Origin of the sequence: Streptomyces coerulescens (assembly GCF_042657965.1) — a bacterium.
In the GTDB taxonomy this organism is placed as follows: Bacteria; Actinomycetota; Actinomycetes; order Streptomycetales; family Streptomycetaceae; genus Streptomyces; species Streptomyces coerulescens.
Genome location: NZ_JBHSKM010000028.1, coordinates 57672 through 168606, shown reverse-complemented (window position 1 = coordinate 168606; position 110935 = coordinate 57672). Strand labels below are relative to the sequence as shown.

The following is a 110935-nucleotide window of genomic DNA, read 5'->3' as shown; positions in this document are numbered from 1 at the left end:
TAGACTCCCAAAAGGCCCCGTGACCAGGACAAATGGAGAAGTGCAACTGGAGTACTAGGCCTACCGCAGCGAGTTGGACGGTCGGTCACGTCCGCGGGAGTGGTGTATCGACGGCCACTCGGTGATCTCTTCTTTGAGGCTATGCGGTGAGTTCGGTGGGCAGGCCGGTGTCGTCGGTTTCTGACTCGATCGGGTGGAGGCGGGCCTTGGCGAGCAGGTCGAGTCCCATGTAGCGGCGGGCCTCTGTCCACTCGTCGTTCTGCTCGGCCAGCACCGCGCCGACGAGGCGGATCAGGGCGGTACGGTCGGGGAAGATACCGACCACGTCGGTGCGGCGGCGGATTTCCTTGTTCAGCCGCTCCTGCGGGTTGTTCGACCAGATTTGCCGCCAGCTCTCGCGTGGGAACGCGGTGAACGCCAGCAGTTCGTGCTGGGCGGAGTCCAAGTGGGCTGCCGCCTTGGGGAACTTGGCCTCCAGGGCGTCGAGCACGTGTCGCATCTGGGCCTGGACGGCGTCGGTGTCGGGCTGTTCGAAGACGGTCCGCAGCAGTGTGGCCACCCACGGCTGGGCGGACTTCGGGACCTGGCTCAGCAAATTTCGGGCGTAATGCGTGCGGCATCGCTGCCAGGAGGCGCCGGGCAGGACCGCGCCGATCGCGTTCACCAGGCCGGTGTGCGCATCGGAGGTGACCAGCTGGACGCCGGACAGGCCGCGGGCGATGAGCGAGCGCAGGAAGGCGAGCCAGCCGGCCCCGTCCTCGGCGGTGGCGACATCGAGGCCGAGGATCTCGCGGTGACCGTCGGCGTTGACGCCGACCGCGATCAGGGCGTGGACGTTGATGATGCGGCCGCCTTCCCGGACCTTCTGGGTGAGCGCGTCGACCCAGACGAACGCATACGGGCCGGCGTCCAGGGGCCGGTTACGGAAGGCGGCCACTTGCTCGTCGAGGTGCTTGGCCATCGCGCTGACCTGGGACTTCGATAGCTGGGTGACGCCGAGGGACTCGGCGAGCTTCTCGACACGACGCGTGCTGACGCCGAGCAGGTAGGCGGTGGCGACCACCGAAATGAGGGCCTGCGCGGCCCGCCGGCGTCGCTCCAGCAGCCAGTGCGGGAAGTAACTGCCCTGACGCAGTTTGGGGATGGCGAGTTCGACGGTGCCTGCGCGGGTGTCCCATTCGCGCGGGCGGTAGCCGTTGCGGTGGTTGACGCGCTCGTCGCTGACCTGCCCGTATTCGGCGTTGCAGAGGGCGTCGGCTTCCGCGGACATGAGTGCCTCGGCGAACGTCTTGACCATCGCGCGCAGCAGATCGGGACTCGCCGCGGCGAGGTTGTCTTCGGCGAGGGCGTGCAGGGGCACACTGTCAGGTGCGGTCATCGTGCTGATCTCCTTCGAGGCTTCGACACTTCGAAGATCAGCCGGTGGCCGTCTATCCGTGCGGGCACCATCCCGATGCCGGAGCAAACCCCCGGATCAGGTCGAACCCGTACACCATTCCCCTGGACGCAACCGGACGGTCACCCCCTTGCCGGGCGTCAGTAGGCCAACTTTTTCCATCCGAAAGCGGTTGTCCCAATTGCCCCGGAGAGTGCGTCAAAACATTCGGAGCCTCGCACGGGGCCTGCACCAAGAGGCCACAGCGATGCGATGTCGAGGCACTTGCGGGGCTGTGAACCGCTCCAGGTCCGATGGAGGCTGGGGCCTGTACCGAGTTGCGTGGAGTCGGGCCAGCTGATTTCTACAGGGTGTTGCTCGCAGTTTCGTACTCGACGTGCGCCAGTATCTCCAGCACGGAGTGCCTGCGTTGTCGGCCAGTTCGGCCTCCAGTTCAGCGATCCGTTTGCGGGCCGCCGCGAGTTCGGCCTGTTCGTGGGGGGACACCGGGCTTTCGCCCGGTGTCGATCAAGTGCTGACGGCGCGCCAGACGTAGATGTCTGGATTGCGGATGCCGAGCAACTTGGTCACTGTGCGGTACGTCCTTGCGTTCGGGTCGTTTCGAGCCCTCAAGCGATGAAGAGGACGGTGCACCTGAATCATTCCACGGCCTACCAATGATTTAGTTCGGCGAGCCGCGGCGGGGGTCGTGCGACATCCCGATGCGCGGCCGGTCCCGACCCTCCATGCGGCGGGCCAGGACCGGTTGTGGGACGTTAGGTATGACCGGTGTGCAGATTCAGCGTCCGTGTCGCGCGGTGGCGGTCCGCCTGCGGCGTGACCTCAGCAGGAATCCGCCACCGATCACGAGTAGTGCGGCGCCGCCGGCCGCGGCGGGCAGCATGGTGGAGGAATCGCCCCCAGTCACGGCGAGATTGTCACTGCTGGAGTCATCCCCCTTTGAGCCGTTGTTCGCGGCATTGGCCACGTCGGGCTTGGAATCCCCGGACTGGGCTTCGTGGTCCGCAGCGGCCGTGGACTGCGCGGGTGCCGGTTCGCCGTTGAGACTGACCGCCACGGTCGCCTGCCCGCCTGAGGACTCCACGACCTCCACCTCGACCTTGTGGGCCTTGTCGGTGAGAGTCGCGCCCTTGGCGAGGGCGTCGCCGTTCGGTTTCTCGCTGGACTTGGGCGTCACGTCGACCAAGCGCGCGTTGCGGTAGTCGCTCTTCGGAACGCGGTAGGCGTGGACGCCCTGAATGTTCTTGTCGAGTGTGCCGGACGCGTTGCGCAACTCCACCACGAGCCGGTCGTCGCCGACGGGAATGTCGAGCGCGCGCACGCCGGTACCGGGGCCGTACAACGACTGCAGCTTGTACGTGCCGGACTTGCCGACCTTGACCACCTCCCTGCCCGACAGCCACTTGCTGCTCAGCAGCTCGGGGGCGGTCAGGCCCGCCGCCGCAGTGCCACCCCCCATGGGCGTCTTATGGCTGATGTCCTCGCTGTCCTTGCAGCTCGCGAGATCGGAGTCGGAGCAGTTGGTCTTCATGTGGTGGGGGTAGCCGAAGTTGTGGCCGAACTCGTGGACCAGGACAGTCTGATCGGCGCCGCCATCGGCGGGTACCCAGGAAATGCCACCATTGACGGAACCAAACCCGGCGAAGCCACAGCCCGCCTTCTCGTGGGGGAAGACGATGGACAGGTGCGCAAGTCGTCCCATCCGATTCCCTGCTGCTCCAGGGCCTTCAGCGTCTCCTGGTAGATCTTCTGGGTGTCGCACCCCGCGGGCATGGGTAGCTCGATGGGGCCGAGGACGCCGCCGTCCCCGTCACGGCCGGGCGTGATGGCATTCGTGCTCCGAGTGACCTCGTTGTAGAACAAGATCAAGGAGCCCGACTTGCCGAAGTAGGACTGCTTGAGCTCGGTCTGGGTCTTCTCCGCGTCCGTGAATGCGCTGTCCGTGAAGGTCACCATCACGACCTGGACATGTCGTTGGGTCACGTCGGCGGCGGCGGTCGACGGGGTGACCGCCGCTATGGCCGCAGCCGTACAGGCGGCGGACATGAGCCGGGCGCGCTGAGATAGGCGCATGAGTGTAGGGGGTCCTTCCGGTGCGGGGGACACACGACTGTGAGGAGTTCGCGTGTGCAGGGCGCAGCCTTTTGAGGCGCTGCCCTTGTATCGGCAGCTCAGCGACGTCGTGTCGTAGCAGTCCTTCGTCGTGTCGAGGGCGCCAGGCCGAGGCACCACCGTGACCTTCGGCATCTACCGCGCCACGGGGGAGTATCAACAGGACTACGGCCACGTCTCCGCGCTGATGTTCCTCGCCACGCTTCCCATCCTCGTCTTCTACGGTAAGCCGTGGCCTCTTGCAGAGGTGGCTCGTTGAGCTGTTCTTGATGGGGGTTGGGGCGCGAGAGCTCATCACGGTTGGCTCAGCGCGGCTGCACCATCGCGCCCGGCATCGGCCTGCGCGCAAGAGCAAACGGAACGCGGTGAAGTGCATGGGTGCTCACCGATGGGGCGGGCCGCACCCTGTTCTGCAGCCCAGTATGTCCCGGCAGTTGTGCGGACATCACCCAGGCCCGACAGCTCAGCCTGCCCAGGCTCCTGACCAGCGGACCGTTCATGGAGATCCTCGCGGACGCCGGCTACCAGGGCATGGGCGCGCAGACCAGCGGACGGGTGGTGACACCGCTGCATCGCAAGTTCAAGAAGAACTCTCCCGACGTATCCGTGTCGAGCACGGCATCGCGCACCTGAAGAACTGGCGGGCCCTGGCCCTGCACCACGGCCGCCGCGAGCGCGTGAGCGACAGCGTCCAAGCTGTGGCCGGGCTCCGCTCGCACCAGCACGTCCTGACTCGGAGCAACCGCCCCCGAGGATGAACAGCCCAATGCGGCTGCGGCCCTTGACGCACTCCGGCATACCGTGCGCGAGGTCGTTGGCCCAACTGTCCGGCCCTCTCCGTGGGCTGAGTGCCCGGCGCTGTCGCGGATAACAAGTGGGTCACGAGGCAGGCCAGTTCGTGACTTACCGCCTCATTGAAAGTGCCCCCGCGCGGGGTGGCGGTTCGGCGTCGGCGCCCCGTCTGCTTGCGCAGTGATCCCCCTAGGAAATGCCCAGGCCGATGGGGGAGTTCGGCATGCCCACAAAGACTTTGTCCTCTCTGAAGATAAAGGCAAACGTTTTTCTGCGCAGGGTCTTTTGTTTCAAGAAAAAGATGGCTACGTTCCGGACGAACTCACTCGCACGTGCCGTGCACCCCCCACGTGGTGCCGCACCCCATCCGCATATCGGAGGCATTCGCAGTGCACCGAGAACGTTCGCAACTCACACCACGTCGACGAGGGATAGCCCTGTTCGCGGGACTGCTGCTCGCAGTGGGCTCGCCCGCGGCGGTCAGCGCCCACGAGGGCCACGCAGGTCACGAAGAGGGCAAGGCCGCTGCTGCCGCAGCCCCTTCCTTCGTCCAGATACCTATGGCCAAGGGCTCCGACGCAATCGGTGAGCCTCTCTCACTGGCGGTGTTGCCTGACCGCAGCGTCCTGACCACTTCGCGCGACGGCACCCTGTACCTCACCGATCAGGCGGGCACCACGTCCACCGCCGCAAAGATCCCCGTCTACTCTCACGACGAAGAGGGGCTCCAAGGAGTCGCCATCGACCCGGACTTCAAGAACAACCGGGCGGTCTACCTCTACTACGCACCCAAGCTCGACACTCCGGGCGGCGACGCCCCCAGCGAAGGGAGCGCTGCCGACTTCGCGAAGTTCGACGGTGTCAACCGCCTGTCGCGCTTCGTCCTGAAGCAGGACGGCACCCTCGATCTGGGCAGCGAGAAGAAGGTCCTCGACGTACCGGCCACACGGGGGCAGTGCTGTCACGTCGGCGGCGACATCGACTTCGACAAGGACGGCAACCTCTACCTGTCCACGGGGGACGACACCAACCCCTTCGCCTCCGACGGCTACACGCCCATCGATGACCGGGACAAGCGCAATCCCGTGTTCGACGCCCGTCGCTCCTCCGGCAACACCAACGACCTGCGGGGCAAGATCCTGCGGATCAAGGTCGCCGATGACGGCTCCTACACCGTTCCCGACGGCAACCTCTTCCCCAAGGGCACCGAGAAGACCCGTCCCGAGGTCTACGCGATGGGCTTCCGCAATCCCTACCGGATGAGCGTCGACAAGAAGAACGGCACCGTCTACGTCGGTGACTACGGCCCCGACGCGGGTGCAGCCAACCCCAACCGCGGTCCAGCGGGGCAGGTCGAGTTCAACCGGATCACCAAGCCGGGCAACTTCGGCTGGCCGTACTGCACCGGCAAGAACGACGCGTACGTCGACTACGACTTCGCCACCAGCCAGTCGGGCTCGAAGTTCGACTGCAATGCCCCCAAGAACGACTCCGCGCACAACACGGGCCTCAGCACTCTGCCGCCCGCGCAGCCCGCCTGGATTCCCTACGACGGCGGCAGCGTGCCCGAGTTCGGCAGCGGCTCGGAATCCCCGATGGCCGGTCCTGTCTACCGCTACGACGAGAGCTCCACCTCGTCGGTGAAGTTCCCTCAGGAGTACGAGGGGAACTTCTTCGCCGGCGAGTACGGACGCCGCTGGATCAAGCGGATCGAGCAGGGCGACGACGGGACCGTTCAGAAGATCAACGACTTCCCGTGGACCGGGACCCAGGTCATGGACATGGCCTTCGGCCCCGACGGCGCGCTGTACGTCCTGGACTACGGCACCGGCGCTTTCGGCGGTGACGCCAATTCCGCGCTCTATCGCATCGAGTACGCGAAGGACGGCCTCACCCCTATCGCCGAGGTGAGCGCCGATCGCACCGATGGCCAGGGACCGCTGAAGGTCTCCTTCACCGGCAAGGCAACCGACGGTGACAGCCAGGACCTGACCTACGCTTGGGACTTCGGCGACGGCACTAAGGGTGAGGGCCTCAACCCCAGCCACACGTATGAGAAGAACGGCACCTACCAGGTGACCTTCACCGCCAAGGATGCCGATGGCCATGTCGGCAGCGCGAACATGCGTATCGTCGTGGGCAACACCAAGCCCAAGGTGGAGATCACCACGCCCACCGACGGTTCCCTCTACAACTTCGGTGACCCGGTCCCCTTCAAGGTCAAGGTGACCGATCCCGAGGACCAGGACATCGACTGCTCGAAGGTCACCGTCCGCTTCAGCCTCGGACACGACAGCCACGCCCACGAGCTGAGCAAGACCCAGGGCTGCGAGGGCACCTTGACTCCGCCCAAGGACGGTGAACACGACCAGGACGCCAACATCTTTGGAGTGCTGGGAGCCGAGTACACCGACAAGGGCGCGGGCGGCCAACAGCCCCTGACCGGCCAGAGCCAGCTCACCCTCCAGCCGCACAACCGCCAGGCCGAGCACTTCGCCACCCAGAGCGGTGTGAAGACGTACGAGAAGTCCGGGGCCCACGGCAGCAGGACCGTCGGCGACATCCACAACGGCGATTGGATCTCCTTCACCCCCTACCGGCTCACCGGAGCCACCAAGTTCAAGGCCCGTGTGGCCTCCGCCGGAGCGGGCGGCACGCTGGAGCTGCGCACCGGCTCCCCGACCGGCCCCCTGCACGCCTCGGCCGAGGTGAAGCCGACCGGCGGCTGGGAGAAGTTCGCCGATGTGGAGACGGCGGTGAAGGATGTGCCGGACGAGACCACCAAGCTCTACCTCGTCTTCAAGGGCGGCAGCGGGGCCCTGTTCGACATCGACGACTTCGACCTCACGGTGAGCGGCACCGGCACCGGCACTCGCACGGGCGAGATCAAGGGAGTCAACGGCAAGTGCGTGGACGTGGCCGACGGCACCTCCGCCAACGACACGCAGATCCAGCTGCTCGGGTGCGACGGCAGGGCCGGGCAGAAGTGGACCCTGCCCGGTGACAAGACCGTGCGTGCTCTGGACAAGTGCCTGGACGTGAAGGGCCGGGGAACCGCGGACGGCACCAAGATCCAGCTCTACGAATGCAACGGCACGTCCGCCCAGGAGTGGGTGCCGGCGGACGACAAGACCCTCCGCAACCCCCACTCGGGCAAGTGCCTGGATGCCTCGGGCGGCACGTGGAACGACAAGACGCCCCTGCACCTGTGGACCTGCCATGCCAAGACCAATCAGCAGTGGAATCTGCCCTAGCGGAAGGGAAACAGACACCATGCGTAGGAGTTTCACCAAGGCCGCGTGCCTGCTGTCGGGAGCACTGCTGTGCGTAGCGGCGTCCCCAGGGATCACGTCGGCTCAACCAGTGGCCAAGCCGGGCAAGGCTCCGGCACGGGCCGCCGCCGACCCCGCGTACAAGGTCCTTGTCTTCCACAAGCACACGGTCTTCGAGCACTCGTCCATCGACGACGGGATCGCCGCCCTGACTGAGCTCGGCGAAGAGAACAACTTCACCGTGGACGCGACGAAGGAGGCGGGCGCCTTCACCGCCGAGAACCTCGCCAAGTACAAGGCGGTGGTGTTCCTGCAGACCACCGGAGACGTGCTCAACACGTCCCAGGAGAACGCCTTCGAGAAGTACGTCCGAGGCGGGGGCGGCTACATGGGCGTCCATGCCGCCGCCGACACCGAGTACAACTGGCCGTTCTACGGCAAGCTCGTCGGAGCCTATTTCGGCGTGCATCCGGACCCGCAGAAGGCCAAGATCAAGGTGGAGGACCGGGCGCACCCCGGCACCGCGCATCTGGGCTCCACCTGGGAGCGCTTCGACGAGTGGTACAACTACAAGAGCAACCCCCGCGACAAGGCACGTGTGCTCGCCTCGCTGGACGAGTCCAGCTACTCGGGCGGGAACATGGGCGGCGACCACCCGATCACCTGGTGCCAGAGCTCCGTCGAGGGGGGTGCCGGCCGCTCCTTCTACACCGGCCTCGGACACACCGACGAGTCGTACGCGGAGCCCGCCTTCCGGAAGCAACTGCTCGGCGGCCTCCGCTATGTGGCGGGCATGACCAACGCCGACTGCCGCCCGGAGAACGGCTACACGTCACTCTTCGACGGCAGCAACACCAACGGGTGGAAGCAGGCGGGGCCGGGTTTCTTCGAACTCGCCGACGGCACCCTCAGCTCCAAGGGCGGCAGTGGCCTGCTGTGGAACAACGCCCGAGAGCTGAAGGACGACTATTCCGTCAAGGTCGACTGGCGCGCGGAGGGAGATGACAACTCCGGTGTCTTCGTGGGCTTCCCCGCCTCAGACGATCCCGACTCGGCGGTGAAGAACGGCTACGAGATCCAGATCGACGCCACCGACAGCCCCGACCGCTCGACGGGTGCCGTGTACGGCGTCAAGGCCCCCGACACGGCGGCCCGCGACAAGGCGGTCAACCCGCCCGGCGAGTGGAACACGTTCGAGCTCAAGGTCACCGGTGAGCGCCTGGAGGTGTTCCTCAACGGCGTGAAGATCAACGACTTCACGAACACCGACCCCGCACGCAGCCTGCGTGACGGCCACGTCGGCCTCCAGAACCACGGCGACGACGATCAAGTCTCGTTCCGCAACGTCCGCGTCAAGACAGCGGGGCAGCAGTCGCGTGCGGGCGAGATCAAGGGTGTGGGCGGAAAGTGCGTGGATGTCGCGAAGGCCAACTCGGCCGACGGCACCCGGGTTCAGCTCTTCGGCTGCAACGGCAACGACGCGCAGAAGTGGTCGCTGCCCGGTGACGGGACGATCCGGGCCCTCGGCAAGTGCCTGGACGTGAACGGCCGGGGAACCGCGGACGGCACCAAGATCCAACTCTACTCCTGCAACGGCACCTCCGCGCAGGAGTGGAAGCCGCAGGGCGACGGCACCGTCCGCAATCCGCACTCGGGCAAGTGCCTGGACGCCTCGGGCAGCACCTGGGGCGACGAGACACCACTCCACCTGTGGAGCTGCCACGCCAAGCCCAACCAGCAGTGGACCCTGCCGTCATAAGCACCGCCCCTGACCAGTAGTCCCATCGGTCTCGTGCCCCGTGGCCCGGACCGATGGTGTACGGACCGGGCCCGGAACCCGTGCCGGCGCGAGTCGGCACGGGTTCCGGGCCCGGTGTTCACCCGCGCCGCCGTTCAGCTGCCCTGATGGCGGGCACAAGCCCCCGGAAGAGCTCCTTGAGATGACCACCGTCACCACGCCGGCCGACGCCCGGCAGCGCCACAACGCGTCCGTCACCGCCTGGGCACTCGCCGCCAGAGGTGGTGACCCGATCGCTATGGACCGCTTCATCCGCGGCGTACGGCAAGACGTACGCCGATACGTCACGTTCCTCAGCGCCGATCCGCAGGCCGCCGACGACCTCACCCAGGACACCTTCCTGCGCGCGCTCGGCAGCCTGCAGCACTTCGAAGGTCGCTCCTCCGCACATACTTGGCTGCTCTCGATCGCCCGGCGTGCCGTCATCGACGATCTGCGCCGACGCGACGGCCGCCCCAGGATCGCGGACACCAACGACTGGCAGGCGCTGGTCGAACGGGCCCAGCCGCAAGGCCTGCCCGGCTTCGACGACGGGATAGCCCTGGCAGACCTCCTTGCCGGGCTGCCCGACGAGCGCAGAGATGCCTTCATGCTCACCCAGGTGCTCGGTCTTCCCTACGGCGAGGCCGCCCGCCTCAGTGGCTGTCCCGTCGGCACCATCCGCTCCCGTGTGGCACGCGCCCGTATGGCACTGCTGCGGCTGCTGCAGGACGGGCCGCCCGTGCCGCCGAGGTGAACCGAGTCCGGTCAACCACCGAAGGCGTTGCCGGTGTAACGGAAGCGAAGAGACGAAGTGTCGTCGTAGTTGGTCGTCGTACCGATCGCCGGATCGTGTGACTCACCCTTGCCCGCCCCTGCCTCAGTCGTCCAGGCGGAGGCGCCGGAGATCGTTGTTCACCTGGGCGAAGGCGACGTCGCCGGACGCATACGGGACGTAGGCCCGATGCCGCGACCTAGCAGGGCGGCGCCCGCGCCGACGGCCTTGAGGGCGGTGGCGCTCAGCCCGGTCACGGAGGCTGTAACGGCAGCGCCCCCGGTCGCCGTGCTGCCCCATGGGACCGGCGCGTTGCCACCGGACATCGCGATGCCCGTGGTGCACGAGGCCGCTGCAGCCTCCATGCCGTAGGAGCTACCCCCCACAGCAGAATGCCTGCGGGCAGCGCGATGCTCAGGGCACCATTCCGCTCGTAGTTCGCCCGGTGACAGTCGGAACGGCGGTCCCGGGTGCCGCCGCAGCCCCTGATTGGTGCATGCGGCCCGCTCGGCCGGGCGACGGATCGAGGCGACCAGCAGGCCGATGAAGTGGCGGCAGTCCTCGGAGGCCCGGCGAACGGTGCGCGCCCAAGCCGCTGCCGTGTGGCGGAATGTGGCCAGGAGACAGGGGCGCCAGGCACTCTCAGGGCCACAGTCGCCTCGCACGCACGCAGCGCACGGGCGAATGCTTCCAAGGCCAGGTCCTCCGCGGCGTCGTGATCCTGATGGGTTTCCTCGACCTGTCGGTGGCTACGCGCGGACGCCCGGGCGCCGGGGCCATGATCGTCGCCGCTGTCACGCCACCTTCCCCTGAGCGGAGCGGTGTCGATGAGCACGCCGCTGGCCAGCAGCTCGTCGGCGAATGCTGTGAACTGCTCGCCGACAGCCTGCGGGTTCTGGCGGCTGGGGGCCGATCTCGTCGGCGAGTCCGGCTGGGTCACAGAGCAGTGACGGTGCGCATTACGGTGGTGCGCGGGTCCGTGGACGTGAAGGTCCTGCTTGGGGCACGGATGAGGAGTTCAACTCGGCATCGCCTGCGGCCATCGAGGGCAGGGCAGGGATGCCGCCACTTGATCGGTAGGCTACCTGTTAGAGTTTTGAGCGTTTACCGGCGTCCTTGCGCAAGGCGAGGCATGTTGCGCTCCGCTCTGCGGTACGCAATACGATCAGGAGGATTCATGGCGGCTGATTCCCGGCTGGCCAGACGCATCAACGACCGCATGGCACTGGACCTGATCGCCGCTGCGGGACGCTTGTCCAGGACCCAGCTGCGCGAGCAGATCGGGCTCGCGCAGCCGTCTGTGATCGACCTCGTCAACCGGCTCCTCGATGCCGAGCTGATCAGGGTTGCGGGAGAATCAGACGAACGCACCCGTGGTCCCCGGCCACAGATGTACGCCATCGCCGGCGAACGAGCCTACGTCGCGGGCGTCCACGGCAGCACCGGAGCCATCCACGCTGTGGTCGGTGATGTGTCCGGATGGACATCACCGACTGTCTCGATTCCGGATCCGCGACTGCAGGACGACCCCGCCCCGCAGGTCGAAGCCGCCATCGACGCTGCGTTCGCAGCAGCGGGCCTGGCCAAGCACCCACTCACAGCCGTCGTCATCGGTACGGGCGGTGCCATCGATCTCAGCACAGGTGACATTGGGCATGCTCCCGGCCTGAGGCACTGGCAGGCCCACTTCATAGCCCCGGTACGCGAGCGACTCGGTTGCCCCGTGCACCTCGAACGGGAGATCACCTTGGCCGCCGTAGCGGAGGACAGGTTTGGCGGCGAGGAGAGTCCCGAGCGTTTCGCCTTGCTGTGGGTGGGCGACGGACTCGGGATTTCCTGCATTGATCAGGGAGTTCCCTTCCGAGGCTTCTGGGGAGCGGCCGGCGAGATCGGGTACCTGCCCTTGCCATCCGTGGGCCCGGATCCGGCGCCTCCGCACACCTTCCAGGACCTGGCCGGCTCAAGCGCGGTGCTGGCGCTCGCTCATGCTCACGGCCTCAGCGATCCGACGGCCGAGGGCGCCGTTCGCACCGCCGTCGAGCAGGGTTGTCAGCCGTTCCTCGAGGAGTTGGCGGACCGTCTTGCTCTCGGCCTGCACGCGATCGCAACAGTGATCGACCCGGGCAATGTCGTGCTGTCCGGTTCCACCGCGGCAGCGGGTGGGGCCGATCTGGCAGAACGCGTCGAAGCGGCCCTGGCAAGCCGAACCTGGCAGCAGGTACAGGTCCTCCACGCCAAATACGCGCACGGGGAGGAAGCCATCCTCCGCGCCGCTCTCCTGCTTGCCACCGAGCATGGCCGCGACGCCGTCTGGGGGCGTGCAGCCTGAGCGCCGATCAGGTCCCTGGATTTCGCGCGACAAGGAGCGCTCGAAACCCGAAGCACTCCGCGCTCTCGAGCGTCAGCTGTCCGACGTCGTCCACCGGGCACGCAAACGTGATGCCCGGGCGTCACACCAACCCGTGATCACCCTTGGAACGGCTGCTTGAGACAGGAGCAATGGGACACGATCACCGGACGGCCGGCCACGCCTCCCGGCGGCGTGAAGCCTTGGCCGCCGGGAGGTCCTGACGCCGGCCGAACTGACTCAGGCCGTCCGTCGGCAGCTCCGGAACCGCAGCGAAAGCGCGGCCTTGCCTGGCCGTACCTGGTACCGCTCCGGCAGCATCGGTCCCGTCCAGTTCACGCCTGCCTGGGCGATGTCGACGGTCACGTACGTGGTGTCTCCGGCCACGAGATCAGTATGGTGCTGGGCCTGATCAATCGCTTGAGTGGACCAGCGGCGCACCGTCAGACCGAACAGGCTGGGCGCGGACTCGATCCGCAGCCCAGTACCGTCGGCACTGACCATCTCGGCCCAGCGGGTGTCCATGCGGTGACCGTTCTCCTGGGGCCGCACGTACGGTGTCTGCAGTTTTTCCACCGTCCTGGTCCAGCGCCCGACGACGGCCGCCGCTTGGCTGTCGGGGTAGGCCTCCCCGGGGCCGCGGCCGTACCAGGTGACCGTCTCGATTCTGGGCAGCTCGAACGAGATACCCAGCCGCGGCAGCGTCTTGGGCTGTCCTGTGCCATCCGGCCGTATCAGGAGTTCCAGACCGACCGAGCCGTCGTCGTAGGGCGTCCAGCTCCAGGTCGACAGAAGGCCCCATTGCTTGTCCGGTGCTGCCGTACGCACCGTTGTGAGGCCGCCGCTGACATCCATGATCCGGTGCTGTACGCGGTGCAACCCGCGCTTGCGCCACCCGTCCGCGACCCGGTCGCTTCCCAGCTGGTCGTTGTCGGTCACCGCTCGCCACACGTCGAGACGGATGTTCTCCACCTGCATACCCACCAGCTCAGGCGGCTGTCCGTTCGCGCCGCGTATGTCGATGGCCTGCGGCTCGGCGGGTTCAGGCAGGCGATCCGCCTCTGTCGAGAGCCTGCCCTGCTCCCAGGCAACGAGGTGTCCCTCGTGCGCCCATGCGGTCGGTTCGGCCAGCTCCGCCCCGGCCCGAACCGCCCTTCTGTTCCCTGAACTTGATCACGAACCACTCACCAACCACGGGCTCCGCCCGGCTCGTCTCAGGTGCATGGTCGGTGACACCCGTCCTGCTGATAACCCCGAGCGCCCGTCAAGGGCTGAGGCGCATAGCTGAAGGCCATGATCAGACAGCGTGAGCTCGGCGGTTGTGCTCCTGGCTCCGGATGTTGCATCGGTCTGCGGTTGTCCGCACTCCCGCGCCGACGGCCTGTATCTGATCATGCAACTCACCCGTTCAAAGGCCGAACTGACGTTCAGTCATGCTCGTTCATCCGGAAATGCTGATCAGAGCTGCATCTCCCGTTCCGCCGTCACCGCTCGGTTCTCAACACCTCTGCCACGAACGGGAGATGCCGAGCTCGCCGGCCCTTCTGTGCATCGGCATTAGGTCACAAGGGCGACTGGATCGGCAGATCGACCGATTACTTCATGCCGCGCGCCACCTGATGCTTCTTGGCACCGGGAGCAGCAGTTCGCGGTGTGGGACCCTATGGGGAAGGACCGGGTGACATGGGCGACGAGCTTGGGCGCAAAGGTGCCGGCGAACTGGCGCGGCTGATCCGCGCCAGGGAGGTGTCCGCGACGGACGTTGTCGCCGCGCACCTTGAGCGGATCGACGAGGTGAACCCAGAACTGAACGCCGTGACCGTGGTCCTCGCCGATCAGGCGCGGGAGGCGGCGAGATGGGCCGATCGTGAGATCACGACGGGTGCGGACCTGGGTCCCTTGCACGGCGTACCGGTCACCATCAAGGAGAATCTCGACGTTGCTGGCACCGCGACCACCCAAGGCGTGTCCGCGCTGGCCGAGGCTGGTGCCGATAGGGACTCGCCGGTGGTCGAGCGCCTGCGCGCTGCGGGCGCGATCGTGATCGGGAGGACGAATGTCCCGGACATGGGGCTTCGCGTGTCCACCGACAGCACGCTGCGCGGCCTGACCCGTAACCCCTGGCACCGTGAGCGAACGGCGGGCGGTTCGTCCGGTGGTGAAGCGTCGGCGATTGCGTCCGGAATGTCGCCGCTGGGGGTCGGAAACGACATCGGCGGCTCGCTCCGCAATCCAGCGCACTGTTGCGGCATCTCGTCACTGAAACCGACTACGGGCCGCATTCCGCATGCCACCGTGATCGAGCCGGTGGACGGTCCGCTCTGCCAGCAGCTGATGCTGGTACCGGGACCAATGGGCCGGCAGGTCGCAGACGTCCGGTTGGGCTACGAAGTGATGTCGGGCGCCGACCACCGGGACCCCATGAGCGTTCCGGTGCCATTGACCCAGCCAGGCCTCCATCAGCGATCGAAGGTGGCACTGCTGGCCGAGCCGCCCGGCGGTGTCACTGACCCTGCGGTCGCCGGCGTGGTAAGGCAGGCCGGGACGTACCTCGCTGCCGCGGGATATGAGGTTGAGGAAGTGTCCCCGCCGGAGTACGAGGCCGTCGTTGAGCTCTGGCACAAGTTCCTGTTCACGGAACTGCAGGTCATGCGGAAAACGCTCAGCGACCTCATCGGCCCGGAGGGTGAACGCTTCCTGTTCACTGTGGTCGACCATTCACCAGTGCTGGACCTCGCTCAGTACGTCGAGTTGTTCGCAGAGAGGCGTCGCCTGCAGCGTGAGTGGGGCCAGTTCTTCGTCGACAACCCGTTGCTCCTGTCGCCGGTCTGGGCGAAACCTGCATTCACACATGGATGGGACGCCGACAGCTCCGCCAACTCTCTTGCCACGATGGAGTTGCTGCGCCCCGTCATGCCGGCCAATGCGCTGGGACTGCCCGCAGCCGTCACCCCCGGCGGATTCGCAGGTGGGATGCCGGTTGGAGTCCAGGTGGTGGCATCGGCATTCCAGGAGGACCGGGCGCTGCAGGCCGTGGAGGTGATCCAAGCAGTGGTCGGTGCCATCACCCCTGTGGACCCGTATGTCAACCCCTGAACATGGAACGTCACCAGCCCGCTCCGCAGATCTTGAGCTCGTCGCCGGCGACTTTCCGTCGTCGACCTGTGACCTCCCGGAGGTAGGACTTGCTGAACCTCGCCAGCCTTCTTGAGGACAGCGCCCGCAGGCATCCCGACCGCGACGCCGTCGTCCTTGGCGACACCCGGCTCGACTACAAGTCCGTGAACGCGGCGGCCAACCAGGTCGCGAACCTCCTGGCCAGCCGTGGCATACGACCAGGTGACAAGGTTGCGCTGAGCTGTCCGAACGTGCCGCAATTCCCCATCATCTACTACGGCATCCTCAAGGCGGGTGCCGTTGTCGTCCCTCTCAACATACTGTTCAAGGGGCGGGAGGTCGCCTACCACCTCGCTGACTCCGAGGCCAGGGCGTACTTGTGCTTCGAGGGCTCCGAGGCTCTCCCGACAGGCAGTGCGGGGTGGGACGGGTTCCGTCAGGTATCGGCCTGTGAGCACTTCTTCCTCATCACGGCCTCGATCGGCGCCAACACACCGATCGAGGGTGCCGAGATCTTTGCCGCCTCGCTCGCTGGACAGCCGCCCGTGTTCGAGTCCGCTGCCACCGAGAGCACCGACACCGCGGTGATCCTCTATACGTCCGGTACGACGGGCAAGCCCAAAGGCGCCGAACTGAGCCACGCCAACCTCGTCCTCAATGCAATGACCTGCAACCGTATGTTCGGTGCCACGGTCAGCGAGCACGAACGGCACCTGCTCGCGCTGCCGCTGTTCCACACCTTCGGTTCGACCGTCCAGATGAATGCCGGCTTCTCGGCGGCTGCGACACTCGTGCTGCTACCGAGGTTCGACGCGCGGCAGGCAGTCGGGCTGCTGCAAGAGGAGGACATCACCTTCTTCGCCCGCGTCCCGACCATGTACTGGGCCCTGCTCGGCGCACTCAGCGACGACATCGACGTCGACCGCATCGCCCGTCACATGCGTATCGCCGTGTCTGGCGGCGCGAGCCTCCCTGTGGAGATCACCAAGCGGTTCCGGGACCGCTTCCACGTAAGAATTCTCGAGGGCTACGGTCTGTCGGAAACGTCGCCGGTCGCGATGTTCGCCCGCCCTGAACGAGACACACGTCCGGGCTCGATCGGGATACCCGTCTGGGGCGTCGAGGCGAAGCTGATCGACGAGGACTGGAACACGGTCGACGGGTACGGCGAGGAGAAGGTCGGTGAGATCGCCATCCGTGGCCATAACGTCATGAAGGGCTACTACAACCGCCCGGAAGCCACCGCCGAGGTCATGAAGGACGGCTGGTTCCGCACGGGAGACCTGGCCCGTCGTGACGAGGATGGTCATTACTACATCGTCGACAGGGCGCGGCGGCTTCAACGTGTACCCGCGTGAGATCGAGGAGGTCTTGATGACGCACAATGACGTCTCCCTCGCGGCGGTGATCGGTGTACCCCACGAAAGCCACGATGAGGAGATCAAGGCCTTCATCATCCGCAGGGAGGGCGCCGAAATCACCGAGGACGAGCTCGTCGAGTGGTGCAAGGACCAGCTGGCGGCCTACAAGTACCCGCGCATCGTGGAGTTCATCGATCAACTGCCGATGACCGCGACCGGAAAGATCCTCAAGCGTGAGCTCCACTGATCAATCAAGAGCGGATTCCCGGGGGGTGCCTCAGCGCTCGGCACCTGCCCAGGGACTTCGCGCTGGACGCGGACTGCTGTGGTGCATCGGCTTGATTGGTGGCAGTCGACCGGGTCGGCCAATGGGCGGCGGGAGTTCTCTGCCTTGTGGCGCTCTGGTCGGCAAGGCAGCATCATGATTGTGCAGGGAGAAGGACGTGACACTGGCGGCGCGCGCTGTGCTCCAAGAGGCTTGCCCGCTCTGCCGGGCCAAAGCCGTGGTATCGGTCGCATGGCCCGGGCGTGCAGGGATGCCCGAGGAGGACGTCCCGGTGATGTGGGTCGCTCTGCTGACGGCGCGCCTGGCGAGACTGATCGCGGCAACGGCACACTCCACACGCGCGGGCGAGCGGGGAGGCGGCTCTGTCCACAAACAGCCGGGCGGGTCGTCAGGCATCTCGGTGGAGGCGTACGGATAGCGCGTGGCCTCGTCGAATGGACGCAACTTGCCGTCAGCTCGCTGCAGTGGACACTTTCGCCGAGGAGTACCACGTCATCCTCCCTGGACTGGCTGTCCTTCGTGAGCAGGACCCCAGAGTCCAGGGTCCTGCCCAAAGCCGTCCGCGCCTGCGCGGTCAAGGGCCCGGCGCCCCGCCTCGGTCAGGCCGTCATCCACGCCCTTGGCACGTGCAGGGAGCGAGCCGACGATGAGTACCAGCGACCGTGGCAGGCAGGGAGAGCAGGGGCGGGCTCCCCTCTGCGAGGCTGAGCGCACCGCCTTCGCGATGATGACCGGCCGAAGCAGCCGGAGGACAACTGGGCGTCCGGCAGCCGACCGTAAGTAACCTCGGTGGCGCGCAGCGAATACGGCCAGGCCGCACTCTCTGGCCGCCTCCCGCTATGACATCGCGGTGCACCGGACGCGCTGCGCCTGCGGGCGGCGGCCGGGGCCTCGCCCCCGAGCGTCTCGTTGGCCGCGGCCTGAGCGGCGCTTCCTCCGAGCGCTCGGAGCAGCTGCTCCGGTCTATCCTCCGGTCCGGCGGATGCGCCTGGACGCCTGATGACCGCCAGGGTCGGAGCGGTCCTGGCCGCACAAGCGGTTGGCTCCAATAGTGATTTCTCGTACGCGCACGCCACGGTCCCCAGGTCGTTGACACCGTGCCGCCGGAGCGCGGCGGGGAGGTTCGCCAGCAAGAGGACGCGACCGGCTGGGCAGGCCTCGAAATACGTACCGGCCGAGGCGCCCAGGAGGTGGTCGGCGGCCAGGCAGTGCAGGTCCGCAGGCGAGGTGGCCGCGACTCCACCATCCGCAACTGCGGCGGGGCCGACCAGGAGGAGTGAGTTGGGCCTCAGACGACCAACTTGCGGGAGGGGTCGTCGCTGTCTTCGAGCAGGCGTTCCACATAGCAGCGAAGCTGAGTCGAGCAGCATTGCTGATGGCCTCCGATCCCCGCGAGATGGGCGGGGACCTCGCCGGTGGTCGGAGCCTTCGCGGTAGGCGAGATGACCATTTCGGCCGCGCCGGTCAGGCGCTTCTGCCTTTCCTTGACGATCCCCAGCTCGACGAAGCTGCCCCGGTGTGGGCAAGGCTGTCCCCACCGGCTGAACGTCGGTGAGGACCGTCTTGGAGTGTTTGCCATTGCGGAGGTTGCCGCCGTTCTCGATCGCCGGAACCTGTGTCGTGGCCGTGGCGCGCTATTCCTTGACAGCCCCGGCATTTGCACCTTGGACGAAGTAGCGCTGAAAGCAGAAGAAAAGTGCTGCGACTGGCAGGGTGGCCAGCAGGGCTGCGGCGAGCTTGAGGGGGTACTGGGTGCCGCCGCCCAGGCCGCCGGAGACGAGCCGGGCCAGGCCCGTGGTGAGGGTTTCGTACTGGCTGGACTGGGTGGCCACGAGGAAGTGGGTGAATTCGTTCCACGAGCCCTGGAACGAAAGGATGGTCAGGGTGATCAGGGCCGGCCTGGCCATGGGCAGGATTACGGACCAGAAGGTGCGGAAGACGCCGGCGCCGTCGACCCGGGCGGCTTCTTCCACTTCCCGGGGGATCGACTCGAAGAACTGCTTCATGATGAAGATGCCGGCTGCGTCCACCAGGAGCGGCAGGATCATGCCGGTGTAGGTGTCGAAGAGGCCGAAGGTGTTGAGGACCAGGAACCTGGGAATCAGCAGGGCCACTCCGGGCACCGCCATCACGGCGAGGACGAACCCGAACAACAGGGTGCGGCCAGGGAAACGCAGCCGGGCCAGGGCGTACCCGGCCATCGCGTCGAACAGCACGCGTCCTGCGGTGACCACGACGGCAATGAAGGCCGAGTTCCCCAGCCAGTGCAGGAACGGCACTCCGTCGCCGGCCTGGCTGAGGCCGAACAAGCGTTGGTAGGCAGCCGTTGTCGGCGTGGTGGGGATCACTCCGAGGGGGTGTGTGGCCGCATCCGGGTCCGTCTTGAACCCGGTCACCAGCTGGATCACGAACGGCATGAGGTAGAGCAGGCCGAGCGCGGCCACAGCCGTGTAGCCGAGGATGCGCAACGTCAGGGGGAAGCGGCCCAGAACGGGTTGTCCCTGTACTCGGGCGGCCGGGGACTTGGCGCTCATCGGTTCCTCCGGATGCGGGGGGCGCGCTCCCGGAAGAGGAAGCGTTGGATGGCGGTCATGGTCAGGATCAGCGTGAGCAGGATGAACGCGACAGCCGCACCCTGGCCGAAGTCGGCGTCGCCGAAGGCGGACGAGTACGACAAGAAGGCCGGTGTAAGAGTGGTGTTGCCAGGGGCACCCTGGCTCATGACGTAGACCTGATCGAAGACCTGCCACGTGCCGATCAGGCCGAGGGTGAGGACGAGGAAGAGCACGGGCCGCAGCGCCGGCAGGATCACGTACCGCAGCATCTCGAAACGACCGACGCCCTCGATGGCGGCGGCCTCCTCCAGCTCACGCGGGATGTCCTGGAGTGCGGCGAGGAAGATCAGCATGAAGGTGCCGGAGGTCGTCCACACAGCGAGCAGGATGATCGTGCACATCGCGACGGACGGTCCGGACAGCCACTCGAACCAGGACAGTCCCATGAAGGAGTGGTCGGCAAGTACGCCCGTGGGGTGGTTGGTGTCGACGATGCCGAGGCCGCCGAGCAGGAGGGAGAGCACGCCGCGGGAGTCGTTGAACCAGTTCGGGCCCTTCATCCCGATCCAGGACAGCACGGTGTTGACGGCGCCGCTGCCCTGGAAGAGGAAGAGGAAGATCGTGGAGACCGCGATCGAGCTGGTGACCGAGGGGAAGAAGAACGCGGTGCGCAGGGTGCTGCGGCCGCGCAGCATCCGCTGATTGACGATGATCGCCAGCGTCAGTGCGAGGACGGTCTGCAGCGGCACGGTCAGCAGCACGTAGTAGACGTTGTTGCGCAGCGAGGTCGCGAAAAGGGTGCGGTCCAGGCCGTCCTGGGTGAGCAGGGCCCGATAGTTGTCCAGGCCGACGAACTCCGCCTGGCCGCTGAAGGGGTTGGACTGGCCGTCCCAGTTCAGCAGGCTCACCCACAGTGCCATCAGGGTCGGCAGTACCAGGAACAGACCGAGGACGAGCACCATGGGGCTGACGAACAGCCAGCCCCAGGCGCCTTCAGTGCGGCGCCCCACGCGCGGGGCAGGGGAAGCGTGGGGCGCCGCGACCTGGCCGGTCCCGCCGGATGTGTCAGGCTCACCCGGCGAGACGGCCGTACGGGGACCCCCGCCCGCGCGGGAACGCGGGCCCGGGCGAGGGTGCTGTGACGTACGCGGGGACATGACGGCTCAATCGCCCTTCGTGAGGGCCTGTTCGCCGTTGCGCTGCAGGTCGGCGAGGATCTTCTGCGGATCGCCGGTGCCCAACGCAGCGAGGTCGGTGTTGAACTGGGTGAGCACCCTGTCGAAGCCCGCAATCGTCACTGGGCCTTGTGCATAGGCGGTGGCGTCGGCCCACGCCTTGGCGGACGGGTTCTTCTTCGCGTACTCGGCAAGGGCGCTGGTGCGGGAGGGCATCACGCCGAAGGCGTCCGCGTTCTTCAGCATCTGGGTGCTGGTGGTGAGGTACTTCACCAGGTCCACAGCCGCCGCCCGGTGGGCGCTCTCTTGGGCCACACCCCAGCACTGGCTGAAGGCGAGCGTGCCCTTGTCGGCCGGGCCGGCGGGCAGCGGGACCACCGTGTACTTCACGTTCGGATAGTCGGCCTTCATCCCGCCTGTGAGCCAGTTGCCCTCGATGGTCATGGCGGCCTTGCCCTTGCCCAGGGCCTCACCGCCCCAGTTGGTGTCGACCTGGTTGGCGTACTTGAGGGACCCGGACTTCAGCAGCGACTGCACGTAGTGAAGGGCCTCGGTGTTCTGCGCGCTGTCGGCGGTCATCTTCGTCTGATCGCCGTTGGTGATCCAGCCGCCGGCCTCTCTCATGAAGACGCCGACTCGGGCGTACTCGCCGTTGGTGACCAGCCCGGTGACATCGCCCGAGGTCAGCTTGGCCGCGACAGTCTTGAGCTGCGCCCAAGTGGTCGGGTAGTCATTCTCGGTCAGCCCGGCCTTCTTCCACAGGTCCGTGTTGATCGCCAGGGCGAGAGTGGAGGTGTCCTTGGGAAGGCAGACCAGTTTCCCGTCATAGGTGAAGGAGGCACGCAGCTGGGCGGAGAAATCGTCCGCGTCCTTGACCTGGTCCCCGTAGGGGTAAAGGGAGCCGCCCTTGGCGTAGTTGGCGAACTGGCTGGAGTCGACGTAGAAGGCGTCCGGCGGCTTGTGCCCGGCGAACGACTGGGCGAGCTGCTGGTTGATGTCCTTGGCGACATCGACGGTCACCGTGTTGCCTGACTGCTTGGCCCAGGCGGCCGCCGCCTCCTTGACGGCCTTGGTCTCCGCGTCCCCCGACGAGGCGATCAGCACCCTGAGGTGCTGCTTGGAACTGGTGTCCTGTGACGTCTTCTTGTCGCTGCCGAAACTCGACGAGCAGCCTGTGGCGGCCAGCATGACCGCACAGGTGACGAGGGCCGTGACGGCCGTTCGGTTGGGCATTGCTTCCTCCGAGGGTTACGGGTGGTACGTGCGGCTCCTCCCAGGCACGCGCAGGCGTGGGCCAGGGGTGTGGGGGTGGAGGAGGAGAAATGTTTCGAACTGGAGTGTGATCGGCCGAGTGCGTGGGGGAGAGGGGGAGGCCAGGCCGGTCGGGGGGCTTAGGAGTCGGTGGACGGCGACGCCGTCGCGCTGTCACGCACGATCAGCGACGGCTCCAGCAGGAGCCGCTCGGGCGGCGCATCCGGGGAGGCCATGCGGGTCAGCAGCAGCCGTACGCACTCCCGGCCGACGTCCTCCAGGGGCTGGGCGATGGAGGACAGGCCAGGCGAGAGGAGTTCAGCGGTCGGCGAGTCGTCAAAGCCGATCACCGCCACGTCGCGGCCCGGGGCAGCACCGCGCTCGCGCAGCGTCTGGTAGCAGCCGAGAGCCAGCATGTCGCTGGCCGCGATCACCGCGGTTGCGCCTCCGTCCAGAAGCGGTTTCGCGGCGGCCTGGGCCGCATCGATGTCGTTCACGCTCCGCCCGCGCCGCCCGCGGGTCGGCAGCCCGTGCCGGCGCATCGCTCGCAGCCAGCCCTCGGCACGATCGTCACCGGCGCCCGAGGAGCCTCGCTCCCAGCCCAGAAAGGCGATCTTGCGATGGCCGAGGCCGATCAGGTGCTCGACGGCGGCGTCCGTACCCGAGGCGCCGTCGACATCGACCCAGTCGCCGACCTGCCGCCCCGACCACATCCGGCCGAAGCCGACGAACGGCACGCCCCGCTTGGTCAGCCAGGCCTGGCGCGGGTCGCCGCGGTCGGTACCGCTGAGGACGAAGCCGTCGACCTCGTGCTGGTTCAGCAGCTCCTCGTATCCCTCCAAGGCGGGGGCGCCGGGCGGGCAGGCGAAGAGCAGGATCCGGTAGCCGGCCTCGTCGGCGGCCTGGGACAGCGCGTGCAGGAACCGGTCGAGGACCGGGGAGCTGGAGAGGGCGGGCTGGATGCCGTACCCGATCAGCTTGCTGGAGCGGGTGCGCAGCGTCTGGGCGGCGCGGCTGGGGCGGTAGCCCATCTCGTCGATCACCCGGCGGACCCGCTCCAGGGTCTCGGGCCGCAGCATGTCCGGCGAGTTGATCGCGTTCGACACGGTCTGCGGCGAGACACCGGCCTGGCGCGCGACCATGGCGAGGGTCACCGGGCCGCCTTTGGCCGAGGAGTTCTTGCTGGAGCGGGGCATGCGACTCTCCGACTTGCAGTGGAGTGCTGGAATCAATTTTAGCGTTCCAAAACCATTGTCAGCTCTCTGAAGAGTCACTTAGTGTCTTTGGAACGATCGAATGATGAGAGGTTCTACTTCCTTGGATGTCACTGTCAAGACCCAGGACACCACCGGCTCGGACTCGGCTCTCCCTTCCGCGGCTGAGGGCCTGCAGCCGTTTCTGCACGACGCCATCGTGACGCTGCATGCGCCGACCCTTGTGATCTCGCACGCCGACGGGCAGCTCAGTGGGGGTGCGGACGGCTTCTATCACGGCGATCGCAGGGCGCTGTCCCAGCTGACCGTCGCGGCCGAAGGCAGCGCCCTGGCACCGGTCCAGGGCGCGTTGCAGGGAGCGGACCGGGCGGTCTTCCGGGCGATCCTGCGCGGCTTCGGAGAGGTGACCCCCGATCCGGCCGTCGCCCTGCACCGCCGCCGCAGCGTGGCGTCCGGCCAGTGCGAAGAGGCCGTGGAGGTCACCAACTCAGGCAGCGAGCGCGTCCGCTTCCGGCTGACAGTGACCGTTGGCACGGACCTCGCCACCATGGAGCAAGTCAAGTCCGGCCATACCCTCGAGGCGGCATCGCCCCAGGTCACGGATGCCGACGGTGTCGGCCTGTCCTGGACTGGCGGCGACTTCACGGTCCAGCTGACCTGTGATCCAATGCCGGACACGCTCAACGTGCCGACGGGCCAGTTGTCCTACGACATCGACCTGAAGCCCGGTACCTCATGGAATGCGACGCTGACCTGCACCGCCGGTTACGCGGACGGCGACCAGTTCCCGGCCCCGCCCGCAGACCGGTTGCCTTGGCGCATCCCGGCGCTGCACAGCGCGGACCGCCGCTTCGACACATGGCTGGCCCAGTCTCTAACCGACCTGGACCGCCTGCGCCTGACGGACCCGCAATCCCCGAATGCAGACCGTCCGGACCAGTTCCTGGCCGCTGGCGCCCCATGGTTCCTTACCCTCTTCGGCCGCGATTCGCTCTGGGCCGCACGCATGGTCCTCCCGCTCGGCACAGACCTGGCCGCCGGCACCCTGCGCACGCTCGCCCGCCGCCAGGGCGCGGTCAGCGACCCGGCCACCGAGGAACAGCCGGGCAAGATCCTGCACGAAGTACGCCGCGGCACCCTCCAGATCGCAGACCTGCTCTCCCTGCCGCCGGTGTACTACGGCAGTGTGGACGCCACCGCGTTGTGGGTCACCCTGCTCCACGACGCCTGGCGTTGGGGCCTGGCCCCAACGCAGGTCGAGGAGTTGCTGCCGTACGCGGAGGCGGGGCTCGCGTGGATGCGTGCCCAGGCGGAGGCCGGAGGCGACGGCTTCCTCAAGTACGTCGATCAGACCGGCCAGGGCCTGACCAACCAGGGCTGGAAGGACTCCGACGACTCCATCCGCTACCGCGACGGCCGCCGCGCCCACCCGCCGATCGCCCTGTGCGAGGTCCAGGCGTACGCCTACGAAGCCGCCCGTGGTGGAGCGGCACTACTGCGCGCCTTCGGCCGCCCGGGCGCGGACGCCTGGGAGGAGTGGGCGGAGCAGCTGGCCACCCGCTTCCGCAAGCACTTCTGGGTCGAGGACGACCGGGGCCCGTACCCGGCAGTAGCCCTCGACGGCGACGGCAAGCCCGTCGACTCGGTCACCTCCGGCTTCGGCCACCTCCTGGGCACAGGTCTGCTCAATGCACAGGAGAGCGAGCTACTGGCGGCCCGACTGGCGGGACCCGACCTCGACGCGGGCCACGGCCTGCGCACGCTCAGCAGCAACGCAGTGGGCTTCAACCCCTACGGATACCACGTGGGTTCGATCTGGCCACACGACACGGCGATCGCTGTACACGGCCTGATCAGGGCCGGCTTCGCCGACGCCGCCGCATCACTGGCGGCCGGACTGCTGACCACGTCGGTGGCCTTCGACGCTCGCCTCCCCGAACTCTTCGCCGGCCACGGCACCGAGGTCGGCTCCACGCCCGCTCCCTATCCTGCTTCCTGCCGTCCCCAGGCGTGGGCCGCCGCATCCTCGGTCCTCGTCCTCCAAGCCGCCCTTGGCCTGAACGCGGACGTTCCCGCCGGGACAGTCACCGTGACGCCCGCCTTCGCCGCGGCGTACACCCCACTTGCCGTGACGGGACTCCAAGTCAACGGAGGACAGTTGGACATCACGGTCGCGGCCGACGGCGCGGTGAACGTGACCGCTCCGGAAGGGCTATCTGTGGTCACACGCTGATGTCGCCGAGCCACCTGCGCGCGCTGCTGTTTCCACGCTCCTGATCAGTTACCTCTTGGGAAACCAGGGTGTGATGAGCAGTCTCTGGTGGTTCCACTTGCCCACGACGGGTCCGGGCCGTTACGAGAACGCTCGTGGACGCCGAGGCGCTTCTGCGAACCGACATCACGGGCTTACCGAACCTTCAGCGGTTGATGCGTCGTGCGGTGCAGGCGTGGAAGGGACACCTGTGCATGGCGGTCGAAAGGGAGGCGCGGCGGCGGGTGATTGGGGGACGCCGGATGATCGACTACGGCCATCTCGGCCTGTGCGGACCCGGTTTCGCGGCATCCCTGGCCTCCAGCCGGAAGGATCTTGACGCTCCTGCGGAGTACGAGGCGCCGCTACTGGCCGAGGGCGGGGAATGGGCTGGCAGGTTTGTGATCCCCTGACCTCGATCTGGTGCTGATGCCCGACCGAAGCATCGGCTCGACGGCCCGGGAGGGGACGTCCCCACAGCCCGCAACTGAAGGCCATCGGCGCCGCATTGGGGCAGGAGGACGGCGTAGTCGAGGCCCAAGCTCTCACCGCCTCGCGCAGGGCAAGGCCGTCTCGGAGCGACTCATCCGCGGCTTGGCGTGCATCACCAGGATGGAGCAGGCGCTTAGAAGGCGCCTGCTCCATCCACTGAGCTACGGGGGCTGACTTGCGCAAACGTAGTCTTCCAGGCGTTAGTCCCGCGAACCTGTGGGACGTATGTGGGATCTGTCGGTCCCTGGGAACCGTGGGGCACGGGGGCCTTGCGACGGCCGGGCGTAGCTTCTCACACCACCCCACTCCCGAAGTCCCTCGTGGAAACAACCCTGCCTTGGCTCGCGTTGATGATCTCTGAGTAGAGGAGAGGAAGGTGTCGGGCCTGAAGCTGTTCCGCACGGATACGACGAACGACTGCGTGACCGAGGTCATGCTGCCCTACCTTCTTGAGTGCGTCCCACGGGTTCGCGACTCTGGACTGCGCGGGTGGGGCAGGGATGGTTTTCATGCTGGCTGCCCTCGATGGCTCAGGACGCTGATCCCCCTGCCTCGCCACTTCTTCCGGACTGCTGATTAGGCACTGCGAACGATCGCTGGGTAGGGCGAGGACAGGCGGAAGGAGTCGCGCCGCACGTCGCCCAGCGAGGGGAGCGCCATGACCGCCCAGGCCGGATTCGACATCGCCAAGGACTTCCACTGGCTCGCGGTCACCGATGACCGTGGCCGCCTGCTGTGCAGCCACCGCGTCGACAACGATCCCGAGGCCGTGATCGGGGCCATCGCCGAACTCCGTGCCATCGAGGCCGAACACGGCTCGGTCACGGTCGGCGTGGACATCCTCGGCGGCATCGCCGCCCTGCTCGTCGCCATGCTGCTGGCCGAGGGCCTGTCCTGCGTGCACGTGCCCGGCCTGGCGGTCAACCGTGCCCGCCGGGCCACTCGCGGCGGGGAGAACAAGTCCGACCCGCGCGACGCCAAGGTCATCGCCGAACAGGTCATGCTCCGCGACGACCTGCGCGTCGTCGAGCTGCCCGAGGAGACCGCCGTGGAACTGCGGCTCCTGGTCAGCCACCGCACCACACTGGTCAGGGAAGCCACCGCCCGCACCGCTCGGCTGCGCGACCTTCTCACCGGCATCCACCCCGGCCTGGAGAAGGCGACCGACCCGACGAACAAGTCGGGCCTGATCCTGCTGGGTCACTACGTCACCCCGGCCGAGATCCGCCGGGCCGGACCCACCCGCATCGTGAACTACCTGCGCAAACGCGGTGTCACGACACCATCGCGCAGGCCCTGGCCGAAGCAGCACACGCCTCGGCGTGCGCCCAGCACGTCGTCATCCCAGGTGAACGCCGCACGGCCCAGCTCATCCGGGAACTCGCCGGCGAACTGCTGGCCGGCAAAGCCCGGTTGAGTGCCCTGGAGACCGAGATCACCCAGCTGGTGGCTGACCACCCTGACGGGGCCCTCATCCGCAGCCTGCCGGGGATGGGGGCCGCCCTCACCGCCGAGTTCCTCGCCGCGGTCGGTGACATCCGCCGGTTCGCCAGCGGCGATGCCCTGGCCGCCGCCTCCGGCCTGTCCCCGGTGCTCTCCCAGTCCGGCAAGGTGCGCTACTCGCGCACCGCGACCGGCGGCGACAAAAGCGCTCAAACGGGTCTTCTACCAGGCCGCGTTCTGCTCCATCCAGCGCGATCCGACCTCGCGGGCCTTCTACGACCGCAAACGGGCCGAAGGCAAACGGCATCACCAGGCACTGATCGCCCTGGCCCGACGCAAGGTCAACGTCCTGTACGCCATCCTGCGTGACCGTCACCCCTTCGAGGCTCCGCCAACTCTTCGTCTCGTGGCTTGACTTCAACATTAGGCAGCGTCTTGCTGAGGTCGAGGCAGATGTGCAGCGTCTCGTCGAGGCGCATATGGAGGCGTTGCTGGGCGTCCGGTTCCTGGCGAGCGAGTACGGCACCGGGCCGGTGCACGGTGGCCGGATCGATTCGCTGGGGCTGGACGAGAACGGATCGCCGGTCATTGTCGAGTTTACCGACCGCAGGTAGTCCTGCCCGTGATGTCCGTCTGGGACTGTGACCAGCACGTCCCTGGCTTGTTTACCGACTGTGTCCGGGACGTCTGTCATGTTCTGGAGTCGGTACGGAGGACGAGTGGCACGGCGCGTGGTGGTCGGGGACTTGAGGGTCCAGCAGATCGAGCGGAAGGACGGGCGGCGGTCGTGGACGATCGTGTGGCCCGAGGGGACGGTGCACACGGAGGCGGACCGGTTCCTGCGTCTGCATGATGGTTCGGGAACGCAGAGGACGTACGCGTATCTGCTGGTGGACCATCTGCGGTGGCTGGAGCGGGAGTGCCTGACCTTCGCCGAGATCCAACTGCGGGATCTGGAACGGTATATGGGCATCATCGGTGCCGAGGTCCGCATGCCTCTTGGCGAGCCGTGGCGGGTCGGCAAGCGCCCCTATGGCCGCTCCGCGTTGTCGATCGCGGCGGCTTGTCTGAAGGGCTTCTACCTGCGTCAGTCCGCCCTCGGCATCAACGGCGAACTCGGCAGGAGGCTCGATAAGTCGCGGCTGCCGTCGCGGGTGGACCGGCGCCGTTCGTTCCTGGGGCATGTGAAGTCGTCGCTGCCCACGAACCCGCTGGCGCCGAAGGGGCCGCACCGCCGGCATCCGAAGATGCTTCCGGACGGCGCTCGGGAGGGGCTGCTGGAGACGCTGAACGCCGCCCGGGACCGGCTGGTGGTCACCTGGCTCGCCGACGGCGGGCTTCGCATCGGCGAGCTCTGCGGCCTGCACCTGGTCGACCTGCACCTGCGCGAGAACGCCGCCTGCGGCGAGTGCCGCGCCCCTCACCTGCACGTCTGCCACCGGCCCGGTAATCCGAACCGGGCCGAGGCCAAGAGCAAGCACCCCTGGCGGGTCGAGCACGGCATCGTGACCGGCGGGCTGATCAAACGGGTCAGCCCCGCGATGGTGCACACCTACTTCGAGTACGTCACCACCGAGTACCCGCGCGGCGCCGGACACGGCATGCTCCTGGTCCAGGTGCACGGCGCTGATACCGGACAGCCGTGGGCACCGGTCGGGGCCCGGCGGATGCTCGGCCGGGCCGGGAAGCGCGCCGGACTCGGGGGCGTGAAACCCCATGCCTTCCGGCACTCGTTCACGTCCGCGGTTCTCGACGCCGCCAACGGCAACCTGCTCATCGCCCGGGACGCCGGCGGCTGGGCCTCGGCCGCGATGGTGGATGAGGTCTACGGTCACGTCGACGTCCACGACCCGGTCTTCGACGCCGCCCTGCGCACGGTCTGGGGTGAGACGAAGTGACGACGCCATGGCTGCTGCCGCAGCAGGACGCCCGCACGCGACGGGACCGGCTGGAGGTGCTCACCGCGCTGATCAACGGGCCCGAGTTCGACCCGGCGCTGCGCGGCGGGGTGCTGAAGATACCGCCGACGCACCCGGTCTACCCGTGGGCCTGTACGGTCGTCGACTGCGCGCGGCCCCGCTGGCGGCGCTACGCGATGTGCTCGGTGCACGCCGAGCAGTGGCAGGAGGCGGAGGCGCGCGGCATGAGCCGGGCTCAGTTCCTGCGGACCGCAGAGCCGCTGCCGGCCACGGAGATGCCGGAGGTGGCCAGATCCGCGACTTGGAGGCTGAGTGGACCGAGGCGGCCATCCAGCGGATCACTACCGAGAACACCACCCTCAAGCAACGGGTCCGGCAGCTCACCGCCGACAGCCGCCACCTCGACGAACGCCTCCAGGCCGCCCGTTCCAACCTCCGCTTCCAGGACCGCCGCATCGCGGACCTCGAAGCCCGGCTCGCCGAACCAGGGGCGGGGGCAGGAACATGATCCGGCCCCGGTGAACACGGCTTCGGGGAACAATGGAGCAGCCGTCCGGCCGGACGGCTGCTCCATTGTTCCCCGAAGCCGACGAAGGACTACACATTGGCCATGCAGTTCCCGGATCCCGGGCGCGTCATCGAGACCGAGATCCGGATCAAGGCCCGAAGGATCCTCAAAGCCATGTCCACCGATGCCCTCACGGTGTGGGAAGAGGCCATGGAAGAAATCAAGGAAGATGCACTGGGCGAAGGCATTGTGTTGTCCACCCAAGCATTCAAAGGAAAGTTCGACACCGACGACGGAGTCTGGCTCGGCCCCCGGGAGCTGAACCTTGACCGATACATGTGCGAAGAGGGCCTGGGCGTGCTGACGATGGTCGAGTACGCCATCGCAGGGACCGTCACCCGGTGCGAGGTCGTCACGTGCCGTCAGTTCGGTGATGTGGTCCACCGCATGGTCGTCGGGGAAATCGTGGTGGGCGGCACGCCCACGAATCCCAGCCGTCCGACGATCCTCCAAGAGCGGCTGGAACTACCCTAAAAGCACATGCAGTGCAGCGGAGCTGATCACCTTCGTGACGGATGGGGGTGCCTATCAGAGAACAAGGGAAGGTACCTCCCTCGCCCTTGTCACGCGGATTCCGCCTCCGTTGCGGCCCGGCGGGCCAGTCGGTGCGCTTCAGGAAGGGCATCGGGCGTCGTCAGGGGAAGACGCACCGCATGGGCATTGTCCGCTTGGACGTTGCGCGCGGCAGCAAAGCGACAGCCGTCCGCGGCGTGGCCGGGAAGACGGAAGTCCAGGTACGTACGGTCCGGACGTACGTAGCAGTAGGCGCCCACTCTGCGCGGCCCCGGAACGTACAGCTTCACATAGCTGGTCTTCTCAGTACCGAGCTCGGCGACGGCACCGTGATCGCGAACTTCCGTTTCTACGAACGAAATGAAGAGGTCGGCGTGCTGGGAGGGGGCACGCGTGCGCAGCAGGGTGAGCACGTCGCGATCCAGTGCAGGTTCGGTCCGCACCTCTGTCGCCTGCGAAGTGCTGTGCAGACTGAAATCGGCCCCGTGAGCGGCCAACGCATCAATCAGCGCGGGCAGTTCCTCGGGGCTCGCGTGAATGCTCACCTTGATCATCCGAATGGGCTCCTTCGTCTCGTACGGGTACCTTGCGGCAGCCAACCGAGAGCAGCATAGGGGAAGTAGATGACCTACTGTCAACAGTTAGCGGACTGCTGTTCGCTTACTCTTCGGGGTCCGCTGCAGCTGCGATCACTAGGGCTCTCTGTCGTGTCCGATATCGAGTCATGCGCGCGCCGTTTCGGCCAGGCGGGCGGAGCCGCCATTCAACAGGCCGCCGTGACTCCGGTCGCTCACGCTTCGACGGCACATGCTTACGGTTCAGTGCCACGGAGTAGCCACCCTGATGGACGGGCCTCCCCGGAGAGGCCCCGGACGGGGTTCGGTAACGACTCAGACTCGGCGTCGCGGACATGTAGTCTATGAATCGTCGCAGTTTCAGAGCGAGTTCACGAGCTCCTGCGGTCGGTAAAGTCGAGTACAAGCGCGCTGTCGACGCCGGCGTCATCAACCAGGGCCTGTTCTACCTGGCCTGGCTGATGGACCATCGCGCCGAGTTCGAGCACCTGGTCCGCGACCGCCTCGGGGTGACGGCCGCGTCCCAGGTCCTGTGGAGCGGACCTCGACTGATCTGTATCGCCGGCGACTTCACGCGATACGACGTGCACGCCGTGCGTGAGCACCGGCGGTCGATCGACCTGGTCCGCTACCGACTCTTCGGCAGCGATCTGCTCGGGCTTGAGACCGTGGCGTCCGTGAGCGGCGGCATGCAGGTGGGCCGGCGGGCGCGCCGTCAGGCGGTTGCCCGGGCGGCTGGCGACTTCCAGGGCGCGTCGATGGTGGAGCTGGCGAGCGCGGTCGACGAGGCGCTGCTCGGGCTCGGGGACGGTGTGAACCGTGTCGAGCGCAAGCAATACCGGGCGTATCAGCGGTTGCGGAACTTCGCCTGCCTCTGCCCGCCGCAGCGCAGCAAAGTGCTGGTCTACCTGAAGGTCGACCCGCAGGACGTCGACCTCGTCCCGGGATTCACCCGTGACGTGTCCGGTCTCGGCCACCACGGGACAGGTGATCTGGAGGTGCAGCTTCGTACGCCGAAGGACGTGGAGCGGGCGCAGGATCTGTTCCGGGCCAGCTACGCGGCCGCGTGATCGCCTGCCGGCCTCTGGCTGCTCTGGGGTCGTGGGGGGATGCCTTTCGACGTGCGAGTAGGGCGTGGCGGTGGAGTACCAATGATGCGCGGGATCGCCGGTTTGGCTAACCGGCGATCCCGCGCTATGTTGCCCCGCTCTTGTGTGCCGAGGATCAGCGTGAACGGCTGGCCGCGACCGCGGGAGCGGCTGACGGGCTGGTGATGAGGCTCGTCCTGCGTTCCGGGCTGTGGGCGGCGAAGGCCGGTTTCGTGGACGAGGGTCTCGGAGCGATCAGCCAGCAGCGCACTCGGGGTGTGCGGGGACGCGGTGACGGCCCAGGTAGGCCCGTCACGGTCGGGACCGACCCAGACGGTCCAGGTGGCCAGGTTCTGGCTCGGGTGCTGGGCGGTGAAGGCGTCGAACTGGACGCCCGCGTCTCCTTCGGGGGACGTCCAGCGGATCCATCGCCCGTCCACGGTGTGCTTCCAACCGGCGTCGGAGAGGGGCTGCGTGGCCGCGGTGACCATTTTCTCTTCCACCGGGGCGCCGATGGCCGATTCCCAGCCGTCGCCGTCGGCGAGGTGATTCAGCAGCTCCTCTATCACCGGGGCGGGGGTGGCGCCGGTCGCGGTGAGGACCCACATTCGGTCGGATACGGGTGTTTCGTAGGCGGCCACGGTCCATGCTGTTTCGTGAGCGGGCGTTTCGTGCACGCGCTCGATGCGCAGGGTCTGGGACTCGTGGATCGCGTGGGTGGTCTCGTCCGACCAGGTTCGCCACTTCTCCCGATCGCCGTGTGCATCGAGGAAGGCGTTGAGGAGGGCGTCGTGGTCGCCGGCGTCGGCCAGGTAGGCCGGGACGGTCTCCGGCTCCTGGCGCGCCGGTTCGGGTTTGGCTGCGGGGAGGGCGACGGAGCCGCGGGCTTCGGCGGCGGCGCGTTCGGTGTCGGTCAGGGGCGCCGGGCTCGGGCGCATCTCGGCGCCGTGGACCTTCTCGAAGGCGAGCATGGCCTGGGCGGGGGAGTCGAAGGTGTCGGCGACCTGGCGCAGGTGGTCCTCACCGTGGAGGTGGACGGACTTGCTGTTGCGGCCGAGGTAGGTGCCGACCCGCGATGGTGGTGTGGCCGTCGTGGGCGTGGGCGTGGATGAGGAGCTGGCGGTGGCGGATGTCGTCGTGGATCTTCTGCGCCTGATTGGAGACCTCGCGGATTTCACTGCGGGGGCACCAGGGCACGGGGTAGTTCTCCCAGGTCTATTCCTCGTCCATGGCCTTCTGGAGCCGAGGGGTGATCTCGACGGTGATGCCTTCGGCGGCCAGGTGCTTGGCCGCGTCCTTGGCCCAGTAGGGCTCCTCGTGGTCCAGTCAGCTGCTTCCAGGCCCAGGTGGGCAACGAGGCTCTGACTGGCGGTCAGGACGGCGGTCACGGCGCTGGGATGGGTGGGGTGGGTGTCGAGGCATACGTGGGCGTCGATGGTGGGAGTCATGTGGGTGTCGTCTCTGGCGGTGGCCGGGCCCTCGGGTCCGGCCACCGGCGTATGCGGGGTGCTATCGGTTTGCTCGCGCGGTGCGGGCGGTGTGCGCGGCCGTGGTGGTCGGCGGGCCGGCGCGGGTGGTGGGCGCCGGTCTCGGTCGTGGCGTCGGGACTGCTCCAGTGGCGTGCTGCCAGCGGGTGCGGACGGCGCCGATGTCGGCGAGGGAGCGGCGTGCCCCGACGACGAGTTGGAACGGGGTGTTCGCCGGGTCGCTGGCGTACGCCTCGATGCGCCGGCCGGTGTAATCGACGGTGGCCAGGAGGGAACGCTGCAGGGCGCGCTCGCCCCAGTGCTCCACGGACCCAGCCGGGTCTGCCAGCATGCGCAGCACTTCGCCCGGTTCACTGCCGTCGTTCAGCAGGCCGTGCTGTTGGGCCTCCCACAGGACGGTGACGGGGTCGACGGGCTCGTGGCGGCGGGCCAGGGCGGTCAGGCATTGCCACAGGCCGGCGTGCAGGGGCCGGTTGAAGTCGTCGGGGAGCAGCCACGGGACGGACTCGATGTCGGTGGGGTGGGCGGTGGCGGTCGCGAGTAACAGTTGCTCCTCCTCGACCGCCCCCGCGTAGTCGGGCGCGGTGGCCGACGGCGGTGGCGCAGTGCGGGGCAGGACGCCGGCGCGCGGGGGGAAGCGGCTCGCGATGTCGTCCACCACGGTGGCGATGGCGTCTGCTGCGGCGAGCACCGTCTGGACGGGGTGGGGGAGGGACGTGTCGTGGACGGTCTGGACGAGGTGTTCGGCGGCACTCTGCAGTCGGCGGCGGGCGTGTTCGGCCTCGACCATCCGCGCGTAGGCCGGTGCGTGGCGGGGCCAGGGGCAGGCCTGGATGAGTGTGTGCAGGTAGGAGGCGGTCAGCCCGCGGGTCTGCTCGCGTCCCGTGGCGAGCACCTGGTTGAGCCAGTTGGTGTTCTTCGCGTGCTCGGCAGGGTCGGGCGGGGGCAGGGTGCTGATCGCGGCGAACAGGGCGGCATGTGCGGCGGTGGAGAACGAGTCGGCGGCGATGCCGGTCACGTCGCCGAGGCGGTGTGGGTCGAGGAGGAGGGCACCGAGGAGGGCTTGCTCGGCGTAGCGCACGGGTTGCGGCAGTTGGGTGTCGGGCAGGTCGTCGGCGTCGTCATCCTCGTATGGGTCGGTGGGGTCGGGCATTTAGGCGGCCAGGGTGAAGTCGTCGGGGGTGAGGGTCTTGCCCAGGTGTGGGGCCAGTAGGTGGGCTGCGAGCCGTGGTGGAACGGCGTTGCCGATCTGGCTGAAGGTCTGGCCTTTGTTGCCTTGCCACGGGTAGTCGGCGGGAAAGGACTGCAGGAGGCCAGCTTCCTGGGGGGCGTGATCCGGATCGGGTCCGGTGCCGGTGAGTTGCCGTCCGGGGCGTGTGTGGGTTCGGCGATCCAGGTGCACTCGTTCGCGCGGTGTCCGAAGAACAAGGTTCCAGCGGGCTCGTCCACGCTGCGGGATGGTGGCGTTGGACTGGTTATGGCTGCGCAGCGGCCAGGACCAGCGGTGCTCCCCGGCGGCAGGCGCCGGCCGGTTCGCCAGGGGACCCTGCCGGTGTGCCCGGCCGGTACCGTCGCGATGGCGTTGCAGGACGTTCTCCGAGCCGGGTTGTGGTGTCCAGGTTCCGCGGTTGCGGGCGTTGATGAGGGTCTTGCGTGAGCCGGATGGGAATGGCTCGGGCCCTCCTCCGGGGCCCCCGCCGGCGCACACGGTCGGCACCGGCCGGTCGGTGGGGCCGCAGCCGAGGGCCTCGGCCATGGACACCCACCGTGCGCGGCCCGGGCCGAACAGGCTCTCCGGCTCGGCGGTCTTGGCGTGCGTGGGCGGGGGAGGTTCGGCGGTGCGGGTGCGTGACGCGAGCAGGATCGCCCGCCTTCTCGTCTGGGGGACGCCGTAGTCGGCGGCGTTGAGGATCCCGGTCCATACCGAGTAACCCCAGGTGCGCGCAGGATCGCTGCGTACTGCTTCCACAGGGGCAGGACGTCCGGCACTTCCTCCATCGCGACCCAGTCGGGCTCGCCGACCGTGTTGAGGGCGTGCAGGTAGCGCATCGGCTCGGCTGCGAGCAGGGAGCGCTCGTCACGGCACGCGGCGAGGAGGCGTTCGCGGGTGTCGCGTCCGGCGGCCAGGTCCTGGACCGCTGCGTGCACCAGCGGCTGGTCCACGAGGCCGAGACGTTTGCCGGCCATGCTCCACGCCTGGCACGGCGGGGAAGCGATCAGCCCGCGCGTGCGGCTGATGAAGGGCCATGTCGGATACATCGCCACGTCGGTCCGGACGGTCAACTGACCGGCAGCGGCACGGGTTTTGCAGGCCCAGGTGTCCCATTCAAGACCGACGTCGCGCACGCCGAGGACGCCCGGTGCTCTGCTCCAGCCGCCCGGTCCCGCGAAGAGGTCAAGTATCACGTGGCTAGCCCGAAGTCGTGCTGCGTCAGCGCATCCGCATCTCCGTGGCATGCCCAGGGCGAGCAGCCGTCCGCGACGCCGTTCTCCAGCGCTTGGGCCTCTTCCGCGTCGATGAGCAGGGCGGCTCGTTCCGCGGTGGTGACGTGGTCGATCAGCGCCTGGCTCAGCGGGACTCGAGCCTCGCCAAGCAGTCGGCCGTCCGGCGCGTTGGCGCGGGCATCGCCCTGCCGGATGGCCGCGTCGAATACAACGGCATCCGTCCACTCGGATCGCGACGTGCCCCTGATATGTCGCCATTGTGCATTTCCGTGGGGCGGGCAAGATATTGAGAATCGAGACAGGGATGTGACCTTTCTGCGGGCTGCATGGCTGGGAAGGTGTGGAGACGGCCTGTTGCCGACCGCTCCCGCCGCCTGAGCGAGCGAGGCAGGATGAGTCCGTGATTACTCAGATTTCGCAAGGAGACTCTTGAGCGGGCGCTCCACCACTTCCGTGGAGTCGAGGAGGCCCATGTAGTTCGGGCGTTCGCTGACACACCCAGCGCACTCGCCTTCGTGGCGGCCGATGAGATGGAGATCCTCGGGTGGTGCTGGGGGCACCACTTGGCGCGTCCGGACTCGTTATCGATGCTTTATGTCCACCAACTCAAGGTGGCGGAAGCCCATCGCCGTCGGGGCGTCGGACGGGATCTGCTTCGTACCTTCGTGGAGGCCGGGGCGAGGGCCGGGGCCACGAAGATGCTCTTGACCATCGGGGAGGCGAACGCGGCGGCCCGGTCCCTCTACGAATCGTGAGCTGGGTCAGGGTCACGAAGTGGTCGGTGGTGCCCAGCTCCCTGGGTGTTGGGCCTGCCACGGCCGACCACGGCCACGGCGCGCAGGATGCCGGCCTTGTAGGCGGTTCCGACGGAGAAGACCTATCCAGCGGGCGGCGGGTGGTGGCGGTGCCAGAGGTGGACGAACTCCTTGTCGTCGTGGGAGCGGACGGGCACAAGGTGCAGGCGGGTCTTGCTCATGCCGCCGGATTGAAGTCGGCTTGGGAGGGCGCGTTCTTCGCGACGGCGCGGGTGGTGATGGCCCTGGATGCGCGGGCGGACGCCGCCGCCAGGTCTGCTGCGCCGGGCTCCCGGTACCACGGGCGCAGGTCGAGCATGGCGGCCCGCATGCCGGTGGCGAAGCACAGGGCGGTGCCCTTGGGCAGGGCGCGGATCGCGTCGGGGGGCAGGATCCGTTCCTGCCGCATTGACACGGAGGTCGACTTTCCGGACTCCGAGTGTGAGGTCGAGGTGGTCTCGACATCGTGGTCGCCGATCAAGCGGCTGAGCTTGTCGGCGAAGTCGGGGTCGTCGATGCCGCTGCCGATGACCTTCACGGTCGAGGCGGACCACATGGCGTCCATGCCGGCGTCACCCCAGACTTTCTGGCCCTGGCGATAGGACTGCAGGATCGTGATGGGGATGATCCCGCGCGAGCCGAGGTGGGAGTACAGGTCCGGCAGGTCGCTGATCTTGCACACGTTGGCGGCCTCGTCGAGGATCGCCAGCATGGGCGGGTCGAGGCGTCCGCCGGCGCGCTCGGCCTGGGCGGTCGCGGCTCGCATCACCGCGTCGGCGCACGCCGCGATCAGCGCGGAGGCGCCGCCGCCTCCGTCTTTGCTGAGCAGGAAGAGCGTGTCGGTGGAGGTGACGAAGTGCGCCGGCTGGAATTCGGGGACGTCCTTCTGCGGCGTCACCCAGGCCGCGATCTCGGAGTTGAGCAGCGCGGCGGCGTACTGCCGGGCGGTCTCGTAGATGCCGTCGCGGGTCTCGGGCGGTCCCTCGACGGTGCCCTTGAGCTGGGCGGCGACTGCGGCGAAACCGTGATCACGGAGGATGTCGAGCGGGGTCCGGTCGGCGGGGAAGGCGAGCCACTGCATGATGTCGGTGATTGGCCGCTCGTCGAGAGCCGCGGCCAGGAGCAGCTGGGACAGGATGTTGCTGCCGGCCTTGGACCAGAAGTCGCCCTGCTGGGACGCATCGACGCTCGCGGCGAGGAAGTGGCCGGCCAGTCGGTTCGCCCCGTCCAGGGTGGTCGCGCTGGCCAGGGGGTTCCACCACATCTCGCGGGCAGCGTGGGCGATTTGCTGAGGGTCCATGGTCCACACCTGTCCCGCCTTCGCCCGCGCTTCGTAGGCCGTGGTGAAGGCATCGCCGGCGGCCTTGTTGCTGGTGAGCAGCACCGGTCCGGGGGCGTGCAGGACGGAGGGGATGGCGAGTGAGGTCGTCTTGCCGGACCGGGGGGCCATGATCGCGACGGCGACGTCCTCGAACCCCATGCGCACCTCGTGCTTGGTGCCCTGCAGGTTGCCCAGGAGGATGCCGGTGTCCTTCGCGTCGATGTTCTTGGCGTCCGTCAGACTCGGTCGCAGGGAGCGGGCCTTGTCACTGATCGCCCTGGCCATCAGGGGCTCGATGTCCCGGGCCTTGGCCATGTCTGTGATCTTCTTTTTCCGGTCGCCGCTACGGCTCTTGTGCCGGGCCCATACGACGCCGACCGCCACTGCGAGGGCCAGCAGCAGAAGGACGGGAACGATGCGGGCGCCGATCAGCAGGGACGTTTCCCCCACGTCGGGCCAGACCTGCTCGGGGTGGAGCAGGGCGGCGGTCGGCTGGTACGGCGCCCAGTCGGCTCCGGTGAGGTAGGCGGTGATGTTGCCCGACAGCCAGGCGAGGTGGGCGAGGGGGACAACGATCGCGAGTACGCCGAGGAGGAGGCGCAGAACGAGGTCGTATCCATCGGTGGAACTGTTCGAGGAGGAGGAAGGGGGCAAGGGCTACGTGCTTCCGGGCGGGGACGGAGGAATCAGCGGCTGCGGCCGTTCTTAACCGGCGGACGCGCCGAGGGCTTCGGTTTGGCCGACGGGGCGGCGATCCAGGCGGGATCCCTGCCGCCGGCGAGGTGGCGCGGCGCGATGAAGTCGACCTCGACGGTCTCGGGAGTCGGCCGTGTGCTCACTTCCGTGCCGCGATCCGCCGGACGAGTGCGGGGACCGGTAGGGGAGCCAGACGAGAACGGGCCTTGCGAGCGGCGGAGTTGATCTCCCGGAGCCCCTTGCCGTGAGTGGCCCAGTCATCGAGGTAGCTCCACGATTCGGCGTGATGCTCGGCGAGGGCATCGTCGAAGTCGGCGGTGCCGGGCTTGGCGGTGGCGGGGAGGGCGTCTCTGGTCTCCAGCCACTGCTCGTGCAGTTCGTCGAGCCGGTCGAGGGCGTCGCGCAGGACGCCCAACTGGTAGACCCAGCGGCTCTGCACCGTGCTCTCCGGCAGCTGGACCAGCTGCGTCTCGGCCGTTGCCAGCAGGTGACGGGCGCCGTAGCGGAGCGGCTCGAACGCGGTGTGGGTGTCGGCGTCGCGCTGGCTCGCGCGCATGCCGTAGGCGTGGTCGTCGTGGGGCCAGCCGTCGAGGTCGGTGTGCTCGTCGGAGTAGGCGTCCCAGGCGTCGAGGATCTTCTTGCTGTCGCTCAGATAGTCGTCGAGGTGACGCAGGAATTCGCGGTGTGCGTGGTGGTCGGGGGAAATGAGGTGGAGTCCTGTCGGTTCAGCGGCGAGCGACCGGCTGGGCTGGGCCGACGTTCGCCGGGTTCGTCGCGGGTTTCGTCTGCTGCCGGCGGGCGGAGCGTGCCTGCGCGCGCAGGGACTTGAGGCGCGCGGTGTGGGCGTCGACCACTTGCTGTGGGCGCAGTGGGCTGGGCTCCTGCACGGCGCTGTAGTGGCCGGTGCGCTCGTACATCCCGCGCTGGAGGGGGCTGCGGTCGGCCAGTGCGGTGAGGAACGATCCGACCAGGTGGGCGGGGGTGCGCTCATCGAAGTAGGCGTGCCAGATGCGCGGGCCGGGGAACTGGCCGTGGCCCGGTTCACGGGTCTCGACGTGCCAGGACGGCCGGTCGCGGAATTCGCTCAACGGACGCAGTTCGATGTGGCACATGGAATCTGGCGAGCGCGCTGTGCCGTCTGAGTCGCGGTGCCACCCCGCCGAGGTCACCGGTTGCCACGGGTCCGGCCGCTGTGGCGGCGGGACGATGAGCGCGTCGGTGAAGCCGGCGAGGACCTCGGCGGGCACGAGTTCGCCGAACTCGGCGTACCAGCCGGGCTCGGTGTCGGTGGGCTCCGCCCGCAGCCGCCACCACGCGGAGGTGGCGGACTGCGGGTCGAACTGAAGGCGGTGACGCAGGTCGGGGCTGCGCAGGACGATCTCGGCACTCAACGGGTCGGAGACGGCGCTCCATCCAGCCGCGGCCAGACCGTGAGTGACGTGGCGGGCGTCTCCGGGGCCGGCGAGGTGGCGGGGGCTGGTGTCGAACGGGATGCGCCAGGCGTGCTTGTCGGCGAACGCGGAGAGCTGCCGTTCGCTCAGAGGCACCGGCAGCCCCCGGTTCGCTCTCGTCGGCGCTGCCGTGCAGGTCGCGGAGGTCGTCCAGGACGTAGTGGAGGGCGTGCTGGTCGGCCTGCTCCCACGCGGCCGTGCGCAACTCGGTGATCAGAAGGTCGATCTGCGCGGTGCGCGGGACGTGCGGGTGCTCCTGCAGGGCACGAGCGAGGGCGCGCAGGGTGTCGGCGAGCTGAACGGGCAGGCCCGTGTACTCATCGAGAAGGGGCTCGACGAGGGCGAGGGCCTGGACGGGGTCAGGGTTCTCGCGGAGGTAGTCGGTCAGGTCCGACAGGGTCTCGGACGCGGCGGGGATGGTGTCCGGAGTGAGTGCGGGCATCGGGCTCCTTGGGACGGGGCGTCGGGTCAGTGGCGGGTCCGGGCGCCGCCGGCGTGGGTATAGGGACGGGCGGTGGTGCGTGGCCGGGTGCTTCGGGCGCTGTTGCGAGCCCAGGTGGCGGCGCGGGCGGCCGTGATCCGGGCCTGTTGCCACGCACGGAGCTCGGAGGGCCTGACGGAGACCGACCAGGTGCGGATCTGTGCGCTGTGCGGGACGCGCCCGCGCGGGCGCATCACGGGATCCGGGTTGGCGAGTTCGGTCGAGAAGGCTTGCACCAGGTGCATCGGGGTGTTGGGCGTGAAGTTGGCGGTCCAGCCGTTGCCCTGCTTGTCCTTCGCTCCGGTCCACCACAGCGCCGCGCCGTCGGGGCTGCGCTGGTACTGCATCCACGCGGTGCCGTCGGGGCTCGTTGCGGTGTAGTGCTCGCCCTCGAAACGCATGTGCCAGTTCTGCTCCTGCAGCGGTGCCCAGACGTTGGGAGCGTGCGCGGAGCGGGGGCGGGTGAGGGCGTCCGTCAGACCGGCGACGATCTCCACCGGGGTCTGCTGGCCCAGGTGCGCCGCCCACTCGCCGTTGGGGCCGTCTGCTCTGGCGTGGATGGTCCACCCGCCGGGCAGGACGTAGGGGTCGTAGGCGACACGGACGGTGCGGTCCGGGCTCTCCATGAGCAGAGGGCCGCCCTTCTTGGACTTGTCCCGCCATCCCGAGGCGCGCAGGAACTCCGAGACGTGCCGGACGTCGCCGCCGCCGGCGAGGGCTCGGGGCTGTACGAGGTAGTGCTGCTCGGCCTGTTCGCCTGGTCCCCAGCCCTGCCATTGCTTCTTCTTCACCGGTGCCGCCGGACGACGAGCGGTGCGGGTGCCGGGGGCTTGGCCGCGGTGGTGGCGGGCTGGGTGCCGACGCGGTGGAGGGTGTCTTTGTGTCCGTCCAGGTCGAGGGTGATGTCGTGCAGTTGGTTCGACGCGCGGCCCAGGGCGAGCCACACCTCCGCGGGGAGGGCGCCTCGTTCGGCCTGGTCCTTGGCGAACACGCTGCCGGTGGCGACGAGGTGGGTGACGCCACCGAGGACTCCGGCGTCCGGGTCGAGGACGCGGGCGATGACCTGCGCGGCCTGGGGAGCGGGGAGTTGAGAGAGGTGGTCGGCGAGCTGGTCGAGCTGGCGGGTGATCTCGTCGGCCAGTCTCACCGGGTAGGGGGCGGGGTGGGACATGCTCCTCCGGGGCAGGGGGACGGTCAGTGGTGGCGGCGGTGTCCGACGCGCCGGGTCTCGGCGAGGACGGCCTCCGGGCGGGCGCCGGCCAGCGGGGAGGCGCGGTCGGGGCCGGTCGGGATGCAGGCGCGCAAGTAGCGGCGGAACAGGGCGGTCGCGAGTCTGGGCTTGAGCCGGTGGCTGATGGGTGGGGGTGTGCGGGGTGCTACGGGTTTCTCCGTGGATCGAGCGGTGCGGTGGGCGGCCCCGGCGGGGTGGCGGGGCCGCCCGGGCGGTCTTACGGGGTGCGCCGGGCAGGTGCGGGGCGTGAGGGGGAGCCGGCCGGTGCCGGTTGCGGAGCGCGGGCGGCGTGGTTGCGGGCGCGCAGCATCACGTCGGCGGCCTGGCTCATCGAGATGGCGGTGTCCTTGAGCCGTGCGAGGGGTTCGGGTTCCTCACCGTGGGCAGCCCCCTGGAGGTCACGGGCGGCGATCCAGGCCCGCACCACCACGTCCCTGGTAAGGGGCAGCAGCCCGTTGACCGGGGCAGCGATCTCGGTCAGCACCTCGGCCACCGCACTGCTGGTCTCGGAGGCAGAGGCCCGCTCAGCGAGCTTCGCGAGGTAGCGCAGGGCCGCGTCATGTTCGCTGTCTGGTGTGGCCAGCGCGTTCAGGGCGGGGTCGAGGTGGACGCTGTGCCCGGCGGAGAGCAGGGCGTGCGAGGCGGTGGTCGCCTGCAGGCGCTGCTGCTCGACGGGGAGGCCGTGGGGAAGCCGGTGGTAGTCCCCACGCGGTCCGGCAGCGGAGAGGAAGCCGCCGGTTCGCTGGAGGATGTCCGCCGCCTTCTCGGTACCGCCGATGGCGACGGGGGTCCTGGGTGATGGTGACGTACTCCAGCACCCAGAACTCGGGCTCCGACTGCTTCATCGAGCCCTGGTGGCCGGCGTACGGCTGCCGGCCGGGACCGGCGGTATGGAGGCCGGGGCGGAGACGGGCGCGGTGCGGCCTGCGGGGTGCTGGAGGGCGGTGCCGATGCCGAGCGCGTCCAGCTGAGGGCCGATCTCACGCAGGGCGCGCGCCTGCGCCCTGGTGTCGTCGCCGTTGAGGCGGTAGATGCCGCTCTGCCGGTCCTGGATGAAGCCGCCTGCGACGAGGATCGATCCGGCTCGGTCGTCGGCGGGGGCGGTGGCGACGCTGCCGTCCGGCTGCCAGGTCAGGACGACCCGGTCGGGCTGGGAGGGCTGGATGCCGCCCAGGGCGTTGTGCCGGACCTGGGCGAGCGCGCTGTCGTAGCGGGCGAGCAGGTCGCCAACGACCTGCCCGGCGCCCAGGAACGGGTCGTCCGCCAGGGCGATGCCGTTGGGCTCGGGCACGGCGCGGTACGCCTCGTCGGGCAGGGCGCCGGGGGCGACGGCGGCGATGAGAAATCCGTCGCGTTCGTCGTGCCGGTCCAGAAGGACGAGTTGGGCGCCGTCGAGGCGGCTCAGGACGGCGGCCTGCTGGATCGGGTGCTCGGCGAGTGAGGCGGCGACCAGGTCCAAGTCCCAGATGCGGTCGGCCAGTTCGGTGAGATCGTCCTTGGCGTCCGGCGGGAGGTGAAGGCTGGTCCAGGTGTCGGGGAGTTCACCGGCGAGGACGTCGGCGTACGAGGCGAGGCGCTCGGAGGTGTCGTGGTCGTGCATGGTGTCCTTGGGCGAGGTGGAGGTCAGCGGCGCAGTCCGGCGGCGACCGAGGGCGGCGGGGCCGGGAGCGTGCTTGGTGGGGGCGGGCAGGCGCACACGGCGGAGCGCTCGCCTTCGGTGGCGGGAACCTCTCGGGTGCAGGTGCTGGGGCCGGGGTGCTGAGCGTGCCGGTCGGCGAGCGTGTTGCGGGTGTGAGCGAGGTCGGTGCGGATGACGCGGAGGTACTCGTCGGCGAGGTAGCGCAGCCGCCGGGCGATGTAGGGGTCGGCCGCTTAGCCGAGTCCGTCGTGGAAGTCGGCGGTGGCGGTGAGGACTTCGTCCAGCGCGGCGAGGATGCCGTCGTGGGCGGCGGTCAGCTCGGTCAGCGCGTCGGCCGCCTCGTGGGTGGTGGTGGCCTCGCGAATGCGCTCGGCGAGATGGGCGACCGAGGAGCCCAGCGGCAGGCAACTGGCCGGACGGGCGTCGGTGTCGAAGTCGGTGTCGCAGTCGACGTGGTATCCGATGGCCCGGAGGCGGGCGACGGCATCAGTGGCGAGACGGGACTCGTCGTCCTGGGTGAGGCCGGTGGGGACGCGGTGGTAGGTCTCGTGGAGGCGGACGACGGCGATGAAACCCGCGCGCTGGAGAATGCTGTGGGCTTCGGAGTCGCCGCCGCGGGCGAGGAGTTCGTCGGAGTCCGGGTCGCGGCGGATGTCCAGGAAGCGGTCGGCGAGGGGCAAAGTGACGATTCTCCTACGGCGATCGGTGGGCGGGGTGCCGGGCGGCGGGCGCTACGGCGGCGCCCCGGGGCTGGACCAGGTGAGCGGCGGTGCTGTCCAGGTCCTGCTGGATGGCGTAGAGGCGGCGGGCGATCAGCTCCAGGCGGTGCGCCGTGCCGGTGCCGGCGGCTCCTGGTTGGCGGGCGATCCGGTGAGCGGTGTGCTCGACGAGTCCGCGGACTGTGGCCAGCGGGCCGGCCTGCTCGTCGGCGAGATGCGTGAGGACGCTCGCGAGCTGGGCCGATGCCGTGGGCGCCGGGCGGAGGGCGGGCCGTGCCGTGGGTCCGGTGCGTACGGGGATCAGGTGGAGGTCCTGCTCGATGCGGCGCGCCTCGTCCGCAAGGCGCCGAAGGATGTCTGCGGGCGGGGCATGCCATGCACCGTCGAGGTGGATCAGGTTCGCGATCAGGTCGAGGCGTCCTGACTGGGCCTGAACGGCGATCCACCGGCAGCCGTCCTCCTTGCCGGGTATCTCGATGCCGGCGGCCCGCGCAAGCCGTTGGGCGATTTCAGCCCACTCGGGGCCGGTCAGGTCCCGGTCGTCCGGGTGAAGGCGGACGTCGAGATGGAGGATGGGCCGCCGGTCATCGTCCGGGCTGACGGCGAACGGGTGCGCCAGGCACGGACCTTCGAGGTGCTCGGCCCACTCGACGGACGTCCAGGTCCGCTGCTCGTCGTCCGGGGCGAAGTACTCAAGGCCCGGCCAGTAGCCGACGACCGTGTACTGCGTCAGGCCCTCGATCGGCGAGATGGGCCGCCCCAGCGCCTCGGCGAGCGGGTCGTGCGGCGTGTAAGTCCGCTCATGGAGACGGGGGATCACCGGCCACCCCGGATATCGGCGATGTGCACGAGCTGGCCCAGAGCGGTGGTGGTGTACCAGCCGCAGTCGATCAGCTCGTCGCGCCCGGCGAACCGTGCAAGGAGCGTGTCCTCCATGGCCCGCAGGTAGATCAGGCAGTCCGGGCAGCGGCGCGAGAGGTGCACGAGGTAGCGGGGGTGGCCGGTGATGTAGGACTGGGTGCCGCCGGTCGCATCCCGTAGCCGCCATCCGTTCTCGTCGGTCGGGGTGTGCCAGGACGGGGCGACGACGCGCATCGCGTCTCCCCACAGTTCACCGCTGGCCACCCCCTTGAGGACGACGACGGTGTCACCGGCCTGGAAGTGGGCGTGGGTGATGTCCCGGTCGGGGGTGAGCGGATCGGGGGTCGGCGCGAAGGCCGAGGCGGGCGGGGGCTGGGACATGGGGTTCCTTCCACGCAATCGGTGGCGGGGTGGGAGGAACAATGGTCCGGAGGAATGCCGGTTTGGCTAACCGGCGTTTCCCGGCTATGTTCCCCCGCTGTCAGCGGAACGGGTTCTCCGTTCCGCGATCCGCCTCGGTGGCGGCGTCGAGGAGTTCAAGCACGTCAGCCCCCTCTGCGTCCCTCTGATCTATCCACCACCCGGCCCGGGTGATCGAGCGGGCCTTCTCCTCCAGCTCCGCCCAGTCCGCCTCGTCCCAACTCCCCTCCACGACCAGCGCGGTGTGCGCGGCCGTCATCAGCTGGTGGCGGGAGCGCTCGCCCCAGTCCAGGGCCTTGGCCGGGCCCTCCAACCGCGGCATGTCGAACTGCTCGGCCCACGCGCGGGCGGCCTGCTGCTCCTCGGCGCGCTTGGCGGCGAGCCAGGCTTCCTTGGATTCCGTGTCGGAATCGCGCGCGGCCTTCCAGCAGTCGGTGCAGTCGCGGCCTTCGAGCCAGCGTGCGTATCCGGCGCGCCGGTCGGCGGGGCGGTTGGACAGGTTGTGCGTCGCTTCGTGTCCACAGCTGTGGACGATTTTCCAAGTGGTGCGGACTGCCACGTGGTTGTTCCTGCTTTCTGTCTTCTGGGTCGTCTCAGCGAGTCCTGCGGATGGCGTCTGTGGCCGCCGTGGCGATGGCGGCGGGAGCGCTGGAGGGCTGGGGAAGGTGCAGCAAGGTGGTCCCCGGCAAGTGGCGGGACTTCGCGGTGAGGGTGAGCTGGAGTACGGCGCAGCCGGCGGTCGTGAGCTGCTTGACGCGGGTGACGGCTTGAGCGGTTTCGTCGGGGGTGTAGACCGCGTCGGTGACGATCACGAGGAGGCGGCCGGCGCCGGGGCGGCTGAGTTCGAGGCCGTGGTCGAGCGCGTCCAGGGCGTTGGCGAGGTTGTGACTGCTGCCGTTGGCACCGAACGTTGTCACGCGCTCCGGTGCTCGGTGGGTGGGTCGGGTCAGTGCGGTCAGATGCGTGTCGTAGGCGATGGTGGCGGTGAGGGAGTCGGGGTCGGTCAGGGCTGCTGCGCGTGCCACGATCCAGGCGGCGGACGCGACGGGCGCGCAGGCGGCACGCATGGAGCCGGAGACGTCGACGGCGATACCCACACGCAGTGGTGGGGTGGGGGAGTTCCGGCGGCGGGTGTGGGTGAACGGTTCGGCGGTGGGGACCGATCCGGCCGCGCGCTGGGCGTCGCGGGCGAGGGCCGCGCGCATGTTGAGGCGGCCGGGTGGGGTGGGGCTGGTGGTCCGCTCCTCGGTCCGCTCGCGGTAGGCGGCGGCACGCAGGGCGCGGCTGAGGCGCGCGGCGGCACTCTTCTCGGCGGCGGTGGGCCTGCGGGTGCCGGTGACAGGGTTGCTGTAGGGCGCCGGTGTGCCGTCAGGGTTGACGGTGCCGCCGCCAGAGTTGAAGACGGACCTCGCGGTGGCGGCGGCCTGGCGTCGCCGACTGGCTTGCTGCGCGCGGTCGTTGGCCCGCGCCTTGGACTGCGCGGCCATGGCGTTGGTTGCTGCGGCCTGTGCCGCGAGGTCGGCGGCGTCGGTGGCTGCCGTGCTGTCCATGACGACCTTCACGGCGCCGGACAGCAGATCGGTGAGGTTCTCCGGCACGGGCAGGGCGGGGGCCGCGGTGTCCAGAGCGGCGCACCATTTCTGAGCGTGCGCGAGCATGGTCGTGGCGTCGTGGTCGGCGCACTGGTGGGCTGCAGTCCAGATGCGGGTGAGTGTGGCCAGCAGGTTTGCGCCCAGCACCTTTTCGCACAGATCGGCGACGGCCCGGGTCTCGCCGGCGTCCAGGATGCCGACGTCACGGCGGCCGAGGACCAGGGCCGCCACGGCGGCGGCGTGCTCGATGCCCTGGAGGGTGGGGTGGGCGATGTCGGGCATGACCAGGGTTCGGGCACTGGTACGCAGGTACGTGCGGTCCGTGGGCCGCGTGATCAGGTGTGCGCCTTCGATACGGCTCTCCTCCAGCAGGAGCGCGGCCTCGACGACACGGGGGTTCGCTCCGGCAGGCGCCGTCCAGACGGAGTGGGCCGCGTGCGCGGCCTCGTGGACGAACACTCCCCAGGCGGCGGGATACCGCTCCTCGTCGCCCATGATCCGCGGGTGGATCTCGTGGGGCTGTAGCGGGGCGAACAGGCCGGCGTCGAACTCGACCTCGCCCAGGGTGGGGAAGTACGCGGCCGGTGCGCCGGTGCGCGTGCCGGGGCGGCAGGTGACGAGGAGGTCTGGGCGGCCGGAGAGGGCGACCAGCCGGTCGCCGAGTTCGGCTCCCACGCGCAGCCACGCGTTCGGGGAGGAACGGGGTTGCGCGGGCGGGGCGCCGTCGTCGTCCCAGCGCGCGAGGTCTGCGTCGTCGTCCGGCGTGGTGGCGGGGGACTGGACGTGGTGGTGGGCGCTCATCGCGAGCGGCCCCGGTGCGCGGAGCCGACGCTGCCCGGGGGCTGCCGGACGGCCGAGGAGGGGAGCTGCTTGCCGAGGGTGAGGGGCGCGATCTTCTTGATGCCGACGGCCTTGGTGACGGCAGCGGCGACGGCGTCGCGATCCTCCACAGGAGCGATGCCGACCAGGTTCGCGAGCGCGGCTTTGGTGCCGAGGACGGCCTCGGCCTTCTGGTAGCTGAGCAGCTCCCGCAGTTGGGGGGCCCAGCCCAGCTCGCCAAGTTCGACCTGGTGGGCGAGGTGTCGGGCGACCCGGACGACCCGGGCATCGATCCTCAGCGCCAGGGCGAGGTCATAGTCCGTGCCGATCTGGATCTGCACGCTGAACCGGCTCGCGAGCGCCTCCGTCAAAACCGCCCCGTGGACGCCGGGATTGTGGCCCGCCACCACGTAGAAGCCCGGCTCTGCCTTGATCGTCTCGCCTTTGTGGGCCTTGACCTGGATCTGCCTGCGCCCGTCCATCGCGGGATACAGCGCCGCCAGGACCTTCGGTGAGATCAAGGTGGCATCGTCGATCAGCAGGGCGCGGCCCTCGGTCATCGCGGTGACCAGCGGACCGTACTGGAAGACGTAGCCTCCCGCGTCGTCCTGTGTGTACTCGCCGATCAGGTCGCCGACCGCGGTGTCGCCGTCACCGGCGACGGTGAGCAGGTCCGGGAACGCCGCCTCGACCAGACTCGTCTTGCCGGTGCCCGGAGGGCCGTAGAGCAGCACCGGCACGTCGGCGTCGCGCAAGCGATTCAACGCCTCGACGTCGGGCAGATCGGCCAGCTCCCGGGGGTGGTAGAGCTGGCCCCCCGCGCGGCGGATCGGGCCGGTCTGCCTGGGCGCGGCTGCTGCGGAAATGGTCGTGCGGGCCGTGGCCGCCTGGGCGCGGGGAGAATGGGTGCCCGGTGGGCTGATCACAGCGGTCTGCGCGGCTGCGGCGGTTTTCGCGTTCGCGCGGAACTGCGGTTGTCCGGTTCCGCCTTGGTCGGCCTCGCCGCGTCGCACCAGGGTGAGGGCGGCGTTGCGGACGGCGCCGTGGGAGTGGCCCAGCTGCCTGGCCATGTCCCCGATGGTGAGCGCGTCCGCCGGCCGGTCGGCCAGCAGTCGGGCCACCTTGGCACGCAGTTCGCCGCCCTTGGTGCGCGCTGGACTGGTAGGCGTTCCGGGTATGGTCAAAAACGGGGTCCCTTCAACAGGTGCGGGTGCGGGCGGGGTTGGCGAGGCGCTGGAGAGGCTGGCCGCTCTCGGAGCGGATCACGGACTGTGCCGACATCGGCGACCGGGCCAACCGGGGCGTACCGTCGGCGCTCACCGGCCGACCGAGGGCTCGGCCCAGGGGCACGGGATGGCCGGCGACGAGCAGCTCGCTGGCTGCCGAGCAGGCCCGTGCGTCCGCTCCGTACCGGGTTCCGTCGCTCGGCAGGCGCAGCCTGGCGTCTCTTCGAAGCCGGCCTGGAGCAGGATCCGCCGGGCGGCGGCGTTGTAGCCGGTGGTGGTGATCTCGCCGGTGATGGCATGCCGGATCGTCATGAACGGCTCTGCTGGTGCTTCGGGCAAGGCGGATCTCGTATCGGTGGTGGCGGGAAAGCGGTGGGGTGTTGGGCGAAGGCGAGGCGGGCCCGGAGCTTCCAGCACATCAACGGTGCGTGGCTGGACCACGAACGATGGGCAATGACTGCCGACATGCTCAAGGGCGGGCCTCACCGCCCCGCAGCTACCTGACTCGCCTTTCCGCACGTTCCGATAGCCGGGTGTACCAACAACGGCCATAACGGATCTCCTCAAAAGGGCTGGAAAGTAGGGGGCGCGCCCTGATCAAGGTGTCTGATGCCGGCCTCGGAGCGGGCGGCGTTGCCGACCGCGCTCCATGTGTCCGGTGGGGCCGCGACGTCGGCGCGCGGCGAGAAGGACGGTGAGAGCGAAGGCCGCGCCGGCGGGGCGGAGCGCTGGTTAGAGGCTGCTCAGCGGTGGTGGGCGGGCGTGCTGGCGCGGGGCGGCGGCGTGGGTGGTGTGGTGCCCACGGCGGGGCGCGCGCGGACGCGCAGCACGGGTGTGCGGTGCGGCGGCAGGACGGCGACGGTCGCGCCGAGGTCCTCGGCCGCCTCCTCGACTTCGCGGGTGAGGAACTCGATCTGCCGGCCCAGCGCGGCGAGGCGGGCGGCGATCTGGCGGCCCTGCACAGTCTCCAGCGCGCTGGCGAACTGGCCGCTCGTCTCCAGGAGTTCATGGAGACGGACCATCGGGCCCGCGTTGTAGCCGCGCTGGACGGCGCCGAGAAGTGCGTCGGACGCGTCACCCGCGGTCCGGCCTTCGACGACGTCGCGGATGAGTTCCTGCAGCGACACCTCCGGGGCCGGCACTGGGCGGTTGAACCTGGGTATTCGTGGGCGTAGTGACCGATCACTTGCCAGCCCGGTGCGTCCGGGTCCCCTCGCAGCGCGACCAGCGTCGAGTCGTCGTCTTCGACGAGGTAGGCGAGGGTGATCGGCCGCCCGTCGGCGGCGTACCAGGACTCGGTCAGCTCCAGCTCGCCTCGCTGCTGCGCGGCCTGGGCCCTCTCGGTCCACATCCGCTGTTCCTCTTCGGTCAGCGGGGCCTTGTGGTGTTGGTGTTGGTTCTGGTCGGCGAGGTTGCTGGCGATGATGCCGTGATCCGCCCACGAGGCGAGGTGCGGCCACAGGGCCGAGTGCTGCGCGCGTTCGGCCGGGGAGCCGGGGGCGGCTGGCCGGTCGAGTGCTTGGCGGATCTCGGTGGCGGAGGCGGCCAGGCCGTCCAGCACGGTCCGCCACCCAGCCAGATGCCGGGTGGGCGGCAGTTCGTCGAGCGCGCGGCGGGCGGCGTTGAGCAGAGCGTCGGCGTGCGGGGCGAGGTGGGTGGTGTACGCCTCCACCGCTGCCTTGTCGCGGTGGGCTCGTGCGGCTGCCGCGGCGCTTGGGTGGACGGTGATGCCGTAGCGGTCGCGTGTCATGTCGAGCGCCGTTTCGGTCTCGCGGTCGATGACCGCCATCCGCAGCCGGAAGTCGCGGGCACCGTTGGCGAGTTCGGGTGCCACCGGCAGGGGGCCGTCGGGGGGCGGGTTGTTTGCGGGCGTCATCGTGACCGCTCGCCGCCCGAGGCCGTCAGGTGGACGGTCGGCGCATAGGCGGGCTTCGGCGGGATCGGCCGGGCGGCAGCCGCGGAGGTGGTGGGCGGTGTGGTGCGCTGCGTCGTTCGGCCGGCGGCGGCCTGGGCGAGACGGCGGCGGCGTTCCTGGAGTCCGTTCGGCAGGACCGGGCCTGGTGGGCCGGCGGAGACGGCCGGGTCGAGGCGCATGTCGGCCTGCACCATGTAGCCGTGGCGGCGAAGATCGTGGACGGCCTGGCGGGTCCGGCGGGGACCGTCGCGCTCGGGCTCGCTGAGCCGGTACAGCCCGGGCTCACCGGGGACGGGCTCGAACTGCTCGCGCTCCAGGTACCAGTGGGCGAGGTGCGCGGGCATGGAGGAGGTGAACGAGGCGACGAAGCCGTGCGTGTCGTGGGTGCCGAAGGCGAAGTGGGTGCCGGGTTGCAAGGGGGCGGGGTTCTCCTCACGTTGTCGGGGCGGAGGCTGTCAGTGGCTGCGGTGCGCGGGACGGGCCGCGGTAAGGGGGCGGACCGGCGCGGCGACGGGGAGGGCCGGGCGGCGGTGGGGTGCGCTCACACGGGCTTGGCGCAGGAAGATCTCCTGGTCGGTGAGCCAGGTCTCGATGGCCGGCCACGCACGGGCATTGCGCTCCTGCGACGGCACAGGACCGCTGTGGAGCACCTCGTCGAGCAGGCTCTCGGCATCGGTCATGGCGTCGGCCAGGCGGGACAGCGTCGCGGCGTCGTCGGGCCACAGGCTGCTGGCGGGACGGCACCGGTCGATCAGAGTCGGGGCGTGGTCGACGACGGTGAGGAAGCGGCGCCAGGCGTGGTCGAGGAATTCCTCGGTCGCGGTGCCGAGGGCGGCGGCGCTGAGCGGGGTGGCGTCGCTGTGGCGGCTGGAGGCGACCATGGTCTGCCAGGTGTCGTGTTCGGAGCGGATGCTCCCGAGTGCGGCGGCGACGGCCGAGGTCCGGCGGGCGTGGACGGCCTGCTCGTAGGAGGGCAGGTACCGGTTGGCGACGTCTGGGCCGCTCGTGCGGCGAACGGCGGCAGGACGATACTGCGCGGCGCGTGCGGATCGCCGTAGCCCTCTTCGAGCCCTTCCGGGCGAAGGCGCCTATCAGGTAGTCGAGTTGATGCCCTGGGCGTTCGACGAACAGCAGCATGGTGCCGTGCACCGTGTCGGTGAGCGTGGCGGCGTAGGGGATTCGCTCGCTCTGCAGGGCGCGGCCGAGTTCGCCGCTGTCCCAGATCCAGGGCACGAGGTCTTCCTGCCGGGCGGGGTGCGAGTAGATCTCGACCGACGTGTTCCACGTGCCGGGTAGCTGGCGGGCGAGGTCGCGGGCGGCATCGCCGATGAAGTGCCGGCTGCTCGTGGACGCTGGTGCGGTGCCGTTTCGCGCACGTGACCAGATCGACCACGGTGGTCCCGTTGCCGTCCGCGGGCAGGTGCCAGACGCCGTCGTTGTCCCGCCTGAAGCCGCTCTCGGCGAGGGCGGTGTGCGACCACGGGTACTGCTCGCCGGAGGCGATGGCGACCAGGCCCGACTCCCGTCTGTGCGACAGGATGATCTGCGCCTCAGCCATGGACCTGGTCCTCGCCGCGGCGCAGGACGGCGCGCAGGCTGCGGCCGTAGGCCCAGGCGTGCTCCCGGGCCGCCGCCTCCAGCTGGTCGTACCCGGCCTGGGCCGTCATTTGCCCGTTCCACTTGCGGTATCTGTACACGGGCACCGGCAGCAGGATTCCGGGCGCGAGAGCGGTCACGCCGAGGGCCGCGCAGTAGTCCTCGCCCTGGACGAGGCCGCCCATCGGCGCGGCGCGTACGAGGTCGGTGCGGGCGAGGATCGTGGTCGGCCCGATAGGGATGGTGTCCGCCGGGGACTTCCAGTACATCCACACGTCACCGGCCTCGTGCCGGCCGGGCGGGGTAGGGCATCGCCACAGGGTGGTCGAGCCGTCGGGGTGCTGGTCCTCGCTCCATCCCGCACACCAGCCGACCCCTGTCGATTCCAGGGTGTTCAGCCGTACGGACATGGCGTCGTCGGTGAACTCGTCATCATCGTCAGCCCAGTTGACGTACTCGGTGCGCACGTCGTCGAGGGCAAGGTTGCGGGCGCAGGCGGCGCCGACCGGCCGCGGCAGAGCGAGGACGCTCACGCGTGGGTCGTCGGAGAGCGCGGCGGGCAGGCGGGCGGGATCGGCGCCGTCGAGGGCGATCACCGCCTCCCAGGGCACGCTCTGGCGGGTGAGGCTCTCGTGCATGGTCATCAGATAGGGGAGCCGGTCGGGCCGGAGCTGGGTGGCGATGACGACCGTGACCTTGGCGGGGGAGTGCAGAGGAATGAGGATGCTCCGGCGAACTAGAGGCTAGCGGGAAGGGGATGAGGTCGCCGTGGCCGTCGGCGGTGGCAGCGCGGTGACTGGCGGCGCTGGGCGGGTGTCGGCGGCGGCACGGAGTTGCTTCGCGGCGCGAGCGAGGCAGGTGCGGCTCTCGCCTAGCCGGTCCACGAGCCCTTGGTACGCGGAGGTATGTGCCTGCGTCCGGGCGGGCCCGGGGGCTTGGTGGGTGAGGTCGGCAAGCTGGCCGAGGTGGTGGACGGCGGCGCCGAGGGCGGCGAGTGCGGCAGCGGAGGGTTCGGCTGCCCGGGCGAGTGCGAGGCTGGTGCGGCGCTGGGCGGCCGTGACCTGGGTGGGGGAGCGGGCGGCGGCCCGGTGACGGAACGCATGCTCTCCGACCAAGTAGCCCAGCAGGCGGGCCAGGTGACGGACCTCGTCGTCCAGGATCTCGCTCAGGGCCGGATCCGGGCGGATCTGGTCGGTCAGCGGGAGCTGGTCAGCGACGGTGTTAAGCCGGTCGGCAACATCGTGCAGCAGCATCCGCTCATCAGGGGCGGACAGCGACAGACTTTGCACGGCAGCGCCTGGGGCCTATCGCCGCGCGGCGGCCGGTGCTGCCGCGGGGGGCGGCATGCCGGGCGATGCCACCGCTGGGCGGGAAGGTCGGGGCTCGGCGGGGGTGGCGTGGCGGAAGTTGACCCCGATGCTCTGGGCGGTGAGGAGCCAGACGGCGGCATGGATCAGCAGGGCGCGGTCGCTGGTGCTGTAGGAGGCGGGCAGGACGAACGCGGCCTCGTGCGGGCTGTACTGGAAGTAGCAGCTGTACAGCACAGTGCGGGCCTCGGCACGCACACTCGCGTACGGAGCTCCCACGACGCCGTCCGGGTACCACACCAGTGTGAGCGTCTCAGCGACCTCCGGTGCGGCGGGACGGTGTTGTCGCTCGGGCTCGTCGCGGGGGCATTGGTGGACCGCGTCCAGAGCCCGGGGGAAGCGGGGCAGCACTCGACGCGCGACCGCGGCGGCGGCCCGGACTGGGTCGTTGCGTACGGCGATGCCGCCGGGACCGTCCACGTCGCGGAAGTGGTGCGGCTTGAACCCCTCGGGCTTGAGCGGGGCGACCAGTTACTGGCGGGGGTAACGGGGGCGTTCGATGACGCAGAGCAGTTCGTCATCTGGCCCGTGGAGGAGCGCGACGGGGGTATCGGGAAAGTCGAGGAGTGCCGAACGACTGGGACCGCAGTCCCAGACCCCGGTCGGCTACCGGTCGGTGGCCCTTGGGAGGGGGGAAGCCTTCGTACTTGCGGTACCACTCTACAGGCAGGTGCTCGGTGAGTGCGGTGGCGAAGGCGGACAGGACGTGGGGCTGGGGCATGGGATCTCGGGGGGGGTGTCAGGGAGCACGGCCGGCGGCACGTGCGGGAGGCGGCGGCAGAGCGGGCGTGATTCGGGCCGTGCCGTAGTAGTCGGCGACGGCTTCCTGCCAGCTTCGGCGCTGAGGGGCGGCGAGGGCCTGCATCCGTTCGACGGCCACGTGCAGGTCTTCGCCGAGTCGGCGCAGCGTGATCTCGGCGGTGCGCAGGTCATGATGGAGGTCGTAGCCGTCCTGGCGCTCGGAGGACTTGGCGGTTTTGCCCGCTGCTTCGAAGAGATCTGCGAGGTGTTCGAGCACGCCCGAGGCCGGGTCCAGGACCTGGTCGAGGAGATGGGCAGGCGGCTTCGTTGTACGAGCGGGCCGCGTTCAGCCGTTCGGTGAGGCTGCGGACGGCGTGGGCTGCGGAGTTCGTGGCGGCGGGTGTGTTGGGGCGACCGGGCAGGTCGGTTTCCGCGGCGGTCGGTGATGATGCGTCAGTCAGCGCCGTAGCCTTCCCGGACCGGGCTGCTGCCTGGGCTGCGGTGGATGAGGAGACAGCGGGCACCAGTCCGAGTTGGATGAGCCGCTGGTCGATCGCCTCGATCAGGTGCGTGGCGTTGCCGCCGTGACGGGCTTCGGGCCGCTCGGAGGCACTGGGGTCGGCGGAGGGAGCCGAGTCGTAGATCACTTCGAACAGCGCCTGTTCGTCGGGATGCTGGCGGGTCACGATCCACCCCTCAGTGTCCCCTGGAGGACGGTCGCAGGGCGGCTCCTGTGGTGGGCTGATGATCAGGTAGCTGTCGTCGGGGAGTGCTACGCGCACGATGTAGGCGCTGAGGCCGAACTCGATGTCGCACTCCAGCCCGCGCTCTCGCAGCGGTGTGGTGATGTGCGCGTGGCGGCGCCACAGCTCCTGCCACCACGGCGTGTCCACGTTGCGATGGTCGGGCATGGGCGTGAGCAAAGCGGCGCGGCGGGCGTCTGGGGTATTCGCGCCGTCAGCGGCCACGGCTCCTCCTGGGGGAGGTCGGCGTACGGCTTGGCGGAGGCGTGGGGCGAGCGGGGGTGGCTTCCGGCTTCGGCACCGGACTGAAATCGAGTTCGTACTCGTCGTAGGCGGCGATCAGGTCGTGTTCCAGGTGGGCTTCGCGGTCGGCGATCTGCGCCATGAGGTCGTCGTGCTCGGCCTGGCACTGCTGGTACTCGGCCCAGTCGGCGTCGCTGAAGTGGGCGGGGCGGTTCAGGGGACTCCTTGTGAAGGGGTGGGGGCGGCCCGGTCAGCGGTGGCGACCGCTCGGTTTGGGCGGCGGCACAGGGCTTTCGCGGTCAGAGGGCGCGGGGAAGAAGCGGTGGAAGTCGAGGTGGTCGTCGAGTTCCTTTACCGCGTCGCGGAGGGCCTCCGATGTGCGTCACGGCATGCCCGCACCGTGACGCCCCGGCTGCACAGCGCGGACGGGCTACGTCATCAACTCGATGTGCGGATGCTCGGGCTTCGCCGGGCAGACGAACAGGTGCTGCCGGTAGCCGCTGCCTATCTGGACCCCGGTCGCGTTGTAGCCGCGGTGGCCGGGGTACGGTCCAGCACCGGGGTGGGGGTGCGGAGACCAGCTGTTCCCGGCGTCGTCCCCTTCCTCGAACGTGGCGACGGTCATCAGGACCTCCATGCCGGTGCCGCACTCTGAGCAGGGCTGCGGGCTGGGGTCGGTGGAGTTCCAGGCGGGCCAGCCGCCGACCTTCCAGCCGGGTGCGTTGGACAGCACACAGTCGTAGTACGTGTCCGGGTCCATGTCTTCCTCTGCTGCCTGCGGCACACTCCACTGCTTGAGCTGCTCCTGCAGTTCTTCGCTCAGTTCCAGATGGTCGGGGTACTCGGTGATCTGCTCCGGTTCGAGCACGCACGGTTCCGGTAGATAGCCGTCGAACTGCACTGCGGGCGGCTCAGGGGGCGTGTCGAGGATGTCGGTGACGGCGGCTGCCGAACGCCAGAAGAGCAGGGTCCTGGGCATGATCGGATGATCGAAGGGGCACCACAGAACCTGCAGCAGGTCCTTGCCCTCCGGCGGGCTCAGATCGGGCACATCCCGTACGTACAGCTGCGCGACGGGCAGCATCGCTATGGGGTCGTCGTACGACTGGACCGCCGGTCTCACCGGATACGTCTGCGGGGGCCGGATCCGTTCGAGAGTCTCCCGTTCCTCCGGAGTCAGGTCCCGGCCGTGCGAGGCGGCGAAGATCCGTCGTTCCAGCCGCAGATCCGCCGGGGACTGGGCTGGGGTGATGCCGTCCACCACATGCGGTTCCTCGCAGTGCGGCCACGGCTCCTCGGCGGGCCACAGCAGCGGCCCGCCGATCGAGCTGTCGTGCCACGTCGGCGCCCCAGGGCGGGGGTGCAGGCGGGTCGCCGTGCGGGCCAGCGGGGCCAGTTGGGGCAAGACCGCGACAACGTCGATCGGCCGTGGCGGAGTGACAGGAGTGACATTCATGGCCGCAATCTTGCCAATCGCCTCTGACAACGGCCCTCGTGGCCGCCCCACGATGAGCTCCGGCACGGGCGCCACCCGGGAGAGCCCTACCGCCGGTCCATCGCCGGCAGATGGCCCGCGAGCAGGTCCACGATCGCCGCATGGATGTCCGTCCACACGCGCGGTGCGTCGCCACGTACTACTTCCATGCGGGTGTTACGAGTTACCGTGGCGCACCGCAAACCCGGCCGCGAACTGCATCCACGGAGCTCGGGATCCCACACACGTGACCGGAGCCATATCGCCGGTCAGCCCATTTCGTCGGTGGCCCCTGATGAAGTGGCAGGGGAAGGGAGAATCCGTCAGTCGGAGAGTGAACTCGCCTACCTTTTCAATGCATGCGGGCGTCGGTGTCGAAGAGGGACAGCTCATGCGGATGAAGGAGGTGCTGGACGATGAAAGATCGTCCGGCGACCCGCCAGAGCCCCCGCCCGCGGTTGAGGTGGGAGATGGCTTCGGTCTCCACCGAGGTCAGGCCCAGCAGGGCTGCTGCGGTGTGGAGTTGGTCGGTCTCCTGGCGGTAGATGATGCGGGTGGAGCAGTCGGCGAGCAGCCCTTCGGCCAGGGCGCGCCCGCGGGATCCGGCGTCCCCGGCGGTGAGCAGGTCGGACAGCCGGTGGATCACCATGAGGTTCGCGATGCCCAGGCCACGGCTCAGCTTCCACTGAGACTGCATGCGCTGCAGCAGGCCGGGGTGGCGCATCAGACGCCATGCCTCGTCGTAGACGATCCAGCGCCGGCCGCCGCCCGGGTCGGTTAGGGCGGATTCCATCCACGCCGAGGCGCAGGTCATCGCCAGGACCAAGGCGGTGTCGTCGCCGGAGCCGCCCAGGCGGGACAGGTCGATGGTGAGCATCGGCGAGTTGGGATCGAAGGCCACCGTGCTGGGTGCGTCGAACATGCCGGCCAGGTCGCCGTGGACCAGGCGGCGCATGGCGTGGGCCAGGTCGCGGGAGGCGTCGCCGAGGCGGCCGGACATCAGCCCGGCGGCCCGGTCGAGTTCGTTGGGGTTGTTGAGGGTGGCGGCGATGTCGCCGAGCAGCGGGGTGCGTCCGGTCGCGGCAACGCGGGTGACGACGGAGTCCAGAGCGACGTCGAGGCCGGTGTGCTCCATCGGCAGCAAGTCCCGCCCGAGCACGGTGCGGGTCAGCGAGCCGAGCAGCAGCAGCCGGCGCTTGCGGACCTCGCCCGCCCAGTCGGCTTCGGCGACGCTGTCGGGCCGCGGCGCCGCGTCCAGAGGGTTCAGCTTTCCTGGCAGACCCGGCCCGAGCGCGATCGAGGTGCCGCCCAACGCCTGTGCCACGGGCGTCCATTCGCCCTTCGGGTCACACGGAACGTAGACCCGGTAGCCGAAGGCGATCGACCGCAGCGCGAAGGACTTCGCGAGCGCCGACTTGCCCTGGCCGATCACGCCGGCCAGCAGCACGTTGGGGTTGGTGAAGCCCTCGACCTTCCCGTACAGCGCGAACGGATCGAAACAGAACGAGGCTTCGGCGTGGACGTCGCGGCCGATGTAGATGCCCTCGGCGCCCAGGCCGCCTTCAGCGAGGAACGGGTACGCCCCGGAAGCGGTGGCGGTGGTCATGCGGTGTGCGGGCAGCTTGAGCCTGTTGTTGCGGGACGATGCGGGGCCGGGCCGTCCAGCGGGCGGGAAGACGGGTGGCGGCATCTCCTGTTCCTCCACGCCGACGCCGACGCCGACGCTGGGGTGGGCGGCTGCTTCGACGCGGGCCTTCGCGGCGGCCTCGGCGAGCTGTCGGCGGGCGGCTTTGCGGGCGGCGCGGTCGGTGCCGTGCGGGGTGAACAGGGGGCTGGCGCTGGCGCGGCGTGCTCGGCGCGCGGGCCGGTGGCTCATAGCAGGGCGGCCTTCCCGTAGGCGGCGGTCTGGACGCGGTGAGGGGTCAGACGACCGGTGAGGCTGTGAACAGAATCGGCTTCAGGTAGCTCTTGCCGTCGCCGGACCAGTCCAGCTGGATGTAGCCGTCGGCGAGGTAGCGGCTGCCGGAGCCCGCCTTGTAATTGAGGGTTCCGGTCGAGTAGGAGCCGTTGCCGTGCATGCTGCTGTGTTCGAGCGCGTACTCAAGTCCGTTGTAGGCGGCGGACTTCACGACCGGGTCTGTGCCGCTGACGCTCTTCTTGGTCTGGAGCTGGAGCTTGGCGTTGTTGAAGGTGTAGGTGTTGCGGTTCTTGGCGGTGTACGGGCCGTCCCAGTACACGGTGGCGTTGGTGTAGATGTAGCCGCCGGATCGCATGGCGCAGAGCGTGACGTCGAGGTCCCAGTTGTCGGAGTCGGGTCCGTTGTAGCTCGGGTCGTCGACGCTGTGGCTGCTGGTCGTGCAGTGGTAGCTGGCGGCGGATGCCGGGGCCGCGGTGGACAGGGCGGTAGTGCCGGCGAGCGCGGCGAGTATGACGGCGGTGGAGGCAGAGCGCTTCAGGGCGCGCATTTCAGGGCCTTTCGATGGTGGGGGCTACTGGCTGCAGGTGGTGGTGTGGCCGTGCAGCGGGGTGTTGAGGTCGCTCGGGGTGGTCTTGCGCCGTACGACGTGGCCGGCGGCGAGGTGGCGCTGGCAGATGGTCAGGACGGGCGGCCCTTCGGGGAGGCGCTCGGGGTGGCAGCCGTTGTCCGTGTCTGCCGTGGGCTTGTCCGCGACGGGCAGGAGGTGGAAGGCGTCGTGCACGGAGGCGGCGGCCTGCCACAGCCGGGTGTGCGCGGTGGCGAGGTGGCGGCTGGCGGCGGGGTGCGGGGGCCGGGTGTATTCGGCGAGCTGGTCGAGCAGCTGGTGCAGCGCGGTCAGATGGGCGTGCAGCACGTCGAGATGCACGCGATCCGCGGGTGCAGCGGTGTACTGGGTGCGTGGGGTGAGAGTGCGGGCGTGGTGGCGGATGCCGGCGCTGGCGGCCCGCAGGTACGGGTACGCGTCACCGACGGGAAGGGCAGAGGTCAAAGGGGGAGAGTTCCTTCCTGCCGTGGTGGCAGGACGTCGGCGGGTGCCGGAGTGCGGGGATTACAGGGCCGTGCGGGCGAGCGGGAGGGCGCCGAGCGTGAACGCGTCGGGCTGCTGGAAGTTCAGGCGCCGCAGGTCGACCTGGGCGGTGACGGCGGCGGTCTCGATCTGCGCGCACGCGGCGTCGAGGAGGGCGTCGGTCTCGGCGGACACGGTCAGCAGTCCGGTCAGCGCGACGTCGGCGTGACCGGCGATCAGCTGGCGCTCGCGGACCTTGACGTCCGCGTACTCGACGGAGTCGGCTTCGGAGTCGACCTGTCCGCGGCGGGCGCGCTCGTTGGCGTCGGCGATGATCGCCGCCTTCTTGCGCTGCACGTCGCGCATCGCGGACTCGAGCCCTTGCGGCACGTAGATGAGGGAGAGGGTGCGGCGGACCCCGGCGGTGAACATGAGGCCGTGCAGGAATCCGGCCGAGGTTTCGGTGCGGGGCCAGTCCTCGACCCAGTAGGTGGCGTGCCGGGCGGAGTCGGTGGTAAGCCGGTCGTACTCCTCGACCTGGACCACCGGGCCGGCGGCGGCGAGGGCTGCCTCGGCACGCCCGGACTCCGACCACTGCTGCAGCGCGGACAGCGCCACCGGGTCGTAGGCGGTGCGGATGACGGCGGCGATCTCGCGCGCGGTGAGCCAGCCGGTCACCATCAGTCCGGCGCTGCGCACGGCCTGGGCGATGGCGGCGGTGGTCTGCTGCATGACGGTGAAGGCGCCGGGCAGTCCGCCTCCGGCCTGGGAGATCAAGCGCTTGGCGGCCTTGAGGTCGAGGGAGATCGCCAGGTACGTCTCGTGCGGGGCGGCGGCCGGTCCTGCGGAGGCGACCAGCTCGCTGTAGACCTGCCCGGCGACGGGAGCCTCGGGGCGGCCCTGATGGGCCCAGTGGCGGGCGAGGGCGTCGCCGCTGTCCGGGACGGTTCGTTCCAGGACCTGCACGGTGGCGATGTGTCCGGTGCGGGCGATGCCCGCCAGGGCCCGCCCCCACCCGGCCACGTTGTGGTTCTGGGCACCCGGGTCGAGGAGAGCGAAGGCCCTGCTGGAGACGCGGGCGACGGCGGTCAGGGTCTGGTGGTGCGGGTCGTGGACGGCGGCGGCGCCGTTGGCGGAGTCGCCGGGCGTGACGACGCGCAGGGAGGCAGCGGTGCCGGGCAGGTGGAGGATGCCGTCCTGGCGGGGCCGGGTGACGGGCCGGGCGAGCCAGAGAGTCTGGCCGCTGCGGCGGCGGTGCGCGTAGCGGGCCACGATGGGCGCCCAGTCGATCAGGGAGCGGCCGTGCCGGCGGATCGCGACGAGCGCGGCGACCGCCGCCCACAGCGGGGCCAGGGCGACGGCGCCGAGCAGTCCGGTGGAGATCACCGTCATCAGCAGCAGCGCCAACGTGCACGAAACGAGGACGAGTTGGGGCAGGCTCAAGCCGAGGAGGATGCCGCGGCGGGACCGGTGCGGGAACTTCACCGTGACGGGGGCGACGGAGAGATCAGTCAAGGGGCGGGTCCTGGTGGCGCGGGTGGAATCCGGGGGCGGGAGGTGGTGTGCACGTCCCGCCCCCGGGAGTCGGGCAGAGGATCAGAGGCCGGCCGGAGGCGGAGGCGGCGGTGAGGCCGCCCCGCTGGACGTGGCGTTCTGTGAGCCGGGGGACGGGGGTGCGCCCTGCGGCGGCGGGGTGGTGGTCGGCGCAGCGGACTGCCATCCGCCGCCCTGGCCGGGTGCGGCGTTTGTTCCGGATCCGCCCGGGCCGGGGCTGCCGCCCACCTGGCCGCTGGTGTCGTGGGCCACGCTCGTCGGCGCGGGCTGGACGGCCTTCTCCAGACCGGACTTGATGGCATCGCCACCGGGCGAGCCGCCCGTTCCGCTGCCCTGCGAACCTTCCTTGCCCTCTGCGCGTCCGCCGGTCGGGTTGGCGGCGACGTCGCCGGGGAAACCGCCTCCGCCAGCGGCGTCGGGCCCCCGCGGTGCGGCGCCCGCTGCGGCGGCACCACCGGTTCCGGCGGTGGCAGCAACTGCGGCGGCCTTGCGGACGCCCTTCTCGGCGTGCTGCCGGGCGAGCTGGGCGCCGGCGCCACCGGCCCGGTGAATCGATTCTCCGTCGGTGCCCTCTGCTGCCCAGTGCACGAACTTGAAGACGGCGTACGGGCACAGTAGGACCAGGATCATGATCACGATGCCTGCCATGACGTCAGCGAGGGCGGCGATGCCGTCCTTGGCTTCGGTTTTGCCCATGGCGGCGATACCGAGCACGAAGATTACGGTCATCAAAAGCTTGGAGACGACGAGAGTGGCGGTGGCTTCGATCCAGCCCTTGCGCCAGCGCCTGGCGACCTCCCAGCCGCCGCCAGCGGAGGCGAAGATCGCCAGGGTGACCATGACGAGGATGCCGACCTTGCGGACCATCATCACGCACCAGTAGAGGAAGGCGCCGATGGCGGCGCCGAGACCGGCGACGACCGCGACGAGCCAGCCCAGTCCGGACAGGCCGGCGATCTGGTTCACCTTGACGATGCGGCGCACCGCGGAGGCGATGTCCAGCTTCGCGGCTTTGAATAGGCCGTCGGAGACGGCGTCGACCACCTCGACGGCAACCGTGGTCAGGGCGATGGCGCAGAAGGCGAACAGGACGCCGGACATGGTGCCGGTGAATGCCTGAGTGAGGGCTTGTCCGTCGCGTCTGACGGCGGCCCGGACCAGCTGCGCGCAGAACGTGGCGACAAGCAGGACCAGGCCCAGCGGAAGGAGCATCTCGTAGTTGTCGCGGAACCACCCGGCGTTCAGGTCGACCTTGGTGGTGGTGTTGACCGCCTCGGCGGCCAGGTCGGCTGCAGCGGCTGCTAGTTCACCGGCGGACTTGGCCATCCAGTCGCCGATGGCCTTGCCGGGGTCCGAGGCGAAGTCGACCGCGTCGCCGACGGCGCACAGCTTGTCTGCCAGGGGGAAGTCACAGAAACCCATGGGGTGTTACTCCTCCTTTCTCATTCAGGCGCGGGTCACTGCGTGACGCTCGGGGCGATGGCGGCGAGGCGGCAGTCGTGATTGGGGCGGCACTGCACGGCGAGGGTCACGGCGCGCTCCTCGGCTCCGCCGCCGCCCTTCTTCCAGGAGATCTGCTGCTTGCCGTTGACGGTGACGACGTAGATGTACGCCTCGGTGATCGCGGACGGGTCTTCGGCCAGTGCCTGCTTGAACGCGCCGGGGTAGTGGCCCTCGGTGACCGCGGCGGTGGCGTGCTGGTCCTGGTCGGCCATCCGCGACCACAGCACCGGATCGGGAACCTGGCCGGAGACCGAGGCCCAGTCGGCGTACTTGGTCTCGGTGGTCATCCACGCGCGCATGCCCGCGAGCTGCTGATCACGGTTGGTGTCGCGGGTGTCGTAGGACCACAGCATCTGGGCCGCTGCCTTGGCGTAGGCGACCGGCTCGGCGATCTGCGCAGGCTTGGGCACCGATCCGGATCCGGAGGAAGGTTTCGGGGCGGCCTCGGTGGAGGACTGGCTGCCGGCTGGGGCGGCCGTCGCGGTGTCCGGGGCCTGGTGGCCGTTCCCGCTGCCGGTGAGCAGGGCGACGGTCCCGGCGATGGCGAGCAGGACCGCGACGACGGAGGTGATGATCGCGATGCGCCGGTTGGTCGACCAGCCCACGCCGAAGGCGGACAGCGAAGTGGAGGGGAATCGGTTGCGCATCATTGGACCTGCGACCCCAGGCCGGAGAAGAAGGCCACGATGCCGTTCGCGGCACCCAGACCGAGGGCAGCGCCGGCGGCCACGACGGCGCCCTTCTTTCCGTTGGCCTCGGCCTGGTGACCACCGGTGTGGTGACCCCAGGCCCAGACGCCGAGTGAGACGGCGAGGGCGCCGACGACGGCGATGATCCCGAACAGGTTGATGCTGTTGACGACGTTCTTCAGCACGCTCAGCCCGGGCAATCCGCCGCCCTTGGGTGAGATTCCTGGGTCGTAGGCGAGCTGGATGACGCGGTCTGCGAGAGGGACGGACATAGGTGTGGCGGGGCTCCTTGCATACGCGGGCCGGGCGAGGGCCGGCGGGAAGGGGAAGGCGGAGGGGGAGGAGCGCTCGGGGCGCGGAAGTGGCCGCGGCGGCGGCCCGCCCGGAGCGGTGCCGGGCGGGGGCGGCGTCAGATGACGCGGCGGGCGGCGAGAATCGTCCAGTCCTTGATCGGGGTGATCCGGACCGGCTTGGTGGTGCGCGGTGCCTCGATCACGAGGCCCTCGCCCATGTACATGCCGACGTGTTCGGGCCGGGCGGCGGTGCCGCGGCTGAAGAGCAGGTCACCGGGCTCAAGTTGGGCGGGCGAGACCGCCTTGCCCTCGTTGACCTGCGTGTACGTGGTGCGGGTGAGCGTGACGCCGGCATGCGCGTACGCCTGCTGCATCAGCGAGCTGCAGTCGCAGCGGCCCATGGGGTCGGGGCCGTGCGCGTTGGTGCAGGAGCCGCCCCACTGGTAGAGCGTGCCGAGCTGGTGCATCGCCCACTCGATGGCCTTGCGCGCCTTCGGGTCGGCGTCTTTGGGGATCGAGTAGCCCTTCGGGACGCTCCCCTCGGGGATGCGGCCGAAGCCGGAATCGTCCTGGCCCGGAGCGCAGCCGCTCGCGCCAGCCGACGGTTGCTCGCCCTGGTCCGCGCCCTTGCCGTCCGCGTCGTTGCCGCCGCCGGGGAAGGTCTTGGCGATGGCGTCCTGCAGCGCGGTGGCCAGGTTCTCCCACTGCGCGTACGCGTCCGGCAGGCCGGACTTCTGCACGGCTTGGGCGGCCTGGGTGATGGTCATCTGCTGCCAGCCGTCCACCTTGAGCAAGTGCTTGTAGAACTGCTCGGAGGCGTAGACCGGGTCGCGTATCTGCTGGGCGCTGCCCCAGCCCTGGGAGGGACGCTGCTGGAACAGGCCGAGGGAATCCCTGTCGCCGTAGTTGAGGTTGCGCAGCCGGCTCTCCTGCATCGCCGTGGCGAGCGCGACGATCTGTCCCCTCTTGGGGACGTCGAGCGAGAGACCGGCTGCCACGATTGTCGCCGCGTTGGGGACCTGCTCGGCGGGCAGGTCCAGGCCCTCGATGTGGACGCGTCTGCCGGACGCGCCGTCGAGGATCTTGGTGACCTGCTCGGCGACCTTGTCGGTGTCGAGGTCGGTCAGGCAGCTGCTGAAGGAGCCGCTGCGCTGCACGGCGTCGGCGGAGGAGGCCAGCATCATGCCGGTGCCGCCGAGCAGGATCGGGGAGAGGAAGACGACGCCGATGCCGGCGGCGAGCCACTTCAACCGGAGCGGATCGCTCGCCGGTCAGCGGTTTCGGGCAGGGGTGGGTAGCGAGACGTCATGAGTGTGTCCTTCGGGGTGCGGTGTCCGGCGTGCCGCGTGCGCGAGGCGTGATTGGAAGGGCGCGGCGGCCGGGGCGGGCAATCGGAGGCGGGCCGGTGCGGGCGAGTTGCCGCTCGCTCCGCGTGGCCGGGCCGTGAGCTAGGTGTGCCGGGGCAGGGGGTACCTCCGTGAGGTGAGATGGGGGAGTAGCCAGCGGCGGTGTGCGCCGGGCGGTTCAAAAACAGTAGGCGCAGATCGGCGGTTGACCAAAAAGTCGGCGTGAGGTGCCGGAATCCGACACCTCAGCAACGCATTTCTTGGTCGTCGGCGGATTCGCCTCTACAGTTTTTGGACTCCCCTCGCCCTCCTCGGTCTGCGGCCCTGGGCTTCTGCATGCCCACTTCCGGCCCGCGAGGACTCCTGTGAGGCGGTGAGTTCCCTCCGCGATTCCGCACCCGAATAGGGGTTCCTCTTTGCCTTTTTCCCTGCACCAGGGCGACGCCCTCAGTGTCCTCGCCGGCCTTCCGGACGACTGCGTCGACTCCGTCATTACCGATCCGCCGTACAACAGCGGGGGCCGGACCGCGAAGGAGCGCACCACCCGCTCCGCGAAGCAGAAGTACACCTCCGCCGACGCCCAGCACGCCCTGCCGGACTTCACCGGCGAGAACATGGATCAAAGGTCGTACGGGTTCTGGCTGACGCAGATCATGACCGAAGCTCACCGCCTTACGAAGACCGGCGGCACGGCCCTGCTCTTCACCGACTGGCGCCAACTGCCCACCACGACGGACGCGATCCAGGCGGCCGGCTGGCTGTGGCGCGGGGTGCTGGCGTGGCACAAGCCGCAGGCCAGGCCGCAAAAGGGCCGGTTCACCCAGAACTGTGAATTCATCGTCTGGGCCTCGAAGGGAGCGATCGACGGCTCCCGCAACCCGGTCTATTTGCCCGGCTTGTACTCGGCCTCGCAGCCCTCGGGAGCGAAGCGCCAGCACATCACGCAAAAGCCTGTCGAGGTGATGCGCGAGCTGGTCAAGATCAGCCCCGAGGGCGGCACGGTGCTCGACTTCTGTGCCGGCTCCGGCTCCACGGGCGTCGCCGCCCTGCTGGAAGGCCGGGACTTCATCGGCGTGGAGAAGACCGAGCACTACGCCTCGATTGCGGCCGACCGGCTCACCGAGACGATCCGCGAGACCCTCACGCAAGACGACGTGATTCTCACCGCCTGAACCGCGAACGCGCTCCACGTTGAGGCGGTCGACGCCCTAGGCGGCGATCCGGCCAAGCGGACCTTTCTCTCGCTGCCCGGTCCGCGCGTCGCCGCTTCCGTCTTTCTCTCATTCCCCGTCTCGTAGGAGGCCGATCTTTTTCATGCCCGAACCCATAAAACCCCCTGACGGTGGGGAGTTGGAGCCGGTTCGCATTCCGGATCCGCAGCTGGAGGGAATCGAGGCGAGCGTCCGACGGCTCATGGAGCAGTCGGCGCAACAGGCGCAGCAACTCGACCACCTCGCGTCCGCCCCGCCACCGAGCGGATCGCCGTTCGCCGCGTTCGGCATGCCGGGACTCGGCGGGCCTGCTACCGCGGCTCCGCCGGAACCCCGCCCGATCCTGGAACTCGACGGGGAGGAAAGGGAGGACGAACTCGACGCTCTGTCGGACTGGGTCGACGACTTCCTCCTCCCGGTCTACGGGGCGGAGGTCACCACAGCGGCGCCCTGGTGCCTGCAGTGGCAGGAGCACGACGATGTCGTGGCCTGGCTCCACGCCCTGTGGCTCGCGTACCAGCAGCACAAGGACCCCGAGGCCGGATTGAGCGGCCTGTTCGTGTGGCACCGGGACTTCCTCACCCACGCCGTTGCGGCGATCCGCGCACCGGGCGGGCCGCTGTCGGCGTGCATGACCTCTCCTGATCGGCCCGCGCACCGTCTTCTGCCCGGCCCGCCGCCGTCCGTGCGCACGGAGACGGCGTCCACGGCGCAGGCCGCCGGGACCGAGGAGCCGGACGAGCAGGCGTCGTGACCGCGGGAGTGGGACAGCCCGCCTTCGGACTGAGCTTCGACCCCCGCGCGCTGACCGATCTCCTCCAGGCCCCCGGCGATATCCGCGACCTCGCCCTCGCCTACCTGCAGGAAGTCGTGAACGCGCAGCGCTTCGGGCTACGCCTCGACGGTGACCTGGAGGGCTATCGCAAGCTGTTCGTGGACTCCCGGAAGGACTGGCGCGTCGTCTACGGCGTCCGCCCTGCGCCCGCAGAGTCCGCACATCCGAAGGAGATTCACGTCGTCGCGGTCCGGCCTCGTGCGGGCAATGACGTCTACGACGAGGTCGGCCGCCGCCTGGGAATGACCCGCCGGCCGCTGAGCGCCCGCACTCACGCGGCCCGCTCCCGCTCCCCGCAGCTGACCAGCCGTGCCCCCGCGCCTCGGCCCGGTCCACCGTCCAATGCACTGCCGGGTCTGCCTCGTCCCGCCCAGAACCCCGCGCACCATCACACCCGCTGAACACGGAGCGTCGCCTATGCCCCCTGATCCCGCGCCGACATCAGCCCGGCGTGCGGTCTCCCCGCTCGACCACCGCATCGAAGCCGTCACCGGCCACGACATCGACACCCTGTGGGCCTACCGCGACCGCGGCGTCCTCGACCAGCCCCATGCCCACCTGGTTGACCAACATCGGGAGTTGGCCAAGGCCCAGACCGGCGTCACCTTCTACCTCCGCCTCCTGGGCCGCCTTTCCAGCGGCGAGTTCGACGTCGATGACGCCCTGTTCACACGAATCGACCGCACCGTGGACCAGCTGGAGGACGCCGCCGGCGCGCGGGACGCCGCCGCCCGGAACGTGCTCGCCGCCCTGGAGCCCATTGAGGCCGCCGCGGCGGCCTCAATGCCCGGCGCGAAGCCGCTCTCGACGGACGACCAGGCTGCGCTGCTCGCTATCGCCGGCGGCGCCAAGCTCTACGAACACCTGCTGACCGGCCGGCTGTCCGTCACCGCTGCCTCCGGCACCCGCATCCCGCACGCCAAGCTGCGCAGGCTGGAGGACGCCGGCCTGGTCGTCCGGGACACCAGCCACCCCATGCACGCCGGGCAGCCGGTCACCCTCACCGACGCCGGACGCGCCGCGCTGCTCGCCACCCGACGCACGCCCACGACCCAGGCGCCGAAGCTCCCGGCCCCGTCCGGCACGTCGCCGTACCCGGCACAGCATCGCTGAACTCCATCGAAAGGCCCTTGTTGTCTCCCACCGAACCGGCACCGGCTCGGAAGGCCATCCCCCAAGTCGACTTCGACCTGGACGACTTCGACGCCGACGAGGAGATGTACCTCGACTTCTACCGCCAGGTCGCCGTCAACGAGGACATGCTCGTCCCCATCGCCGAACACCACACCCCCGACGGCGCGCACAGCTACTACGCCCTGTTCGACCGCACCGCCACCTACGGGCACCCAGGCATGCCGCAGTACGTCGCCGTGCACCTGAAGCGGGACCGGGAGAAGGCGACGTTCGACTTCGAGCAGGCCCTGCTGCCGCTGCCCGCGATGGCGCAGTCCTGGCTCATCCACCGCGGCTGCCCGCCCGACGCCATCGGCCTCAACCCCGAGCTGGGCCCGCCGCCGGCGGACGAGGCGACGCGAGCGCTGGAGCGACGCCTCGCGGGCGACGGCGACCACTACGCCATGGGCTACTCCTACACCAGCGACGACCCGGACGACAGGGTCACCGTTGTCGCCCTGCGCGCCCTGGGCGAGCGAGCCCCCTCCCCGTTCCGCGTCGTGGTCGAGGAAGTCGACACCGACGCCTGGAGCCACACCCTGCGCGAGGGCGGCTTCGACACGGTCGGCGAGGCCCTGCAGTGGTGCGACGACCGGCTCACCGGCGAGGCTGGCCCCCTGCCGCCGGTCCGCCCGGCAGCCGCAGCCAGCCGCCCGACCACCCTGCCGAAGGCCCCTGCTCCGCGCTCTCCCGGCCGCTCCCGCTGAACGCCTGAGTCGACCGGGCGCGGCGCAACATAGCCGACGATCGCCGGTTAGCCAAACCGGCGATTCTCCGGACTCTTATACAGCCGCCGGGACAACCCCGCGGCGCCCATCCACGCAATCCCTATGCCTTCCCGGAGGTTTCTTCCGCATGCGCTCCACCCGAATTGCTATATCCGCAGCGATGCTCGGTGCACTCGCACTCCCGTTCCTGTCCACTGCGCCCGTGAGCGCGGCCCCCGCCGCTGCCACCTCGGTGGTTACCCCCTGCCCGGACCTGCCGCCGCTGCCGTACAAGGTCCACGCATCCGCCGTGACCATCCGCTCCAAGGCCAGCTCGAAGTCCACCGCGGTCGGAGTGCTCTACAAGAGCCACAAGTTCACGGTGCACAAGAAGAGCGGCAACTGGCTCTACATCACCGACCGGACCACGGGCGTCAAGGGCTGGGTCTCCGGCACCTACGTCTACCGCGACACCCGAATGTGCCTGAGCTGACAGCAAATCAGCAGGTCTCCATAAGCGGCTGAGCCGCCGGGTACGGCGGCCCCACACATTCCTTAGGCATCGGCCTTTCCAGAACAGGAGTTTCCTTTTGCTCGACGGCATATCCGATGACGCTGAGGATGTCGTGGGCGTGCTCACCGAACGGATCGAAGCGCGCTTCTCCATGGACATGGACCAGTTGAAGGCCGCGGTCGCCGCCGCGCCGGCCGCGAATCCGGACGCCACCGAGGTCGTGAAGTGGCACGGCCTTCTCTTCGAGGCCCAGTTGGTGCTCGACCACGCGGAGGACGACCTCCTCGCCGCGCTGGAAACCCAGCCCAGCGAGGTCGACGACCCGACGATGAGCCTCGCCCACCGCGTGAACGCGGCCGTCACCGCACGCGACGGCAGGGCCATGGTCGTGCGATGGCTCCTCGACCCGGACGCTCCGGGCAAGAAGGACCTCGCCGCTGAACGGCTCGCCCGCCTTCGTCCCCGAACCGGGCCTGCGGTGCAGACCAGCGCTCCCCACCGACCCGCGGGTACACCCGCGCCGACGTCGGCAGGGCGGGCGGGAAGGCCCGTCCGATGAGCCGGGCCAAGGCCAGCACCGTGGACGCCGAGCTGCAGAAGGTCTTCGGGAACCCGGTTCCCGAGCTGCACGAGGCGGCTGCCGGACCCGGCGCCTCACCGGCGCTCGTCCGTGCCCTGGAGCTGCGCTCCTTCCTGGCTCTGACCGAGGAGCAGGTCGCCCGCGTCCGTGACCGCGTGCACGCGGACATGGATCCAGGCCGCGACATGGGCGAGCTGTCGGCGGACAAGCTCCGCTTCGACGCGCAGTGGCTGGAGGCGGCGCTCGATGCCCGCGACGGCTACCGCGCTGCACTCGGCGAGCTGCTGCGCACCATGCCTGCGCCCGACCGGAGGCCCCGTCCTGTCCGCACGACGCAGCTCAGGGCCACCGCAACCCTGCCCCCGTCCGCCGCCCCAGCACCCACACGTGCTGGGGCGGCCCGGGCCCGCCGACCGTGAAAGCGACCGCTTGCCCCACCTCACGTCCACCGAGATAGCCGGACGGATCGAGGACCTGTACGGCGCGACGCTTGCCGACCTCGAAGCCCACGCCCAGGACCAGCCGCCCGGCATGCTCTCCGCCCTGCTCGGCATGCACGACGACCTCACTCTCGCCGAGCGCAGCATCGACGTGCACCGCGACCAACTCGCCCGGCTCATCCACCCCGAGCGGCAGATCGGCCGGCACGAGGTCTCCCACCTTCTCGACGGCTCCCGCCGGCTCGCCGAGGCCGTCGCAGTCCGCGACGTCCAGGCCAAGTCGGTCTTGGCCGTTCTGCGGAGCCTGGCTCGCGTCCCGGCCCCGGCGCCCTCCGCGCCGGCTCCCTCGCCGCCCCTGCCGGCTCTGCCCCTTCTGGCTCAGAGCACGGCGCACAGCCGCTGACCGCAGGCGATTTCCCTCATCTCACCCAGGAGTTCCTCCCTTGGCCATCACTGCTCTGCCCCCTGACACCGACGCTGACATCGCCAGGGTCACCGAGGCCCTCGCCATGATCACCCCGCGCTGGAACGTGAGGATCCTGCTGGCACTCTCCGGCCCGCCGCTGCGTTACAGCGAGCTGGCGGCCAAGGTGTCGTGGCTGCAGAACGGCCAGCTCCACCCCAGGCTCAAGGCGCTGTGCGACGCCGGTCTTGTCGAGCGCACCGAACACACCGCACGGCATGTGACCTACGGCCACACCGAGCGTGGCGCAGCCCTGCTGCAGGTCCTGCCGGTGATCGTCACCTGGGCCGAGGAGCATCTGGAGAAGGCGGACCGCCCGCTGCCCGCGATTGAGCAGATCGAGGACAGCCTCACCCTGCTCACCCGTCGGCACGCCGCCGCCATCCTGTGGGTGCTCAAGTCCCGCCAGGAGGTCAGCGGCCGGGCCCTGGCCCGGATCGTGATGCCTCGCAGCGACTGGACCAACGTGTACCCGCCGCTGCGGCAGCTCGTCGCCGACGGCCTGGTCGACACCGACGGCATCGGCCAGCCCTACCGGCTGTCTGCAGCGGGCGACGGACTTGGCCCCGTTCTGGGTGCACTGTCCGCGTGGTCCGCCGGGCAGCCCCTCAACACCGCGGCCCAGCACCCGGTCTGGGGGCACCCGCAGGCGAGGCTCGCGCCGAGGCCGTGGGTCAGCAGCCCGCCCCGGCCTGCCCCCGCGGTGCTCCCGCAGGCCCGGACGGGTGAGTCCTCTCCGGCGTGGCACAACCGCGATCTCTTCTCCCATGCCGCGACCGCCCGCCCGAAGGCGGCCCTCCAGGCGGGAGGTCCGCGCCGATGACCGCCCTCTTCACCCCTGCCGCAGTACGCAACGCCGTCGAGCTGCTGGCGTCGCGTTCCTTGATCCGCCTTGTCACCGAGATCGACGACAACGGGGCGATACAGCCGCGACGGCTGGCCGACACCCTTCCCGACCTTTCATCGCACCAACTGCGCCGCGCTACCGAGGTGGCCCGCGCCCACGGCCTCGTCCGTCTCGCGCCCGGCGCAGGTCTGGAACTCACCGCGTCGGGCTCACAGTTGGCCGACCTGTACGACGCGGCTGCGCGCTGGGCCCGACGCCACACCTACCCGGCCCCGGTCTGCGAGTTCAGCACTCGCATCCGCCACGTCCTCAGCCTTCTGGCGCCCTCGCTCGCTTCCGAGCGCACCGACGGCTTCGCCGGGCCGTCCGCCGCGCGCCTGCCCAGCACCGAGGCCGAGGCGGGCCTTGCCCGTCCCCGGGCCCTGCTGATCCCGTGGCTGGCCAGCAACCCCCACGTCGCAGGGGTGTCCGAGCCCGAGCCGGCCGCGTGAGCGCAGCGGTCACACCTCGGCAGGCACGCCACACCGACGGACTGCTGCGCAGCATCTACTTGCCGCGCACGGCGGACGCCCTCGCGTTTGCCATGTCCACTTACGGCATCCCGCTGCTGGTCCTGGCGACTACGCGCTCCGCCGCGTTGACGGGAGCGGCGTTCGCTTTGGAGTGGATCCCGCGGCTGGCGGCGTTCGGGTGGGCCGGATCGGTCGTCGACCGGCGCGGGGCGGCCGTCGTCTTCCACCTCGCCTCCCTGGGCCGCGCGCTGGCCCTCGCCGCTGGCGCGGTCCTGCTCCACCTCCACCCGTCCGGCATCGTGGCGGGCGCGACCGTGATGGTGCTCGCGGCGACGACCGGCGTGCTCACCGAGTTCAGCTACATCGCGGCCGAGACCGCGGGCGCCGCCGCCGGCCGGCGAGCGGGAGCGCGGGCCCACCGTGTCCAGGCTGTCCTGCTCGGCATCGACCAGACCGCGATCCTGGCCGGCCCGGCCCTCGCAGGGGTGCTTCTGCTTGCTGGGCCGGCGCCGATGCTCGCGGTGATCACGGTGCTTTCGCTTCTCGCCGCGCTGCTCGCCCTGCGCACGCCACCCTCGCCCGTCGCCCCGGCCCGCGCGCCTAAGGGACAGTCCGGTGCCGGACTTCTCGCTGGGTGGCGCACCATCCGCTCCTTGCCCGCGCTCGGCTGGCTCGTGACCGGGCTGACCCTGTCCAACCTGGCCACCGGGCTCCTCCAAGCGGCCGGCCCGGTGATCGTCGTTGAGCACTTCGGGCAGTCCACCACCGCTGTCGGCCTGGTCTGGTCCGCCGCTGCAGCGGCCACCCTCTTGGCCGTCACCATTTGCCGGTTCGCGCTTGACCGCCTGGGCCTGTGGCCGGTCGGCGCCGCCTGCGCGATCCTCGCCTCGCTGGCCTGTCTCGCCGCGGCCCAGGCCCCCGGCTACCTGTCCTACCTGGTCCTGGTCGCGGTCCTCATGGCGGCCGACGGCGGCATGACGGTCGTCCTGCGCACCCTGCGCTCCCGCCTGATTCCACCGGAGCAGTTCGGCAGCACCCTGTCGGCGACCATCCTCATTCTCCTGCTGCCCTTCCCCATCGCCGGCGTACTCACCGCGCTCACCCCACCCGCTGCGCTGGGCCACGTCATCACCACTTGCGCCGCCCTGCAGGCCCTCGGCCTGTTCTGCGCCTTCGCCCGCTTGCGCACCGATCCCGCCCTGCGCACCTGACCCTGCTGCACCCCCAGCCTGTGGAGAACCTCATGCCCACTGCCGTCCTCGGGACGAACCGCGCGAGCGGTCGCACCATCACTGAGCAGTTCCACGCCTTCGACGCGCACAACCCGCACGTCTACCGCGCGCTGGAATGCATGGCCGCCCGCCGCCTGGCCGCCGGCGCCACGCGGGTCAGCCTCAAGGACCTGTTCGAAGAACTGCGCCGCCAACTCCCGTACGGGATCGCCGGGCTGAACAACAACTTCACCGCCCTCTACGCCCGCCGCCCGATCGATCACCACCCCCACTGGGCGAGCGTGTTCGAGCTGCGCCGCCGCCGTGCCGCCTGAAATCCCCCTCTCTCGTCTCTCGCCCTGCCGTCCACCGATACGGAGAACCTCCTTTCTTGTCCGCTCGTGCCGGTAACCCCGGCTATCAGGGGCTGCTCAATGCCTGCTCGGCCGCTGTCCTTCGCTGCGCCCCGGGCACCGAATCACGGGCCCGCGCGGTCTCGCACAACGCTCTGAGGACCTGGATGCCTCGTTCAGCGCGTTCGTTCGCGGGGATGTTCGCCGGTCAACTGCCGAAGCGGGCTGTGTACGGCGGCGTGCTGGCCGCCGCATACCTGGCCACGGTCCCCGCGGCGAATCTGCTCACCGCCCATGCCGGCGTGGTCCCGGTCGGGCTCGGCATGATGGCTCCGGCCGGTGTCTACCTGGGCGGCCTGGCGCTGGTCCTGCGTGACCTGACCCGAGAAGTACTCGGCCCCCGCGCGGTGCTGGCGGCGATTGCGGCGGGCGGTGCCGTGTCGTGGCTGCTTGCGGAGCCGCGTCTGGCGCTGGCTTCGGTGGCCGCGTTCGTGCTGTCGGAACTGCTCGACGCGGCCGTCTATGAGCCCCTTAGGCGTCGCGGCCGGATGGTGGCGGTGGCCGTCAGCAACACCGTCGGCGCGTTCGCCGACTCGGTGATCTTCTTGTCGCTCGCCTTCGGTTCGCTCGCCTTCCTGCCGGGCCAACTGCTCGGCAAGACGCTGATGACCCTCGCCGCCCTCACTGTGATCGCGGTCGTGCGGCGCCGTCGCCAGGCGGTGACCGCGTAGCCGCCACCGCGGCGGTCGGCGTGGCAGCGGGGCCGACGTTCTACCTCGGCACCCACATGGTGAACTGGCTCGCCGACAGCGACATCCCGTTGTTCATATCCCGCAACCGGCTCAAGAAGCGCAAGACCTTCCCACGCGCCCGCACCGCGTGGGCGCTGGACTCCGGCGGCTTCACCGAGCTCCAGCGCCACGGCCGATGGACCGTCTCCGCCGCCGAGTACGCCGCCGAGGTACGCAGATACGCCGAGTCGATCGGCCGCATGGCATGGGCGGCTCCGCAGGACTGGATGTGCGAACCCTGGGTGATCTTCGGCAAACGTGACGGACCTGCTGCAAGCCCTGGCTGGTTCCACGGCACCCGTATCGCCCGCGGCCTTTTCGTACGGCGAGCCGGAGCAGGACCTGGACGCGGCCATCGCCCTTCACCAGCGCTACACGGTGGCCAACCTGATCGAGCTGCGCACCATCGCCCCGGACCTGCCGTTCATCCCGGTCCTCCAAGGCTGGGAGCTGCGCCACTACCTTCACTGCGCGCAGCTGTACGCCGACGCGGGCATCGACCTCGCGGCCGAGCCCGTCGTCGGGATCGGGTCCGTCTGCCGGCGGCAGGCCACCGACGAGATCGCCTTGATCGTCCGTGAATTCGCCCGCCGGGGCCTGCGCCTGCACGGCTTCGGAGTCAAGACCGCAGGTCTCGGCGCCTACGCCGACGCCCTGGTCTCCGCCGACTCGATGGCCTGGTCCATGGGCGCGCGCCGCGCGGACCCGCTGCCCGGCCACACCCCCAAGAGCTGCGCCAACTGCTGGGACTGGGCCAGCCGCTGGTACCAGCGCGTCACCGCCCAGCTGCCCTAGATCCGCCCCAGACCCGTACCGCACGCCTTTATGGAGGACCAACTCCCGGATGCCGCACCCCAATCCCTCGCACGACGCGACCTCCCGTCCGCCCCGTGATTCCTCGGATTCGCCGGTCGTTCTGGTCGTTGCCGCGGCCGACATGGAGGCCGAGGGCTATCGCCGCCACTGCTTTGAATCCGTCGCCGCCGCCTACGACATCGTCCTCATCACCGGCGAAGAACCGTCGTGGCAGCTGCCGTACATCCGCGACTGCGTGGTCGTCGCCGACCCCACCGACCACGCCGCGCTGAACGCCGCCGGCCAGTCCCTGGCCGAACGCCACCGCCTTACCGGGGTGGTCACCTGGACCGAGTGGTACCTCGTCCCCGTCGCCCGACTCGCCCGCCGGCTCGGCCTGCCCACCACCACCCCGGAGGCCCTGCGCGCGTGCCGCAACAAGGCCGCCGCACGGGCCCTGTTCGCCCGCCACGGCGTCTCCTCGGCGACCTCAGTGAGCGTCCGCGACGTCCAGGAGGCGTACACGGCCGCCGGGCGGATCGGCTACCCGGTCGTCCTCAAGCCCGCCGCACACGCAGGCAGCATCGGCGTCACCCGGGCCAGTAACCCCGGCGAACTGGATACCGCGTACGCCGTCGCCGAACGTGCAGCGGGGCACGGCGCGCAGAACACCGACGTCCTGGTCGAGGAGTACCTCGACGGACCGGAGGTGAGCGTCGAGTGCGCCACCTACCAGGGACGGACCACGGTCGTCGCCGTCACCCGCAAGACCCTCGGCCTTCCCCCAGGCTTCGAGGAGACCGCGCACTGCGTGGACGCGGCCGATCCGCTCCTGGCCACCGTGGCCCCGGCCGCCGAGGCAGCTGTCGCCGCGCTGGGGATCACGGACGGGATCAGCAATGTCGAGATGCGCCTGGTCGACGGGCGCCCACGGCTGATCGAGGTCAACGCCCGCCTCGCCGGCGACCTGATCGGCCACCTCGTGCACCTCGCCACCGGCGTCGACCTCGCCCGCGCCGCCGCGGACATAGCCTGCGGACACGCCCCCGACCTGGCCCCGACACACCAGCGCGCGGCGGCCATCCGGTTCGTCTACCCCGCCTACTCCGGGCTGCTCACCGCCTGCCGACTCACCGCCCCATTCGCCGAACAGGCCCAGGGCCTGGAACAGGCCCGGTTCCAGCGGCAGGTAGGAGAGCAGGTGGTGCTGCCGCAGGACGGCGGTGATCTGTTCACCGCACGCATCGGCTACCTGATCACCACCGGTCCGTCCGCCGCCCTCGCCCAGGCGCGCCTGCAGGAGGCGTACCGCAACCTCGAAGTCCAGGTTGCCCCGGCATCGCAGCTGGATGCGGTGGGGGAGGCCGGTGCCGCGTGAGCGGACCTGCCGCGCCCGAGCTGATGCGCAGCCACCGCCTGCTGACCGGCTACTACACCGGTCTCGGCCTGGCGATGGCCGTATGGGGAGCCCGCCTGCCCGCCGTCCAACAAGCCGCCGGGCTGAGTACCGCAGGTCTTTCCCTCGTCCTGCTGGCCGCCGCGCTCGGTATGGTCGCCGGCCTCCAGACCGCCGGACGCCTCGCCCACCCGGCCCGGCTCCCCGCCCTGGTGACCGGCGGCGCGATCGGATTCGCTGCCTGCCTGGCCGCCCTCGGACCCTGCGACAGCCTCGCCACACTGCTCGCGGTGGCGCTCTTCTTCGGGGTCGCGCACGGCGTGCTCGACGTGGGCATCAACTCTGCCGCAGTCCGCTGCCAGGACGCCGTCGGACGGCCCATCATGGGCGCCTTCCACGCGAGTTACAGCATCGGCGCCCTCCTGGGCGCCGCGCTCGCCGCGGGCAGCACCCACATCTCGTACACCCTCTTGTTCGTCGCCGTCGGCATTGTGGCCGGGGCAGCAGCCTGCGCGGCGGCCCGGGCAAGCCGATGCCTGGTCACTGCCGCGCCGGAACCCGACCCGGATCCCGGCCGACCGGTCCCTCAGTCGAGCGGAGGTCTGTCCCGGGGCCGGTTGTGGCTGCTGGGCGCGCTGGCAGCCGCAATCCTGCTGGGGGAGGGGGCCGCCGCCGACTGGGCCGCCGTCCACCTGCACGGCCTCGGCGCCCCGGCCGCGGTCAGCGCAGCGGCCTTCGCCCTGTACAGCGGGGCCATGGCCACCGGACGCCTCGCCGCAGACCGGCTCACCGCCCGCTACGGCGCCCCCGCCGTCGTCCGCACCGGTGCCGCCCTGGCCGCCCTCGGGCTCGCCACCGGCCTGGCCGACTCCACCATCGCCTTCGCGCTGGCCGGGTGGACCGTCTTCGGCCTGGGCCTGTCCGTCGCGGTCCCCAGCCTGATCACCGCCGCCGGTCCCGGCGGCCCCCGCGCGGTCGCCCACGTCTCCGTCACCGGCTACGTGGGCCTGCTCGCCGGCCCCACCCTCATTGGCGCACTCGCCACCCTCACCTCCCTGACGACCGCGCTGCTGCTGCCCGCCCTCCTCGCCGCCGCCGTAGCCGTCCTGTCCCGCAAAGCTCTGGAGAACCCCGCCTCTTGACCACCCCCGCCATGTCCCCCACCGCCGCGCACGCTGTGATCATCGATTACAACGGCGTGATCGGCCGGCAACCTAGCGCACTCATGTGGAGGCGCCTCGCGACCCTCGCCGAATGGCCCCCCGACCAACTCGACTCCTTTGGGGACGCGTTCTGGGCACCTCGGGAGGCGTACAACGCCGGAGAACTGAGCGACCTCGCGTACTGGGCCGAGGTCCTCGGCCACCACCCCAGCCCGCGCTGGCTGCGCACCCTGCGCACCGCGGACACCGCGATGTGGATCCGCACCGACCCCGACGTCCTCGCCATCCTGTCCCGCGCCCGCGCAGCCGGACTGCCCATGGTGCTGCTCTCCAGCGCCCCGCACTTCCTCGCCGACGTCCTCGACGCGACCGACTGGCGGCGCGAACTGATGACCGACGCCGTGTACTCGGCACGGAAGTGTTCTTCACGTTCGGTATGTCTCATGAGACATCGGCGAAGGAGAAGCCTCCCAGCTCGGACTTCTACGACACTCGATGAGTCAGCGCAGATCGAGGAAGCGGCGCTGAGACACCGGCGCCCGGTACTACTCCCTCTGTTGGAAAGGCACGAGCTGAGCTCCTGAGGTGCCCTGGTGTACCGCTGGACGAGCTCAGCTGGACGGCCCATGAGGCGGCCCGACCGAAGCCGAGACTAGAAGACGGCACGACTGGCAGCTCTGCTGCTGCCGACACGCCGCTGCACATGACCCAGCTGACGTGCATGCGTCACGAGGGCTGGTACAGCGAGGGCGACTCCACGAACTCCTGGAGCGTCTCCATCGCGAAGGTCGCACCGCGCAGTGCCGTCTTGTTGACTCCGAACGGCGTCTTGCAGTCGAGACAGGGACCCGCTGGGGCGTCTCCTGTGGGCTGCCGTCGCTCGTTCGCCGCCCGGACGAGATTTCTGCCTCCGCACACCGGGTGAATCAAATACTCAATACACCGTTTTGTGGACAATTTTCGATGCGCCATCTTGCGACAAACTCTTCGTGACGCTTTGCTGGGAGCATGCCGCAGCGGTCCTTCTCACCCCAAGCGCTGACGTACTTGCGCTCGATGAGGGGGTTGCGGGTGGATGAGCTGGCGTGTGCAGTCGGAGTCACCGAAAGGGCTGTTCAGCACTGGGAAGCGGGGACGCATGTCCCTGCTGGCCGGGCCTTTGGGAAGCTTCTTCGGGCTCTGGAGTGCGATGCCCAGGACCTGTTCGCGGGAGAGCGGGGCAGGGAAACCCTCGCCGAGTTGCGGCGTGACGCAGGGCTGAGCGCAACCGAGGCGTGCCGGGCGATCACCCGAAGGGTTGGGGGTGCCGCGTTCCACCCCGAGCGGCGCAAGCTCAGGGAACTGGAGCGGGGGCAGGTCGTCCGGAGCCGGATGTGGGGGACGCCCGAGGGCGCCGGACGTCTTGTCCGCATTCTGGCCGAGGTGTACGGCGTGCCTGAGCGTGTGGTCATGGATGCCTGGCGCCGTACGCGTCCCGACGACGTCGTCCCTCTCCTGGCGGAACGGGCCACCCGGGAACCGGGGGCCGCTGTAGAGCAGGTGTGGGGCGCTCTCAACGGGCGGCAGCGCACCTATCTGACGTGTATCTTCCGGCAGGATCAGGAGGCCGAGGAGGACCAGCGGCGCCGCAGGTTTCTGGGCGGTACAGGGCGCAAGTCCGTCGAATGGCGGCGAATGGATCTGGCCCTTTACGCCCCGCCGGAGCTGGTCGGACGCACCCGGATACAGGGCAGACTGCGCGAGGAGGGTGTCCACGATCCCGGGGCAGGCTCCTCGGTCGCCGCCCTGGAGCGGCGGGGCCTGGTAGTGACCTACCGGGACCGCGTCCACGTCCAGGGGCTGGGTGAGGTGAGGCGAACCCGGGTGGAACTGACACGCCGTGGGCGGGCGGTGGCACGCCGAGGTCTCGGCGTCGTCCGGGAGAAAGGGCCGCCGCCTTCCCTGATGTCCCGGTGGCTGTGGTGCATCCTCGTGCGTGTCGCTCTGGCAGGAAGCGAGGGTGTGGACGGCTCGCTAGCCGGCCGGGGACCGCACTTCCTGGCGGTGGGGCGGAGCCCGGGTGGGAAGTCCCCGTCGCGGGGTTTCATCGAACTGCGGCATCCGGACGGCGCCGGGCATGGTCCGTACCGGTGGTTCGTGACCGAGTCGGGTCTTCGTCATATCCGCGATCACCACGCTGCCTACCGGGAGTTGTATCCGGACATCGACACCGGTCATATCGTCCTCTCCCACACGGTTGCATCCGACGGGTCCCAACCGGCCTAGCGTGGGCGGCTGGTGACGCCGTGGGGTTGTTGTGCCCGCCGGTGCAAAATTTTGCTTTGCGCATGATTGGACCGGTAGTTGTCTTAGAGTGTCGAAGGTGACCGAGGAGCATGACGCCGGGGGCGGCACGCGGGAACGTCTGGTGGGGCCCGGGCTGGATGCGACGCAGGCGTTCGCCGTCTGCGGGGACGCACTGACGAACACGAAGTTGGACGGCGCCGAGCGGCTGGCGCAGATCATGGAAGCACAGGGGCTGCTCATGGCCGCCGCCGGTCCCGGGCATCCTGTCCGTTTCGAGGATCTGCTGGACCGGCTCAGCGGGGAGATGGCCGGCAGTCTGGAGGGGCTGATGCCCGGCTGGGCGTCGCCACCCGGGCTCGACGCCCTGCGGTTTCTCGACAAGGACGGCTTCACCACGGAGGACGCCTTCGACTACCGGTATGAGGTGGTCCAGGTCATCCGGGCCGCCAGGAAAGTCGGCCGTCTGCGCGGCCGGGTGACGCTCTCCGACCTGCAGGGCGAGTACAAGCAGGAGACGGTGTACGCCAGCCTCAAGGGCAACTACTACCACGTGCACCGCGAGAACCTGGTCCGGCATCCGGCGGTGACCATCGAGGATCTACGCAAGCTCCGGCTGCCGCCCCCGGCGCTGGACTTCTTCGAGGACATCCCGACGTACATGACCCACCAGGGGTACTGGTTCCGCTGCCCTGCCTGCGCCTGGCCGATGAAAATCACGGTGGAGGGGCAGGGCGGCACGGCGAGGGGCAGTGTGCAGTGCCTCTACCCCTGGCACGCGGAGACCGGGGCGTCCTACATTTTCACACCGGTCCGCGGGCAGATCCCCGAACTCGACCAGGCGGTCGAGGTACGCACGCCGTCCGCGCTTCACCGGGCCCTGTACACCGGCGCCGTGCCGGGAGTTCCGCAGGCCCTTCCCGTCGCGGGCTACAAGGCGCTGGCCCGGGACGTGTGGCGGTACACCACCGTCCCCGGGCTTCCCGAGGTCCGGCTGTACGAGGTCCTGGCCGAACGTCTGGCGGACAGTGGCGTCCAGGTGAAGCTGTGGCCCGACAACGACGTCTACGACCTTCAAGTCACGCGCGGGCAGGGGCGCGGGCAGGAGGTGCTGTTCACGGTGGACTTCAAGGACTACCGCTGGTCGAACCAGCTGGTGGGCAAGCTGCGTGCAGACGGCGGGGACAAGGGCCGGGCTGGCTGGATCGTCGTGCCCGACCACCGGGCGAGCCAGATCCCGCAGCTGACGGACGAGTGCCGCCGGCATGGCATGCGCGCCGCGACCGCGACGGACTTCCTGGAGCGGGTGGTGCGCACGGTACGGGAGGGCGGGGCCGGTGAGTGACCAACTCGCGGCGGAGGAAGCCGGCATGCTGGGGGCGCTCGCCCTGGCTGGGCATTTCTTCCCCCGGACCGGGGACGACGGCAGGATCACGGCCACCTTCACGGACGCCGCGTACTTCGCCCACCGCAAGCCCCAGGCATGGCAGGGCTGGGGTGCATGCACCCCCTACGAGAAACGGGTTACCGCCCAGGTCATGCGGCTGCTGCCGTCCGACCTCGCCACCCCGGACAAGTTCAAGGCTGCCGCGCTGGCCCACCTCGGTGCCATGGATCTGGACCAGGAAGACGGCGACCTGTCCGGCGGGTCGTTCCTCATCCCGGGAAAGGATCCGTTCGAGGCCGACGGTGTCATCCCGCGCGTCGGCGGCGACCTGCTGGGATACGCGGCCGACGTCACCCAGCGGTTCTTCACCTTCGGCAAGCGTCCCCGGGCCCTGCCCTTCGCGGGGCCGGGCGTCTACCGCACGCGCACCGCTTACCTCGGCAAGGAGCACGGCACCACCAACCGCGAGATCGAGTTCACCAAGACACCGTCGTTCACCGCAGCCGCCGGACACGAGGCGCTCCCGCAGCTGGCCACCCGGCCGCACCGCGACACCCTTACGATCCCGGTAGCGGAACTGAAGGAGGTCACCAAGCTCCTCAAGGGGCGCGGTCCGCAGTTCCGCTATCTGCACAAGGTCCTCAAGAAGTTCCTCGCCGCCCTAAAGAGCCACGACGGGCCCGAACCCGTCGTCGAGCTCAAGACCGTCTCCGGGCTGCTGCAGATCATCAACGCGCCCACCGGCAGCGGCAAGACGGTCCTGGTGCGGGCCATGGCCTCCTGGGCCGCCCGGAAGAACATCAAGATCGCTCTGGGAGTGACCGACGCCAAGTCCACCCTCGCGATGGCCTGGGACATCAACGGCGACCTCGCCTACCTCCACGAGCACGGCCACCTCGACGAGCCCACCTCCTGCGTTCCCCTCATGTCGCCCTACAGCCGCCACCAGAGGGCCCTCGACTACGCCTCGTACGCGACATCCGCGCTGATCACCGACTGGACGCCGAAGGAGAGGGCCGACATCGGCCACCTCGCCTACGGCTGCGGACAGCGCCCGCTGATGGAACCGTCCAGCCTCTACCGGCCGGGAGAGGAGAACTGCCTGGGCCTGACCCGTCCCGGGGAGGAGGACACCGCCTACGCCTGCCCGTTCATCCCCGTGTGCGGGAAGTTCTCCCCCCTCTACAAGGCGGCGGACGCTGCGGTCGTCGTCACCAACCATGCCAATCTCATCTCCGGCTCCCTGCGGATCGGTGCCGTTCTGGACGGCGCCGAGTGGCGCGGACAGGCTCGCGGGACCCGCGGCCTGTCGGTGCTGGAGATGATCCTGCGTACCTGCGACCTCATCGTCATCGATGAGGTCGACGCCTTCCAGAAGAGTGCGATCAGCCGCTGCACCAGCGAGCTCAACCTCGCCTCCCGTAAACGCGACAGCGACCTGCGCGATCTGGACCGTGACGCCCGGCGGCTGCCGGCCTCCTACGAGCAGAGCCTGCTCAGCCCGGTCGCCCAGGCCCGCCTGATGTCGGAATTCCTGCTCCTGTCCCTCGGTACCCGGCTGCGGATGAATCCGCGGAACATCCGTGACAACCCGGCGGGCGGGGGCGGCAACGACGGCTGGCGGCTGGCCCGTTCACGCGACCGTGAACTCCTGCACGTCCTCTTCCCCGGCGAGATCGGTGACGAGGAGATCAGCCGGGAGATGTTCCGGCTCCTGGACACGCTCATGCCCGGCCGGTGGCGCGAGGAACGGCCGTCCGAGGTGGCGCAGACCCCCCTGCCCGGCGACGCCGACTGGGAGGCGGTACAGGAAGCCCTCACCGCACTGGCCGCACCGCGGGGCGAGGACTACCTGCAACTCGTCCAGCAGGAGCTGAACAACCTGCTGCGGGACACCATCCCCGACAGCGACCAACGAGCCGCCGCCGTCAACCTCCTGGTCACCCGCACCATGCTCAAGGAGATCGACGACGCCCTCGGCCGCACCCGGCGGACCGCCCAGGGCCTGCGGCACCTGGACCTGGGATCGGTGCGCCGCATCCTGGAAAGCATCAAGGACTCACCCGTGGTGGGCCTGTATCCGCTGGCCATGCTCGGACACACCCTGAACGGATACCAGGCCCGCGGCCTGGAGAACCGGGAGACCGAGGCGGAACTCCTGGTCCGCACCGTCGCCGGCGACCCGCACACCTTCACCGCCCAACTCGGCGGCCTCACCGCCTTGATGACGGCCGGCGTCGAGCGGCCCGTGCTGGGCCTGTCGGCCACCGCATACTTTCCGCAGGCCGTCCAGGAACACCTCCACGCCCCGGTCAAGTGGTGGATCCCCGACACCCGGCCCAAATCGATCGTCACCGAGCCGTGCCCGGTCCGCTACACCGCGGGAAGCCGCGACGGCGAAGCCATCAGCGTGGGCGGAATCCACAGCGACGCGAAACCGCAGACACTGCGCGTACTCGGCAAGAACCTCTACCAGCAGGTCCTCGCCGACCGGCTCGCGTTCCTCGAAGAGACGGAATCCACCCGCGCCCGGTGCATCCTGGCCGTCAACTCCTACCAGCAGGCTGCCTATCTGGCGTCCGGACTGGCCCAGGCCGAGGGACTGAGGCACCGGGTGTGCGTCGTGGTCCGCGGCCGCCGGCCCGAGGACTACGAGCAGCACATCCCCTCCTTCGTCCGCAAGACGGTGCGTGAGGAACTGGAACGGTTCCCCGACCACGGAGAAATCCTGATCGTCCCCCTGGCGATCATCGCGCGCGGTCTGAACATCCTCGTCGAAAGCCGTTCCGCCGTCCGGGACATCTACCTGTGCACGCGCCCGGTCCTCAGCATCGAGGACATCGAGTGGATGCACGGCAGCGTCAACGCGGCCGGCATCAACGCTCTCCCCAAGGGGGGCAGCAGCACCCCCGTCACCACACTGAGGGAGGCAGAAGCGGCGTCCCGGCAGCAGATCACCCGCATCCTGCGCTCACCGAGCCGCTTCACGAACATGGCGCACGAACTCCAGGAGGAGCTCGTCGCCGGCATGCTCATCGACCTGGTCCAGCTCGCCGGCCGGGCCCGCCGCGGCGACACCGACATGAACCTGTACATCGTCGACCACGCCCTGCACCGCACCGAGTTCAGCGCGGACCTGGCGAGCATCATCCGCCGCATCCACGGCAACTGGTCGCCGCAGCAGCGTGCGTTCATGAACGAGCTGTACGGCGAGGCCCTGTCCTCCTTCCTGTCCTACGCGGGAATCAACCCCGTCCAGACGTGACCGGCCTGCCCGGGCTCGGCGTGCCCGGGGAGAGAGCCAGAAATGAGGGAAGCGCTGCCATGGCGCCACGCACCACGTCAGGAAAGCTGACCGCCCACACTCTGGGCTACCGCTGTGCCGAGCCGATGCTCGACGGCATGAACGCCTGGGTGTGGGAGTTCCACGACGATGTCCAGGCCGAATGGGCCGCGCTGGGCCAGGTCGCCGGCCGGACGAAGAAGAACCAGCGCAGCGCCGGGGAGGAGGCCGACTACTTCCTCATCCCGTACTCGATCGTGACGACCGTGCTCAAGCAGCTCACCGGCGGGTACGTGTACATCGACCGCAAGCTGCGCTTCATGGTCACCCTTCAGAAGGTCGAGGCCGACACGCTGCAGACCGTCTTCACCTATCTGGAGGGGATCTGCCGGGGGACGCCGCTGGCCGACATCCCCTTCGCCACGCAGTCGAAGGTGGCGGACCTGGTCGCCGAGACCGAACCGCGCCATCTCGCCCTGAAGAAGTATCTGCTGCCCGAGCAGTCGCACGCAGTCGGGCAGGAGGCCCCGCCCGTGCCCAACCCGCCCAACTGGGCGTACGAGGCGGTCAGATGGCTGCTGGCGATCAAGCTGGCGGGCAAGGACTTCCTCGACTACGCGATGGAGCCCGTCCGGGAGGTGCAGCACAACGAGGACGGCACCGTCAAGCTCGACAAGAACGGCGATCCGGTCGAGCGCACCAAGCGATGGCGGCGAGCGGAGAAGCCCGCCGTGGTGCGCTACCGCCCCGTGAGCACGGGCGAGGTCATCGCCTGGAACAACCCCATCGGCCCCGCTTTCGTGGGGCACGGCCACCCCATCACCCCGGAGGCCCTCGGCAAGATCGGCAAGCAGTGGCCCACGGAAGCTAACCGGTCCGAGGCGGAGTATGCGCACTCCTACCTCTCAGCCAAAATGGTCACCTACCCGTCGTTCACCGAACCGGTGTTCCTCTTCGACGCCCACATGCGGCGCATCGGCAACACGCTGATCTACTCCAAGACCGCCATGGTGGAGCAGAGCGGCGACAAGCCCATCCTCACCGTCGCCCTCGAAGGGCGTGGCGCGCTGCGCGGCACCAACCGGCACGCCCTGGAAATCCTGTCCGTGCTGGAGGCCGACCGCTCGGCCCTGGGCGCGGTCGACGAGCGCGCCCAGAGCGAGAAGGACGCGGCGGCCGCCGCATCGGCCGCCAAGAAGAAGGCGTCCTTCACCACCCCCGCGCCCGGCACGGTCCGCCCCATCGTCCCCAAGCGGGGCTCGCACGCAGTGGGAGACGGGGCCGGCACGCACCACCTGCGCATGCTCCATGAGCATGTGAACTCCGTGTTCGACGGTGCCATCGAACCGGTCGTCCTGCACTCGGACGGCAACGTCTTCGCCCAGCGCACCTTCGAGCAGCTCGACGAGGCGGCGAAGCAGGAGAAGAAGGCCCGCAAGAAGAACAAGGAACACAAGGGCGAGGTCCCGTTCGTCGACGGCTTCGGCCTGCCCTCCCCGGACAGCGTCCGCGACTGCGTGAACCGCGCCGGATACCAGGGGCTGCGCTTCGTGTGCCTCTACTACCGGCAGCAGACCCGGATCCGCATGCTCCACGGCCTGGCCCACATGTACGGCCAGGACATGGACGCATACGACCCCAAGGACACGAAGCCCTACCCGCTCGCCGAGGGCATCGAGATGGTGTTCCTCAACGCGCAGGAGTTCCTGCGGCACGGCAGCGACATCAACCGCGGCCATGAGCTGGAGCGGCTGCAGGCCGCGGCAGCGCGGGAGGGCTGGCTGCTCGCCGCATGGTGCGAGACCGAACTGCCCGGAGCCGACCCCGAAGACGCACGAACCTACAAGAACGCCTCCACCATCGCCCGGGAGCTCGCCACCGCCGACGCCAAGTACCAGACCCGGCGAGCCCTGGCCGATGCCAGGATCCCCTCCCAGTACGTGGCCGGCGCCCGCCGCAAGTACAAGCGCAAGGACCAGCGCACCCCGGGCGAGCCGGCGTACGAGATGAAGACCGTCACCATCCCGGCCATCCCGTGGGACGACCACTCCGTCTTCATGGGTCTGCTCGACCTCCACCGCTCCCTCGGAGTGGTCGACCAGCGCTTCGAGCAGGCCCTCTACAGCCCCGGCGACCCCTACCCGCTGCCGCGCATGGCGTTTTGCGGCATCCACATCCGCAAGCAGAAGTCCGACTGGGCCCTGCGCGGCCAGCCCAAGCGCATCATCACCGCCGCCTGCCTGGTCCCCCCGCTCAAACCCGGCGGCGTGTGGCGACACCTTGCATGGACCAACCTGGACCCGGAGCGACGCTGGCGGGACTACGCCGAAGCCCAGAGCCTCTTCCACTCCCTCAACTACCCCCTCCACAAGGAGGACGGCGACGACGACACCACCCGCTGGGCCCAGGCCGGCCAGGACGTCCGCGAAGCCCTGCGCAAGCTGCCCGACAAGCTCATGGGCCTGCCCTACGCCCTGATCGTCGACGGCCACGCCTGCCGCCGCGCGTGGCCCGGCCTGCACAACAACAAGCAGGGCGCGGCACAGGACCCTGCCGACGACAGGCTCTGGCTTCCCGCCCAGGACCTGGGCACCCAACCGGTCAGCATCATCCGCATGAACTGCTTCCAGGCCGAGATGCCACGCCTGGCCTACGTCACCCGGACACTGAAGGACGGCAGCGAAAAGGAGATCAAAACCTCCAGCGACCTCTACTACCCCAAGAACAACCCAGAGGGCCATCCCTGGTTCCTGTTCACCGAGCCCCGCAACTACGGCAGGAAGCGATACGGGGCACAGAAGAGCCGCTGGCGTGCCGAACCCGCCCGCGCAACGGGAGACGGCGACTTCGAGGAGAACGAGATGAACTCCCCCTGGTACGCCATGACCACGCGGGAGATCACCCCCCTCTACACCCAGCCCGGCTACGACCGGGAGGCACTCGCCGTCGCCGTGGCCCGCCTGTGCCACCAGGCACTGAGCTGGTGCGACCGCACCCGCTACCCCGCACCGCTGCACGCCGCGCTGCAAATGGACCTGGACCACCCGCAATACCGCAGGTCAGCGCCCAAGGACGATGACGAGCAGCAGCACATCATCGCCGAGGCCAGCGGAGGCAAGGACGGCGCTCTCCAGGAAACGCCCTCGCCTGACTACTCACGCTAGGTACCCGTCACCGGTCAGGCATTTCGCCGAGCCGACTCCGCCTCCTCTGCCCGAGGGGACGCCCCGGGTACCCGGGGCGTCCCCTCGGGCAGAGCGGAGCCCGCCGAGACCGCCTCTCACTAGGATGGGGCGTCCGCAGCGGGTTGTGGGGCCGGGCGGTAAGGGGCTCCCCCGTCCGTCGATCCGAAGGAAGTTGCGTCGCGTATGTCCTTGCAGGTGGTGTACGGCGAGAGCCGGAATCGGACCCTCGCTTCGTTGCTGGCGGATCAGCTGCGGGAGGTGGCCGACGAAGGAACCGTGTATCTCGGCTATCCGATGCTGGCCACGGCTGACGAGACCGTCGAGGTGGACGCCTTGATGGTCAGCCAGGCGCACGGACTGGTCGCCTTTCTGCTGGCCGACTCGATCCCCCAGAACGAAGCGGACTGGGAGGAAGCCCAGGCCCGTCAGGACCGGCTCTACGACGTGCTGGACAGCACCCTCAGCAAGCACCGCGCGCTGCGCAGCCGCAGGACGCTCGCCGTGGACATCACCACGGTGACGGTCTTTCCCGGTCCGGTTGACGCTCCGGAGACCGATACCGAGGGCGGCATCTACTGCGACCTGCAGGAAGTGGTTGCCGAGGTCGGCCAGTTGCCGGGGCTGGACGAGGCCCTCGAGCGGGCGGTGCAGGCCGCGCTGCAACGCGTGACGACCATCAAGCCGGTCAAGAAGCGTGCCTCGGTACAGGAGACCGCCTCACGGGGCGCCGTCCTGAAGATCATTGAGGCGGGGATCGCTAATCTGGACCAGTGGCAGAAGGCAGCCGCCATCGAGACACCGCAAGGACCGCAGCGCATCCGCGGACTTGCCGGGTCGGGCAAGACGGTCGTCCTGGCGCTGAAGGCCGCTTATCTCCACACGCAGCACCCTCAGTGGCGTATCGCCTTCACCTACTACTCCCGGGCGCTGCACGAGCAGATCGACAACCTCGTCACCCGGTTCACGTTCGAGTACAGCAACGACCGCCCGGACGAGGAGTACCTGCAGATCATGCACTCGTGGGGCTCCGCCTCCCGGGCCGGGCTCTACAGCGAAATGGCCCGGGCCGCGGGAACGACGGCGCGGGACTGGAACTACGCCCGGGCCACCTACGGCATGGACGACGCCTTCCAGGGAATCTGCCGCGAGCTGCTGACGATCGTCCGAGAAACCCGTCCCGACCCGATCTTCGACGTCGTCCTCATCGACGAGGCCCAGGATCTGCCCCCGGAATTCTTCCAACTCGTCTACCACTTCACCAAAGAACCCAAGCGGATCGTGTGGGGCTACGACGAGTTGCAGAAACTCTCCGAGTCCGCGATGCCCAGCACGGACGAACTCTTCGGCACCGGCCCCGAAGGCGAGAGCCTGGTCAGCCTCGTCAACCGCGACAAGGAACCGAGAAAAGACATCGTCCTGCCCGTCTGCTACCGCAACACTCCCTGGGCGCTGGCCACGGCGCACGCCCTGGGTATCGGTGTCTACCGGGAAGGCGGCCTGCTGCAGCACTTCGACGAACCGGGGCTATGGGACGACATCGGCTACGAGACGGTGCGCGGCGAACTCGCCCTGGGTGAGCCCGTCGCCCTGCGGCGCAAGCACGACAGCGCTCCCCCGTACTTCCGTGAGCGTCTTGCGGTGGACGACGCCGTCGTCATGCAGGCGTTCGACAGCCAGGAGGCACAGGACATCTGGGTCGCCCAGCAGATCCAGAAGAACCTCGACGAGGACGAACTCGAGCACGACGACATCCTGATTGTCCTGCCCGACGTCTACCGCGCCAAATCCCGTGCGCCCCGGCTGATGCGGACACTGCGCGAACACGGAATCCCCTCGCACCTGGTTGGCGTCAGCACCAGCGCGGACACGGTCTTCGTGCGGGGCTCGGTCGCGCTGGCGCACATCTTCCGCGCCAAGGGCAACGAGGCACCGATGGTCTACGTCACCGACGCCCATTACGCGGCGCAGGACTACAACGCTGTCACCCGCCGCAACACGCTGTTCACTGCGATCACCCGCAGCCGGGCCTGGGTGCGCGTCGTGGGTTACGGCAGTGCCATGAACGTGATCTCGCAGGAGATCGACACGGTCCGGGAGAAGAACTTCCAGCTGGAATTCACGATCCCCAGCCGTGCGTCCCTGGACCGGATGCGGCAGTTGAACCGCAGTCAGTCGGCCCACAGCCGGGCCTCCGTGAAGCGGGCCACCGAAGGCCTGCAGATGTTCATGGAAGCCTACGAGGCGGAAGAGATCGACCTCGGTGACATCCCCCCTGCCCTGCGCACACGCCTGGTGACCAAGCTGAGGGAAGAGCTGCCGGGTGACGACGCCTAGAGCCGTCCGCGACGACATCAACAACCTTCTCGACTACCTGCTGGCAGCAGAGATCGCCGTGTACATCAACCCGGTCTCCATCGACGGCACCCGGGTCTCGTGGCACTCGCTGAATCCGGGCGTCCCGTTCCTCACCCACCGCGGAGATCCCGGCCTGGAGGACTACCGCCGCTGGGCGGAGGCCGGCGCCTTCTCCGCCTACCTCTTCGACGGAGCGCTCCTGCAGCTCACCTACGACGTGGAAGGAGGATCGATCACCGGACACCGGCTCGCCTACATACCTGCGCCCTACCGCATGGACCCGGACCTGGTCCGCGATGAACCACTGCTGGACGTCGTCGACATCTACGTGGCCGACACTCCCACCAGCATGGTCCTGCATTCGGCCGTCCGCTTCGACTACGACCCCTCCGCCGCCGCCCCGGGACACCCCGCCTCGCACCTGACCATCAACTCAGCGCACTGCCGGATCGCCTGTGCGGCCCCCCTGCACGTGGGACGGTTCGCCGACTTCATCTTCCGGCACTTCTACGCCGATCTCTGGGCAGCCCACCAGAGCTACTTCAGCGGAGGCGCCACCCGCCACATCGGCGAACGCGTACTCACCGAAGAGGACGCCACCAGTCCACACTTGATGTGGCACTAACGCCTTCCGCCAACGGATGTCGTCCAAGCCGCTAAGAGGTCCTAACAGAAATTGTTGATTATGTGACTGTCGGCATGGTTGCTCGTTGGTCTTGTCGTGAGGAAGAGGGAATCGCGGCAGCAGAACTCGCCTGCCGTTCGAGCGGCGCCACAGGGGAACTAATTCGAGGTGCACCCGCCGCGCCTCTGCCGATTGCCGCAGAAGCGGCGTTTCCGGCGAACCGCTTCACTGGGCGATCGGCCTGACCCCTTGAAATCCCCATGATACAGAAAAGCCAGAATCAAAAACTCACGCTAGCTCTTGCCCTCCTCGTTCCAGAACAGCTTCTCGAATCGCTGATACTCGCGCTCTAGGCTCACCCTCCCTGTGTAGCCTTCAAGGGTTGTAAGGAAGAGACGCGGCCCCGCCCATGCGCCGGTCGACCACAATCGGATCAACCACGCCGGAGCCGTGCCAAGGTCTTGGGACAGCTCAACCCACGACGCCGTGTCGGCGGCATGCTCGCCGTGCGCCATCGACGACCCGCTCGTCCAGGCGTACCCCTCGATGCCGATTCGGCGCTCAAGGTTCTCGCTGAGCCAGTCAATCGAAAGGGGCGTGATCTCGGAGGCGCGCAGGCGCTTCTTCACTGGCCAGCCCCGGCTCTTGGCGTAGATCTCAATGTCGGCGATGTCCTTCGCAGGATCGCGGTTGGTCCCATGCGCGTCGTCGATGTGGCCGTCGTTGTCGATGACCTGGTCGGCGTCAGTGACGCCATCGCCGAGCATGTTTTTGAGGCGGATACCTGCCGAGAGCCGTGCGAGGCGACGCGTCAGGGCGCGTTGCAGACGCTCGTCAGTGGTGATGGTCGGGTCGATCACCGCTGTGGCCCATAGGCACGCCTCGAAGATGCCGCGCGCGACCGAGACCGCGCCCATCAACGATGCTTCCGCGCGAAGTAGGACGGCGAAACCCCGAAGCTGATCGGCGGCACTGAGGATATTGACCGCCGATTCATATCTGAGAATCGTCGCGACTGGTTCGGCGCGTACACCGAGCAGGACGTCGGGGGCCTTCATGTCCTCTCGCGCTGGGCTCTTTCGCCCCATTGTCCAAGGCTTGAGGCCCAACTGCGTGAATCCGTGAGCCATTTCATCGACCGCTGCCGCGAGCGCGTCGCGATGCTCATGCGCCTTCTGCGTGCCTCGATTCAGCTGGTCGAGGATTTCCATCGCCCACGCCTCGTCGTGCTTGCTGGCATCGCCTTCGCCTGTCACGCGGCACAGCCTGCCAGAAGGCGCCGACGGGGGAAGGACATTTTCCGTGACGGGGAGTCACGCCGGGGTGCGGTGCAGGTACTCATGCTCACATCGGTCTGAATACACGCGGACATCCCGGTCGAGAAGTCCTACGAGGCCTGCCGAGCGCCCAGCCCCCATGCCTCCCAGTCGAGCACCCGAGAGGCGACGTGAGGTTCGCCCAGTGCAGATCCGCGTGGGCTGTGGCCACGGAACTCACGGCTGGGGCCGGGATGCCCACGAACTCGGGGATGGCCCGGCTCATGTATTGCTCGCGCACGGCGACGCGGCCGGTGCTGGTGGCCGACAGCTTCTCCAGCGTCCCGGCGAGCTCCTCCCACCAGGAGTCGGGTAAGTCCAGGTCGCGCCGCAGGATCGGGTCGTCGGACAGCACCGGCTGATCGACGCGGGCCGACAGCTCCGCCCGGTAGGCGGTGCCGTCGTCGAAGGCGTCGTGCATCCCCAGGAGTGCGGGCCGGCGCCCGTCGAGGTCACCGAAGGCGTGCTGTGCCTCCAGGGCGCCTTCCCACAGCGTCCCCGACGCCTCGTCCTCCAGTGCGGACACCAGGCGGAGCCAGGCGGGCTCTCCGTCGGCGGTGCGGGCCGGGGCATCGCTGCTGACGTGCCCGGTGACCAGACCGTTCGCACAGCCGTCAGCGTGACCCCTCGGCGAACGGTGGCGGCTGTGCGCGGGGGCGGATGTCCACTCTGTGGCTATGTACGCGAGTCACGATGTCGTTTCGACACGAGACGGGGAGCCGCACACTTCATCCCGTTTCGGACCTTGACCCAGGCTCTTTTCCCGGGCAGGTAAAGCTGTTGGCTGCCCTTGACCACGATGCCCTCGATGCCGACCGTGCCCCAGGCCGGGTCCAGCCAGTCCAATGCGGTCGCCCGGTCGGTGGTGGACGGGCACAGGGTGAACGGAGCGGCGAGCACTTCGCGGGCGAAGAGGTTCTCCAGGATCGCGCGCCGTTCGAGATATGGCCGTCTCAGCAACTCGGTTCCCGCGGCCTCAAGCACGTCGAAAACGATCAAGTAGGCAGGGCGTTCAGCCGCAGCCTGGACGGCGCTGCGGCCACGGCGACGGGCGCGGTTTTGGAGTTCGCCGAAGTGCAGTCGTCCCTCGTGCGGTACGACGAGCTCTCCATCGAGCACGAGGGCCTCGACGAGGCCGGTGGCCGCCGCCGCGATATCGGGAAAGGCCGACGTGAGGTCGGCGCCCTGGCGGGACTGGACCATGACCAGACCGGGGCGCGCGAAGAGGATAGCTCGGAAGCCGTCCGGCTTCTGTTCCGCGACCCATTGCCCCGGCAGTGTCCCGTCTGGGGGCAGTTGCCGCCGTGCTGTCGCGAGCATCGGCTGGATCGGAGGAATCAGAGCCACACCGTCACATCTACGCGGCTCGAGAGTCAGCCGGTCCCCGGACACCCCATGCAGCGCACTGGACCAGTCCAACAGCGCATAGCTGAGCCAGTGGTCGCTCCTTGTCATCGAATCCAGTCGATGCTGGTCAGGAAGCCGCGTGCGCATCCGGCGCCACGAGAACGCTTTGACGGCGAAGTTAGTCGTTGTTGGTCAGTGGCGTCCGGCCGACTGACTTCGCTTTCAACGGGCAGTTCTGTCCTTTGCCATCCAATCGAGTCGTTTGACAGCGAATCCCGTCGTGCGAGGTGAGCACGCGCCTGCGTGCAGGGGCGTTACCTGCGACGCCGGATCATTTAGGACGCGGACTGCCGAAAATCTGAGGCGATATGGTCCGGGATCGTCGGGTTGCGGACGAAGGGAGTGATCGCCGCAGCGGTGAGCGGGGAGGACAAGTACGCTCCGAAGGTGTGGAAGTCGATACGGCCAATCGGGGTGTCGGCGTGCTGGTCAACGGGGAATCGGTCGCCGAGTCGATGAGGAATCGCCACCAGGTCACCTGTGTCGGCGAGGTTCACCCAGTAGCGGACCCCGGCAGGCCGGGCACCCCGATCGGCGATTGGCGCGGGCACCAGGTGATCGAAAATCCCGCCCGGCAGGCCAAGGGGGGAGCCCAAGGTCACGAAGCAGTCCACGGTCAGTTCCGGGTGAGCATGGAGAGCCTCGTACGCGACGACGGAGCCGAGGGAGTGCGCCAGCACCACGCGGGGGCGCACCCGTCGGATCGACTCGGCCACGGTGGATCGGGCGGCAGCCCGTACCTGGGGAACGTGGAGGTAGCGGCGGACCTCGCCCGCCAGCTGGACGGCGAGCCGAATGACTGTCCCGATGGGGATGTTGCGGCGTCGGGAAACCCAGGACAGGACCTGCCGCAGTGGTGCAGTAATCAGTCCCTGCCGTTCTTGGAGGGTGGGTGAACCTAGGGCCAGCGCCCAGGCGATGACGACGGACTGTTCTCGTTCGTCAATGGCAAGTACATCCGGCACGGCAGCCTGCCGCTCCGCGGCCTGGGTGTGGTGAGCGTAGTACGCGACGTGCAGGTCAGGGAGTCGGTGGTCGCCCAGTCCAGCGGCCGTGAACCCATGCTGAAGCTTGAGCTGCCACTGTCCTGCTAGTTTGGTGGCCGCCTGTTCCGGCGAGCGGCCCCTCAGGTGGTTGCCGATGCCGTGTACTGCGACGATCGTCACTGCTCTGGTCCTTCCTCCAGGTGACAATGAACGGAGTACGCCGGGAATCGCCACGGGCCGCCGGTGGTCACGCCTTCGACCTTGCTGATCTCGTACCAGTGTGCCTCCAGCCGCACTACCTCAAATCCGCCGGGCGTCAGTACGTCGACGAGAGCATCGTGGAGTTCGACCGTCGTCGCAGTGACGGGGCGGGCGTAGACCAGGCCGAAGGAAGGCGGCAGTCCTCCCTCCCATTCGTCGACGGTGTACAACTCCCATCCGTCTGCGTGGGCATCGCCGCATAGCAGTTCGCCCGGCAACCAAGCTAGGACGTGGGTGACGTGCACGGTCGGCCTCGTCGGGCGGAGTGCCGACGCCGCTGCGGAGCAGGCCCAGCCGAGGGCCGTGACATGGCCGGCCTTGCTGCCTACCAGCACGCCGCTCTCGTAGGGGGCGAGCGTGTGCATTCGATCCGGCACTGGGGCCGGATATCCCAGTGGATCGCCGGATTCGGCATCCCATGCCTGGACCTCCGCCTCGTTGACAGCGGCCACGAGTACCGGCCTGCCGTTCACTTGGCTGACAGTCATCACCTGCGGGCCGGCCACGGAGACAGAGCCCACGAGCGAGGCCGTCACAAGGTCCCAGATCCGCACCTGGTCATCGTCCGACGAGTGCTCGGCAGCAAACAGGCGTCCTCCTTGCATCGCGATCGCTCCGATCCGGTCCAGTGTGATCGATTGCCGCAGCGAGCCGTCAGCCAGGGACCAGAGACAGACCCTGCGTTCGTTGTGGACGCTGATCAGGAGAGACTCGCCGCCGACGTCGCCCGCGACCAGCTCCGTGACCGGTCCGTCCACGCCGGTGAGGACGTGGGAAGGCGACTCCTTGCTCGTGTCCCACACGTGGATATCACCGTCGGCACCGCCGACCACGGCCCACACCGAATCGCCGTGCGGCACAGCGGCCAACGCGGTGGCCGGAGCGGGGAGGCGGACCGTCGATTCCAGGGCATCCTCACGGACATTCCAGGTGTCGAGCTCATTCTCCGTGGTCACTGTGACGACGTAGGACGCATCGCCGGCCGTCACGGTGGCGGCATGGCCAAGCCCGCCCAGGTCGGTCAGTTCATGATCCTCGGCGCCGGTGCTCAGGTCCCAAGCCTTGATCTCGCCAGACGCGAGTTCGGCGCTGAGGGCAAGCTCCGAGCCGCCGAGCCGGATGGTGCCGAGGATTGTGGCAGGGTGCCAGTGGTTTTGGCCGTGACCGAACTGCGGGCAAACGTCGAGGTCCCACACCCGCATGTTGCCGTCGCGATGGGCGGTCAGCGCGAGCTGAAAGCGGTCGACATGACGGATGTCTGCGAGGGTCAGCCCGCGGTCTTTGGCCCCCGTGACGACGTGGACAGTCTCACCGTTCCCCCTTACGGCATACATGCTGGGGTGGTAGGCGATGAGGGAGAACAGCGGGGTGCGCGCGTTGGTGGGCTGGATCCGCACCTCCCGGAACGGTCCCTCCGACGAGATGGTGACGGGCCGCTCGCCCAGATTCCGCAGCACCCTCGGCCCATGTCCCTGAGACTCGGCGGAAACGCAGTGGAAGGCGAGGGAGCCGTCTGCGGACTCCACGCCGAGCAACGAACCGATGGCGGCGCCCCCGGCTTCGACGGTGTCGAGGATCCTGCCGAACGACTCGCCTAGCAGGCCGACCAGGCTGATCTCGCCACTGACCCGACCGACTGCAAGAGCCGTTTCGTCGCCGGTGCCGACGACCGCCAGCGCTGAGACCCTCGCGCCGTCGAGGGGTGTGTCGGCGACGAGCGCACCCGTGGAGAGATCGTACAGCAGGAGAGCGTTCTGGTCAGTCACCGAGGCGATGACTGCCCGCTCATCCAGATCCGCGATCGCCATTTGGGTGATGGCGCCCTTGTCTATCCTCGGAGCCGAGAAGTACTGGACCGCGCTGTCAGGGCTCGGTGTGATGTCCCATGCCTGGAGGGAGCCATCAGTGCCGCCGAACACGGCGAGGAGCCGTCGATCGACGGCTCCCAGGGCGAGGGCTGACACGGTGGCGCCTAACTCGTCCTCGCTGATGACGTACAGCAGGGACTCCTCGGGCAAGCCCGTGCTCAAGTGCGTGCGGAGCGGGGCCCGTTCGTCGTGGAGGCGGCGTGCGAGCCCGGCCGCCTGGTAGGTCACGAGGCTCTGCTGAAGCCTGGCACGTCGCGTCTCCAGCGGTATGCGCTGCCCGAAGAGGCTGCCGAGGTCGAAGCGGCCGAATGCCTTCCGGTACGCGACTCCGGCCCGCCGCGCCGTGGGGGTCTTCGTCCTGTGGACGGCTTCCCAGATGCCGGCGTGGTCGGCGCGGACTAGGTACTCCGGGTCTAGGAACAGCTGGTCGACCGCGGATCCGCCCGGTACAGCGACGGCATGCTCCATGAGATGTCGCAGCAGATACGGTGCGGCGAGGTCCCACCGAGGCCCTTCAGCGGCCCGCCTTCCGGGGACGGCCGACAATAGCTCGTGAAAGAGCGTGTCGGCGAGCCCGTCGAGTTCAGCCCCGGCGTCACGGAAGTGCTCGGTGATCGTCTCGTGGAAGAACCGGTAGAGCTGACGTCCGTCCGAGTCGATGTTCGTCCGCAGATAGAAGCGGGCGGTAGCTAGCTTCTCGCGGGCCTCGCCTGGGGTCAGCGGGCGGAGCTCCTGACCCGCGGCCACGGCGGCAGCGGTGGCCGCTGCGACCACAAGCTCCAGCGGCATACCCTGATCCCGCGCTTGTGCCAGCCCCACCATCAAGAGCCGCATCCACGGGTCGCCGTCCAGCGTGGTCCGCAGGTGCAGTTCGAGCAGTTGCGGCAGGCTCTGCGGCAGTCGGGCGACCGCCTCGGCGGGATTCAGGGGTACACCGGTTCGCAGGAAGTCGGCGAAGAGTGCTGCGACGAGGAAGGTGCTGCGATCGGGGCTATGAGCGATCGCGGTAGCGACCGCACGGGCTACGGACTCACGAAGGGCCTGGTCGCTGTAACCGGGTGCGCTGTAGAGGATGTCGGCGATGTAGGTCGTGAGGTCGTCCGCGAGGTCCTCGACACCGGAGGAGGTGTCCAGGTCGAGCACCATCCCGTGGGCACCGGGCACCGGGCACCGGGCACCTCGCAGAACCGGTGGCCGTCCGCCTGCGGCGGGCGCATCCCCACGAGCGCTCGGAAGGCGGGGCGGCCGTCAGAGCGGAGCGTGCGCAGGAGCTCGGGTAGCAGATCGTGGACGATGCGGCCGCTCTCCAGGGCTTCGTCAGTGGCATCGAGGATGAGTATCACCGGTTCCGGCAGGTCCTGGGCGATGCGTTTGAGCTCGTCTAGAGCTTGCTCACTGCTGGCGGCGGCCGGCTCCGCGTCCGCAGGAGACAGCTGGACCATGATCGAAGCGATCACCTCGTCCATGCTCCGGTGCCGGGCATGGACCGCGACAAGAGTCGGGTACCGACGCTCCGGGCGGTACTGAGCACGAATGCGGCCAACCAGCCCGGTACTCAGCTCGGCGAGCTGGTTGTGCGACAGGAAGACCGTCACCCCCAGTAGCGCCGACTTTCCGGCCCCAGGGCTTCCGGTCACCAGCAACAGGGGTTCGTCGCTCGCCAACCAGGAGCGAATCTGGGTCAGCTCACGTGTCCGCCCAGTGAAGAGGCAGCCCGTCATCGCAGCGGCGTCATCCAGGCGGCCGGACGCCCGGGTGAGGAAGTGCACTGGGTCCAGGCCGGGGTCGAACTCCGCCGCCAGTTCCCGAACTGCAAACCGGAGTCGGCTCCGAAGACGCTGCCAGCCGTCAGTGCTAAGCGCCGGGTTGGCGAAGAACTCCGGTACCGGCAACGAGGCGGCTCGGCGTGGCGAGTGCACCACGGTCTGCGGATACCCCTCGCCGAGGCGGACCAGCTCCCGCGCGATCTCGTCGGCGACAGCCTCCACCGGCACGTGGGACAGAGTCGGAGAGATGTCCCAGTGCCCCAAGCGGAGCCGCTCCAGCGCCTGGGCTGTGGCCTTGGTGAACCGTGCGTCGAAGGCGCTCTCGTCCGCCGTGCAGGCCGCAATCACCCAGGTCTTTCGGTCGCCCTCGGGAACGTCCTGGAACAGCTGGTAGTCCGTCGCGGCCCCTGCACCGCAAACATCGAGCAGGAATAGGACGGGAGATTGGTCGGAGCCGTGCTCGACCTCGTTCAGCCATCGGCCGACATCGATCGCCGACTCTGGGAGGTCTGTCGGACGGCTGTCGTGCACGGGCAGGTACAAGACCCGGCCACGAGAGACCCCGTGGCCAGCAAAGTGAACGATACGCGGCCGGCCCACCGAATCGTGCCGCAGCTGCCGCCAGCCCTCCTTAACGCTGACCCAGTCCGCGTCGATCAACGGTTCACTGACGTTCAGCCCGTCGAAGCGCGAGAGCACTACGGCGAGTTCACGCACGTGCGGTTCAACCGACGGCAGCGGAGGCAACCCCTCCGACGTGGGACTCCACTCTCCGTCGACCGCGCTCTCAAAGGTTCCAAATCCGAGCAGAAGTGCTCGAACCATCATCCCCCCGTGCCCGTACGATTCAGTCTCCAGGCTATCGGGATCGAGCCTGCTCACCCCTCACGACTAGATTCACTGTCAGAGAAGCCGAAACGGCTAGGTTCGCTGTCCAACGCCTCGATTGGATGACAAGGGACAACAGTTCGCCGGGGGCAGACAAGGAAGACCGCGGAATGACTGGCCAACGGGTGCGAGGGCATGTCAACGTAGACGACCTTGCAAGAAGAGCCAGGTCAGAGAGGTGATTGCCTGTGACCGTGGCGCCCGAGGGCCCCGGTTTCTCTACTACTGTCGAAGCCTTGCGGCTGCGTGAGTGGCAGCTCGGCCCCGGCCAGCCCACGCTGGTCATGGACCAGTTCTCCGCGGAGGATTTCCAGCTGATCGTGGACGACCGCGCGGATGTGCATGTCAGTTCGAAGGACGGCCGCTTCTACCTCGGCTGGTTCCCGCTTGGCCGTCCTGGCACGGACGGCGAGGGATGGAAGATCGCCGTCACCGGTACGGCCAAGGTGCGTGGCTATCACCTGTCGTTCGACACGGAAACGCCAGCCGACATTGTCGCCGCCGCCGTGGCGCGCGTGCTGGAGACCTCACGCCGCGTACGACAGCCAGACGGCCACGAGTAGTCCTGGCTCTGGCGGGCGGTCGGCTGACGGCCCCCGCCCCTTTCATCGCTCACCATTTTCCCCTCACCCCAGGAGGCTGTTCGTGACGTCCTCGGAGATGACCGTCGGTGATCTCATCGACCTGCTGTCCGTCTGCGACCGGGATGCTCCGGTCCGCCAGGCCATGAACCCGTTCTTTCCGATGGCGCACCGTCTGGCGCAGGTCGTGCAGTGCGTGGACGAGACCGGCCTGAGGGTCGTCTACCTCGCCGAAGGGCGGGACGAGGACGCGCAGCTCGGCTATCTTCCGACCGAGGTCGCTGTCGCCCTGACCTGGCAGGGGCCCGTCCAGGCACCCCCGCGTCGCCCCCGCCGCACTGTCGGCGGCAACTAGCCCCGCACCGAGCCCTTGGAGGCGCCCCTGTACCCCGACTTCCCGCTCGACCCGTCCACCCCGCCCGGCGGTCAGCCCGCGTTCTGGGTCGGCCCCCGGCATCTGGCCGGTGACGACAGGTGCCTCTACGACGGTGTCGCCGACACGCTCTCCGGTCTGGGCTGGACGAGCCTGACGATCGTCCGCGGACGACAAGAGCCGGACGAGGAACCGGAGGACCGCCAGGTCCTGCGCAGCACCGTCCTGCACATCAGCCTCGACACCCTCCGATGGGCGCAGTGGAGCCTGCCCGACGAGCCGTTCCACCTGGGAGACCTGCCGATCGCCTGGCAGATCTCCGCCCGCGCGGACACCAGCAGCCCGCTCGCGTCGTGGTCGTCCTACTTCACCACCGACGTCCCCGGCGAGGCCGTGGCCGACTTCCTCGTCGCGCTCGACGCCCGCGACCAACCCGCCGTGCCGCTCGCCGGCCCCGAGAAGGTCCTCGAAGCCGTCGCCGCACACGGCTGGCTCCGCGACATCGACCAGCCCCAGACGGCAGCGACGGACCCGACGTTCACCTCGCACATCAGCCTCGGCGAGGTACCGCCCCTCGTCCAGGACGCCGACCCGCGCGCCCTGACCACCGCGGCCGACGAGGCGGGACCGACCGGATGGCAGGCATGGGCCGAGCCCACGCTCGGCGCCCCCTGCCTGTGGGCAGTCTCCTTCAGCTCCAGCGTCCCGCACGACCTCGTGGCAGCCTTCGCCGCCTCTCTCAGCTCGACCGCACCGGTCCTGCGCAGGGTGCTGCCCGAGGCCACCCGGGAGCGGCTGCTGCGGGCGCCGGCCTAGCGATCGACGGCGCTCCTCAGCCCGACGGCAGTAGCCCGGTCCTCCCGAATGGGGGCCGGGCTCCTTGCATTTCCCGCCGAGGCTCGGACGACCGTGCAGCGGCGCGAGTCGCAAAGCACTTCTGCCCCCGACCATCTGGTCGGGGGCAGAAGTGCGTCGGGGGTCGGTCAGCTGGCTGACGTGGCCTTGGCGAGGGCCTTGTCGAGGTGGCGGTCGACGAGGGCCGGGGAGCCGGAGACGATCAGCAGCAGACTGCCGTCGCGGATCGCGGTCTGCTTGACCACGGTGCTCCGTCCTCCGGTGGAGAACGTCAGAAGCTGGCTCCATCGCTCGTCACCGAGGCCGTGGGGCGCGGGCAGCTTCTGCGAGGCCATGTCGATCGAGCTACCGCCTGCGACGACCTGATAGGCCGGGCAGCCGGTCATGGCGTCAAAGATCCGGCCGATGCCGTCAGACAGCTTGTTCGCGCTGTCGCTGTACAACTCCTCGGAGATCTCTGAGGAGCTGGCGCCGTAGGTGAAGGTGACCTTGGCCTTGCGGGGGAAGGTGAGCGTGCCGCCGGTGGCCGCGTCGCCGCCCAGTTCGCTCAGGGCAAGGCAACCGATGACGGTGACGTCGTCGTGCTGGGCGGGGCGCTCCGGCTTGCGCAGGTAGCCGCTGCCGAGGTCGCTCTCGTCGAGCAGGCGCGTCTCCAGCGCGGGCGACGAGAGCGCGGCGGACTTCTGGGCTGCGTCGGCCGGCTTCCCGGTACGGGCGGAGGGAGCGGTGTCGGTTTTGGTGCCGGTGGTATGGGTGGAGCAGGCGGGCACGGCGAGGAGGGCGGCGGTGATGCCGAGGGCGGTGGTGGCTACGCGGACGCGCATGACGGAACTGACCCCTTGGTGCTGGGCGACGGTGGTCAGTGCGGGCTCGGGGGCCCGGTGGGGTCGTAGGAGTGGGGGTCAGTGCCCGAGGTGGCGCAGGCAGTCTTCGAACGTGGCGTGCGTCGCGTCTGCCGGACCGGAGTTCCGGTTGAACCAGGCCGTGTCGAGGCGGGTTTCCCGCTGCTGGTGGCCGACCCGGCACCGCAGCCAGATCTGGTCGCGGGTGGACAGGATCAGCCAGTCCCGGTACGCGCCGCACTCGGCGCAGGTAACCATCTCACTGTCGAGGACGAGCGGTTGCTTCCACGGCATCATCTTGCCGTCGAGCTGGTCGTGGCTGGGCACCCGCAGCTCAGGCGGAAGGAAGTCGTCCACCACCGCGGTTGTCGGCTCGGGTCGTGCCGGCTCGGCCGACGGCGCCCGGATCCCGGGCGGGACCTGATTCTGCAGCTGCGCCGACCACTCGACGAATCGGCGCTGCGCCTCGCTGGGCACCTTGGTCCGGCGGCGTATTCGGTGAAACACCTGGCGTCCTCCCTTTGCCTCGTCCTGCTCGCTTCATGATCGTGCCCTAGGCTCCCGGTGGTTTCAATTCACAAAGTCCACAGTCACCTTCGGGCAGGTCATAAGGCGTTTCCGTGCCCCCAGAGGCCGGGGGACGAGTTGGCCACGGCGCATGTCTCCGAGCGGATGAGTGATGTCCCCTCGATCTGCCCGAACACACCTTGTCCCCCTCCGACCGCTCAACTTTGCGACGCCTGTTGGCTCGACTCGCCGCAGCTGCGTCACTGCCTTCCCTCCTGCGCGTGCACCGGTGCTCGCGACCCACAACGCGGGTCTGTACTCCGCTGAGGTCCGTTGTGGCGTAAGGCCAGGCTGTGGGCCGCGAGCACGGCGATGGCGGTTGCCCTGTTCTCGGTGGCGCGCTGAGGTTGCGCTCCCGCCCTTGGAAGGGTTTACCGGGTCTTGCCCGATGTCTCCTCCCCGCTGCGGCGCCTGCTGGGAGCGTTGGAGCGGGTCGCCGTTCCGCGTGTGGAGGACTGGCGCCCCGTGGTGGCGTTCTCGGGCAGGGGAGAGGCGTCGGCGGGCAGGGCGGCTGTCCGTCGCAGCCGCCACACCAGCACGTCGCTGACCGAATCCGCGGTGTCGAGTTCGCGCCGCTCCACCGCGGCGGACAGGAGGGCGGCCGGGTCGTGGCCGGCGGCTTCGGCCTCCGCGATGGTCGCGGCCAGGGCGTACCAGCCGGGCTCGGCGAGGATCTGCTCGGCCAGCTCCGGCAGTGCCTCGCGCAGCACCACGGTCTGCCTCCGGAGCATCGGCCGGCACAGACGCCGGCCTCGCTGGTAGAGCACGCCGAGAGGCTGGGCGGCGGCGCCCTGGTAGGCGGTGCGCAGGTGCTCGGCGGCCCGCGCGGCGGCCTCGGCCTGCTGGGCGTGGCCCTTCTTCGCGTGCCAGTGCGCGGCGGCGGTGATGAGGAAGAACAGCATGTCGATCGCCATCGCGGTGGTGGCACCGTCCTCACCGCGGCCGAGGGCAGGGCCACCGTGGACGAGTTCGCGGGCGGCCTGCCGCAGCGCGTGGTCGTGCCCGCGGGCTGCGCGGACGTGGGATCGCGATGCCCGCTCGAAGGCCGTTGCCGCGTCGCGTAGTTCGCGGCGGGTGTGGGCGGCGGAGGTCTTCGCGAGCGCGTCGAGAACCTCGCCGGCCGCGGCGATATGGGTGGCGGCAACCGCGTCGTCCCCGTGTTCGATGACGAGCACGGCCTGCCAGACGGCCGATGCCGTCCTACGGCGGGCACCGGCCGGAGCGCCTGGCCCCGCAGGCCCCGCATCCTCCCGCCGGGGAGCTGGATCGTTCTGGGCGTTGCCGGACCAGCGCTCCCGGATGCGGGGCAGCGAGAGGTCGGGGGCGAGGCGCGCGCCGGGGTAGAACACCGGCTCGCCGTCCTTGTTGAGGTCGTCGGGCAGGGCGACCTTGTAGCCGAGGAGGTCTCCGGAGGGCGCGGCGCGCTTACGGATCAGCAGTCCGGCGGCGGCGAGCCGGTCGAAGAACTCCTCCTCACTGGTCACGCCCGCCACCGCCCGCCGCACTGTCTCGCGCAGTTCTTCGCGGGCGGTGCGCTCGCGGCCCTGGCGCTCGGCCTTATGGCGTTCGGCGCTGGTGGGCCGCTGAGCAGCTGTGCCGTCGCCGGGCGCGACCTGGCGGAGACCGAGTTCCTTCTCGATGAGCCGGGCTTCGGCCTGGGCGCGGGCGCCGGAGCGGTAGTCGTCGGGACGATGGCCGTCTTCGGTGACGAGGGTGGCGACGATGTGGATGTGGTCGTCCGCGTGCCGTACGGCGGCCCAGCGGCAGCCGGGCTGTCCGTCGCCGGGGTCGATGCCGGTGGCGGCGACGATACGGCTGGCGATGCCGGCCCACTCCTCATCAGACAGGATCCGGTCCCTCGGGTCGGCGCGTACAGAGGTGTGCCACACGTGCTTGGCCGGACGGGCGTGCTCGGCGAGCGCCATCACGGGCTGGTCCAGGAGCTGCGCAAGGTCCTTGAGGGTGGCGTTCGGGTCGCGGCCGGGGTCAGGGGACATGCCGTCGAAGGAGGCCACGAGGTGCGGGTCGGTGTGATCCTCGTACTGGCCGGTCTCGTAGAGGTAATTGAGGAGACCGATGGTCCGTGATCCCGAGTTGTTGACGCTGGGGATCATGAGCCGTGGTGCTCGATCAGCCGCGTGGCGGCCTCGTGCGCGGTGTCGGCGGCACGCCGTACGGCGGCGACCGCTGCTTCGTGCTGGGGAGCTACTGCACCGGAGTTGAGCGCCTTGACTGCCTGGTTGAGGTTGCTGCCGGCCCAGCCGAGCCGACGCCGGCTGTCGAACAGGGCTGTGATCACTTCACGTTCGTCGGCGATCTCGGCGCTGGTGCGGTCGAGGTCGCGTGCGGCAGCGAGCGCGGAGCGTGCGAGAAACCCGGCTACGGACAGATTGCATCGGGCGGCGGCGGACTTGATCAGGGCGAACTCTTCATCGTTGAAACGTGTGTTGGGCTGGTGCAGGCGCTTCTTCTCGGGCGACTGGCGCGGGCGCTGACGGGCTCGATCAGCGCGCTGTCGGCGTACGCGCGGCTCGGTCTGCTTCTCCTCCTGCCCCGGCTTCGATCCGCCCTCGGTCGAAGCCTGAAGGACCTGCGCCCCCCGGTGCAGGTCCTCTCCCGCCCCCTCGGGGGCGGGGTTGGCGGAAGCTACGCTTCCGCCCCAACTTGCTCGCCCCGAGAACGAGTTGACGTCGCGAGCAGGTTTCGGAGTGGTGCCGTCCTGGGTTCGGTTCGTCATCGTATTTCGGGCCTACCGGTGCGGGTGTGGTGCTGGATGGTCGCGGCCAGCGCGACGACGTCGGCCGGTCCCGGGAGGACGCGGACGGGTCCGTCGGGTCTGCCCTGGACGAGCCATTGGCCGGTCGGCACGAGCACGGCGGCGTGCAGGAGTCGTCGGCGGACCAGGGTGTCTGCCCAGGCGCTGGCCTCGGCGATGGTGGGCTCGGAATAGCGAGGGGGACGCGGAATCACTGCGTGTCTCCTAGAGCGGGGCGGTGGCCCGGCACGGAGCCGGGCCACCCGTTGCGGGTAGGGGCGTTGAGCTGGTGGTTTGCCCGTTCAGCCGCACTCGGGGCAGCGTCCGACGTGGCTGTTGAGGGCCCGAGCCATCCGTTGCTTCGTCGAGGCAGCCTGCTTTGCGCTGGCCTTTGCCGCCGACCTGCCCTTGTGCCGCTTCGAGTGGGCGAGCAGGAAGCCGATCTCCCGCGTGTACTCCGCATGGACGGTGTCGAACTGGTGGCAGGTCTTCATCGGGTCTTCCTTGTGTCGCGGGGCAGGTGGGCCAGCGTCGGGTCCGCGTAGAGGGCGGCCTGGAGTTCGCTGAACAGCGCGTTGCTGACGCTGATGTTGTGGCGCCGCAGGTGCGGTCGGATGGCCCGGCGGGTCATCCGACCTTCCTCGAGGGCGGCTTTGCGGGCGACATCGACCTTGACTTCCCACGGGACCTCGTCGTCTTGGTCCGCAGGCTTGGTCCGCGGCGTGGCTGGGGGGCCGCCGTGGTCCGTGGTCCGGGACCCCTGCGGTCCGCCGGATGAGTTGTCCTCTTCGCTGTCCGCCAGATGGCCAGTGTCCGGGTCCGGGTGGTCCGGGGCGGGGTTGGTCCGCTGGTTCGGAGCCGGGGCGTCGTGGTCCGCTGCGGCGGAGTCGGTGGGTTGGTCCGTGGTCCGCGTGGTGTGATCCGTCGTTCGTAGGTGGTCCTGGTCCGCCGGGTGGTCTTCGTCCACGCTCGCCGGACCAGCATCTTCGGATGGTCCGTGTCCCTCGTACGCGCGTGCGTGGTCCGCCGGACGGGATGAGCCGTCAGCCGTTTGACCTGCGGCGTGGCTGGTCCGCCATTCCCGTGTCGCCTCCGGCGGACCAGAGGCGGTCCGCTGGTCCGCCGCAAGCGTGTTGTGGTCCGCGACATAGTCCTCGTCCTGGTCCGCCAGCTGGCCCGTGTCCGGGTCCGGGTGGTCCGGGGCGGGGTTGGTCCGCTGGTCCGGAGCCGGGGAGTCGTGGTCCGCTGGGGCGGAGTTGGTGGGTTGGTCCGTGGTCCGCCGCCTTCCGTTCTGGCCGTGGACCTTAGTCCACATGCGCCGGACCAGACTCGTGGTCCGTTCCTCGGCAGTCTCATCCGAGTGGTCCGCTGGGGCTCCGCATCCCGGGTGGTGGCGGGTGATGAGGATGTACAGATGGACCGCGCCAGCCAGGGCGAGTGGGGCGAGGGTGGAGAGCACCGCGACGACCGTGTCGCTCAGCCGCAGACCGGAGTGGTTGCTTTGCTGATTGAGGCGGACCGCGTGCAGGGCATTCGCCCAGATACTCGCGGCGGTGGCACCGCCGAACAGCGTCCATACATACAGCCGCGCCAGGGCCGGGGCCTGGGAGAGGACCAGCAGCGCGCGCACTCCGTAGGCGATGAAGCCGTCGATCACGAGAGGGAAGAGGTAGGTGAGAAATCCGCGGACGTGGATGGCGACAGCCATTTGCCGCAGGGCGTCATAACTCAAGGCGCACCCGGCGAAGCCGAGGGCCACGATGGCGAGACGGTCCCAAGCTCCGACCGGCGCGACGGCGGGGCGTGTAGCGGAGGGGGTCATGCGGCCTTTCCGAGAGGGGCGTGCGCCGGAGTCCACGCTGCCGGGCGGGCTACCGGCTGCTGTGCGCCGGGTGCGGCGGGCACGGGGCTGCCTGCCGGGGTGGTCTTCTTCCGCCTTTCTTGGGTCGAGGTACGCCGTAGGTGCGGTCGCGGTCGAAGACCTTGTTGGCGGCCTGCCGAAGCAGGTCTCGGGCATGCTTGTGGCTGATCTGCAGGGCGGAGGTGAGCCGGGCGGGCCGCCAACCGCGTACGTAGGCGTGGTCGATGACGACCTGCCGTTCGGCCTCGCTCAGGTGTACGTCGCGTCCCTGGAAGAACGCGGTCACGCGCCGGTAGTCGAGGCGCTGGGGCAGTCCATCGTGCAGGGGACGCCGCTCGGCTTCGGTGAGGCCGCCCCAGACGCCCTCCTTGCGTCCGTTCTCCAGGGCGAAGTCGAGGCAGTCGCGGCGTACCGGGCACCAGCCGCACAGCTCCTTCGCCTCGGCGATGGCTTCGTGGTCCCGGGGGAGTGGGAAGAAGACGGCGTCGGAGTCCTCGACGTCCATGCCGTGGCACGCTCCGCGGGTGTGCCAGCTGGTGTCTCCGATGCCGCGAAGGCCGGTGGCCGGCGCTTCGTGGGTGGTGATGAGGCGCAAGGGGTTCTCCGAGGTGCTGCCGCGTCGGCCGGCTGGGGTGATACTCGGCGGGCGCGGCGTCGGGTGCCAGCTGCGGCGCGCGGGCGTGCGCCGCAGCCGGGGCGGGACGGTGGTGATGGGGTGGCAGTGCACCGGGCGGGTGCATGCGCCGGATTCGCCGGTCAGGCCATGGCGGGCTTCTGGATTGGCTCCGGTGTCTGGGCCTGCTGGGCGGCGGCGGAGTCGAGGCGGCCGGGATGCGGCGTTGCGCGCGGAGCGGTTCCGCGTACTCCGTCGTCGGGGCCGATCCGGCGGCGGCGACACGGCTCGCCGGGCTGGGCCAGGCACCACTCGCAGCGGACGTTCAGCGCGTCGGGCATTCCCTGCGCGACGGCTGCTTCGCGTGCTGCTCGGGCGGGCCGGTAGGGCGCGAGGGCGGCCCGCGCGGCGGCCGGGATGCACGAGCCGATCTCCCGCAGCCTCGCCTCCAGCCTCGGGTCGATCTCGTCGCGACCGCTGGTGATCGCCCGTGCTTGAGCGGGCTGCGCGGTGCCGGCGGCGACGGCGCGCCGGTTGCCGACCAGCTCGGCGGTCCAGGCGGCCTGGTCGTCCGGGTCGACGGACGGCGTGGGATCGGAATGCCGGGCCAGGCGGTCGCGCCGGTAGCTCTCCCAGGGACGGGCCATGTCCGCAGGCAGGATCTGGTACGGCGAGGTGCGGATGTACTGGCGGGCGGCGGCGCGGGCGTCCCAGCCGTGCGGGGTGGCCATCGGCACGTCGCCGAGCAGCTCGTGCCACTGGGCGAGCTGGTCGCGGGCCTCACCCTGGTCGGTGCGGATGGTGCGGGGGTCGAGTCGGCCGATGTAGGCCAGCAAGGCGGCGGTTTCGCGGCGGTCCACAGTCAGCCCTCCGTTCCGGTCGGCTCGTCGAGGGCGGCGAGGAGGGCGGCGGTGTGGGCCTCGGCCCGCGTCATGGCGCCCGGCGCGGCGGTGTTCTTGCCCGGGACGGCGTAGAGGCTCGGGCGACTCGGGGCGTGCTCCCGGGCGACCCAGGAGCGCCAGTCAGCAGCCCAGGCATCCGCCGGCCTCGGCTTGAGGCCGGCGCGGTGGGCACGCCACTTGGCGTCGGCCGCCTGCAGGCCCTGCTCGCCGAGGCGGTCGAGGTGTCCCTGTTGGCGGCCCAGGCATAGGCGGCGGGGTCAACCTGCCACTCGGCAACGGGGATGACGGCGGCATCACCACTGCTGTACCTACGTTTCAAATCCGGTTCACTACGGTTCTGTGTGCCGGATTCCGGTACATCGCTGTGTCGGTTTCCGGTACGTCGCGGTGCCGGTTTCCGTCGGGCCCTGCCGGTTTCCGCTACTGCCGGTTTCGGGACGCTCGAGGGGGATTCCGGCACCTGACGCGGTCGGATTCCGCAGCGTCGCAGGGCCGAGAGCCGGAGCGCCGGGGTGGCCTCGGGACTGTCGCCCGGCGCCTGGCCGACATCCTCGTCCTGCTCCCTCGCCGCCTCTGCCGCGGCCTTGGCGGCGAGGGGGAGGCGGTAGACCGTGCTGCGCTGCGGGCCGGTGAGGTCGTCGATCTGCTCCAGCTCACCGGAGTCGACAAGGCGGCCGATGGCCTCGCGCACCGTGGACACGGAAGCGCGCGTGCGCTTGGCCAGGCTGGACAGCGAGGCCCATGAGACGCACTGTTCGTCGGCCACCCGGTCGGCGATCGACAGCAGGACCAGACGCGCGGTCCCTCGGCTGGAGCTGTGCTCCCACACCCACTCGCGTGCCTCGCTGCTCATCGGCCGCTCCAGATGAGCGGCCGGGGGCGGCGGCGTGGGGCCACCAAGGTGTGCTCCGGGTCGGGGCGCCGAGGCGTCGAGGCGGAGGTGGCTGCCGCGCAGGCCAGGCGGAATGGCCTTTTGCGCAGGGCAGGAGGCATGCGATACTCCCCTTTGCAGTGTTGCCACGCTGACGCGCCCGTCGGAAGGACTCAGCGTGGTGATGGTGGGCAATCTCCGCCCT

General features: G+C 69.3%; 101 protein-coding genes and 10 pseudogenes. 52 read left to right on the top strand and 59 right to left on the bottom strand.

Annotation, left to right across the window (positions count from 1 at the left end; all coding sequences use genetic code 11):
* Positions 1 to 139 precede the first annotated feature (139 nt).
* Both ACFPQ9_RS34440 and ACFPQ9_RS34435 read right to left on the bottom strand, forming a co-directional pair.
* Positions 140 to 1378 (bottom strand): IS256 family transposase, encoded by a 1239-nt coding sequence (locus tag ACFPQ9_RS34440; protein ID WP_380862236.1) that lies wholly within the window; start codon positions 1376 to 1378, stop codon positions 140 to 142.
* 796 nt (positions 1379 to 2174) lie between these two features.
* Positions 2175 to 3098 carry an LPXTG cell wall anchor domain-containing protein gene (locus ACFPQ9_RS34435; protein ID WP_380862234.1) on the bottom strand — a complete coding sequence of 308 codons (924 nt, stop codon included), beginning with the start codon at positions 3096 to 3098 and terminating at the stop codon, positions 2175 to 2177.
* 195 nt (positions 3099 to 3293) lie between these two features.
* On the opposite strand from ACFPQ9_RS34435, the gene ACFPQ9_RS34430 reads away from it, so the two are divergent.
* From ACFPQ9_RS34430 to ACFPQ9_RS34400, 7 genes are all read left to right on the top strand, one after another.
* Positions 3294 to 3458, top strand: a complete 165-nt coding sequence (locus ACFPQ9_RS34430; protein ID WP_380862232.1) for a hypothetical protein — start codon at positions 3294 to 3296, stop codon at positions 3456 to 3458.
* A gap of 171 nt (positions 3459 to 3629) precedes the next feature.
* Positions 3630 to 3767, top strand: coding sequence for a hypothetical protein (locus ACFPQ9_RS34425; RefSeq protein WP_380862230.1), 138 nt, complete (start codon positions 3630 to 3632; stop codon positions 3765 to 3767).
* A gap of 119 nt (positions 3768 to 3886) precedes the next feature.
* Positions 3887 to 4141 (top strand): hypothetical protein, encoded by a 255-nt coding sequence (locus ACFPQ9_RS34420; RefSeq protein ID WP_380862228.1) that lies wholly within the window; start codon positions 3887 to 3889, stop codon positions 4139 to 4141.
* Positions 4142 to 4689: 548 nt separating this feature from the next.
* Positions 4690 to 7554: a PQQ-dependent sugar dehydrogenase gene (locus tag ACFPQ9_RS34415; RefSeq protein ID WP_380862226.1), complete on the top strand. Its 2865-nt coding sequence runs from the start codon at positions 4690 to 4692 to the stop codon at positions 7552 to 7554.
* A 19-nt stretch (positions 7555 to 7573) separates the two neighbouring features.
* A complete protein-coding gene (locus ACFPQ9_RS34410) occupies positions 7574 to 9331 on the top strand; it encodes a ThuA domain-containing protein (protein WP_380862224.1) in 1758 nt (585 codons plus the stop codon).
* Positions 9332 to 9512: 181 nt separating this feature from the next.
* On the top strand, positions 9513 to 10106 hold the full coding sequence (locus ACFPQ9_RS34405) for a sigma-70 family RNA polymerase sigma factor (protein WP_380862222.1): 594 nt from the start codon (positions 9513 to 9515) through the stop codon (positions 10104 to 10106).
* A 1195-nt stretch (positions 10107 to 11301) separates the two neighbouring features.
* Positions 11302 to 12453 (top strand): ROK family transcriptional regulator, encoded by a 1152-nt coding sequence (locus tag ACFPQ9_RS34400; RefSeq protein WP_380862220.1) that lies wholly within the window; start codon positions 11302 to 11304, stop codon positions 12451 to 12453.
* A gap of 258 nt (positions 12454 to 12711) precedes the next feature.
* On the opposite strand, the gene ACFPQ9_RS34395 is transcribed toward ACFPQ9_RS34400, so the two are convergent.
* Positions 12712 to 13449: a beta-galactosidase small subunit gene (locus tag ACFPQ9_RS34395; protein WP_380862218.1), complete on the bottom strand. Its 738-nt coding sequence runs from the start codon at positions 13447 to 13449 to the stop codon at positions 12712 to 12714.
* A gap of 705 nt (positions 13450 to 14154) precedes the next feature.
* On the opposite strand from ACFPQ9_RS34395, the gene ACFPQ9_RS34390 reads away from it, so the two are divergent.
* From ACFPQ9_RS34390 to ACFPQ9_RS34380, 3 genes are all read left to right on the top strand, one after another.
* Positions 14155 to 15567, top strand: coding sequence for an amidase (locus ACFPQ9_RS34390; protein WP_380862216.1), 1413 nt, complete (start codon positions 14155 to 14157; stop codon positions 15565 to 15567).
* Positions 15568 to 15656: 89 nt separating this feature from the next.
* Positions 15657 to 16946: an AMP-binding protein gene (locus tag ACFPQ9_RS34385; RefSeq protein WP_380862214.1), complete on the top strand. Its 1290-nt coding sequence runs from the start codon at positions 15657 to 15659 to the stop codon at positions 16944 to 16946.
* Positions 16947 to 16962: 16 nt separating this feature from the next.
* A complete protein-coding gene (locus ACFPQ9_RS34380; RefSeq protein WP_380862212.1) occupies positions 16963 to 17196 on the top strand; it encodes an AMP-binding enzyme in 234 nt (77 codons plus the stop codon).
* A gap of 1673 nt (positions 17197 to 18869) precedes the next feature.
* Here the strand turns inward: ACFPQ9_RS34380 and ACFPQ9_RS34375 are convergent.
* The 4 genes from ACFPQ9_RS34375 to ACFPQ9_RS34360 form a co-directional block, all read right to left on the bottom strand.
* A complete protein-coding gene (locus ACFPQ9_RS34375) occupies positions 18870 to 19769 on the bottom strand; it encodes a carbohydrate ABC transporter permease (RefSeq protein ID WP_380862210.1) in 900 nt (299 codons plus the stop codon).
* Positions 19766 to 20752 (bottom strand): carbohydrate ABC transporter permease, encoded by a 987-nt coding sequence (locus tag ACFPQ9_RS34370; RefSeq protein ID WP_380862256.1) that lies wholly within the window; start codon positions 20750 to 20752, stop codon positions 19766 to 19768. The genes ACFPQ9_RS34375 and ACFPQ9_RS34370 overlap by 4 nt, the downstream gene beginning before the upstream one ends.
* A 201-nt stretch (positions 20753 to 20953) precedes the next feature.
* Positions 20954 to 22198, bottom strand: coding sequence for a sugar ABC transporter substrate-binding protein (locus ACFPQ9_RS34365; RefSeq protein WP_380862208.1), 1245 nt, complete (start codon positions 22196 to 22198; stop codon positions 20954 to 20956).
* 158 nt (positions 22199 to 22356) lie between these two features.
* On the bottom strand, positions 22357 to 23412 hold the full coding sequence (locus ACFPQ9_RS34360) for a LacI family DNA-binding transcriptional regulator (protein WP_380862206.1): 1056 nt from the start codon (positions 23410 to 23412) through the stop codon (positions 22357 to 22359).
* A gap of 121 nt (positions 23413 to 23533) precedes the next feature.
* Between ACFPQ9_RS34360 and ACFPQ9_RS34355 the strand changes: the two genes are divergently transcribed.
* The 9 genes and pseudogenes from ACFPQ9_RS34355 (at position 23534) to ACFPQ9_RS34320 (ending at position 30577) form a co-directional block, all read left to right on the top strand.
* The gene (locus ACFPQ9_RS34355) at positions 23534 to 25663 is read left to right on the top strand and encodes an amylo-alpha-1,6-glucosidase (RefSeq protein ID WP_380862204.1); all 2130 of its coding nucleotides are present in this window, start codon (positions 23534 to 23536) and stop codon (positions 25661 to 25663) included.
* 134 nt (positions 25664 to 25797) lie between these two features.
* Complete coding sequence (locus tag ACFPQ9_RS34350; RefSeq protein ID WP_380862202.1) at positions 25798 to 26094, top strand: hypothetical protein; 297 nt, start codon at positions 25798 to 25800, stop codon at positions 26092 to 26094.
* Between the two features lie 737 nt (positions 26095 to 26831).
* The gene (locus ACFPQ9_RS34345; RefSeq protein ID WP_380862200.1) at positions 26832 to 27590 is read left to right on the top strand and encodes an IS110 family transposase; all 759 of its coding nucleotides are present in this window, start codon (positions 26832 to 26834) and stop codon (positions 27588 to 27590) included.
* A 74-nt stretch (positions 27591 to 27664) separates the two neighbouring features.
* A pseudogene (locus ACFPQ9_RS44715) lies at positions 27665 to 27772 on the top strand (transposase); the annotation flags it as partial.
* A gap of 28 nt (positions 27773 to 27800) precedes the next feature.
* A pseudogene (locus ACFPQ9_RS44710) lies at positions 27801 to 28031 on the top strand (IS110 family transposase); the annotation flags it as partial.
* A 7-nt stretch (positions 28032 to 28038) separates the two neighbouring features.
* Positions 28039 to 28215: pseudogene (locus tag ACFPQ9_RS34335) on the top strand (DUF5655 domain-containing protein); the annotation flags it as partial.
* Between the two features lie 120 nt (positions 28216 to 28335).
* The gene (locus ACFPQ9_RS34330; RefSeq protein WP_380862198.1) at positions 28336 to 29514 is read left to right on the top strand and encodes a tyrosine-type recombinase/integrase; all 1179 of its coding nucleotides are present in this window, start codon (positions 28336 to 28338) and stop codon (positions 29512 to 29514) included.
* Positions 29515 to 29836: 322 nt separating this feature from the next.
* A complete protein-coding gene (locus tag ACFPQ9_RS34325) occupies positions 29837 to 30043 on the top strand; it encodes a hypothetical protein (protein ID WP_380862196.1) in 207 nt (68 codons plus the stop codon).
* A 102-nt stretch (positions 30044 to 30145) separates the two neighbouring features.
* Positions 30146 to 30577 (top strand): hypothetical protein, encoded by a 432-nt coding sequence (locus ACFPQ9_RS34320; protein WP_380862194.1) that lies wholly within the window; start codon positions 30146 to 30148, stop codon positions 30575 to 30577.
* A gap of 89 nt (positions 30578 to 30666) precedes the next feature.
* Here the strand turns inward: ACFPQ9_RS34320 and ACFPQ9_RS34315 are convergent, their stop codons facing one another.
* On the bottom strand, positions 30667 to 31170 hold the full coding sequence (locus ACFPQ9_RS34315) for a hypothetical protein (protein WP_380862192.1): 504 nt from the start codon (positions 31168 to 31170) through the stop codon (positions 30667 to 30669).
* A 365-nt stretch (positions 31171 to 31535) separates the two neighbouring features.
* Here ACFPQ9_RS34315 and ACFPQ9_RS34310 point away from each other — a divergent pair, with 365 nt between their 5' ends.
* A complete protein-coding gene (locus tag ACFPQ9_RS34310) occupies positions 31536 to 32261 on the top strand; it encodes a DUF5655 domain-containing protein (protein ID WP_380862190.1) in 726 nt (241 codons plus the stop codon).
* Here ACFPQ9_RS34310 and ACFPQ9_RS34305 read toward each other — a convergent pair.
* From ACFPQ9_RS34305 to ACFPQ9_RS34295, 3 genes and pseudogenes are all read right to left on the bottom strand, one after another.
* On the bottom strand, positions 32246 to 33457 hold the full coding sequence (locus ACFPQ9_RS34305; RefSeq protein WP_380862188.1) for an SPDY domain-containing protein: 1212 nt from the start codon (positions 33455 to 33457) through the stop codon (positions 32246 to 32248). The two genes, ACFPQ9_RS34310 and ACFPQ9_RS34305, sit on opposite strands and share 16 nt — an antisense overlap.
* A 331-nt stretch (positions 33458 to 33788) precedes the next feature.
* Positions 33789 to 34919 carry a DnaB-like helicase N-terminal domain-containing protein gene (locus ACFPQ9_RS34300; RefSeq protein WP_380862186.1) on the bottom strand — a complete coding sequence of 377 codons (1131 nt, stop codon included), beginning with the start codon at positions 34917 to 34919 and terminating at the stop codon, positions 33789 to 33791.
* Positions 34920 to 36223 (bottom strand): annotated as a pseudogene (locus ACFPQ9_RS34295) (DNA cytosine methyltransferase).
* Between ACFPQ9_RS34295 and ACFPQ9_RS34290 the strand changes: the two are divergent.
* Positions 36190 to 36501 (top strand): hypothetical protein, encoded by a 312-nt coding sequence (locus ACFPQ9_RS34290; protein ID WP_380862259.1) that lies wholly within the window; start codon positions 36190 to 36192, stop codon positions 36499 to 36501. The pseudogene ACFPQ9_RS34295 and the gene ACFPQ9_RS34290 overlap by 34 nt on opposite strands.
* A gap of 177 nt (positions 36502 to 36678) precedes the next feature.
* A pseudogene (locus ACFPQ9_RS34285) lies at positions 36679 to 36966 on the top strand (GNAT family N-acetyltransferase); the annotation flags it as partial.
* A 217-nt stretch (positions 36967 to 37183) separates the two neighbouring features.
* Here ACFPQ9_RS34285 and ACFPQ9_RS34280 read toward each other — a convergent pair.
* The 4 genes and pseudogenes from ACFPQ9_RS34280 to ACFPQ9_RS34270 form a co-directional block, all read right to left on the bottom strand.
* Positions 37184 to 38980, bottom strand: coding sequence for a type IV secretory system conjugative DNA transfer family protein (locus tag ACFPQ9_RS34280; RefSeq protein WP_380862184.1), 1797 nt, complete (start codon positions 38978 to 38980; stop codon positions 37184 to 37186).
* An 89-nt stretch (positions 38981 to 39069) separates the two neighbouring features.
* A pseudogene (locus tag ACFPQ9_RS44705) lies at positions 39070 to 39165 on the bottom strand (SPDY domain-containing protein); the annotation flags it as partial.
* On the bottom strand, positions 39162 to 39578 hold the full coding sequence (locus tag ACFPQ9_RS34275) for a hypothetical protein (protein ID WP_380862182.1): 417 nt from the start codon (positions 39576 to 39578) through the stop codon (positions 39162 to 39164). The pseudogene ACFPQ9_RS44705 and the gene ACFPQ9_RS34275, both read right to left, overlap by 4 nt.
* Positions 39579 to 39747: 169 nt before the next feature.
* Positions 39748 to 40569 (bottom strand): SPDY domain-containing protein, encoded by an 822-nt coding sequence (locus ACFPQ9_RS34270; RefSeq protein ID WP_380862180.1) that lies wholly within the window; start codon positions 40567 to 40569, stop codon positions 39748 to 39750.
* A gap of 34 nt (positions 40570 to 40603) precedes the next feature.
* On the opposite strand from ACFPQ9_RS34270, the gene ACFPQ9_RS34265 reads away from it, so the two are divergent.
* Positions 40604 to 40978: a hypothetical protein gene (locus ACFPQ9_RS34265; RefSeq protein ID WP_380862178.1), complete on the top strand. Its 375-nt coding sequence runs from the start codon at positions 40604 to 40606 to the stop codon at positions 40976 to 40978.
* On the opposite strand, the gene ACFPQ9_RS34260 is transcribed toward ACFPQ9_RS34265, so the two are convergent.
* The 28 genes and pseudogenes from ACFPQ9_RS34260 to ACFPQ9_RS34125 all read right to left on the bottom strand — a co-directional run bounded on the left by ACFPQ9_RS34260 (position 40942) and on the right by ACFPQ9_RS34125 (position 65813).
* Positions 40942 to 41745, bottom strand: a complete 804-nt coding sequence (locus ACFPQ9_RS34260) for an SPDY domain-containing protein (protein ID WP_380862176.1) — start codon at positions 41743 to 41745, stop codon at positions 40942 to 40944. The two genes, ACFPQ9_RS34265 and ACFPQ9_RS34260, sit on opposite strands and share 37 nt — an antisense overlap.
* The gene (locus ACFPQ9_RS34255) at positions 41742 to 42125 is read right to left on the bottom strand and encodes a hypothetical protein (RefSeq protein WP_380862174.1); all 384 of its coding nucleotides are present in this window, start codon (positions 42123 to 42125) and stop codon (positions 41742 to 41744) included. The genes ACFPQ9_RS34260 and ACFPQ9_RS34255 overlap by 4 nt, the downstream gene beginning before the upstream one ends.
* A 277-nt stretch (positions 42126 to 42402) precedes the next feature.
* Entirely contained in the window at positions 42403 to 42678 is a 276-nt protein-coding gene (locus ACFPQ9_RS34250) for a hypothetical protein (RefSeq protein WP_380862172.1), read from the bottom strand.
* 348 nt (positions 42679 to 43026) lie between these two features.
* Complete coding sequence (locus ACFPQ9_RS34245) at positions 43027 to 43785, bottom strand: hypothetical protein (RefSeq protein WP_380862252.1); 759 nt, start codon at positions 43783 to 43785, stop codon at positions 43027 to 43029.
* A gap of 272 nt (positions 43786 to 44057) precedes the next feature.
* Entirely contained in the window at positions 44058 to 44504 is a 447-nt protein-coding gene (locus ACFPQ9_RS34240; protein WP_380862170.1) for a hypothetical protein, read from the bottom strand.
* Positions 44505 to 44517: 13 nt separating this feature from the next.
* Positions 44518 to 45363: a relaxase/mobilization nuclease gene (locus ACFPQ9_RS34235; protein WP_380862168.1), complete on the bottom strand. Its 846-nt coding sequence runs from the start codon at positions 45361 to 45363 to the stop codon at positions 44518 to 44520.
* On the bottom strand, positions 45360 to 45785 hold the full coding sequence (locus ACFPQ9_RS34230) for a hypothetical protein (RefSeq protein ID WP_380862166.1): 426 nt from the start codon (positions 45783 to 45785) through the stop codon (positions 45360 to 45362). Before ACFPQ9_RS34230 ends, ACFPQ9_RS34235 begins: the two co-directional genes overlap by 4 nt.
* Before the next feature lie 100 nt (positions 45786 to 45885).
* Positions 45886 to 46383, bottom strand: coding sequence for a hypothetical protein (locus ACFPQ9_RS34225; protein WP_380862164.1), 498 nt, complete (start codon positions 46381 to 46383; stop codon positions 45886 to 45888).
* 34 nt (positions 46384 to 46417) lie between these two features.
* A complete protein-coding gene (locus ACFPQ9_RS34220; RefSeq protein ID WP_380862162.1) occupies positions 46418 to 48217 on the bottom strand; it encodes a hypothetical protein in 1800 nt (599 codons plus the stop codon).
* A complete protein-coding gene (locus tag ACFPQ9_RS34215) occupies positions 48214 to 49356 on the bottom strand; it encodes an AAA family ATPase (RefSeq protein WP_380862250.1) in 1143 nt (380 codons plus the stop codon). Before ACFPQ9_RS34215 ends, ACFPQ9_RS34220 begins: the two co-directional genes overlap by 4 nt.
* A 195-nt stretch (positions 49357 to 49551) precedes the next feature.
* Positions 49552 to 49773 (bottom strand): hypothetical protein, encoded by a 222-nt coding sequence (locus ACFPQ9_RS34210; protein WP_380862160.1) that lies wholly within the window; start codon positions 49771 to 49773, stop codon positions 49552 to 49554.
* 431 nt (positions 49774 to 50204) lie between these two features.
* Positions 50205 to 51337: pseudogene (locus ACFPQ9_RS34205) on the bottom strand (hypothetical protein).
* Complete coding sequence (locus ACFPQ9_RS34200) at positions 51334 to 51792, bottom strand: hypothetical protein (protein WP_380862158.1); 459 nt, start codon at positions 51790 to 51792, stop codon at positions 51334 to 51336. The pseudogene ACFPQ9_RS34205 and the gene ACFPQ9_RS34200 overlap by 4 nt, the downstream one beginning before the upstream one ends.
* 39 nt (positions 51793 to 51831) lie before the next feature.
* The gene (locus ACFPQ9_RS34195; RefSeq protein WP_380862156.1) at positions 51832 to 52257 is read right to left on the bottom strand and encodes a hypothetical protein; all 426 of its coding nucleotides are present in this window, start codon (positions 52255 to 52257) and stop codon (positions 51832 to 51834) included.
* 669 nt (positions 52258 to 52926) lie between these two features.
* Positions 52927 to 53655 (bottom strand): glycosyltransferase family 2 protein, encoded by a 729-nt coding sequence (locus ACFPQ9_RS34190; RefSeq protein ID WP_380862248.1) that lies wholly within the window; start codon positions 53653 to 53655, stop codon positions 52927 to 52929.
* A 60-nt stretch (positions 53656 to 53715) separates the two neighbouring features.
* The gene (locus ACFPQ9_RS34185) at positions 53716 to 54261 is read right to left on the bottom strand and encodes a hypothetical protein (RefSeq protein WP_380862154.1); all 546 of its coding nucleotides are present in this window, start codon (positions 54259 to 54261) and stop codon (positions 53716 to 53718) included.
* A 15-nt stretch (positions 54262 to 54276) separates the two neighbouring features.
* Positions 54277 to 54759 carry a hypothetical protein gene (locus ACFPQ9_RS34180; RefSeq protein WP_380862152.1) on the bottom strand — a complete coding sequence of 161 codons (483 nt, stop codon included), beginning with the start codon at positions 54757 to 54759 and terminating at the stop codon, positions 54277 to 54279.
* A gap of 319 nt (positions 54760 to 55078) precedes the next feature.
* The gene (locus tag ACFPQ9_RS34175) at positions 55079 to 55357 is read right to left on the bottom strand and encodes a hypothetical protein (RefSeq protein WP_380862150.1); all 279 of its coding nucleotides are present in this window, start codon (positions 55355 to 55357) and stop codon (positions 55079 to 55081) included.
* A gap of 680 nt (positions 55358 to 56037) precedes the next feature.
* Entirely contained in the window at positions 56038 to 56208 is a 171-nt protein-coding gene (locus tag ACFPQ9_RS34170) for a hypothetical protein (protein WP_380862148.1), read from the bottom strand.
* A 288-nt stretch (positions 56209 to 56496) separates the two neighbouring features.
* A complete protein-coding gene (locus ACFPQ9_RS34165) occupies positions 56497 to 57522 on the bottom strand; it encodes a hypothetical protein (RefSeq protein WP_380862146.1) in 1026 nt (341 codons plus the stop codon).
* A gap of 370 nt (positions 57523 to 57892) precedes the next feature.
* Positions 57893 to 59416, bottom strand: coding sequence for a VirB4 family type IV secretion system protein (locus tag ACFPQ9_RS34160; RefSeq protein WP_380862144.1), 1524 nt, complete (start codon positions 59414 to 59416; stop codon positions 57893 to 57895).
* A gap of 46 nt (positions 59417 to 59462) precedes the next feature.
* Entirely contained in the window at positions 59463 to 60005 is a 543-nt protein-coding gene (locus ACFPQ9_RS34155) for a hypothetical protein (RefSeq protein WP_380862142.1), read from the bottom strand.
* Positions 60006 to 60029: 24 nt separating this feature from the next.
* Positions 60030 to 60506, bottom strand: coding sequence for a DUF6238 family protein (locus tag ACFPQ9_RS34150; RefSeq protein ID WP_380862140.1), 477 nt, complete (start codon positions 60504 to 60506; stop codon positions 60030 to 60032).
* Positions 60507 to 60566: 60 nt separating this feature from the next.
* The gene (locus ACFPQ9_RS34145) at positions 60567 to 62039 is read right to left on the bottom strand and encodes an SCO6880 family protein (protein WP_380862138.1); all 1473 of its coding nucleotides are present in this window, start codon (positions 62037 to 62039) and stop codon (positions 60567 to 60569) included.
* 81 nt (positions 62040 to 62120) lie between these two features.
* Positions 62121 to 63500: an SCO6881 family protein gene (locus ACFPQ9_RS34140; protein ID WP_380862136.1), complete on the bottom strand. Its 1380-nt coding sequence runs from the start codon at positions 63498 to 63500 to the stop codon at positions 62121 to 62123.
* Positions 63501 to 63535: 35 nt separating this feature from the next.
* Positions 63536 to 64228: a hypothetical protein gene (locus tag ACFPQ9_RS34135; protein ID WP_380862134.1), complete on the bottom strand. Its 693-nt coding sequence runs from the start codon at positions 64226 to 64228 to the stop codon at positions 63536 to 63538.
* Complete coding sequence (locus ACFPQ9_RS34130) at positions 64228 to 64542, bottom strand: DUF6112 family protein (protein WP_358316172.1); 315 nt, start codon at positions 64540 to 64542, stop codon at positions 64228 to 64230. The genes ACFPQ9_RS34135 and ACFPQ9_RS34130 overlap by 1 nt, the downstream gene beginning before the upstream one ends.
* 137 nt (positions 64543 to 64679) lie before the next feature.
* Positions 64680 to 65813: a C40 family peptidase gene (locus tag ACFPQ9_RS34125; protein WP_380862132.1), complete on the bottom strand. Its 1134-nt coding sequence runs from the start codon at positions 65811 to 65813 to the stop codon at positions 64680 to 64682.
* A gap of 512 nt (positions 65814 to 66325) precedes the next feature.
* Between ACFPQ9_RS34125 and ACFPQ9_RS34120 the strand changes: the two genes are divergently transcribed.
* The 19 genes and pseudogenes from ACFPQ9_RS34120 to ACFPQ9_RS34030 all read left to right on the top strand — a co-directional run bounded on the left by ACFPQ9_RS34120 (position 66326) and on the right by ACFPQ9_RS34030 (position 79484).
* Positions 66326 to 67081 (top strand): DNA-methyltransferase, encoded by a 756-nt coding sequence (locus tag ACFPQ9_RS34120; protein ID WP_380862130.1) that lies wholly within the window; start codon positions 66326 to 66328, stop codon positions 67079 to 67081.
* Between the two features lie 241 nt (positions 67082 to 67322).
* Positions 67323 to 67874: a DUF4913 domain-containing protein gene (locus ACFPQ9_RS34115; protein ID WP_380862246.1), complete on the top strand. Its 552-nt coding sequence runs from the start codon at positions 67323 to 67325 to the stop codon at positions 67872 to 67874.
* Positions 67871 to 68356: a hypothetical protein gene (locus ACFPQ9_RS34110; protein WP_380862128.1), complete on the top strand. Its 486-nt coding sequence runs from the start codon at positions 67871 to 67873 to the stop codon at positions 68354 to 68356. The genes ACFPQ9_RS34115 and ACFPQ9_RS34110 overlap by 4 nt, the downstream gene beginning before the upstream one ends.
* Before the next feature lie 16 nt (positions 68357 to 68372).
* Positions 68373 to 69068: a helix-turn-helix domain-containing protein gene (locus tag ACFPQ9_RS34105; RefSeq protein WP_380862126.1), complete on the top strand. Its 696-nt coding sequence runs from the start codon at positions 68373 to 68375 to the stop codon at positions 69066 to 69068.
* A 17-nt stretch (positions 69069 to 69085) separates the two neighbouring features.
* A complete protein-coding gene (locus tag ACFPQ9_RS34100; protein ID WP_380862124.1) occupies positions 69086 to 69835 on the top strand; it encodes a hypothetical protein in 750 nt (249 codons plus the stop codon).
* Positions 69836 to 70016: 181 nt separating this feature from the next.
* Positions 70017 to 70328 (top strand): SH3 domain-containing protein, encoded by a 312-nt coding sequence (locus ACFPQ9_RS34095; protein WP_380862122.1) that lies wholly within the window; start codon positions 70017 to 70019, stop codon positions 70326 to 70328.
* A 97-nt stretch (positions 70329 to 70425) separates the two neighbouring features.
* Positions 70426 to 70908 (top strand): hypothetical protein, encoded by a 483-nt coding sequence (locus ACFPQ9_RS34090; RefSeq protein ID WP_380862120.1) that lies wholly within the window; start codon positions 70426 to 70428, stop codon positions 70906 to 70908.
* Positions 70905 to 71348 carry a hypothetical protein gene (locus tag ACFPQ9_RS34085; protein WP_380862118.1) on the top strand — a complete coding sequence of 148 codons (444 nt, stop codon included), beginning with the start codon at positions 70905 to 70907 and terminating at the stop codon, positions 71346 to 71348. The genes ACFPQ9_RS34090 and ACFPQ9_RS34085 overlap by 4 nt, the downstream gene beginning before the upstream one ends.
* A 10-nt stretch (positions 71349 to 71358) precedes the next feature.
* Positions 71359 to 71772, top strand: a complete 414-nt coding sequence (locus tag ACFPQ9_RS34080) for a hypothetical protein (RefSeq protein WP_380862116.1) — start codon at positions 71359 to 71361, stop codon at positions 71770 to 71772.
* Between the two features lie 40 nt (positions 71773 to 71812).
* Complete coding sequence (locus ACFPQ9_RS34075) at positions 71813 to 72655, top strand: winged helix-turn-helix transcriptional regulator (RefSeq protein WP_380862114.1); 843 nt, start codon at positions 71813 to 71815, stop codon at positions 72653 to 72655.
* Positions 72652 to 73170, top strand: coding sequence for a regulator (locus tag ACFPQ9_RS34070; protein WP_380862112.1), 519 nt, complete (start codon positions 72652 to 72654; stop codon positions 73168 to 73170). The genes ACFPQ9_RS34075 and ACFPQ9_RS34070 overlap by 4 nt, the downstream gene beginning before the upstream one ends.
* The gene (locus ACFPQ9_RS34065) at positions 73167 to 74402 is read left to right on the top strand and encodes an MFS transporter (protein ID WP_380862110.1); all 1236 of its coding nucleotides are present in this window, start codon (positions 73167 to 73169) and stop codon (positions 74400 to 74402) included. The genes ACFPQ9_RS34070 and ACFPQ9_RS34065 overlap by 4 nt, the downstream gene beginning before the upstream one ends.
* A 32-nt stretch (positions 74403 to 74434) precedes the next feature.
* A complete protein-coding gene (locus tag ACFPQ9_RS34060; protein WP_380862108.1) occupies positions 74435 to 74737 on the top strand; it encodes a hypothetical protein in 303 nt (100 codons plus the stop codon).
* 185 nt (positions 74738 to 74922) lie between these two features.
* Entirely contained in the window at positions 74923 to 75486 is a 564-nt protein-coding gene (locus ACFPQ9_RS34055; protein WP_380862106.1) for a VUT family protein, read from the top strand.
* 56 nt (positions 75487 to 75542) lie between these two features.
* A pseudogene (locus ACFPQ9_RS44700) lies at positions 75543 to 75734 on the top strand (deazapurine DNA modification protein DpdA family protein); the annotation flags it as partial.
* A 70-nt stretch (positions 75735 to 75804) separates the two neighbouring features.
* On the top strand, positions 75805 to 76341 hold the full coding sequence (locus ACFPQ9_RS34045) for a deazapurine DNA modification protein DpdA family protein (protein ID WP_380862102.1): 537 nt from the start codon (positions 75805 to 75807) through the stop codon (positions 76339 to 76341).
* 142 nt (positions 76342 to 76483) lie between these two features.
* Positions 76484 to 77719, top strand: coding sequence for an ATP-grasp domain-containing protein (locus tag ACFPQ9_RS34040; RefSeq protein ID WP_380862244.1), 1236 nt, complete (start codon positions 76484 to 76486; stop codon positions 77717 to 77719).
* Between the two features lie 23 nt (positions 77720 to 77742).
* Positions 77743 to 78879, top strand: a complete 1137-nt coding sequence (locus tag ACFPQ9_RS34035) for an MFS transporter (protein ID WP_380862242.1) — start codon at positions 77743 to 77745, stop codon at positions 78877 to 78879.
* A gap of 11 nt (positions 78880 to 78890) precedes the next feature.
* Complete coding sequence (locus ACFPQ9_RS34030; protein WP_380862240.1) at positions 78891 to 79484, top strand: HAD family hydrolase; 594 nt, start codon at positions 78891 to 78893, stop codon at positions 79482 to 79484.
* Between the two features lie 142 nt (positions 79485 to 79626).
* On the opposite strand, the gene ACFPQ9_RS34025 is transcribed toward ACFPQ9_RS34030, so the two are convergent.
* Positions 79627 to 79818, bottom strand: a complete 192-nt coding sequence (locus ACFPQ9_RS34025) for a hypothetical protein (RefSeq protein WP_380862100.1) — start codon at positions 79816 to 79818, stop codon at positions 79627 to 79629.
* A gap of 321 nt (positions 79819 to 80139) precedes the next feature.
* On the opposite strand from ACFPQ9_RS34025, the gene ACFPQ9_RS34020 reads away from it, so the two are divergent.
* From ACFPQ9_RS34020 to ACFPQ9_RS33995, 6 genes are all read left to right on the top strand, one after another.
* A complete protein-coding gene (locus ACFPQ9_RS34020; protein ID WP_380862098.1) occupies positions 80140 to 81165 on the top strand; it encodes an XRE family transcriptional regulator in 1026 nt (341 codons plus the stop codon).
* Between the two features lie 97 nt (positions 81166 to 81262).
* Complete coding sequence (locus ACFPQ9_RS34015) at positions 81263 to 82528, top strand: restriction endonuclease-related protein (RefSeq protein WP_380862096.1); 1266 nt, start codon at positions 81263 to 81265, stop codon at positions 82526 to 82528.
* The gene (locus tag ACFPQ9_RS34010) at positions 82521 to 85835 is read left to right on the top strand and encodes a hypothetical protein (RefSeq protein ID WP_380862095.1); all 3315 of its coding nucleotides are present in this window, start codon (positions 82521 to 82523) and stop codon (positions 85833 to 85835) included. The genes ACFPQ9_RS34015 and ACFPQ9_RS34010 overlap by 8 nt, the downstream gene beginning before the upstream one ends.
* A gap of 59 nt (positions 85836 to 85894) precedes the next feature.
* Entirely contained in the window at positions 85895 to 89017 is a 3123-nt protein-coding gene (locus ACFPQ9_RS34005; RefSeq protein WP_380862093.1) for an RNaseH domain-containing protein, read from the top strand.
* 204 nt (positions 89018 to 89221) lie between these two features.
* Positions 89222 to 91372 (top strand): DEAD/DEAH box helicase, encoded by a 2151-nt coding sequence (locus tag ACFPQ9_RS34000; protein ID WP_380862091.1) that lies wholly within the window; start codon positions 89222 to 89224, stop codon positions 91370 to 91372.
* A complete protein-coding gene (locus tag ACFPQ9_RS33995; protein ID WP_380862089.1) occupies positions 91359 to 92018 on the top strand; it encodes a DUF2290 domain-containing protein in 660 nt (219 codons plus the stop codon). The genes ACFPQ9_RS34000 and ACFPQ9_RS33995 overlap by 14 nt, the downstream gene beginning before the upstream one ends.
* A gap of 293 nt (positions 92019 to 92311) precedes the next feature.
* On the opposite strand, the gene ACFPQ9_RS33990 is transcribed toward ACFPQ9_RS33995, so the two are convergent.
* The 5 genes from ACFPQ9_RS33990 to ACFPQ9_RS33970 form a co-directional block, all read right to left on the bottom strand.
* Complete coding sequence (locus ACFPQ9_RS33990) at positions 92312 to 93274, bottom strand: hypothetical protein (RefSeq protein ID WP_380862087.1); 963 nt, start codon at positions 93272 to 93274, stop codon at positions 92312 to 92314.
* A gap of 88 nt (positions 93275 to 93362) precedes the next feature.
* Positions 93363 to 93860, bottom strand: coding sequence for a hypothetical protein (locus tag ACFPQ9_RS33985; protein WP_380862085.1), 498 nt, complete (start codon positions 93858 to 93860; stop codon positions 93363 to 93365).
* A 149-nt stretch (positions 93861 to 94009) separates the two neighbouring features.
* Complete coding sequence (locus tag ACFPQ9_RS33980) at positions 94010 to 94654, bottom strand: ATP-dependent DNA ligase (protein ID WP_380862083.1); 645 nt, start codon at positions 94652 to 94654, stop codon at positions 94010 to 94012.
* 362 nt (positions 94655 to 95016) lie between these two features.
* Positions 95017 to 95907, bottom strand: coding sequence for a serine peptidase (locus tag ACFPQ9_RS33975; protein ID WP_380862081.1), 891 nt, complete (start codon positions 95905 to 95907; stop codon positions 95017 to 95019).
* Between the two features lie 2971 nt (positions 95908 to 98878).
* The gene (locus tag ACFPQ9_RS33970; RefSeq protein WP_380862079.1) at positions 98879 to 100504 is read right to left on the bottom strand and encodes an AAA family ATPase; all 1626 of its coding nucleotides are present in this window, start codon (positions 100502 to 100504) and stop codon (positions 98879 to 98881) included.
* Between the two features lie 194 nt (positions 100505 to 100698).
* On the opposite strand from ACFPQ9_RS33970, the gene ACFPQ9_RS33965 reads away from it, so the two are divergent.
* From ACFPQ9_RS33965 to ACFPQ9_RS33955, 3 genes are all read left to right on the top strand, one after another.
* Positions 100699 to 101073, top strand: a complete 375-nt coding sequence (locus ACFPQ9_RS33965) for an SPDY domain-containing protein (protein WP_380862077.1) — start codon at positions 100699 to 100701, stop codon at positions 101071 to 101073.
* Between the two features lie 82 nt (positions 101074 to 101155).
* A complete protein-coding gene (locus ACFPQ9_RS33960; RefSeq protein WP_380862075.1) occupies positions 101156 to 101446 on the top strand; it encodes a hypothetical protein in 291 nt (96 codons plus the stop codon).
* Between the two features lie 15 nt (positions 101447 to 101461).
* A complete protein-coding gene (locus tag ACFPQ9_RS33955; protein ID WP_380862073.1) occupies positions 101462 to 102280 on the top strand; it encodes an SPDY domain-containing protein in 819 nt (272 codons plus the stop codon).
* Positions 102281 to 102447: 167 nt separating this feature from the next.
* On the opposite strand, the gene ACFPQ9_RS33950 is transcribed toward ACFPQ9_RS33955, so the two are convergent.
* From ACFPQ9_RS33950 to ACFPQ9_RS33905, 10 genes and pseudogenes are all read right to left on the bottom strand, one after another.
* Positions 102448 to 103143 (bottom strand): hypothetical protein, encoded by a 696-nt coding sequence (locus ACFPQ9_RS33950; RefSeq protein ID WP_380862071.1) that lies wholly within the window; start codon positions 103141 to 103143, stop codon positions 102448 to 102450.
* A gap of 78 nt (positions 103144 to 103221) precedes the next feature.
* Positions 103222 to 103668 (bottom strand): hypothetical protein, encoded by a 447-nt coding sequence (locus ACFPQ9_RS33945; protein ID WP_380862069.1) that lies wholly within the window; start codon positions 103666 to 103668, stop codon positions 103222 to 103224.
* A gap of 431 nt (positions 103669 to 104099) precedes the next feature.
* Positions 104100 to 105842 carry a relaxase/mobilization nuclease domain-containing protein gene (locus ACFPQ9_RS33940; protein ID WP_380862067.1) on the bottom strand — a complete coding sequence of 581 codons (1743 nt, stop codon included), beginning with the start codon at positions 105840 to 105842 and terminating at the stop codon, positions 104100 to 104102.
* Complete coding sequence (locus tag ACFPQ9_RS33935; RefSeq protein ID WP_380862065.1) at positions 105839 to 106465, bottom strand: plasmid mobilization protein; 627 nt, start codon at positions 106463 to 106465, stop codon at positions 105839 to 105841. Before ACFPQ9_RS33935 ends, ACFPQ9_RS33940 begins: the two co-directional genes overlap by 4 nt.
* A complete protein-coding gene (locus ACFPQ9_RS33930) occupies positions 106462 to 106698 on the bottom strand; it encodes a hypothetical protein (RefSeq protein WP_380862063.1) in 237 nt (78 codons plus the stop codon). Before ACFPQ9_RS33930 ends, ACFPQ9_RS33935 begins: the two co-directional genes overlap by 4 nt.
* 87 nt (positions 106699 to 106785) lie before the next feature.
* Positions 106786 to 106977 (bottom strand): hypothetical protein, encoded by a 192-nt coding sequence (locus ACFPQ9_RS33925; protein WP_380862061.1) that lies wholly within the window; start codon positions 106975 to 106977, stop codon positions 106786 to 106788.
* A complete protein-coding gene (locus tag ACFPQ9_RS33920) occupies positions 106974 to 108305 on the bottom strand; it encodes a DUF2637 domain-containing protein (protein WP_380862059.1) in 1332 nt (443 codons plus the stop codon). The genes ACFPQ9_RS33925 and ACFPQ9_RS33920 overlap by 4 nt, the downstream gene beginning before the upstream one ends.
* Positions 108302 to 108939, bottom strand: a pseudogene (locus ACFPQ9_RS33915) (WhiB family transcriptional regulator). The gene ACFPQ9_RS33920 and the pseudogene ACFPQ9_RS33915 overlap by 4 nt, the downstream one beginning before the upstream one ends.
* 161 nt (positions 108940 to 109100) lie before the next feature.
* A complete protein-coding gene (locus ACFPQ9_RS33910) occupies positions 109101 to 109817 on the bottom strand; it encodes a zinc finger domain-containing protein (protein WP_380862057.1) in 717 nt (238 codons plus the stop codon).
* A gap of 2 nt (positions 109818 to 109819) precedes the next feature.
* A pseudogene (locus ACFPQ9_RS33905) lies at positions 109820 to 110637 on the bottom strand (helix-turn-helix domain-containing protein).
* Here ACFPQ9_RS33905 and ACFPQ9_RS33900 point away from each other — a divergent pair.
* The gene (locus ACFPQ9_RS33900) at positions 110570 to 110728 is read left to right on the top strand and encodes a hypothetical protein (protein WP_380862258.1); all 159 of its coding nucleotides are present in this window, start codon (positions 110570 to 110572) and stop codon (positions 110726 to 110728) included. The pseudogene ACFPQ9_RS33905 and the gene ACFPQ9_RS33900 sit on opposite strands and share 68 nt — an antisense overlap.
* The last annotated feature ends 207 nt before the right edge of the window (positions 110729 to 110935 follow it).

What these genes read in the sequence shown, in the direction of transcription:
- ACFPQ9_RS33950 (WP_380862071.1), bottom strand. Translation starts at nt 103,143, where the DNA reads ATGCGCGTCCGCGTAGCCACCACCGCCCTCGGCATCACCGCCGCCCTC.
- ACFPQ9_RS34365 (WP_380862208.1), bottom strand. Translation starts at nt 22,198, where the DNA reads ATGCCCAACCGAACGGCCGTCACGGCCCTCGTCACCTGTGCGGTCATG.
- ACFPQ9_RS34005 (WP_380862093.1), top strand. Translation starts at nt 85,895, where the DNA reads ATGGCGCCACGCACCACGTCAGGAAAGCTGACCGCCCACACTCTGGGC.
- ACFPQ9_RS34210 (WP_380862160.1), bottom strand. Translation starts at nt 49,773, where the DNA reads ATGACGATCCGGCATGCCATCACCGGCGAGATCACCACCACCGGCTAC.
- ACFPQ9_RS34380 (WP_380862212.1), top strand. Translation starts at nt 16,963, where the DNA reads ATGACGCACAATGACGTCTCCCTCGCGGCGGTGATCGGTGTACCCCAC.
- ACFPQ9_RS34105 (WP_380862126.1), top strand. Translation starts at nt 68,373, where the DNA reads ATGCCCCCTGATCCCGCGCCGACATCAGCCCGGCGTGCGGTCTCCCCG.
- ACFPQ9_RS34315 (WP_380862192.1), bottom strand. Translation starts at nt 31,170, where the DNA reads ATGATCAAGGTGAGCATTCACGCGAGCCCCGAGGAACTGCCCGCGCTG.
- ACFPQ9_RS33940 (WP_380862067.1), bottom strand. Translation starts at nt 105,842, where the DNA reads ATGATCCCCAGCGTCAACAACTCGGGATCACGGACCATCGGTCTCCTC.
- ACFPQ9_RS34095 (WP_380862122.1), top strand. Translation starts at nt 70,017, where the DNA reads ATGCTCGGTGCACTCGCACTCCCGTTCCTGTCCACTGCGCCCGTGAGC.
- ACFPQ9_RS34115 (WP_380862246.1), top strand. Translation starts at nt 67,323, where the DNA reads ATGGAGCAGTCGGCGCAACAGGCGCAGCAACTCGACCACCTCGCGTCC.
- ACFPQ9_RS34390 (WP_380862216.1), top strand. Translation starts at nt 14,155, where the DNA reads ATGGGCGACGAGCTTGGGCGCAAAGGTGCCGGCGAACTGGCGCGGCTG.
- ACFPQ9_RS34245 (WP_380862252.1), bottom strand. Translation starts at nt 43,785, where the DNA reads ATGCACGACCACGACACCTCCGAGCGCCTCGCCTCGTACGCCGACGTC.
- ACFPQ9_RS34410 (WP_380862224.1), top strand. Translation starts at nt 7,574, where the DNA reads ATGCGTAGGAGTTTCACCAAGGCCGCGTGCCTGCTGTCGGGAGCACTG.
- ACFPQ9_RS34360 (WP_380862206.1), bottom strand. Translation starts at nt 23,412, where the DNA reads ATGCCCCGCTCCAGCAAGAACTCCTCGGCCAAAGGCGGCCCGGTGACC.
- ACFPQ9_RS34055 (WP_380862106.1), top strand. Translation starts at nt 74,923, where the DNA reads ATGCCTCGTTCAGCGCGTTCGTTCGCGGGGATGTTCGCCGGTCAACTG.
- ACFPQ9_RS34435 (WP_380862234.1), bottom strand. Translation starts at nt 3,098, where the DNA reads ATGGGACGACTTGCGCACCTGTCCATCGTCTTCCCCCACGAGAAGGCG.
- ACFPQ9_RS34255 (WP_380862174.1), bottom strand. Translation starts at nt 42,125, where the DNA reads ATGTCCCACCCCGCCCCCTACCCGGTGAGACTGGCCGACGAGATCACC.
- ACFPQ9_RS34040 (WP_380862244.1), top strand. Translation starts at nt 76,484, where the DNA reads ATGGAGGCCGAGGGCTATCGCCGCCACTGCTTTGAATCCGTCGCCGCC.
- ACFPQ9_RS33925 (WP_380862061.1), bottom strand. Translation starts at nt 106,977, where the DNA reads ATGAAGACCTGCCACCAGTTCGACACCGTCCATGCGGAGTACACGCGG.
- ACFPQ9_RS33935 (WP_380862065.1), bottom strand. Translation starts at nt 106,465, where the DNA reads ATGACGAACCGAACCCAGGACGGCACCACTCCGAAACCTGCTCGCGAC.
- ACFPQ9_RS33980 (WP_380862083.1), bottom strand. Translation starts at nt 94,654, where the DNA reads ATGCTCGCGACAGCACGGCGGCAACTGCCCCCAGACGGGACACTGCCG.
- ACFPQ9_RS34400 (WP_380862220.1), top strand. Translation starts at nt 11,302, where the DNA reads ATGGCGGCTGATTCCCGGCTGGCCAGACGCATCAACGACCGCATGGCA.
- ACFPQ9_RS34370 (WP_380862256.1), bottom strand. Translation starts at nt 20,752, where the DNA reads ATGGTGCTCGTCCTCGGTCTGTTCCTGGTACTGCCGACCCTGATGGCA.
- ACFPQ9_RS34160 (WP_380862144.1), bottom strand. Translation starts at nt 59,416, where the DNA reads ATGAGCCACCGGCCCGCGCGCCGAGCACGCCGCGCCAGCGCCAGCCCC.
- ACFPQ9_RS34165 (WP_380862146.1), bottom strand. Translation starts at nt 57,522, where the DNA reads ATGAATGTCACTCCTGTCACTCCGCCACGGCCGATCGACGTTGTCGCG.
- ACFPQ9_RS34170 (WP_380862148.1), bottom strand. Translation starts at nt 56,208, where the DNA reads ATGGCGCAGATCGCCGACCGCGAAGCCCACCTGGAACACGACCTGATC.
- ACFPQ9_RS34135 (WP_380862134.1), bottom strand. Translation starts at nt 64,228, where the DNA reads ATGCGCAACCGATTCCCCTCCACTTCGCTGTCCGCCTTCGGCGTGGGC.
- ACFPQ9_RS34060 (WP_380862108.1), top strand. Translation starts at nt 74,435, where the DNA reads ATGCCCACTGCCGTCCTCGGGACGAACCGCGCGAGCGGTCGCACCATC.
- ACFPQ9_RS34275 (WP_380862182.1), bottom strand. Translation starts at nt 39,578, where the DNA reads ATGCGCGCGAGCCAGCGCGACGCCGACACCCACACCGCGTTCGAGCCG.
- ACFPQ9_RS34130 (WP_358316172.1), bottom strand. Translation starts at nt 64,542, where the DNA reads ATGTCCGTCCCTCTCGCAGACCGCGTCATCCAGCTCGCCTACGACCCA.
- ACFPQ9_RS34195 (WP_380862156.1), bottom strand. Translation starts at nt 52,257, where the DNA reads ATGGTCGCCTCCAGCCGCCACAGCGACGCCACCCCGCTCAGCGCCGCC.
- ACFPQ9_RS34230 (WP_380862166.1), bottom strand. Translation starts at nt 45,785, where the DNA reads ATGTCCCAGCCCCCGCCCGCCTCGGCCTTCGCGCCGACCCCCGATCCG.
- ACFPQ9_RS34220 (WP_380862162.1), bottom strand. Translation starts at nt 48,217, where the DNA reads ATGAGCGCCCACCACCACGTCCAGTCCCCCGCCACCACGCCGGACGAC.
- ACFPQ9_RS34300 (WP_380862186.1), bottom strand. Translation starts at nt 34,919, where the DNA reads ATGCCCGACCCCACCGACCCATACGAGGATGACGACGCCGACGACCTG.
- ACFPQ9_RS34085 (WP_380862118.1), top strand. Translation starts at nt 70,905, where the DNA reads ATGAGCCGGGCCAAGGCCAGCACCGTGGACGCCGAGCTGCAGAAGGTC.
- ACFPQ9_RS34140 (WP_380862136.1), bottom strand. Translation starts at nt 63,500, where the DNA reads ATGGGTTTCTGTGACTTCCCCCTGGCAGACAAGCTGTGCGCCGTCGGC.
- ACFPQ9_RS33920 (WP_380862059.1), bottom strand. Translation starts at nt 108,305, where the DNA reads ATGACCCCCTCCGCTACACGCCCCGCCGTCGCGCCGGTCGGAGCTTGG.
- ACFPQ9_RS34375 (WP_380862210.1), bottom strand. Translation starts at nt 19,769, where the DNA reads ATGAGCGCCAAGTCCCCGGCCGCCCGAGTACAGGGACAACCCGTTCTG.
- ACFPQ9_RS34320 (WP_380862194.1), top strand. Translation starts at nt 30,146, where the DNA reads ATGCAGTTCCCGGATCCCGGGCGCGTCATCGAGACCGAGATCCGGATC.
- ACFPQ9_RS34030 (WP_380862240.1), top strand. Translation starts at nt 78,891, where the DNA reads ATGTCCCCCACCGCCGCGCACGCTGTGATCATCGATTACAACGGCGTG.
- ACFPQ9_RS34155 (WP_380862142.1), bottom strand. Translation starts at nt 60,005, where the DNA reads ATGCGCGCCCTGAAGCGCTCTGCCTCCACCGCCGTCATACTCGCCGCG.
- ACFPQ9_RS34310 (WP_380862190.1), top strand. Translation starts at nt 31,536, where the DNA reads ATGAATCGTCGCAGTTTCAGAGCGAGTTCACGAGCTCCTGCGGTCGGT.
- ACFPQ9_RS34035 (WP_380862242.1), top strand. Translation starts at nt 77,743, where the DNA reads ATGCGCAGCCACCGCCTGCTGACCGGCTACTACACCGGTCTCGGCCTG.
- ACFPQ9_RS34405 (WP_380862222.1), top strand. Translation starts at nt 9,513, where the DNA reads ATGACCACCGTCACCACGCCGGCCGACGCCCGGCAGCGCCACAACGCG.
- ACFPQ9_RS34395 (WP_380862218.1), bottom strand. Translation starts at nt 13,449, where the DNA reads ATGCAGGTGGAGAACATCCGTCTCGACGTGTGGCGAGCGGTGACCGAC.
- ACFPQ9_RS34440 (WP_380862236.1), bottom strand. Translation starts at nt 1,378, where the DNA reads ATGACCGCACCTGACAGTGTGCCCCTGCACGCCCTCGCCGAAGACAAC.
- ACFPQ9_RS34345 (WP_380862200.1), top strand. Translation starts at nt 26,832, where the DNA reads ATGACCGCCCAGGCCGGATTCGACATCGCCAAGGACTTCCACTGGCTC.
- ACFPQ9_RS34000 (WP_380862091.1), top strand. Translation starts at nt 89,222, where the DNA reads ATGTCCTTGCAGGTGGTGTACGGCGAGAGCCGGAATCGGACCCTCGCT.
- ACFPQ9_RS34070 (WP_380862112.1), top strand. Translation starts at nt 72,652, where the DNA reads ATGACCGCCCTCTTCACCCCTGCCGCAGTACGCAACGCCGTCGAGCTG.